Source organism: Stenotrophomonas sp. BIGb0135 (assembly GCF_024810105.1).
Classification (GTDB): Bacteria; Pseudomonadota; Gammaproteobacteria; order Xanthomonadales; family Xanthomonadaceae; genus Stenotrophomonas; species Stenotrophomonas maltophilia_AB.
On record NZ_JANUDX010000011.1, the window covers coordinates 57,672 to 150,599 of the forward strand.

Genomic DNA, 92,928 nt, shown 5'->3' on the forward strand with positions numbered 1-92,928 from the left:
ACCGACAAGTACGCCTACAAGCTGCGCTGGCTGGAGGCCGTGCACGCCTGGGTCGAGGCCGAGCTGGCCACGTACCCGGAGCTGGTGGTGATGGGCGACTTCAACATCGCCCCGGACGCGCGCGATGTGAATGACCCGCTGGTCTGGAACGAGAACCACATCCTGACCTCCACCGCCGAGCGTGGGGCGTTGAACAAGCTGCTGCAGCTGGGCCTGCACGACGCCTTCCGCCTGCACAGCGAGGAAGAAGGCATTTTCAGCTGGTGGGACTACCGCGCCGCCGGTTTCCGCCGCAACCTGGGCCTGCGCATCGACCTCACCCTGGTCTCGGATGCGCTCAAGGCCCGCGCCATCGCCTCGGGCATCGACCGTGAGCCACGCACCTGGGACCGCCCCAGCGACCACGCGCCGGCCTGGGTGCAGCTGGGGTGACAGAAACGACAAGGCCCGGCAATGCCGGGCCCTGTCGTTGACTCCATCGCGCGTTGGTCAGCGGATGCTCTTGCGCGTAAACAGGTTCACGATGGCCAGCAGGATCACTGCGCCGATCAACGAGAACAGGAACGTGCGGATGGTGATCGCTTCGTTGATGCCGCCGCCGAACAGGAAACCGGCGATCAGTGCGCCGACGATGCCGACCACGATGTTGAGGATGATGCCTTGCTGCGCGTCGCGTCGCATGATGATGCTGGCAAGCCAGCCCACGATGCCACCAACGATCAACCAGATGATGATGCCCATAGTCTTGACTCCCAGGTGGTGTGAACGACCGCACCAGTTGACGGCAGCGCCCGTGAAATCACCGTGCAGCCGTCCTCACCGCGCGCACGCATGAGCACCGATAGCGGCCTCGGCGGTCCCTGGCGGTTCGGCCCGGTCACGGTGTGGTGCCTGCCGCACGTCAACGGCACCCGCGGCGAGCCGCAGGCGCGGGTGCTGCTGGCGGGGCAGCTCGGCACCGACCCGGACACCCTGCCGCTGCAGCGCGACCCGCGTGGCCGCCCGGAGCTGCACGCTGCGTTTGCGCACCTGGGCACCGGCTGGAGCCACAGCCATGGCCGGTTGCTGGTCGCGCTGGGCGAGGGCGTGCGCCTGGGCGTGGACCTGGAGCCGCTGCGGCCGCGGCCGCGCATGCGCGAGATCATCGAGCGTTTCTTCCACCCTGGCGAGGTCGACTGGCTGCTTGGGCTGGACGAAGACGCCCGCCAGCGCTGGTTCTTCCGGGTCTGGTGCGCCAAGGAGGCCATCCTCAAGGCACAGGGGCAGGGCATTTCCTTCGGCCTGCACCGCCTGCAGTTGGCGCCAGCCCCCGACGCCGCCCTGCACCTTGCCTGGTGCGACCCCAAGCTGGGCGACGCCGCGCGCTGGCACCTGCACGAATGGGCCGCGGCCGATGATTTCCGCGCCGCGTTGGCCTGGCACGCCGTCTGAGCGAAAGGCCTGCCGTGCGATGGCCTGCTGAAGGCGCCGATCATTGCCGCGCTGCGCGCGGCCAGCCGAGCATGGCTCGGCTCTACCAAGGCCAGCCGAGCGTGGCTTGGCTCTACCTAAGGCCAGCCGAGCGTGGCTTGGCTCTACCTAAGGCCAGCCGAGCGTGGCTTGGCTCTACCTAAGGCCAGCCGAGCATGGCTCGGCTCTACCTAAGGCCAGCCGAGCGTGGCTTGCCTCTACCAAGGCCAGCCGAGCATGGCTCGGCTCTACGCGTGGGCGGGATCGACGCCCGCCCTCCGTGGGGGAATCCGTGTGCCGCCCTTGCCCTTGCCCCGCTGTCGACCTGCGATAATCGCCCCATGACCGAACACACACTCCCGGCCGGCGTGGCCGCAGCGCTTGAGCGTGGCCTGGCCGCGATGGACCTGGATGCCGCCTTGGCGCCGCCGTTGCTGACCTACCTGACCCTGCTCGACCGCTGGAACCGCACCTACAACCTCACCGCCATCCGCGATCCGCTGGACATGGTCACCCGCCACCTGCTCGACTCGCTGGCGATGCAGCCGTTCCTGGAGAGCGGCACCCTGGCCGACCTCGGCACCGGCCCCGGGCTGCCCGGCATCCCGCTGGCGATCGCCCGCCCGCAGCTGCAGGTGACCCTGGTGGAAAGCAACGGGAAGAAGGCCCGCTTCATGCGCGAGGCCGTCCGCCAGCTGGGTTTGGGCAATGCCCGCGTCGCCGAATCACGCGCCGAGGCCCTGGCCGAACCCGGCGCCTACGACCACCTGACCGCGCGCGCCATGGATACCCTGGCCGGGATCATCCAGGTCGGCGGCCACCTGCTGCGGCCCGGCGGCCGCCTGCTGGCGATGAAGGGCGTGCACCCGCACGATGAAATCGCCCAGCTGCCCAGCGGCTGGCAGGTCGAGCAGGTACTGCCGCTGCACGTGCCCGGACTCACCGGCGAGCGCCATCTGGTGGTCGTGGCCGGTCCTTGAGGCCACCGCCTGCGTACCAGCGCCGGTGCCGGCACGCGGGCGGATATCGGCGGCAGCGCCCGTCACAGCAGCCGTTGCGCTGTCCACCGGGCGCATCCCATGCGTCCCCGGCCGGTCGCGGGCGCGGCCCGGCGCGCATCTCACAGTGCATGACACGCCCCATATACGCATAATGACCAGTCCCACTCCCTGCCGATGAGGCTCACCCGCATGGCCCGCATCATCGCCATCGCCAACCAGAAAGGTGGCGTCGGCAAGACCACGACCGCCGTCAATCTGGCCGCCTCCCTGGCTGCTGCACCCAAGCGCGTGCTCCTTGTCGACCTCGATTCCCAGGGCAATGCGACCATGGGCAGCGGCGTGGACAAGCGTGAAGTGGCCGCCTCCACCTGCGACCTGCTGCTCGGCGAAGCCACCGCGGTCGAAGTGCGCGTGACCACCCCGGAAGGCTTCGACCTGCTGCCGGGCAACATCGACCTGACCGCCGCCGAGATCCAGCTGATGGACCAGGGCGAACGCGAGCAGCGCCTCAAGCGCGCCCTGGCCCCGGTCCGCGACGAATACGACTTCATCCTGATCGATTGCCCGCCGGCGCTGTCGCTGCTCACCCTCAACGCGTTGGCCGCCGCCGATTCGGTGATCGTGCCGATGCAGTGCGAGTACTACGCGCTGGAAGGCCTGAGCGCGCTGGTGGAAACCATCGAAGCGCTGCGCGCCAACCTCAATCCCAGCCTGGAGATCGAGGGCGTGCTGCGCACCATGTTCGACGTGCGCAACAACCTGGCCAACGCGGTGTCGGCCGAACTCACCGACCACTTCGGCGACCGCGTGTTCCGCACCATCGTGCCGCGCAACGTGCGCCTGGCCGAAGCGCCCAGCCACGGGCAGAGCATCGTCGGTTACGACCGCGCCTCGCGCGGTGGCGTCGCCTACCTCGGCCTGGCCGGGGAAATCATCCGCCGCCACCAACAACGCAATAAGGCCGACAAGGCCCTGGAGACCGCCTGATGAGCACCAAGCCCGCCCTCGGCAAGAAACGCGGCCTCGGCCGCGGCCTCGATGCGCTGCTGGGGCCCAAGGGCGCGGTGACTCAGGTGCAGGCTGCCGCCGTGGTCGAACCGCTGCCCGGTGAAGTGCTGCGCAAGCTGCCGGTGGGCCACCTGCAGCCGGGCAAGTACCAGCCACGCCGCGACATGGACGAAACCAAGCTCGCCGAGCTGGCCGAGTCGATCAAGGCGCAGGGCGTGATCCAGCCGATCCTGGTCCGCCAGCTCGGCCCGGACAGCTTCGAGATCGTCGCCGGCGAACGCCGCTGGCGCGCCTCCCAGCTGGCCGGCCTGGACGAAGTACCGGTGGTGGTGCGCGAACTGGAAGACCGCACTGTCATCGCGATGGCGCTGATCGAGAACATCCAGCGCGAAGACCTCAACCCGCTTGAAGAAGCCGAGGCCCTGCAGCGCCTGATCAGCGAATTCGCGCTCACCCACGCCGAGGCCGCCCAGGCCGTCGGCCGCTCGCGCGCGGCGGTGTCCAACCTGCTGCGCCTGCTGGAGCTGCCGATCGCCATCCGCCTGCTGCTGGAAACCCGCCGGCTGGAAATGGGCCACGCGCGTGCGTTGCTCACCCTGGCCCCGGAACTGGCCAGCAAGCTCGCCCAGGAAGCGGCCGACCAGGGCTGGTCGGTGCGCGAAGTGGAGCACCGCGCGCAGCAGTTCGCCGCCGGCAAGGTGCCGGGCGCACTGCGCAAGAAGCCCACCGCCAGCGCGCCGCAGGCCGATATCGCGTCGCTGGAGACCGAGCTGTCCGAGTCGCTGGGCGCACGCGTGGCGATCAACCACGGCCGTGGCGGCAAGGGCAAGCTGATCATCCATTACACCGACCTGGACACGCTGGATGGCGTGCTCGAACGACTCCGCGTACAGAAGGGCTGAGTCCCCCGCCTGCGCAAGAGGATTACCCCACCGTAATGAACCCCACCAAGGTCGACCGCAACCATCTGTTGCGTCTGACCGACCTGCCGAATGTCGGGCCGGCCTGTGAGAAAGATCTGCGTCTGATCGGCATCCGCGTCCCCGCGCACCTGCGCGGTCGCGATGCCTATGACATGTATGCGCAGCTGTGCCTGCGCACCGGCGTGATGCACGATCCCTGCGTGATCGACGTGTTCCTGTCGATCCTGCGCTTCATGCAGGGCGAAGCGCCGCGCCCCTGGTGGGATTTCAGCAAGGAACGCAAGGCCACGCTGGCCAAGGACGCACCGCTCACCTTGTGGTGATGCGTCCCTGGCAGGCGCTGGCCACCAACAAGGAGCCGTGCATGAGCACTCCCTACGATGACGTAAGCCCGGGCGGTAGTCCGATGCTGATGCACACCCGACCCAGCGACTTCGCGCCGGCTGCCGGTGATGCATGCATCGAACAGATCAGCGCGCATATCGAGCAGCATCTCGGCCCGATCGCCCACGTATTCCATGAAATCGTGTCCGACACCGTGCACATCGACGTGCATGTGGTGCCGGCCACGGAGGATTTCCCGCACCTGCGGCTGGTGACGTCGGGCATGAGCGATCTGCCGATGACCCTGTCGGCTGGCGCGGAAGGTTCACCGCAGTACATGGAGTTGATGGTGACGCTGCCGGCCGACTGGCCGTTGCAGCAGGCCGACTTCGAGGACGAGCGCCACTACTGGCCGATCCGCCTGCTCAAGGTGCTGGCGCGCCTGCCGCACAAGTTCGATACCTGGCTGGGCTTCGGCCACACCGTGCCCAACGGCCACCCGGCCGAACCCTATGCGCCGGGCGTGGGCTTCGACGGCGCGATCGTGCTGCCGCCGGTCACCGCCCCCGAGGCGTTCGGCCATCTGGTCATCAACGATGAAAAAACCATCGTGTTCATGTCCATCGTGCCGCTGTATCCGGAAGAATTGGCCCTGAAACTGAAGAAGGGCAGCGACGCCCTGCTGGACCGCTTCGACGCCAAGGGCATCAGCGACATCATCGAACCTGGCCGGGTGAACGCCGCCAGGAAGCGCTTCGGGCTGTTCTGAGCCCGGCGCATCGGCGATATCCTGTCCACAGGAATTTCCAGGACCCTGCCATGACCCTTCTTGTCACCGGCGCTGCCGGCTTCATCGGCGCCAACACCGTCCGTGCCCTGCTCGACGCGGGTGAAACGGTGGTCGGGCTGGACAACTACAACGACTATTACGACCCGCAGATCAAGCGCGACCGCGTCGCCGCGCTGTGCCCGGACGCGGACATCCGCGTGCTCGACCTGACCGACCGCGACGGCCTGGCCGCGCTGTTCGACGAGGTAAAGCCGACCCGGGTGATCCACCTGGCCGCGCAGGCCGGGGTGCGCTACTCGCTGGAAAACCCGCACGCCTACGTGGACAGCAACCTGGTCGGGTTCGTCAACATGCTCGAACTGTGCCGGCATCGCGGCGTGGCCCACCTGGTCTATGCCTCCAGCAGCTCGGTGTATGGCGACTCGGCCACCCCGCCGTTCTCCGAAGACCAGCGCATCGACAAGCCGCGCTCGCTGTATGCCGCCACCAAGGCCGCCAACGAGCTGATGGCGTATACCTACGCGCAGTTGTATGGCCTGCATGCCACCGGCCTGCGCTTTTTCACCGTGTACGGTCCCTGGGGCCGCCCGGACATGGCCCCGCTGCTGTTTTCGCGCGCGGTGCTGGCCGGCCGCCCGATCGACGTGTTCAACGACGGCAACATGCAGCGCGACTTCACACATGTTTCCGACATCGTGGCCGGTATCCTCGGCGCGCTGGCGCATCCGTCCGGCGAGGACGTGCCGCACCGCGTATTCAACCTCGGCAACCACACCCCGATCGAGCTGGAGCATTTCATCGGGGTCATCGAAGCCGCCGCCGGACGCCCGGCACGCAAGGTCTACAAGCCGATGCAGCCCGGCGACATGGTCCGCACCATGGCCGATACCACGCGCGCCCATGACGCCTTCGGCTACGATCCGGCCACGCCGATCGAGCGCGGCCTGCCGCCGGTGGTGGCCTGGTGCCGGGACTATTTCGGCGATCACGCCTGACACACGGCTCCGCATTCATCTTTGGATAACCCCGGGTGCGGACAATGCGCGCTCGTTTTCGATACTGGCCATTCGCAGAGCCCGACCATGAGCCACCCCCTGTTGTCGGTCGTCGTCCCGGTCTTCAATGAACGCGACAACGTCAAACCCCTGATCGACGAGATCACCGCGGCCCTGCGTGGCCAGCTCGCCTTCGAGATCGTCTACATCGACGACCACTCCCGCGACGACACCCTGGCCGTGCTGCAGGGGCTCAAGGCCGCCAACCCGGAGCTGCGGGTGCTGCACCACGTCAGCCAGAGCGGGCAGAGCACCGCCGTGCGTACCGGGGTCCGGCACGCCCGCGCGCCCTGGATCGCCACCCTCGACGGGGACGGGCAGAACGATCCGGCCGACATCCCCAAGCTGCTGGCGGCGCGCGCGGCCGCCGCGCCGGAGGTCAAGCTGTTCGCCGGCTGGCGGGTCAACCGCCAGGACTCGGGCAGCAAGCGCTGGGCCAGCAAGTGGGCCAACGCCATCCGCGCGCGCATGCTGCGCGATGACACCCCCGACACCGGCTGCGGCATCAAGCTGTTCGAGCGGGAGGCCTTCCTGGACCTGCCGTACTTCGACCACATGCACCGCTACCTGCCGGCGTTGATGCAGCGCGCCGGCTGGAAGACGGTCAGCGTGCCGGTCAACCACCGCCACCGCACCGCCGGGGTATCCAAGTACAACAACCTGGGCCGTGCCCTGGTCGGCATCCGCGACCTGCGCGGGGTGGCCTGGCTGATCACGCGCAGCAAGCGCACCGCCGTGGAAGAACGCTGATGGAGCTGCACTGGCTCGACCAACCGTTGACCTGGCTGTACTGGACCGGCCTGCACGTGACGGGCTGGAAGCTGATCGGCTATACCGGCGCGCTGATGTTCGGCGGCCGCTGGCTGGTGCAGTTCGTCGCCTCCAAGCGCGCCGGCAAGCCGGTGATCCCGCGCCTGTTCTGGTACATGAGCGTGGTCGGCAGCCTGATGACGCTGAGCTACTTCCTGTTCTCGGCCAAGCAGGACTCGGTCGGCGTGCTGCAGAACCTGTTCCCGGCGTTCACCGCGCTGTACAGCCTGAAGCTGGACATCCAGCACCGTGGGTGGAAGCGGGACAAGGCGTCGCATTAGGCAGGGGCATCCACGCATGGCGTGGATCTACGCGCGCCTGCGGCGCTTGGGTCCCGGCCGTTGGCCGGTCGCCGATCCTGCCCGCGTGGCGGGCAGGACCTTTGATCCATGCACAGGGCCTGCATCGGGTGCCATGATCGGGGTTTGCCGTCCCACGGGAACCCCTGATCGTGAAATCACCGCTCGTTGCTGCGTTGCTGCTCGCCCTGGCCCTTCCTGCCGGCGCTGCCTTGGCCGCCGCGCCGGATGCCGCCCCGGCCAGCCTGGCCGCCGAAAGCCCCGCCGATGCGCAGTTCCGCGCGATCTACGAGAAGGAGTGGACGTGGCGCCAGGACGGCGGTGGTGCGGCCAGCGAGGACGACGACGGCCCGGCCAATGCGACCCGCATGCCCGACGTGGGCCCGGCTGCCCAGCAGGCGCGGCTGAAGGTCTGGGACGACGTGCTGGTCCAGCTCGACAAGGTCGACCGCGCGGCGCTGTCGCCGGACAACCAGGTCAACTACGCCATCTACCGCGACCAGGTGTTCAACCTGGCCGCCGAGGTGCGCCTGGGCGGCTATGAAATGCCGTTCAACGCGGACTCCTCGTTCTGGTCGAACCTGTCCTTCATGGCCCGCCGCGAGATGAAGACCGCGCAGGACTATCGCAACTACATCGCCCGCCTCAACGATGTGCCGCGCTACTTCGACCAGCAGACCGGGAACATGCGTGCCGGGCTCAAGCGCGGTTTCAGCGTGCCGCGCGCGGTGCTGGACGGCCGCGAGGTCTCCATCGCCACCGTGTCCGAGCTGAAGGACCCGACCGCCTCCCCGCTGTATGCACCGTTCAAGACGCTGCCGTCCAGCATCCCCGCCGCCGACCAGGCGCAGCTGCAGGCGCAGGCGCGGCAGGCCATCAGCGGCAGCGTGGTGCCGGCCTTCGCCAAACTGCGCACCTTCTTCGTGGGCGAGTACGTGCCGCAGGCGCGCACCACGCTGGCCGCCGAGGCGATGCCTGGTGGCGAGGCGTACTACAAGCAGCAGATCCATCAATACACCACGCTGGACCTCACCCCGCAGCAGATCCACGAGATCGGCCTGAAGGAAGTGGCGCGCATCCAGAAGGAAATGGACGCGGTCATCAAGCAGGTCGAGTTCAAGGGCAGCTTCGCGCAGTTCCTCACCTTCCTGCGCACCGACCCGCAGTTCTACGCCAAGACCCCGGACGAGCTGCTGTATCGCGCCGCGTGGATCTCCAAGCGGGTGGACGGGGTGATCGGCAAGTACATGACCCTGCCGCGCGCGCGCTTCACCATCGTGCCGGTGCCGCCGGACATCGCCCCGTTCTGGACCGCCGGCCGTGGCGGCATGGGCACCTACTGGCTCAACACCTACAACCTGCCGGCGCGCCCGCTGTACAACCTGCCGGCGCTGACCCTGCACGAGTCCGACCCGGGCCATGCGCTGCAGGGTGCCCTGGCCGCCGAGCAGGGCCAGCTGCCGGAGTTCCGCCGCAATGCCTACATCTCCGCCTACGGCGAGGGCTGGGGCCTGTACTGCGAGAAGCTCGGCGTGGAGATGGGCATCTACGAAACCCCGTACGAGGATTTCGGCCGCCTCACCTACGAGATGTGGCGCGCCGCGCGCCTGGTCATCGACACCGGCGTGCACCACAAGGGCTGGACCCGCGAACAGGCCATCGCCTACCTGCGCGACCACACCGCGTTGAGCGAGCATGAAGTGACCACCGAGGTGGACCGCTACATCTCCTGGCCGGGCCAGGCGTTGAGCTACAAGCTGGGTGAGATCGCGATCGTGCGCCTGCGCGCGCAGGCGGAAAAGGCGCTGGGCGACCGCTTCGACGTGAAGGGCTTCCACGACGCCGTGCTCAAGCAGGGCTCGGTGCCGCTGCCGGTGCTGGAGCAGCAGATCCAGGCCTACATCGCCCAGCGCAAGGCCGCGGGCTGATCCATGCGGGATCGGTCGCCGCATGGCCGATCCCGCCTTCGTGAACCGCGGCCCGCGCCTGCGATTGTGTAACGGGCGAGCCGCCGGCTACCCTGCCGGCATGCTCCGCCATGCCCGCCCGCGTCCGTCCCTGCTGCTGCGCCTGCTGATGCTGGTCGCGGTCGGCCTGGGCGTATTCGGCACGGCCACCGCGTCGGCGCTGGCCGACATCCACATCAGCCTGCATGCCGATGCCGCGCATGGGGCCGATGACGTCGCCGGCGAAGCGCCCGACGCCGACCTCGATGCTGGCGACCTGCTGCACACCCTGGTGCATTGCGGCCATTGCCATGGCCACGGCGGCGTGCTGCCGATGGCGTCGTTGCCCTGGGTACTGCCGGCAGCCCCCGCGCATGCCGTGCCGACCAGCCTGGCCGCGCAACTGCGTACCCAGCCGCCCGAGAGCCTGCTGCGCCCCCCGATAGCGTCCTGATGCCACGCGGCCGCGCGCCGCCGTTGTCCATCTGAACCGTTATCTGGAGATTCCCCATGTGGATGCGCCTGGCAGCCTTGGCTGTCGTCGCGTTCGTGCCGTGCGTGCATGCGCAGGGTACGAAGACGCCTGACCCGTTGACCCTCGACGACGCCATCGCGCGCGTCGCCCAATACCACCCCGGCCTGCGCCTGGCCGATGCGCAGCGCCCGATCTGGGACGCCCGCCGCGATGCGGCAGCGCTGACGCCGCCGCTCACCGTCGGCGTGGAGCTTGAAAACGCGCTCGGCACCGGCGATGCCAGCGGCTTCCGCAGCGCCGAGCTGACCGTCACCCTGGCCGGCGTGCTGGAACGCGGCGGCAAGCTGGACGCGCGCCGTGCGGTGGCCCAGGCCAACATCGACAGCCTGGCCCCGCAGCGCGAAACCGCCCGCCTGGATCTGCTGGCCGAGGTCGCCCGCCGCTATCTCGCCATCACCGAGGCGCGCCAGCGACTGGGCATCGCCAGCACCGACATCGAGCAGCGCAGGCGCGCGGTCGCCGCCGCGCGGCTGCGCCTGCAGGCCGGCGCCTCGCCCGAATCGGTGCTGCTGACCGCGCAGGCGATGCTGGCCCAGGCCGAACTGGACCGCGATCGCGCGCGCCAGGCCGACCAGTCCGCGCGCGCCGCGTTGTCCGCGCTCTGGCGGCAGCGTGATCCGGGCTTCGACGTGGTCACCGGTGACCCCCTGCAACTGCCCGCGCTGCAGGACTTTGCGGTATTGGCCGAGGAACTGCAGCGCACCCCGGAACTGGCCCTGCTCGCCGGTGAGCGCCGTATCCGCGAGGCGCAGGTGCAACTGGCGCGCACCGCCGCGCGACTGGATCTCAGTTGGCAGGTCGGCGTCCGCAACACCCGCGACAGCCGCGACACCGCCTTCGTGGCCGGTTTCAGCCTGCCGCTCGGCAGCGTCGCCCGCGCCGCCCCGGAGATCCGTGCCGCCGAGGCCGAGCTGGCGCTCAACAGCGTCGAACGCGACGCGCGCGCGCTGCAGCTGTACGCCACGCTGGCCGAGGCGCACGGGCGCTACCTGACCGCGCAGCTGGAAGTCACGCGCATGGCGCGCGATGTGCTGCCGCAGCTCAAGCGCGCCGAGAACGCCGCCGAGAAGGCCTGGCGTGCCGGCGCCATCAGCTACATGGAATGGGCGCAGCTGCAGGCCATGCGCATCGACGCGCGCCAACGCCAGCTCGATGCCGCCATCGCCGCACAGACCGCGCTGATCGAAATCCAGCGCCTGACCGGCCAAAGCATGGTCGCCGCCAGCGCCCCCCCCACGCCCCACGTGTCCACGGAGGACCGCCGATGAACCGTTCCGCACATCGCATCGCGCTGGCCGCCACGCTGCTGCTCGCCGCACTGGCCTTGACCGGCTGCGGCAAGGACGCCCCCGCCACGGCCCCCGCCGACACCGACCAGGGCCATGGCGACGCCGGCCACACCGACGGCGACGACGACCACGACGCGCCGGAGCGCACCACCATCGCCGCGGCCATGGCCGAACAGGCGGGCATCCGCGTCGCCCCGGTCGCTGCCGGCACCATCGCCGACGAACACGACGTGCAGGGCCTGCTGACCCCGGTCGATGGCCACGTCGCCCAGGTGATGGCGCGCTTCCCCGGCCCGATCCGCTCGCTGCGTGCCAACGTCGGCGACAGCGTCCGCGCCGGCCAGGTGCTGGCCAGCATCGAGAGCAACCTCAGCCTCACCACCTACACCGTCAGCGCACCGATCGGCGGCGTGGTGCTGGCGCGCCAGGCCCAGGTCGGCGGCGTGGCGGGCGAGGGTGCACCGCTGTTCGAGATCGGCGACCTGTCCACGCTGTGGGTGGACCTGCACATCTTCGGCAACGATACCCAGCACATCACCGCCGGCGTCCCGGTCACCGTGTCGCGCATGACCGACGGCGTCAGCCAGACCACCACGCTGGAACGCGTGCTGCCCGGCACCGCCACCGCCAGCCAGAGCACCGTGGCCCGCGCCACGCTGCGCAACGACGATGGCCTGTGGCGGCCCGGTGCGGCGGTCAAGGCACGCATCGTGGTGGCCACCCAGCCGGCCGCGCTGGTGGTGCCGCTGGCTGCGGTGCAGAGCATGGACGGCAAGGACGTGGTGTTCGTGCGCGTCGGCGATACCTACACCGCGCGTGCCGTCACCCTTGGCGCGCGCGATGCCGGCCAGGTCGAAGTGACCGAGGGGCTGAAGGCGGGCGAAGACGTCGTTGTCGAACAGAGCTACGTGGTCAAGGCCGACATCGGCAAGGCGGGGGCATCGCATGAACATTGATCGCGTGCCGCGCGCGGCGCAGCGCGGAGGATGCCCGCATGCTTGAGCGCATCATTGGCGCCTCCATCGCCCATCGCTGGTTGATGATGACCCTCACCGCCGTGCTGGTCGCGGTCGGCGTCTGGAGCTTCACCCAGCTGCCCATCGACGCCACCCCGGACATCACCAACGTCCAGGTGCAGATCAACACCGCCGCACCCGGCTACTCGCCGCTGGAGACCGAACAACGCATCACCTACCCGGTGGAAACGGTGATGGCCGGGCTGCCGCGCATGGAGCAGGCGCGCTCGCTGTCGCGCTACGGGCTGTCGCAGGTCACGGTCGTGTTCGAGGACGGCACCGACATCTACTTCGCCCGCCAGCAGGTGGCCGAACGCCTGCAGCAGGTGAAGTCGCAGATTCCCGACGGCCTGGACCCGCAGCTGGGCCCGATCTCCACCGGCCTGGGCGAGATCTTCATGTACACCATCGACGCCGATCCCAAGGCACTCAAGGCCGATGGCACGCCGTACACCGCCACCGACCTGCGCACCCTGCAGGACTGGGTGATCCGACCGCAGCTGCGCAACGTGCCGGGCGTGACCGAGGTCAACACGATTGGCGGTTTCCAGCGCCAGGTGCACATCACCCCGGACCCGGCGCGGCTGCGCGCGCTCGGCTTCACCCTGGAAGACGTCGCGCAGGCGGTGGAGGCCAACAACCAGAACGTCGGCGCCGGCTACATCGAGCGCAACGGCCAGCAGTTCCTGGTGCGCATCCCCGGCCAGGTGGCCAACCTGGAGGAGATCGGCAACATCGTGCTGGCCCGGCGCGAAGGCGTGCCGATCCACGTGCACGACGTGGCCGAGGTCAAGGATGGGCCGGAACTGCGCAGCGGCGCGGCCACCCAGAACGGCCACGAGGTAGTGATGGGCACCGTGGTGATGCTGATCGGCGCCAACAGCCGCGATGTCGCCCAGGCCGCGGCTGCGCGGCTGCAGCAGGCGCAGGCGAGCCTGCCCGAGGGCGTCACCGTCACCGCCAGCTACGACCGCACCGCGCTGGTGGACCGCACCATCGCGACCGTGGCCAGGAACCTGGTCGAAGGTGCGCTGCTGGTGATCGTGGTGCTGTTCCTGCTGCTTGGCAACTTCCGCGCCGCGCTGATCACCGCGGCGGTGATTCCGCTGGCGATGCTGTTCACGCTGACCGGCATGGCCCGCGGTGGCGTGTCGGCCAACCTGATGAGCCTGGGTGCGCTCGACTTCGGCCTGATCGTCGATGGCGCGGTGATCATCATCGAGAACTGCCTGCGCCGCTTCGGCGAACGCCAGCACGCCCTCGGCCGTGACATGACCCGCGCCGAACGCTTCGCCGAAACCGCCCGTGCGACAGCCGAAGTGATCCGCCCCAGCCTGTTCGGCCTGGGCATCATCACCGCGGTGTACCTGCCGATCTTCGCGCTCACCGGCGTGGAAGGGAAAATGTTCCACCCGATGGCGATCACCGTGGTGCTGGCGCTGACCGGTGCGATGGTGCTGGCGCTGACCTTCGTCCCGGCGGCGATCGCGTTGTTCCTCGGCGGCCACGTGCAGGAGAAGGAGAACCGCCTGATGGCATGGGTGCGCCGGCGCTATGAACCACTGCTGGCGTTCTCGCTGCGTCGCGGCCGCTGGATGGTGGCCGGTGCGCTGGTGCTGGTGGTCGGTTGCGGCCTGCTGGCCACGCGGCTGGGCAGCGAGTTCGTGCCCAACCTGGACGAGGGCGACGTCGCCATGCACGCCATGCGCATCCCCGGCACCAGCCTGACCCAGTCGATCCAGATGCAGAAGCAGATCGAAAACCGGCTGGTGCAGTTCGCCGAAGTGGACAAGGTGTTCTCCAAGATCGGCACGCCCGAGGTGGCCTCCGACCCGATGCCACCCTCGGTGGCCGACACCTTCATCATGATGAAGCCGCGCAAGGACTGGCCGGACCCGCGCAAGTCGCGCGCGGCACTGCTGGGTGAACTGGAAGAAGCCGTGGAGCAGCTGCCGGGCAACAACTACGAGTTCACCCAGCCGATCCAGATGCGCACCAACGAGCTGATCTCCGGTGTGCGGACGGACGTGGCCGTGATGTTGTTCGGCGATGACCTGGACACGCTGCTGGCGGTGGGCAAGCGGATTGCGGCAGTGGCGGGCAAGGTGCCCGGTGCGGCCGACGTGCGGGTGGAGGAAACCAGCGGCCTGCCACTGCTCACCGTCACCCCCAACCGCGCCGCGCTGGCCGGCTACGGACTCAACCCGGGGCAGGTGCAATCGACCGTGGCCACCGCGGTCGGCGGCCAGGTGGCCGGCCAGCTGTTCGAAGGCGACCGCCGCTTCGACATCGTCGTGCGCCTGCCCGAAGCGCTGCGCCAGGACCCGGCCGCGCTGGCCGACCTGCCGGTCTCGCTGGAGAGCGCGCTGGCCGACGATGCCGACGAATCCAGTCGCGCCGGCAGCTGGCGCAGTGGCAGTGCACGCACCGTGCCGCTGCGCGAGCTGGCCACGCTGGGCAACACCGAGGGGCCCAACCAGATCAACCGCGAGAACGGCAAGCGCCGCATCGTCGTCACCGCCAACGTGCGCGACCGTGATCTGGGCGGTTTCGTCACCGAGCTGCAGCAGCGCATCGGTCGCGACGTGCAGGTCCCCAACGGCTACTGGATCGAGTACGGCGGCAGTTTCGAACAGCTGATCTCGGCCAGCCAGCGCCTGGCGATCGTGGTGCCGGTGACGTTGGCGATCATCTTCGCGCTGTTGTTCTGGGCATTTGGTTCGGTCAAGGATGCCGCGATCGTGTTCAGCGGCGTGCCGCTGGCGCTCACCGGCGGCGTGCTTGCCCTGGCCGCACGCGGGATCCCGCTGTCGATTTCCGCGGGCGTGGGGTTCATCGCGCTGTCCGGCGTGGCGGTGCTCAACGGCCTAGTGATGATCAGCTTCGTGCGCAGCCTGCGCGATAGCGGCTTGACCTTGGCCGATGCAGTGCGCGACGGCGCGCTCGGCCGCCTGCGCCCGGTGCTGATGACCGCACTGGTGGCGTCGCTGGGCTTCGTGCCGATGGCCTTCAACGTCGGCGCCGGCTCGGAGGTGCAGCGCCCCCTGGCCACCGTGGTGATCGGCGGCATCGTGTCGTCCACGTTGCTGACATTGCTGGTGCTGCCGGTGTTGTACCGGTGGTTGCATCGGAAGGAGGCTGGCCCGGTTGTCGGGTAGCGCCTGGCCACTGGTCGAATGAACCGTGACGCAGCAGGCACGCAACAACGTGCCTGCTGCGCGGTAGATCTGTATTGCCGTCAGCGTGCTGTTCGACGTGTGGCATGCGTCGCGTTAATGGCTCGACCATCGCCGCTAACATCAACCGCTCAGCCAGCAGGCCGGCGCAAGGAGAGCGGCAGTGTCGTATCGGCAATTCCAGATCGGCACACAGATCTATGACCTGACGCATCTGGATCCTTTCACTGTCTCGGTGATGGTGTACGGAACGCGGGTCGAGGTGGATGTGATGTTCAGCTTCCACCTTTTCACCGACCAGAAGGGCAAGGGCCCTCGATTCGAGCATCACATTGAAGAGCGCTACTTCTGCGTGGATCGCTATCGGTTGAGTCACGACGTCGCACGCTACATGCGCGGTCCGTTTTTCGAAGCGTCAGTTCGCCGGCACGTGCACCAGGTTCGCGGGCAGGCGCGCGAACAGTACTTTTGCACCGATATGGGCCATGGCGACATCATCTGGACCCGGATCACGCGGCGCGCCGAGCAGAACCGGGCGCACGTTTGGGTGGCCAGCGCCTACAACCGCGATTGGCAGGGCCAAGTACTCCCGCATGGGCATGGTTTGTTTCGTGTGGTCAAAGTCCTTGCCGCCAAGCTGGGCATCCATCGCCCCTGAACGAAAAAAGCGCCCCATCGCTGGGGCGCTTTCAAATTTCGTTCTCGGTGATTCTCTATCGCGTCGGCTTTCGCTTATCCCGCCAAAGGCTGAGGAAAGTACAGGGCATGCCCGACTCCGCGGCACTACCTTCCTGTTGCCAGGTCCCGATCAGCAGTGCTTGGCGAGCATGATCGCATGCGGTTGGAGCCATGTAAAACCGGATGGGGCGCCCCGTTAATGTTCATTTCAAGGCCCTCTTGCCAGTTCACGTGCCGGGATGATGCCCAACCAGCGTTCGATCCGGGCGACAGCGTTGGCCACCCCATCTTCGACCGTCATCGCCCGGCCAAGCGCGTTGGCACGCGATCGGGTGTCAGCCCGCTCTGCAACAGCGATGGCACTGGCCAGCCGGGCCGCATCCAGCCGCTTGGGCGACAACGCTGCCGGTGCGACCCCCAACTGCTGCAACCGATCCGCCCAGAAGAACTGGTCGGCGGCGAACGGCATCACCAGCGAGGGCACGCCGGCGCGGCAGGCCGAATGCGTGGTGCCGCTGCCGCCGTGGTGGATCACCAGCGCACAGCGCGGGAACAGCGCCTCGTGCGGGGTGGGGCCGACCACGAACACCTGCGGGGGCAGGGTGCCGCTGGGCACGCCGGCCCAGCCGGGAAACAGCAGCACCCGGCGCGGTGCCAGCGCCTGCAGCAGGGCGGGCAGCACGTGGTCGCGATCGAAGCCGGTCATGCTGCCAAAGCCCAGGTACACCGGCGCCGGCCCGGCGTCGAGGAAGGCCTGCAGGTCCGCCGGCGGGTGCCAGGCCAGGTCCGGGGCGCGCCACTGGCCGCAGATACGGTGGTCGGCGGGCCAGTCCGGGGGCGGCGGCAGCAGGGTGGGCGAAATGCCGTACAGCATCGGCAGGTCGCGCCACAGCGTGCGGCGCGGGGGCATGCCCAACGCGTGCCGGGCGTGGTTGATCGGCTGGCGGAAGGTCCGCCAGACGGCCTGGTTGACCAGCGTGTAGCTGAGCCGGTTGAGCGCGCCGGGCAGGCGCAGCCGGGGCAGGAACGGGGACAGGAACGCGCGCGTGGGGGTCAGCGGGATCATGCCGGCGCCGATCACCGGCAGGCCGTGGCGTTCGGCCACGCACATGCCCACGAACGCGGCCAGTCCACCGGTCAGCACCGCATCGCAGCCGGCCGCGGCCGCGTCGGCCTGGCGCATCCACGCCGGCACGTGCTGGCGGGCCATCCGCGCCAGCCCGCGCGAAGCGGCCGGGGTGTCGTTGCCGCGCGATACCAGCGCCACCACGTCGTCATGGATGTCCCCTTCCAGCGCCGCATGCGGTACGCCCAAGGCGCGCGCGCTGCCCAGGGTGCCGCCTTCGGCCAGCAGCATCACCTCGTGGCCGGCGGCGATCAGGCCGTGGCACAGCATCACCAGGGGGCGGGTGTCGCCTTCGGTGCCATAGGTCACGACGAGCAGCCGCATGGGTGGGATCCGGTGGGGGAGGGCCAGTATTGCCGCCCCGCTGCAGTGGCGGCGCGAACAGGCGGCGTAGCCAGACCGCCGCCGCCCTGTGGACAACTTGCGCCGGCCCGGGGGCTGCGGCATAATGCGCGGCTCGCTGTGTCCAAAAACCTTTGGATCGGCGGCCGGGAACACGTCATCCGGCCCGCCCTCGACAGCGTAACCCTTTGATTCTCATGACGTGTGGCGGGAAACCGCCGAGGCCGCCGTCGCCCGGGCTATGGGCTGACAATTACTTTCATCGAGGTGCGCAATGTCCCGCGTATGCCAAGTTTCCGGCAAGCGAGTGCAGACGGGTAACAACGTCTCGCACGCCAACAACAAGACCCGTCGTCGTTTCCTGCCCAACCTGCACGAGCGCCGCTTCTGGGTTGCCAGCGAGAACCGCTGGGTCAAGCTTCGTGTTTCCGCGCATGCCCTGCGCACCATCGACAAGAACGGTATCGATTCCGTTCTGGCTGAGCTGCGTGCGCGCGGCGAAAAGGTCTGAGGAGTAACTAATCATGGCAGGCAAGCGCGACAAGATCCGTCTGATTTCGACGGCCAACACTGGCCACTTCTACACGACGGACAAGAACAAGAAGAACACCCCCGGGAAGATGGAATTCCTGAAGTACGATCCGGTCGTGCGCAAGCACGTCCTGTACAAGGAAGGCAAGATCAAGTAATCCGCAAGGATGCTTGCGCTTCCCCGAAAAAAGACCCGCCCTCGTGGCGGGTTTTTTTTTGGTTCTTCTTTCATCTGCGTGGCAAGCACGAAGCGCGCTGTGAATCTTTTTTAGCGCAGCGGTCGGTGGGTCGGGCCCAGCGCCCAACCCACCGACGGCCCTCAGAAGCCAGCTTTCCCGCTCGTTTCCGCAAGCCGAGCGCCGCAGCGGCCGGTAGGCTCCTGGGCAAAATAAAGGAGGAGGCCGCCAGGCCGGGGGACACTACGCCAGGGGCCTACCGGCTGTTACGGGGCCCTCACGCTCGCGACAGAACCGAACGAAGACACCGCCATCCATACGGCCCCCGCGCTACCTGGCTACACGCATGTCGCCACATTCAATCTGCGACGTCCCTTCGAACGAGACGCTCCCCTCCATGGGAGAAGTCTTTTCATCGCGGCGTCGAATGCGCCTTAGACCGAACGACAAGGAGTCGGCCAGCAGCCGGCACTACCGGGTGCATACACCGCCCATGTCAGAATACCTGCATACCTCCCGACGGGCGACGCGATGCTGTTCGAGTGGCTGCTGGGCTCCTGGTTGTTGATGCTGGATTGGCTGATCCGGCTGGCCGCGCTGTTCTGGATCCCCACCCGCACCACGCCGGGCGCCGCGCGCAGCTGGCTGCTGCTGGTCGGCTTCGTGCCGCTGCTGGGCCTGCCGCTGTACCTGCTCTTCGGCCACCCATGGCTGTCGCGCCAGCGCGTACAGCGCCAGGCCGAGGCGTCCCAGGTCATCCGCGAGGAACAGGCGCTGCAGCCGCCGCTGCGCTGGACCCCCTTGCCCGACACCGCCACCGCCGAAATCGTCCCGCTGATCGAGCGCCAGGGCGATTTCATGCCCATCCACGGCAACGCGGTCGAACTGCTCGTCGACTATGACGCCTCGCTGCAGGCCCTGATCGAGGATATCGACCAGGCCCGCGACCGCGTCCACCTGCTGTACTACCTGATGCTCGACGACGCGGTCGGCGAGGCGATCGTGCAGGCCCTGCAGCGCGCCGCCGCCCGCGGCGTGCATTGCCGCCTGCTGTTGGACGCAGTGGGTGCCAAGCGCGGCCTGCGCCATTACCGGCATCGGCTGCAGGCCCTGGGCGTGGACGTGCGCGCGATGCTGCCCGGCGGCCTGCGCTGGCGCCGCAGTGGCCGCATGGACCTGCGCAACCACCGCAAGATCGCCGTCATCGACAACCGCGTCGGCTACATCGGCTCGCAGAACCTGGCCCAGCCACAGTTCGTGCCGGGGTTCCCCAACAAGGAACTGGTCGCGCGCGTGCGCGGCCCCGGCGTGGCCCACCTGGAGGCGGTGTTCGCCAGCGACTGGTACATGGAGACCGGCCAGCGCCTGGACGTCATGACCGCGGTACCGGTGTGCTCGGCCGACGTGGCCACCCAGCTGCTGCCCAGCGGCCCCGCCTACCCCTTCAGCAACGCGCGTGATGCGGTCAATGCCCTGATCCACCTCGCACGCCGGCGGATCGTGCTGGTCACCCCGTACTTCGTGCCCGACGAGGCCACCCTCAGCGCACTGCGCATCGCCGCACTGTCCGGCGTGCAGGTGCAGCTGATCCTGTCGGCCAGCAACAACCAGCGCCTCACCGCGTGGGCGCAGGAGGCCTATTACGACGAGCTGCTGCGCGCGGGCGTGCGCATCGCGCTGTACGAACCGTGCTTCCTGCATGCCAAGCACCTCACCGTGGACGAAGACATCGCGCTGGTCGGCTCGATCAACCTGGACATCCGCTCGTTCGCGCTCAACGCCGAGATCGGCATGCTCTGCTACGACACCGGCATCGTCGCCCAGCTGCTGCAGATCGAAAGCGACTACCTGCTGCAGTCCCGCCACCTCACGCTGGACACCTGGCGCCAGCGTGCGGCGTGGCGACGCAGCCGCGAAGGCATCGCGCGATTGGCGGACGCGCTGATGTGAGCGCGTTGCCAGCGCACGCGCAGGCATCGCCTACAATGCTGGCCATGAGCGCATCCGATATCTCCCGCCAGTGCGACCTGGCCATCGTCGGCGGCGGTGCGGCCGGCGTGCTGGTCGCGTTGCAGGCCCTGCGCGGCGCCTCCCGTGCGCTGCACATCGCCCTGTTCGAACCGGCCTCGGCGCTGGCCCAGGGCATCGCCTACGCCACGCCATGGCCCGAACACCTGCTCAACGTGCCGGTGGGCAAGATGAGCGCGTTGCCGGACGCGCCGGATGATTTCCTGGCCTACCTGCTGCAGATCGACGCGTTCCCGGGCCGGTCGCGCGACGCACTCGCCGCCGACTATGCGCCGCGGCGCCTTTACGCCGACTACCTGCAGGCACGCCTGGAACAGGCAGGCGCGGCCAGTGCGGCACGCCTGGAGGTGGTGCACGCGGCGGTACTCGGCCTGCAGCCGGGCCCGCAGGCCCAGCAGCTGACGTTGGCCAGCGGCGAACAGTGGCAGGCGCGCCAGGTGGTGCTGGCCTGCGGCAACAGCATGCGGCCCCTGCCGGTGCCGGGCGCCGAGGCCCTGCCACCGGGCAAGGTCGTGGATGCCTGGGATTACGACGGCGTACGCCTGCTGGCCGGCGATGGCGACCTGGCCATCATCGGCTCGGGCCTGAGCATGGCCGACAGCGTGGTGGCGCTGGCCAACGCCGGGCATCGTGGCCGCATCCACGTGCTGTCGCGTCACGCGCTGCTGCCGTTGGCGCACGCGCACGGCGGCGCGGCCACATTCGATCCGCAACCCCTGCTGGCCATGCCACTGCGACAGAAACTGCGCGTCCTGCGCGGCCACGCACGCGACGCTGCCGCACAGGGCCTGCCGTGGCAGGCGGTAATGGACAGGATCCGTCCGCTTGGCCAGGCGCTGTGGCGGGGCCTGGACGCGGCCGACCAGCGCCGTTTCCTGCGCCATGCCGTGCGCTACTGGGACGTGCACCGTCACCGCATCGCCGAACAGGTACACGCGCAGGTGGACGCGCTGGAGCGGTCCGGCCAGCTGCAGCGCCACCGCGCCCGCCTCGATACGGTGCTGGTGCTGGACGGTACCCTGCAGGTGCACGCGCATGGCGCCAATGGCGGCCTCGCGCCCTTGCAGGTCAGCGCATTGATCAACGCCACCGGCGTGGAAACCCGCGCCACCGCGATGCGCAATCCGCTGGTGCAGCAGTTGCTGGCCGACGGCCACGCGCGCCCGGGTCCGCACGGGCTTGGACTGGATACCTCGGTCGAGCACGGCCAGCTGCTGGATGCCAGCGGCCAGCCGCATCCGGCAGTGCAGGTGGTCGGCAGCCTGCGCATCGGCACGCTGTGGGAAAGCCTGGCCATCCCCGAGCTGCGCGGGCAGGCACAGCAGGCCGCGCGCGCTGCGGTGGCCTGAACCCGGCAGGCGCGATGGGCGGGGTTCGCTGAATCGGTTGGGCGCCAGGCCGGTCGGATCGCCCCGCACGGGGTAAAATGAGCCCATGGATGTCTCCCATTTGCTCGACGGGCTCAACCCCGCCCAGCGCGAAGCTGTGTCCGCCCCGCCCGGCCACCATCTGGTGCTTGCCGGTGCCGGTTCCGGCAAGACCCGCGTGCTTATCCACCGCATCGCCTGGCTGAATGAAGTCTGCGGCGTGCCCACCCATGGCATTTTTGCGGTCACCTTCACCAACAAGGCCGCCGGCGAGATGCGCCACCGCATCGACCTGCAGCTGCCGCAGGGCAGCCGCGGCGCGTGGATCGGCACCTTCCACGGCCTGGCCCACCGCCTGCTGCGCCTGCACTACCAGGATGCCAAGCTGCCCGACAGCTTCCAGGTGCTCGACTCGGACGACCAGCTGCGCCTGGTCAAGCGCGTGGTGCAGCAGCTGGAGATCGACGACAGCAAGCACCCGCCCAAGCAGATCGCCTGGTGGATCAACGAGCAGAAGGACGAAGGCCGCCGTCCCCAGCACATCCAGCCCGAGCCGCATGACGCGTGGCTGGAAACCATGCGCCAGGCCTACATCGCCTACCAGGAGCGCTGCGACCGCGCCGGCCTGGTCGACTTCGCCGAGCTGCTGCTGCGCGCGCATGAACTGCTGCGCGACAACCCGGCGCTGCTGGCGCACTACCGCTCGCGTTTCCGCGAGATCCTGGTGGACGAGTTCCAGGACACCAACGCCATCCAGTACGCCTTCGTGCGCGTGCTGGCCGGCGACAGCGGGCACGTGTTCGTGGTCGGCGACGACGACCAGGCCATCTATGGCTGGCGCGGCGCCAAGGTCGAGAACGTGCAGCGCTTTTTGAAGGATTTCCCCGGCGCGCAGACCGTGCGCCTGGAGCAGAACTATCGCTCCAGCGCCAACATCCTCGGCGCGGCCAACGCGGTGATCGCGCACAACCCGGACCGCATCGGCAAGGAACTGTGGACCGACAGCGGCGACGGCGACCCGATCGACCTGTACGCGGCCTACAACGAAATGGACGAGGCGCGTTACGTGGTCGAGCGCGCGCGCCAGTGGGTGCGCGATGGCGGCAGCTACGGCGATGCCGCGGTGCTCTACCGCAGCAACGCACAGTCGCGCGCCTTTGAAGAAGCGCTGATCTCCGAGCAGGTGCCGTACCGCGTGTATGGCGGCATGCGCTTCTTCGAGCGGGCGGAAATCAAGGACGCGCTGGCCTACCTGCGGTTGATGACCAACCGCAACGATGACGCCGCCTTCGAGCGCGCGGTCAACACGCCCACGCGTGGCATCGGCGACCGCACGCTGGACGAAGTGCGCCGGCTGGCCCGCACCCACGCGATCTCGCTGTGGGAGGCCACCATGCTGACCACCCAGGGCAACGAACTGGCTGCGCGTGCGCGCAATGCGCTGGCCGGGTTCCTGACCTTGGTCAACCAGCTGCACGGCGAAGCCGGCGAGATGACCCTGGCCGAGCGCATCGACCACGTGCTGCTGCGCTCTGGCCTGCGCGAACACTGGTCCAAGGAAAGCCGCAACGCGCTGGATTCGGAGTCGCGCGCGGACAACCTGGACGAACTGGTCTCGGTGGCTTCGCGCTTCGTGCGCCGCGAGGACGACGTCGAAGAGACCGGCGAGACCATGAGCGAGCTGGTCGCGTTCCTGTCCTACGCGTCGCTGGAGGCCGGTGAAGGCCAGGCCCAGGCGGGCGAGGAAGGCGTGCAGTTGATGACGCTGCACTCGGCCAAGGGCCTGGAATTCCCCATCGTGTTCCTGGCCGGCATGGAAGACGGCCTGTTCCCGAGCGCCCGCTCGCTGGAAGAGAGCGGCCGGCTGGAAGAGGAGCGCCGCCTGGCCTACGTGGGCATCACCCGCGCGCGCCAGAAGCTGGTGCTCAGCTACGCCGAATCGCGGCGCATCCACGGCCAGGAAAACTACAACGTGCCCTCGCGCTTCCTGCGCGAGATCCCGCGCGAGCTGCTCAACGAAGTGCGCCCCAAGGTGCAGGTCTCGCGCACAGCCTCGCTCGGCGCCAACCGGGTGATGGGCCACGCCGCGCTGGAAGCACCGCCGCTGAAGCTGGGCGCGATGGTCAACCATCCCAAGTTCGGCGAAGGCATGGTCACCGACTACGAGGGCAACGGGCAGCACGCCCGCGTGCAGGTCGAGTTCGCCGATGCCGGCAGCAAGTGGCTGGTGATGGCGTACGCCAACCTGACCGTGATCTGACGCTGGCGCGCCACGGACGACGCGCCACGCCCACCCGCGGTAGAGCCGAGCCATGCTCGGCTCCACAACAGGAAGCGCAGCCCGAACGTACCGATGGCACCCCACAAGGTAGAGCCGAGCCATGCTCGGCTACACAACAGCGATCGCAGCCCCAACGCGCCGATGGCACCCGCGCGAGGTAGAGCCGAGCCATGCTCGGCTACACAACAGCAACCGCAGCCCAAACGTGCCGATGGCACCACGCACGGTAGAGCCGAGCCATGCTCGGCTCCACAACAGCGAGCACAGCCCCAACGCGCCGATGGCACCCGCGCAGGTAGAGCCGAGCCATGCTCGGCTGCGTAACATTGAGCGCAGTCCGAACGTGCCGATCGCAGCGCGCACAGCAGCCGAGCATGGCTCGGCTCTACAATGGCCGGTATTCCGCTAGCGCAGACCGCCCCATGACCGATTCGCCGCTGCACATCACCGTCAAGTTGAACGCGAAACTCCAGCCGGAGCACCGCCACGAGCTGTTCGAGGACCCGCTCGACGCCTTGCTGGAAAGCGCCGGGCTGGGCCAGCTTACCGGCGGCGGCACCGCGCTGTCCGACGACGGTGAAGTGGAGTACGGCGACATCGAGATCGCGCTGAACGACGCGGCCTCGCTGCCGGCGGTGGTCGAACTGCTGGAACAACTGGGCGCGCCGAAGGGATCGCTGATCCAGCGCGCAGGCGAGCCCGACCAGGCGTTCGGTGTCACCGAAGGCCTGGCGCTGTACCTCAACGGCACCGACCTGCCCGATGAGGTCTACGAGCAGTGCGACTCGAATTATGTGTTCGAGCAGATCGTCGAGCGCATCGACGGGGTGGGCGAAATCTGCAGCTGGTGGCAGGGGCCGACTGAAACCGCGCTGTACCTGTACGGCGTGTCGTTCGAGACCCTGCGCGAGCGTATTGCCGACCTGGTGGCTACCTATCCGCTGTGCCAGGGCGCGCGCGTGGTGAAGGTCGCCTGATCGGCGTGCAGCCGACCGACGGTCGGCTCTACGGTGGGGCGGGTGTGCGTGCAGCCGAGCAACGGTTGGATCTACGGTGGGGCGGGTGTGCGCGCAGCCGACCAACGGTCGGCTCTACGGTGGGCGGGGTGTGCGTGCAGCCGACCGACGGTCGGCTCTACGGCGGGGCGGGTGTGCGCGCAGCCGAGCAACGGTCGGCTCTATGGTGGGCGGGGGGTGCGTGCAGCCGACCAACGGTCGGCTCTACGGTGGGCCGGATCCGGGTAGAGCCGACCGTTGGTCGGCTGCCGTCCGAAGCCCCGCAACGCTCACGCCGTATCGACCGCCCGCGCCGCCCCACGCACCTGTTCCCAGTCCAGCCCGAACTTCGCCAGGTACTTGCGCAGCCGGTCGGCATCATTGGTGCTGGCCCGCTGCGCGCGCGACACCGCGAACAGTTCGCGCCCGGCCGCCGACAGCGACGCCGAGCGGGCGCACACACGCACCACGTCCTCCAGCTGCACCCGGTCAAAGCGGTCCAGCCCGTTGACGGCCTCGCCCAGCAGCGCATCCAGCGGCGAGGCGGTCGTGCCGTCGTGCCACTGCGCGCGCAGCCGGGTGATTTCCTCTTCCACGCCCTCGATCTGGATGCGACCGGCCGTGGCCAGCGTCGCCAGCCGCATCAGTGATGCGCCCAGGTCGCGGAAGTTGCCGCGCCAGGTCGCTTCGGCGCTGGTGGCGAAGGCCAGGTAGCGCGTCCTGGCCTCGACGTTGAAGCGCACGCGTTCGTGCTGTTCGCGCGACCATCGCTCCAGCTCGAACTCCAGGTTCGGCTCGATGTCCTCGCTGCGCTGGGCCAGGCCGGGCAACGCGTAGGTCCACAGGTTGAGCCGGGCCAGCAGGTCCTCGCGGAAGCGCCCCTGGCGCACCGCCGCCTGCAGGTCGCGATTGGTGCCGGCGATCAGCTGGAAATCGCTCTCCACCTCGCGGTCGCTGCCCACCGGCAGGAAACACTTCTCTTCCAGTGCACGCAGCAGCATGGCCTGCTCGTCCTGCCCGAGCTCGCCGATTTCATCCAGGAACAGCAGGCCCTTGTCGGCCGAGCGCAGCAGCCCGGCGCGGTCGGCCGAGGCTCCGGTGTAGGCGCCCTTGGTATGGCCGAACAGCGTGCTCATCGCCCCATCGCCGCGCAGGGTGGCGCAGTTCACCTCGACGAAGCGGCCCGGCAACTGGTGCTTGAGCTTCTTCAGCGCGAAGACGCGCTTGGCCAGCTGGCTCTTGCCGGCGCCGGTGGGGCCCATCAGCAGCATCGGCGCGCGCGAACGGGTGGCCACGGTCTCGATCTGCTCGATCATCCGGTTGAACGCACCATTGCGGGTGGCGATGCCGCCCTTCAACAGGTCGCGGTCCAGCAGCTGTTGCCGGGCGAAGCGCTGGGCGATGTGGTCGTAGCGCGACAGGTCGAGGTCGATCACCGCGTACGTGCCTGCTGCCCCCGCATTCTGTTTGCGCGGGGGCGAGGTCTGCAGCAGCCGGCCGGGGAAGTGCCGGCTCTCGGCCAGCAGGAACCAGCAGATCTGGCTGACATGGGTGCCGGTGGTGATGTGGATGTAATAGTCCTCCTCGTCCGGCTGGAACGCATAGCCGGCCAGGAAGTCATGCAGGCACGCATACACCCCCTCGAACTCCCAGGGATCGGCCATGTAGGTGTCGTGCACGTGCACGGCCATTTCCGGCGCGGTCAGTGCCAGGTCCTCACGCACCTGCGCGGCCAGCTTGCCGAAGCGACGCTCGTCCAGCAGCAGCTCGACACGGTCGGGTACGAAGTCCTCGTGCATGCCAAGCGCCACCGTGGGCCGCCATTTCTGCCAGCGGCCGGGGCCGCTGCCCGCGTCGAGCTGGGTGCCGAGCATGCCGAACACCACCTGTCGCTTTGCCATATCCATTCCTATAAAAGGCGCGCTTTGAATATATATAAAACCGAGGACAAGCGGGCCGGTGCCTGCCGGTGAATGAAGATAATCATTATTAAATCAATGACATGGAGCCAGCAGCAATAAGTTGGCACGCCGATTGCTCTACCCCCTGCAGGACGCGACGAAGGCCACCACGGCCGGGTCGCTGCAGACGGTGCAGCCGCAGGGATGCGGCACGCGGCACTGCCCGGCTGGCAATGGGGCCAGCCGGGCCGGACCGGGCGTTGCACGCACTGCTTCCCCCAGGACATCGCACAAGGAATACGGACATGAGCAACAACTACGACGTCATCCAGCAGCCGGGCGCGGCCCCGATCAAGCTGTGGACCCGTGGCGTGGCGTTGGAAGACGCCGCCCGCGCGCAGCTGCAGAACATCGCGCAGCTGCCCTTCATCCACCGCTGGATCGCGGTCATGCCCGACGTCCACCTCGGCAAGGGCGCGACCATCGGCTCGGTGGTGCCGACCATCGGTGCGATCATCCCGGCCGCGGTCGGCGTGGATATCGGCTGCGGCATGATCGCCACCCGCACCACGCTCACTGCCAGCGACCTGCCCGACAACCTCTCGGCAGTGCGCAGCGCGATCGAGCGCGCCGTGCCGCACGGGCGCACTGTCGGCCGTGGCCGCGACAAGGGCAGCTGGGAGACGCCGCCGGAACTGGCCGTCGAGGGCTGGACCCAGCTGGTGGAGGACTTTGCGCTGATCTGCGAGCGCCACCCCAAGCTGAAGAACACCAACAATCTCAAGCACCTCGGCACGCTCGGCACCGGCAACCACTTCGTGGAGATCTGCCTGGACCAGGAGCAGCGCGTGTGGTTCATGCTCCACTCCGGTTCGCGTGGCGTAGGCAATGCGATCGGCACGTACTTCATCGAGCTGGCCAAGCAGGAGATGCGTCGCTGGATGATCAACCTGCCCGACCAGGACCTGGCCTACCTGCCCGAAGGCAGCACGCATTACGGCGACTACGTGTTCGCGGTCGACTGGGCGCAGCGCTTCGCGCGGATGAACCGCGAGATCATGATGCGCAACGTGGTGGCCGCGGTGCGCACGGTCATCAGCAAGCCGTTCGAGGCGCAGGCCGAGGCGGTCAACTGCCACCACAACTATGTCAGCCGCGAGCACCACTACGGCAAGGACGTCATGGTCACCCGCAAGGGCGCGGTGAGCGCACGCAAGGGCGAGCTGGGTATCATCCCCGGCAGCATGGGGGCCAAGAGCTTCATCGTGCGCGGGCTCGGCAACGAGGAAAGCTTCAACAGCTGCAGCCACGGCGCCGGCCGCGTGATGAGCCGTACCCAGGCGCGCAAGCTGATCAGCGTGGACGACCACGCCAAGGCCACGGCGCACGTCGAATGCCGCAAGGACGTGGAGGTGGTCGACGAGTCGCCGGCCGCCTACAAGCCGATCGAGGCGGTGATGGCGGCACAGCGCGACCTGGTGGAGATCATGCACACGCTGCGCCAGGTGGTATGCGTCAAGGGCTAGGGCAATCGCGCGCGGCGTACACTGCGCCGCGCGCAGGAGGAACACACACATGGACATGATCGAGATCGACGGCAGCCAGGGCGGCGGCCAGCTGCTGCGCTCGGCGCTGACGCTGAGCCTGTGCACCGGCATCGGCTTCACCATCCAGGACATCCGCGCCAGGCGCCGTCGTCCCGGCCTGATGCGCCAGCACCTCACCGCGGTCAACGCGGCCGCGCGGGTGGGCAGCGCCTGCACGCACGGTGCGGAGCTCGGTGCCACCGCACTGCGCTTCGAGCCGGGCCCGGTGTGCGCGGGCGAGTACCAGTTCGCTACCGGCAGCGCCGGCTCGGCCACGCTGGTGCTGCAGACCGTGCTCCCGGCACTGTGGCAGGCCGATGCGCCGTCGCGGCTGCGGCTGGAAGGCGGCACCCACAACCCCCTGGCACCCAGCGCGGATTTCATCGCCGACGCCTACCTGCCGGCCTTGGCGAAGATGGGCGTGCAGGCGTCGCTGCAGCTGCAGCAGCATGGCTTCCACCCGGCCGGCGGCGGCGTCATGCAGGTCGAGGTGGCGCCGTGCGCGGCGCTGCAGCCGCGCGTGTTCGACGCGCGCGGCGCGCTGGCTTCGATGGAGGCCAAGGTGCTGATGTCCGGGCTGCCCGGCGACATCGGCCTGCGCGAGCTGCAGGTGCTGGCCGAAAAACTCGGCGTGGACCCGCATCCGCGCCACGTGCACGCGGTGCGCCCGGCATTGGGCCCGGGCAACGTGGCGCTGGTGCATGTGCGCCATGCCGAGCATGTGGAGGTCTTCAGCGGCCACGGCGAGCGCGGCGTGTCGGCCGAGCAGGTCGGCGCGCGCCTGGCCGGGCAGGTGCGCCAGTACCTGCAGGGTAGCGGCTGCGTCGGTGAGTACCTGTCCGACCAGCTGCTGTTGCCGATGGCGCTGGCCGGCGCCGGCGCCTTCACCACCCGGGCGATCAGCGCGCACCTGGCCAGCAACGCACGCCTGATCGAAAAATTCCTGCCGGTCGAGTTCGACTGGCAGCCGCACGACGGCGGGTGGCGGGTGACGGTCAGTCGTTGACCGCGCGCGCCACCTCCCTGCGCGGCCATCGCCACGCCACCACCACGGTGGCCAGCGACAGCGCAATCTCGATCACCCCCAGGGTGAGGTAGAACCACCATGCGCCGGGCATCGTCAACAGCATGATGGCCGCGTACACCAGGCCGAAGCCGATGTTGAGCCAGCGCGCCAGCGACGCCGGCGCCACCAGCGACAGCAGCACCATCAGTGCCGGGATCGCCAGCATGACGGCCGTGCCCACCAGCGTGCCTTCGCTGACCGGTCCGACCGGGCCGGTGCCGTTGATCATGCCCTGCAACTTGCCTGGCACGTACAGGCCGAAGTAGTCGCCGTAGATGTAGCAGAACATCAGCGCGGTCCACAGCGCCGACAGCTTGAAACGCACGTGGACCGGTATGTCATGCAACGCGGATGTGCTCATGGCCGTTCTCGTCGGGAAAGTGGGATGCGGGCGGCGGCGGGCCGGCCATGCTGGCCCGTGCCCCGAACAGGGCCAGCCACAGGCCGCTGCCGATCTCGCCGAGCGAGGCCGGCAGCGTGGCGTAGTCGGAGAGCACCGTCGCGGCATAGCCGGGGATCAGCAGCTCGCCAAACACATTGAGCAGGTAGCCGACGCCGCCGAGCATCAGCAGCACGCCGAGCGCGCGCGGGATGGCGCGCGTACGCCACACCAGCCAGCCGAACGGCAGCAGCCACAGGCCCCAGAACATACTGGCCAGGAAGATCTGGCTGCTCCAGCTTTTCAATGCGGCCATCGCCAGCATCTGCAGCTGCCCCGCCGCCAGCACCCTCGCCAGCGCCGGGTCGGTGAGCAGGTTCACCGCGTCCAGGCGATGGGCCAGCGCGGCCAGCGCGATCGGTACACCCGTGACCGCCAGTGCCACCATCAGCGTGGCGGCCGGCCGATGCGCGGCGGCGAACACGCGGTACAGCAGCAGCGGCAACAACAGGAAGGCGATCTGCTCCAGGGCGAAGGCGGCGATGCCGGCGCGGAACAGGCCGGCCTGCGCGGTCACGTTGGCCAGGGTGGCGGCGGGATCGTCGCCGACGCTGATCCGGGAGGGCACGTAGGCCAGGCTGAAGATGCCGGTGGCGATCACCACCAGATACACCGCGCCGGCCAGGCGGCCGGTCCGCTGCTGCATTGCCATCGCGCCGCTCCGGGTACCGGTGGGAAGGACCGGTTGCCGCCACCGTACGGGGCCGGTCAGGCGGCGGTGACTGCCGGAAGTCACGCGCCGACGGACGGTAGGACAGCGCATCGCCGGTGCCGGCGGCCACCACCGCCGCGACTCGTCGGCTCCGACCCGGCACTCATCCCGGATTTGCCGGGATTCGTCGCGTGCCGCTTGTGGGGCCGCGGCCCGGCGCCCAGAGTCTGGCGCTGTCCGCTGGGAGCGCGCAAATGAACAAGGGAATTCCGTACCTGCTGGCTGTTCTTGTCGCGCTGACGCTGTCGGCGGGCTGGGCGGCGCCGGTGCTGGCCCTGTTCGAGCATGCGTACAGCTGCCTGCAGGGCGGTGGCGGGCTGGACCTGGTGCGGCTGCGCTGCGAACCCCGCCCCGACGGCCTGGGCGCACTGCTGGGGTCCTGGCCGTTCTGGGCGACCGCCGCGGGACTGGCGGCATCGGCACTGGCCGCCACGCGTCTGCCGCGGTGGCCCCGGTCACTACGCTGAACGCGCGTCGCGGGGCGCACCCCGCGCGGGCCGAACACGGCATCATCAGCAGCCCGAAGCAAGGATCGACCATGGCGCTGAGCGAAAAGGAAAAGATGCTGTCCGGCCAGCCGTACCGGCCGGGCGACCCGGAACTGCAGGCCGCGATGGCCGCGGCCAAGCACTGGATGGTGCGTTACAACGCCGCCCTGGCCGAATCGCCGTCGGGGCGCCGCGAGCTGCTGCGCGAGCGACTGGGCGAGGTCGGCGATGGCGCGGTGATCCGCCCGCCGTTCCATTGCGACTACGGCAGCCACATCCGCCTGGGCGCCGGCGTCTTCCTCAACTACAACTGCGTGATCCTCGACGTGGCCGAGGTCAGCATCGGCGAGGGCACCCAGATCGGCCCGGCCGTGCAGATCTACGCGGCCGACCATCCCCGTGACCCGCAGGCCCGGGCGAGCGGGCTGGAACTGGCCCGGCCGGTGCGGATCGGCCGCAATGTCTGGATCGGCGGCGGCGCCATCGTGCTGCCCGGGGTCAGCATCGGCGACGGGGCGGTGGTCGGCGCCGGCAGCGTGGTCACCCGCGACGTGCCGGCTGGCGCGACGGTGGTCGGCAACCCGGCCCGGGCCGTACCGCCGCGCGATTGATCCGGCTCAAGGCGTGGCGTCCACAGGGGGTGTGCAATGGTAGCCATCCCCTTTCCCCTGGATGGAGCCGTGCCATGTACAAGCGAATCCTGATTGCCACCGACGGGTCGGAGCTGTCCGAAAAAGGGCTGCTCAAGGGGCTTGAACTGGCCAGGGACCTGGATGCCGAGGTCGATATCGTGACGGTGTCCGAGCCGTGGGCGGTGGGCATGTACGACGCGATGGGCTGGAGCGTGGGCTACATGAACAGCCCCGAGTACAAGGCCGACCGCGAAGAGACCGCGCAGAAGCTGCTGGCGCCGGCCAAGGCCACCGCCGAGGCCCAGGGCCTTCGCGCCAACGTCGTCCACGTGCTGGACCGCTACGCCGCCGACGGCATCATCGATACCGCCACCGAGCGCAGCAGCGACCTCATCGTGATGACCTCGCACGGCCGCCGTGGCGTCACCCGCGTATTGCTGGGCAGCCAGACCGCCGAGGTGCTGGCCCGCAGCACCGTGCCGGTGCTGGTGATCCGCTGACGACCGGCACTGCCTGGCGCGGGGCCGCCTCGACGGCGGCGCGTTCGGTTCAGTCGCGCAGCTTCAGCGTCTGCGACTCATCCAGGCTGCCGTCGGGCTGCAGCACCACGTAGCGTTCGCCGGCGCGGTCGAACAGCACCGGGATCGGGTCGCGGAACAGCGGGCGGCGCACGAAGCGCAGCTGCCAGCCAAAATGTTCCAGCGTCTCCACCGCCTGGCGTTGCTCGGCGGTGAGTCCGGCCCGCAGCTGGACGGGATCGGGGGGCTGGCGGCGTTCGGGTGTATTCATCCGGTACAACGAAGCGGCAGGGGAGACAGCTGCGCCTGCAAGCGGCGTTCCAGCACCGCAGGCAGGGGCAGCGCGGCGGCGGCGGTCACCAGCTGTAGAGCTTCCAGTACACCGGCGAGACGCCGTCCTTGTCGCTGTCCATGCGGCCATCGCCGTTGCGGTCGTACATGTAGTACGGCGCACCCTGCGCCGGGGTCACCTTGACCATGCGCAGCTGGCCACCGACCCGGTATTCGTCGATCGTATCGCCATTGGCCAGGGTCTTGTTCGTGACATCGGCGCCGCTGACATCCACCGGGGGCATGCCGCCGGAGGTGGCGCAACCGGCCAGTGCGAGCAGGCCAACCAGCAACAGGGTTCTCATGGGCCGAGGTCCTAGGGCGAGGGGAGCCCGATTATGCCCCACGTACCGTGAGCCGCGTGCCTAGGGCGCGCCGGGCCGGGCGCGTAGAATCGTCGCATGAGCCGATTAGTCCTGATTGACGGGTCCAGTTACCTGTACCGCGCGTTCCACGCGCTTCCGCCGCTGACCAATGCCCACGGTGAACCCACCGGCGCGTTGTTCGGCGTGGTCAACATGCTGCGCGCCACCCTGAAGGAGCGCCCGGAATACGTGGCGTTCGTGGTCGATGCGCCCGGCAAGACCTTCCGCGACGACCTGTATGCCGATTACAAGGCCAACCGCCCGCCGATGCCCGACGACCTGCGCCCGCAGATCGAGCCGATGTGCCGCATCGTCGAGGCGCTTGGCCTGAGCATCCTGCGCATTCCCGGCGTGGAAGCCGATGATGTGATCGGCACGCTGGCGCTGCAGGGCCACCAGGACGGCCTGCACGTCACCATCTCCACCGGCGACAAGGACTTCGCGCAGCTGGTGCGCCCGGGCATCGAACTGGTCAACACCATGAGCGGCAGCCGGATGGATTCGGATGCGGCGGTGATGGACAAGTTCGGCGTGCGCGCCGACCAGATCGTCGACCTGCTGGCGCTGATGGGCGATGCGGTGGACAACGTGCCCGGCGTGGAGAAGTGCGGGCCCAAGACGGCCGCCAAGTGGCTGGCCGAGTACCAGCACCTGGACGGGGTGATGGCCGCCGCGCCCGGCATGAAGGGCAAGATCGGCGAGAACCTGCGCGCCGCGCTGGAGCGCCTGCCGCTCAACCGCGAGCTGGTGACCATCCGCACCGACGTGCCGCTGGACGCCAGCCCGCGCACGCTGGCCCTGCGCGACCCCGACGTGCCCGTGCTGGGCGAGCTGTACCTGCGCTACGGCTTCACCCAGGCGCTGAAGGAGCTGGGTGGCCCGGCAGCGGCGGCGGTGGCTGCCAGCGACGCCACGGTGAGCCTGCGTGGCACCGCGGCCGGCTACGCCCGCAGCGCCCTGGCCGAGGCCCCGGCGCCGCTCGATCCGGCACTCTCCGCGCCGGGTGACTACGAGATCGTGCTGACCACCGAGCAGCTGTCGGCCTGGGTGGAGCGCGCCGAAGCGGCCGAGCTGATCGCCTTCGACACCGAAACCGATGCGCTGGACGCGATGCGCGCCAACCTGGTGGGCATCAGCCTGGCGGTCGAGCCGGGCAGGGCGGCCTATATCCCGGTCGGCCACGACTATCCCGGCGCGCCGGCGCAGCTGCCGCGCGCGCAGGTGCTGGACGCGCTGCGCCCGGTGCTGGAGAACCCGGCCAGGAAGAAGCTCGGCCAGCACGGCAAGTACGACCTGCACGTGCTGCGCCGGCATGGCGTGGACGTGCAGGGCTACCACGACGACACCATGCTCGAGAGCTTCGTGCTCAACTCCACCGCCACCCGCCACGACATGGATTCGCTGGCGATGCGCTACCTGGGGTACACCACGATCAAGTTCGAGGACGTGGCCGGCAAGGGCGCCAAGCAGATCCCGTTCTCGCAGGTGGGCCTGGACGAGGCGGCCCGCTACGCCGCCGAAGATGCCGACATCACCTTGCGCCTGCACCGGGTGCTGCAGCCCCAGCTGCTGGCGATCCCGGCGCTGGATGGCGTATACCGCGGCATCGAGATGCCGCTGGTGCCGGTGCTGGCCCGGATCGAGGCCAACGGCGTGCACATCGACATGGCCGAGCTGCGCCGGCAGAGCCAGGACCTGAGCGTGCGCATGCTGGCGGCCCAGCAGAAGGCCACCGAGCTGGCCGGGCACACCTTCAACCTGGATTCGCCCAAGCAGTTGCAGGCGGTGCTGTTCGACGAGCTGAAGCTGCCGGCACTGGTGAAGACCCCCAAGGGCCAGCCCAGCACGAATGAAGAGGCGCTGGAGGCGATTGCCGAGCAGCACGAGCTGCCGCGGGTGATCCTGGAGTACCGCGGCCTGGCCAAGCTGCGCAGCACCTACACCGACAAGCTGCCGGAGATGGTCAACCCGGACACCGGCCGGGTCCACACCAGCTACCACCAGTCCGGCGCGGCCACCGGCCGGCTGTCCTCCTCCGACCCGAACCTGCAGAACATCCCGATCCGCACCGAGGACGGCCGCCGCATCCGCCGCGCCTTCGTGGCCCCGCCGGGGCGCAAGATCCTGGCCTGCGACTACTCGCAGATCGAGCTGCGGATCATGGCCCACCTGTCCGAGGACCCGGGCCTGGTACGTGCCTTCGAGCAGGGCGTGGACGTGCACCGCGCCACCGCCGCCGAGGTCTTCGGGCGGGCACTGGACGAGGTCACCCCCAACGAACGTCGCGCCGCCAAGGCGATCAACTTCGGCCTGATGTACGGCATGAGCGCGTTCGGCCTGGCCCGCAACCTGGGCATCGACCGCGGCCAGGCCCAGGACTACGTGGCGCTGTACTTCAGCCGCTACCCGGGCGTGCGCGACTTCATGGAGCGCATGCGCCAGCAGGCGCGCGACCAGGGCTATGTGGAGACGCTGGAGGGCCGCCGTCTGTACCTGAACGACATTCACGCCCGCAACCAGGGCCTGCGGGCCGGCGCGGAGCGCGCCGCGATCAACGCCCCGATGCAGGGCACCGCGGCGGACATCATCAAGCGCGCCATGGTCAAGGTGGACGACTGGCTGCAGGGCCAGGCCGGGCAGGCCCGGATGATCCTGCAGGTGCACGATGAACTGGTATTTGAAACCGAAAGCGAGTTTCTCGATACCTTGCGTTTGAATGTGGTCGAGCTGATGTCGTCATCGGTCCAGTTGCGGGTGCCGCTGGTGGTCGATGCGGGCGTTGGCGACAACTGGGATGAAGCGCATTGAGACGGAAATCACGGGGAAATGGCTGAATTGGTTCATTGGCGGTCGATTAACTGACTGTCGGATGAATGTTTCCCCTGTGGCGCTTTCATTAATTGGGCCCCTTCACGAAGTGTCAATGTTCGAGGTGCTTTTATAGACCTCGACAGGCGCAACGCCTGTTGTGGATCTCTCCCATCCCCTGGAGCAGATCTCGGAACGGGGGCTCCTCCCCAAGCGCCCGTTCCCCGGCCCCGCTGACCTCCCCCTGGTCGGCGGGGCTTTTTATTTGCGCCGTCGTAACCCCTGCGCGGCGCCCCGGATCAGAGCGCGCCGTGCCGATTGCCGTGGACCCTGCGGGCGGCCCATGCTGTGGGCTTGACCGGGGAGAGTCGCATGAGCGATCTGTTTGCATTGGCCATGCCATGGTGGGAATTCATCCTGCGCGCGGTGGTGGTGTACGTGCTGGTACTGGGCATGGTGCGGTTGTCGGGCAAGCGCGCGCTGGGCCAGATCACGCCCTTCGACGTGCTGTTGATCGTGCTGCTGGGCAACGCGGTGCAGAACGCCCTGCTGGGCAAGGACACCTCGTTGGGCGGTGGCCTGCTGCTGGCGGCCACGCTGATCCTGCTCAACTACGGCGTGGGCTGGCTGAGCACGCGCAGCCGGCGCGTGGAAACGCTGGTCGAAGGCGAGCCGGTGCTGATCGCGCGCGATGGCAAGGTGCTCGACTCGGTGCTCCGGCGCGAAATGGTGACCCAGTCCGACCTCGACGCCGCGCTGCGCCAGCAGGGCTGCCTGTCGATCGACGACGTCGCCCTGGCGGTGCTGGAAATCAACGGCCACATCACCATCGTGCCGAAGAAGGCGTAGATCCGCAGAAGGCATAGATCCACGCCGTGCGTGGATGCCATCGTTCGGGACCGCAGCCACCCACGGGGGGGTTCTACCCGCCGGGACAACCATCGACCGTATGCGCGTCCCCCATCGCTAACGCTACGGCCGCTGCGGTGCCGCGTTCGGTTACACCCAGTCGCGCGGCACCAGGTAATCGGCCAGGCGGGCCTCGTCGCTGCCGGCCTCCGGCTGGAAGCCATACTCCCAGCGCACCCGCGGCGGCAGGCTCATCAGGATGCTCTCGCTGCGCCCGCCGCTCTGCAGGCCGAACAGCGTGCCACGGTCGTAAACCAGGTTGAATTCCACGTAGCGGCCACGGCGGTACAACTGGAACTCGCGTTCGCGCTCGCCGTACGGGGTGTCCTTGCGCCGCGCCACGATCGGCAGGTACGCGTCCAGGAAACCCTCGCCGACCGCGCGCAGGTACGCGAAATTACGTTCGAAGTCGCCGTGCAGGTCGTCGAAGAACAGCCCGCCCACGCCGCGCGTCTCGTTGCGATGGCGCAGGAAGAAGTACTCGTCGCACCAGCGCTTGTGCTCGGCATACCGCTCCTGGCCAAACGGCGCGCAGAGGTCACGCGCCACGCCATGCCAGTGCTGCACGTCTTCGTCGAACGGGTAAAACGGGGTCAGGTCGAAACCGCCGCCGAACCACGAGGCCACTTCCACCCCGTCGCGCTCGGCACGGAAGTAGCGCACGTTGGCGTGCGTGGTGGGCAGGTAGGGATTGGCCGGGTGGAACACCAGCGAGACTCCGGTGGCACGCCACGAGGCCCCGGCCAGTTCCGGCCGGTTGGCCGATGCCGACGGCGGCAGGCGGGTGCCGGCCACGTCGGAGAAGCCGATCCCGGCCTGCTCGAACACCGCGCCATCGCGCAGGATGCGGGTGCGCCCACCACCGCCTTCGGCGCGCTGCCAGACATCCTCGGCAAAGCGGGCGCGGCCGTCGGCCGCCTCCACGGCCGCACAGATGCGGTCCTGCAGGTCGGTCAGATAACTGCGCACGCGCTCGAATTCATTCATGGCGCTACTTTACCGCAGGCCGCAGACGCGCACGGTTGGCGTGGCCGCCGCGGGCGTCACTCGCGGCGTGCAGCGTCTTCAGCGATCGCGCGCACCATCGCGCGAAGCGCCGGCCAGTCGCGCGTAGCGTCTACGTCACAGGCGGTATGGGCCACGCCGCCGGCGACGCAGATGGCCTTCAAGGCCGCCGGCACGGCCTCGTCACCGGTGTGTTCGAAGACCTCGGCAAGGCCCACGCAGCCTGCGCGCACGCCTGCGCTGCACAGCGCCGCGTAGTACGGCTGCGCGCCGCGCCAGTCGTCCGCGCGGACACGCGTGGTGGCGGCGATCCTGCAGCCCAGCAGCTGGCCGGCCTTGCAGCAGGCCTCCGCGCCGCCCGCGCGGTCCAGCGTGGGGCAGTCCAACGGCTGGACGATCTCCAGGAACGCCCGCGGTCCACTGCTGCAGGCGTCGGTGGCGCCGGGCCGGCGCGTGTAATGGGCAAAGCGGGTGCTGCCGTCCATGCCCACCAGGCTGCCGTCCTCGGTGGCCTGCAGCACGAAATCGTCGCCGATGTCGCGTCGCAGGTGGATCCGCTCGTCCTGCACGCTCGCGCGCAGGCGGGTGGCGTAGCCGATCACCTGCACCACGCCGTCGTCACCGAAGCGAAGGCCCGACGGCAAGCCGGTTTCGGCCTGGTAGGTGCCACAGGGCAGGGTGGTGGTGGGCTGCGGCGACAACGCCGCCACCGACAGTCCGAGCAACGGCGCGACCAGGCTGCAGGCCTGGGCCTGCGGCCGCTCGCTGCAGGCATGCTGCAGGGCCTGGCGTGCGTCCAGCAGCCGGCCGGCGTCCCACAGCGCCTGGGCCACGCTCTGGCAGAATTCCTCGCGCGGGTGCTGCCGGCACAGGTCCGCCAGCTCGACCAGCTGTGCAGCGGGCAGCGTGGCCTGCGGGGCGCGGCTCAGCCCGGTGAGCGCCTTGCCCATGATCTCGCCGGCCACCGTCTCAAGCAGGCGCATGCAGACCTCGGCATCGAAGACCTTGGCGGTCTCATCGCATTGCGCCGGTTTCTCGAAGGGCGGCGCCTGCTCCGGCGCGGCCTCGTTGGCCTGGCGCTCGTACAGCTCGATCAGGCGCTTGCAGGCCACCGGCACGTCCTCGCGACACCACTGCCGCAGCTGCGCGGGCTCGGCCTCCAGGAAGTCTTCCAGGCAGGCGACGGGATCGGCGCGACAGCTGCCCTCTTCAACCGCGTAGAAGGGCTTGCAGGCGGCGGCCGTGTCGCGCACGAAGTCGTGGTAACCGCCGGTCAGCGTGCGGTCGCCTTCGCCGAAGGACCAGTTTTCCATGTCTCCGGTGGCCAGGTTGACCATCCCCAGCACGTCTTCGCTGCGGGCCAGGCGCAGTTCCTCGGTGGGCGCATGGGGCGAGGTCAGGAAGCCATGCCCCTCGCTCTCGATGATGAGCACGGCATTGCCGTCGTCCCGGGTGTAGCTGCCGCAGGCCATCGACTGGGCGCCGGCGGGAAGGCTGGCAGCGGCCAGGACGAGGACGGCCAGGGCGCGCCAGCCGGCAAAACGGCGGCGCGAGAAAACAGCAGGAGTCACGACAGCATCCTTGAACGGAAAACGAGACGCGCCGGCCTCAGGCAGAGGCGCGGCCACGAACGCACGGGTGGCTCAGCGCTGGAACCACGCCGTCACGTCGGCGCGCAGCAGGCGCACCACCAGCCAGCCATGCAGGCCGGCGAAGGCGATCGACGAGGTGACCGTGGTCACCAGGAAGGTCATGCGCTGGATCAGCAGTTCGTTGCGCAGGTCGCGCATCTCCACGCCGGCTGTCTCGCTGCCCAGATAGTCCAGCAGGTGGCGGAAGCCGTCATCGAGCACCCAGCTGCAGGCGAAGTTGAACAGCGCGGTCACCACCAGCAGCACGATGAACAGCCACAGCGCCCAGCGCTGGCGGTACAGCATGCCCCAGCAGGCCACCACGCCGGCCACGGAGACCAGCAGCATGGCCACGCAGAAGGCCACCGCGTTGGCACCCAGCCAGCGCAGCGACGGCGCCAGCCAGGACAGGTCCTGGTCGTGCATGAGCTCCTGCAGCCAGCTCGCGCTGGACAGCGGTGCGGCGACCAGGGCGGCAGCCACCCAGCACACGGCCGAGACCACGCACAGGGCCAGCACCGACTTGGTCATCGGCGAGAGGAATTTCGGGGGTGCCAACGGATCGACCGCAGCGCGGGCGTTGGGCAGGGGCGGGGGAAGCAGCGATGACATCCGGTGTCCTGGTCGAGTCGGCGACAGGCGTCAGCCTGCCACCACCGCACGTGCGGCCGCGGGCAGGATATGGTCTTGGCTCAATGCTGCCAAGCGTCGTCCATGCGGCGGCTGCACCGGCACCCAGGCCAGTTCGGCGATTTCCGCGCGTGCCTGCGGCATGCCGTCGACCTGCACCAGCCACGCCTGGGCCCGCACCCGACGGCCTGTTTCGTGCACTGCCCAGGCCTCGAAGCGCCCCAGCGGCACGGCGCTGGCCGCCTCCAGCCGCACGCCCAGTTCCTCGTCCAGCTCGCGGGCCAGGGTCTGCAGCGGTGCTTCGCCCGGTTCGGGCTTGCCACCGGGCTGGATGAAGGTATCCGAGCCCTGCTTGCGCACCACCAGCACGCGGCCGGTGGCGTCGCGGATGACCGCGGCGACGATCTCGATCGGCGCCGCGGCCTGGCTCACTTCAGGTTCTCGTTGAACAGCTTGAGGATGCGCTTGTACTGGTCCAGCCACGAGTCCGGACGCACGTAGCCGTGGCGTTCCAGCGGGTAGGGCGCGATGGACCAGTTGTCCTTGTGCAGCTCGATCAGCTTCTGGGTGAGGTTGACCGAGTCCTGGAAGAACACGTTGTCATCCATCATCCCGTGCGCGATCAGCAGGTGGTCCTGCAGGCCCTCGGCGTACTCGATCGGCGAGGAGGTGCGGTAGGCCTCGGGGTCGATGTCCGGGGTGTTGAGGATGTTGGCGGTGTAGCCGTGGTTGTACTGGTGCCAGTCCACCACCGGGCGCAGCGCGGCGCCGGCCTTGAACGTGCCCGGCGAGCGGAACAGCGCCATGAAGGTCATGAAGCCGCCGTAGGAACCGCCGTAGATGCCGGCGTGGGCACGGTCGCCCTGCCGGGTGGCCACCAGCCAGTCCAGGCCGTCCTTGTAATCCTCCAGCTCCGGGTGGCTCATGTTGCGGTAGATCGCCGTGCGCCAGTCGCGGCCGTAGCCCTCGCTGCCGCGGTAATCCATGTCCAGCACGATGTAGCCCTGCTGGACCAGCAGGTTGTGGAACATCTGCTCGCGGAAGTAGGCCGGGTAGCGCTGGTGCACGTTCTGCAGGTAGCCGGCGCCGTGCACGAACATGGCGATCGGGTACTGCTTGCCCGGTTCAGGGGTTTCCGGGCCGTAATACTTGGCCCAGACCACGCCGGCGCCATGCTTGGACGGCACCTGCACCAGCTTGGGCTGGATCCACTCGCGGGCCTTGAAGGCGGCGGTACGGGTATCGGTGAGGATCCTGGCCTGGCCGCCGCCGGTGGGCACCACCGCCAGCTGCGCCGGCAGGTAGGCGCCGGAGTAGCGGACCAGCAGCTGCTGGCCATCCGGCGACAGCGAGAAGTCTTCCACGCCGTTGAGCGAGGTCAGCTCACGCACCTGCCTGCTGGCGTTGTCGACCGCGCACACTTCGTAGTCGCCCGGACTCTGCTGGTTGCACAGGAAGTAGAAACCGCGGCCGTCGGCGCTGGGCACCGGCATCGAGGTTTCCCACTTGCCGCCGGTCAGCGCCTGCGGCTTGGCCGTGCCCTGCTGGGTGTAAAGGTGCGAATAGCCCGATTCCTCCGACAGCAGCCACAGCGTGCGGTTGTCGTTGGACCAGCCGAAATCGTTGAAGCTCCAGTTGATCCAGGCCGCATCGGTGAGTCGGTGGCGGTTCTCCAGCCTGGCATTGGCCGGGCTGACGCTGGCGATCCAGCGGTCCTTGTTGTCGTTGGCGCGCAGCATGATCGCCGCCTGCTGGCCGTCGGCGCTCCAGCGGATCCCGGGCGCGCCAGGGCCGCCGAGCACTTCCACGGTGCGGTTGCCCTTCAGCGCGTCCTTGCCGGCGGCCTTGCGCAGCGACGCCAGCGGGTCGGTGGCGATGCCCGGCAGGCCGTCCAGCGACAGCGGCTTGACCGTGCCGCTCACCGCATCCACCAGCCACAGCGCGTGCGGCTCGGGGTCATTGCGGCCGACACGGGTGCGGGTGTCCTCGAATTCTTCGTAACCGGATTCGGTCACGTACTTGGGCATCTTGCCGCCGCGGCCTTCATCGAAGCTCTTGGGCTTGGTGACCACGATCAGGCTGCGGGTATCCGGGGACAGCACGCTGTCGACGATCTCCACCTCGGCGCCCAGGTACACCGGGCCCGGCGCACGGGTGCCGTCGGCGCGGCGCCAGCTGGCTTCCTGCGCCTTGAGCGCCTCGCGCTGGGCGCGGTCGTTGCGCAGGGTGGCCAGGGTGCGCAGCTGCTGGTCGCGCAGTACGTCGGCCTTGGGCGCGTCATCGGGGTTCTTCTCGGCCTTCAGGCTGGCCACCTGCTGCACGCCAGCGTTGGCAGTCCAGTGGAACCAGTTCTGGCCAGTGCGCCAGATCACCCCGCCGTCGCGGGCGAAATTGACGGCGCTGGATTTCTCCGAGCTGCGGGTCAGCTGGGTCAGCGCGCCGCTGCGCAGGTCGCGCACGAACACATCGCCATTGCGGACGAACACCGCACGCTGGCGCGCGCTGTCGTAGACCGGACTGTCCACGTCGAGGGTGCCGCGCTGGTCATCGGCCACCTGCGCGGCCACGCCGCCGCTGAGCGGCTGGCGGAAGGTGTCACGGACCGGGCTGCCGGTGCGCTTGAGCTGGTACTCGACCTGCTGGCTGTTCCAGGACCACCAGGCGCTCTCGACCGGCGGACCGATCCAGTCCGGGTCGGCCATGGCCTGCTCGATGGTGATCGGCGTCGGCGCCGCGTGGGCAGTACCGCCGAGGGCGGCGAGCAGCAGCAGGGACAAGGGCAGCGTTCTGGGCATTGCGGGCGGCACCGTAGTAGAAAACCCTGCAAGCGTAGCAGCCGCAAGGGCCGCGGGAAGGGGCCACAGGTCATGGGCGTGCGCTGGTGATCTGCGAGAGGCAAACGCGGCAGTCGGTGGGTCGGGCGCCGGGACCCCCTACCCTTTTCGGCGACGCCCCCGGTGTCGGCCTGCGGCCGCCCCCTCCTCCTTTATTTCGCCTCCAAGGGTAGGGGGCCCCAGCGCCCGACCCACCGACAGGCCCCGCAAAGCCCGGCGTCCACTTGCTTACCGCAAGCCGAGCCCCGTAGCGGCCGGTAGGCTCCTGGGCAAAATAAAGGAGGAGGCCGCTACGCGGCCGGGGGACACCGCACCAGGGGCCTACCGGCCACTGCGGGGCCCTCACGCTCGCGGTAACCCTGGGCGAAGGGCCTTGCCCTCTGAATCACCCGCCAACCCAAGACCGGGCTCCCCCTGCGACAAAGTGAAGCAGCGCGTCACCGGGTCGCATGTGCCTTTCACGGATACCGGCCCAGACTGGTGCGGATTTCCAGAAACCCGTCGGAGGCGTCACGTGGACGCGTTGTTGTTGTCGCGGATCCAGTTCGGGTTCGTCATCAGTTTCCATGTGCTGTTCCCGGCCTTCACCATCGGTACCGCCAGTTGGCTGGCATTCGTGGAGTCGCGCTGGCTGCGCACCGGCAACCCCGTCTGGCGCGAGCTGTATTTCTTCTGGCAGAAGATCTTCGCGGTGTCCTTCGGCATGGGCGTGGTCAGCGGCATCGTCATGGCCTTCCAGTTCGGTACCAACTGGCCGCGGCTGAGCGAAGTGGCCGGCAGCGTGATCGGCCCGCTGCTCACCTATGAAGTGCTCACCGCGTTCTTCCTGGAAGCCAGCTTCCTCGGCGTGATGATGTTCGGTTGGGGCAAGGTGTCGCCGCGCCTGCACTTCCTGTCCACCTGCATGGTGGCGCTGGGCACGCTGTTTTCCACGTTCTGGATCCTGTCGTCCAACAGCTGGCTGCATACCCCGGCCGGCTACGCGATGATCGACGGCATCGTGCACCCGCAGGACTGGTGGCAGGTGGTGTTCAACCCCTCCTTCCCGTACCGCCTGGCGCACATGGCGCTGGGCTCGTTCATCACCACCTGCTTTGTGATCGGCGGCGTCGGCGCGTGGTACCTGCGCAAGGGCATCCACGTGGAAGCCGGGCGCACCATGCTGCTGGCGGCCGTCGCGTTCGCGGCGCTGACCGTCCCGGTGCAGATCTTCGTCGGCGACATGCACGGGTTGAACACGCTCAAGCACCAGCCGATGAAGATCGCCGCGGTGGAAGCGCACTGGCATGCGGAAGGCGAGGGCGAGGGCGTGCCGCTGGTGGTGTTCGCGCTGCCCAACGAAAAGGCCGAGCGCAACGACTATGAAATCGCGATCCCGCGGCTGGGCAGCCTGATCCTCACCCATTCGCTGGAGGGCACCTTCGACCCGCTGACCTCCGTGCCGGCCAGCGAGCGGCCGCCGGTGGTGCCGGTGTTCTTCGCCTTCCGCATCATGGTCGGGCTGGGCACGCTGATGCTGCTGCTGGCCTGGGTGTCGGCGTTCCAGTGGTGGCGCGGCAAGCTGCTGCAGTCGCGCTGGCTGGTGCGCGGCTGGAACTGGATGCTCCCCAGCGGCTTCATCGCGCTGATATCCGGCTGGTTCGTTACCGAGATGGGGCGGCAGCCGTGGGTGGTCTATGGCGTGCTGCGCACCGCCGACGCGGTCGGCCCGCAGAGTGCGTGGATGACCGCGCTGTCGCTGGGCGTGTACGTGGTCGGTTACGCGTTCGTATTCGGCTGGGGCATCTGGTACCTGGTCAAGATCATCCGCACCGGGCCCAAACCGCATGCGCCGGCACCGGCCCTGGAAGCCGGCAGCCATACCCCGGCGCGGCCGCTGTCCGGTGCCGACGAACCGCTGGAGGAGCGCTGAGATGGAGATGACAACCTGGCTGCCGGTGGCATGGTTTGCGGTGATCGGCTTCGGCGTGCTGATGTACGTGGTGCTGGATGGGTTCGTGCTGGGCATCGGCATCCTCGCGCCGATGGCCGAGGACGAGGAACAGCTGGACATCATGATGAACACCGCCGCGCCGATCTGGGACGGCAACGAGACCTGGCTGGTACTGGGCGGCGCGGGCCTGATGGCGGCGTTTCCCAAGGCGTATGCGGCGTTGCTGTCGGCGCTGTACCTGCCGGTACTGCTGCTGGTGGTGGCGCTGGTGTTCCGCGGCGTGGCGTTCGAGTTCCGGTTCAAGGCGCACCGCTCGCGGCGGTTGTGGAGCGTGGCCTTCGGGCTGGGCTCGCTGCTGGCCGCGTTCGCACAGGGCGTGATCCTGGGCGCGCTGGTGCAGGGCCTGCAGGTGGTGGATGGCCGGTACGTGGGCGGGGCGTTCAGCTGGTTCAGCCCGTTCTCGATGCTGACCGGCGCGGCGGTGGTGTTCGGCTACGCGCTGCTGGGCAGCACCTGGCTGATCCTGAAGACCGAGGGCCGCGAGCAGACGTTCGCGCGCACGTTGACCCGGCCGCTGGTGGTGGCGGTGATCGTGTTCATGGGCCTGGTGAGCACCTGGTTGCCGTTCCTGGATTCGAGGCTGATGGCGCGCTGGTTCAGCGACGGCAACTTCTGGTGGCTGTCGCCGGTGCCGTTGCTGACCCTGGGCGTGGCGGTGGCGTTGTGGCGCAGCGCGATGCACCCCAGGCGCGACCTGCCGCCGTTCCTGCTGACCCTGGCCTTGTTCATCCTGGGCTTCATCGGGTTGGTGCTGGGCATGTGGCCGTACCTGCTGCCGCCGAGCATGACCCTGTGGCAGGCGGCCGCGCCGGCGTCGTCGCTGGGCTTCAGCCTGGTCGGGCTGGTGGTGTTGCTGCCGGTGATCCTGGGCTATACGGCCTGGTCCTACCGGGTGTTCCGCGGCAAGGTGCGGGCGGACGCGGGGTATCACTGAGGGGCGGGTGCTGGCCGTGGAAGGGGTCCAGAGCAGCCGACCAACGGTCGGCTCTACCCGGGGCGGGGGCCGTGTTTGAGACATGCAGCCGACCAACGGTCGGCTCTACCTGGGGTGGGCTCCCTTGTTTGAGACATGCAGCCGACCAACGGTCGGCTCTACCCGGGGCGGGGGCCGTGTTTGAGACATGCAGCCGACCAACGGTCGGCTCTACCGGGCGGGGCCGGGTTTGAGACATGCAGCCGACCAACGGTCGGCTCTACCGGGCGGGGCCGTGTTTGAGGCAGCCGACCGACGGTCGGCTCTACGGTTGGCCGGTGCGTGCCGGGCAGGACGCGTTCGGGCGCGGCTCAGCCGTGCAGGCCTTCGATCTCGACCAGCAGTTCGGCGCGGCAGACCTCGGCGTGCAGGACCACGAAGGCCGGGGCGCCCGGCAGGGCGGCCATCTGCGCGGCCACCGCCGGCATGTCCCCGGCCCGGCGCACATAGACTTTCAGCACCGAATCGGCGCTCAGCGTCGGTGACAACGTCGGCCGTTGCCGGCGGGCTGCGTCCACCAGACTCTGCAGATTGGTCAGCGTCTCGCGCAACTGCTCGTCCACCGCACCGGTGTGCTGCGACACATGGCCCACGATCGCCGCCGTCCCCGACTGCAGCAAGGGCAACCCCGTCGCCTCCGGTGCCAGCAGCGCCCGCGAGAAACTCGGCGACTGCGGCCCGTACTGGCGCGGGTAGCGGAAGGCGCTGACCTGGCGCGGGTTCTCCAGCGGCAGCCCGGCCTCGCGCGCGGCCAGCCAGTACACCTGTAGCCGTCGGTCACCGTCGAAACGCCCGATGCACGTCGCCGCGGGCAGCGCGGCCTCGTCCAGTTCGCGCAGCCCGCGCACCCGGCCCACGCAGAAACGGCGGTAGCGCTCCTGGTCGCCGTCGCCCTCGGTCACCGCATCCAGGTAGTTCCACGTCCGCAGCAGGTGCGGAAATCCGCAACTGGCCAGGAAGCTGCTCATCCTCGCGTAGGCATCCGCCGCGGCCGACTCGATATCGCCGTCGACCTCCGCGATCTCCAGCACCCCGAACAGCACCGCCTCGTTGTGCGACCACCGGACCCCGTCGGTCACCCCGCAGCGCACCGGCGTCGGCGAACGCCATACCTCCACCTGCGCCGCACCGTGCTCGGCCAGCGGCACCTGCAGCCAGCGCGGGTCCCCGTCCAGCCGCGCATCGCGGTCACCGAAGCCGAACACCGCCAGGGTGCACGGGTCGGCCAACGCCGCCTCGCGCCGCGCGGCAGGCCGGTAGGCGATGCTGAACAGCGCGGCTGCGGTGGGAGGGGAGGCCAGCGCCGGGGTCGATGCGTGCGGGAGGGTGCTGCTCATTTCAGATTGTGAATGCTGCCAGTGCCAAGGGTGTCATGATAGCGTGCGCTCCTTTTTACGGCGGTGCGCTGCGATGTCCCAGCCGCGCCACCGGGATCATCGCGTCGCCTCGCGCCTGCTGCCCACTGCACACACGGGGAAGTGTCTGCGGGTCGGGCAGGCTCCGTCCAAGGCCCCGGCGCGCCCCCTTCAAGCACTGCGCCCCGGGTGCCCATCAACATGTTGGCGTGAATGATCGAGTTTTCAGTGGTGGATTGGTCGGCCTGGGCACCGGGCCTGGCGTCGAAGCAGGACTGGCAGGCATGGGCGCAGGCCCCCGCGTTGCCGCACGGCGAGGACACCCCTGCGCTGTCCGAAGTGCCGGCCATGCAGCGGCGCCGGATCGAGCGCCTGGGCCGCATGGCCATCCAGGCGGCCTGCTGGTGCGAACAGCCCGATGACGACGGCCAGGTCCCGCTGGTGTTCGCCTCACGGCACGGCGACGTGGCCCGCTCGATGGAGTTGCTGGACAGCCTGCGCACCGACAACAGCATGTCCCCGACCGCGTTCGGCCTGTCCGTGCACAACGCGGTGGCCGCGCTGTACTCCATCGCCCGCAGCCACCGCGGCAACTATCTGGCCCTGGCCGCCGGCCGCGCCACGGTCGAGGCCGCCTGCATCGAGGCTTATGGCCTGTTGGCCGACGGTGCCGAGGAAGTCCGCGTGGTGATCTACGAATCGCCGCTGCCCCCGGTGTACGCCGGCTTTGCCGACGAGCCCGACCCTTATTACGCCTGGTGCTGGCGGCTGGCCCGGGCCGACCGCCCCGGCATCCGGCTGTCGCTGGGCTGGGGCGCGGCCACCGCCGACAGCCCGGCGGCCGCGCTGCCGCACGGGCTGGATGCCATGCGCTTCCTGCTGGCCGGCGACAGTCGCCTGCAGATGGCCGCCGACGGCCAACAATGGACCTGGCAGCGCCATGGCTGAGCGCTGGCCGGCCCGTCTGAACCATGCCTGGCGGGTGTTCGGCACCGGCCTGAGCTTTGCCGTGTTCGGACTCGGCGGCCTGCTGCTGGGCGGCCTGCTGTTCCCGCTGCTGTTCCTGGTGCGTCACCCGGCCAGGCGCCGCAGCCTCGCCCGGCGCCTGGTGCAATTCAGCTTCGCCAGCCATGTCGGGCTGATGCGCCGGCTGGGGGTGATGACCTATGAGATCCGTGGCGCCGAGCGCCTGCAGCGCAACGGCCTGCTGATCCTGGCCAACCATCCCACCCTGATCGACGTGGTCCTGCTGATCGCCCAGCTGCCCAATGCCGACTGTGTGGTCAAGCAGGCCGTGGCCTGCAACCCGTTCATGCGTGGCCCGGTGCGCGCGGCTGGCTATGTCTCCAACGACGACGGGGCAGGGCTGATCGACGACTGCATCGCCGCGGTGCAGGCCGGCGGCAACCTGGTCATCTTCCCCGAGGGCACCCGGACCGTGCCCGGCCAGCCACTGCGCCTGCAGCGCGGGGCGGCCAACATCGCCGTGCGCGGGCGGCTGGACATAACCCCGGTCAGGATCACCTGCACCCCGCCTACCCTGACCAAGGGCCAGAAATGGTATCGTGTGCCATCACGGCGTTTTCACGTTCAGCTGGAAGTCGGGGAAGATCTCCCGATCGCCCCCTTCCTGGCAGTAGCCGGTGACACGCCCAGGGGGGATGCCTTGGCGGCGCGGCGCGTGACCGATCATCTTGCCCATTACTTTGACTTCGCTGGAGAACCGAGCCGTGCAGGCACTTGAGCACGAGATCAAGGAATTGATCATTTCATCGCTTTCACTGGAAGACATCACTCCCGAAGACATCGATCCTGCGGCCCCTCTGTTCGTGGAGGGACTGGGCCTGGATTCGATCGACGCGCTTGAACTTGGTTTGGCCCTGCAGAAAAAGTACGGTGTCAGCCTGTCCGCGGATTCGGAAGAGACCCGTCGCCATTTCTCCAGCGTGCGTGCCCTGAGCGAGTTTGTCGCCGCACGCCAGCCGTCGTAACGGCGCGTCAGGATTTGCCATGACCAAGAACGAACTTTTCGATCGCATCGTCAAGATCCTCAAGGACAGCTTTGAGATCGAGCCGGCGCGCATCACGCCCCAAGCCCGCCTGTACGACGACCTGGACATCGACAGCATCGACGCGGTCGACCTGATCGTGCAGCTCAAGCCGCTGCTCGGTCGCAACCTGCAGCCGGAGGCATTCAAGGCAGTGCGTACCGTGCAGGACATCGTCGACGTGGTGCACGGGCTGCTGCCCGGTCAAGCAGCCGCCTGACGGCTGCCGCAGGACACTGACCATGGTCCGGGTGCGCGTCGCGGCGTTTGCGTTGCTGTCGCTGGCATACCCGCTGGTGGTGTACCTGTCGCTGGGCCGCTTCGAGCCGCGCTGGCTGTCGCTGCTGCTGTTCAGCCTGGCTGCGCTGCGCGCGCTCACCACCCGTCAGCCGGTGTGGTGGGTGGCTGCGCTGGGCACCGGGGTGCTGGCGCTGGTGGCCACCGCGTTCAACCAGGCGCTGCCGCTGAAGCTGTACCCGGCGCTGGTCAATGCGGTGATGCTGGTGATCTTCGCCACCAGCCTGCGCTTCCCGCCCAGCGCGGTGGAACGCCTGGCGCGCCTGAGCGAGCCGGACCTGCCGCCGTTCGCGGTGGTCTATACCCGCCGTGTCACCTGGGTGTGGTGCGGCTTCTTTGTCTTCAACGGGGGTCTGGCCCTGATCACGGCGCTGTGGGCGTCCAATCAGGTCTGGGCGCTGTACAACGGATTGTTGGCGTACGTGATGATGGGTGCTCTGTTTGGTGGGGAATGGCTGGTGCGGCGACGGGTCAAGGCGGCGCACGCGCATGGCTGAATGGATCGCACTGGATCGCCTGGCCGTGTCCGCGCTGCCGGGCCGGATCGTGGGCCACGCGCCGGACGGGGTGGTCGACCACCCGCGTTTCAGACAGCAGGTGCTGTGCTGGCAGCAGGCGTTCGCGCGCGCGCCCGGCAGCGACTGGGCGCTGTACTTCGATGACACGCTGGTGTTCGCCGCCGCCCTGCTGGGGGCCTGGCATGCCGGCAAGCGGGTCTTCCTCGGCGGCGACAACCTGCCGGCCACGCTGGACGGGCTGAGCCCGCGGGTGGCCGGGTTCGCCGGTGACGTGCCGGCCCGCTACGCACCGCTGCCCCCTGATCGCGAAGCGCTGGCCGATGTACCGCTGCTGCCGCTGGACGAAGACCGGCTGGAGCTGGTGGTGTTCACCTCCGGCAGCACCGGCGCGCCGAGCGCGATCGTCAAGCGCATGCACCAGCTGACCCGGGAGGTGGATGCGCTGCAGGCCGCCTTCGGCGAGCAGCTGGAGGGTGCGCAGGTGCATGGCACCGTCTCCCACCAGCACATCTATGGCTTGCTGTTCCGCGTGCTGTGGCCGCTGGCGGCCGGGCGCGCGATCCAGCCGCGGCGCTTCTTCCACGAAGACCTGGTCAGCGCGTTGGCGCAGGGGCCGTCGGTGCTGGTGGCCACGCCGGCCCACCTCAAGCGCCTGCCCGGGCAGCTGGACTGGTCTTCGCTGCGGGGCCGCCTGCGCGCGGTGTTCTCCTCCGGCGGGCCGTTGCCGGAAGAGGCCGCGCTGCAGGCCGGCGCACTGCTGGGGGTGGCGCCGACCGAAGTGTTCGGCAGCAGCGAGACCGGCGGCATCGCCTGGCGCCGCTGGAGTGCCGAGCAGCCGCAGTGGCACCCGCTGCCCGGCGTGGCCTGGCGGATCGAGGGCGGCTGCCTGTCGGTGTCCTCGCCGCACCTGCAGGACCGTGCCTGGTGGCAGACCCAGGACAGGGTCGAAGCCGATGCCGGGCGCAGCTTCCGCCTGCTCGGCCGGGCCGACCGCATCGTCAAGATCGAAGAGCGCCGGGTCTCGCTGGACGCGCTGGAACACCAGCTGCGCACCCACCCGGACGTGCAGGACGTGCGAGTGCTGGTGCTGCCGGGCGCGCGCGAGCAGCTGGCCGCCGTGGTCGTGCCGCAGCCGGCCGGGGTGGCCGGCTGGGATGACGCGCAGCGCCGCCGCCAGGCACAGGCGCTCGGCGCGCACCTGGCCAGCAGCCATGATGCCGTGACCCGCCCGCGGCGCTGGCGCTTCGTCGACGAACTGCCGATCAATGCTCAGGGCAAGGTGACCGCCGCGGCGCTGGCGGCATTGTTCCGGCCGGTGTTGCCGACGGTGCAGTGGCAGCAGCGCGAGGCCGACGCGGCGGTGCTCCACCTGCCGCTGGAGGCGGACCTGATCGCCTTCGACGGGCACTTCCCGCAGGCGAAGATCCTGCCCGGGGTGGTCCAGCTGGATTGGGCGATCCACTATGCACGCCAGGTGTTCCGCATGCCGCCGCGCTTCGAGCGGATGGATGCGCTGAAGTTCCAGCATGTGGCGCGCCCGGGCGACTGCCTGCAGCTCAGCCTGGGCTGGGATGCCGCCAAATCGGTGCTGACCTTCCGCTACGTGTCCGACCATGGCGTGCATGCCAGTGGCCGTGTGGTGTTCGGCGATGCATGAAACGCCGTCCCGTGCGATGCCGGCGGCGCCCTTCGCCCCGCTGGTGGTGATCCCGGTGTACGACCACGAACACGCCATCGGCGCGGTGGTGCGCGGCGTACTCGCCAGCGGGCTGCCCTGCCTGCTGGTGGATGACGGCTCCCACCCGGGCTGCGCGCGGGTGCTGGATGCCCTCGCCACGGCGCATGCGCCGCAGGTGGCGCTGCTGCGCCTGCCGCACAACCAGGGCAAGGGCGGGGCGATGCTGGCCGGGTTCGCCGAGGCCGCGCGGCGCGGGCACAGCCACGTGCTGCAGATCGATGCCGATGGCCAGCACGATCCGGGCGATATCCCGCGCTTCGTCGCGCTGGCCCGACAGCACCCGGACGCGGTGATCTGCGGTATCCCCGCCTACGATGCCAGCGTGCCCAAGGCACGCCTGTATGGCCGCTATGCCACCCACATCTGGGTGTGGATCAACACGCTGTCGCTGCACATCCGCGACTCGATGTGCGGCTTCCGGCTGTATCCGCTGGCGCCGGTGACGCGGCTGGTGGGCGAGGAAACCATCGGCCGGCGCATGGACTTCGACAGCGAGATCCTGGTGCGGCTGTTCTGGCGCGACGTGCCGGTGATCAGCCTGCCGACCAGGGTCACGTATCCCAGCGATGGCGTGTCGCACTTCGATGTGTGGCGCGACAACGTGCGCATCAGCCGCATGCATACCCGCCTGTTCTTCGGCATGCTGCCCCGCGCGCCACGGTTGCTGTGGCGCCGCCTGCGCGGCGCCGCGCCGGTGGGAGCGCCACCGGCATGACCGCGCCGGCACCGGCCACCGCCCCGCATTGGGCCGACCTGGGCGAGACCACCTCGGCCGCCGGGGTGCTGTTCCTGTGCTGGGTGCACCGCTGGTTCGGGCGCTGGCCGTTCCGCCTGTGCGTGTACCCGGTGGTGGTGTGCCACTGGCTTGGCAACCGCGTGGCACGGCAGTCCTCGCAGCAGTACCTGCGCCGGCTGCAGGCGCATACCGGCGTGCTCGGCCACGTGCCGGGGCGCTGGACCAGCCTGAAACACTTCGCGCTGTTCGCCGACACCCTGCTGGACAAGCTGCTCGGCCTGGGCGGCCGCTATCCGCCCAGCCATATCCGCCTGCAGCGCGACCTGATGCTGGAGAAGATCGCGCGCCGCGAGGGCGGGTTGATCCTCACCGCGCACATCGGCTGCCTGGAACTGTGCCAGGTGCTGGCCGAACAGGTGCCCGGCTTCCGCATCACCGTGCTGGTGCATACCGCGCACGCACAGCGCTTCAATCGGCTGATGCAGCGGCTGGACCCGCTGGCCTCGGTCGAACTGATGCAGGTCACCGACATGGGCCCGGCCACGGCGGTGGAGCTGCAGCACCGCGTGGCCGACGGCGGCTTCGTGGCCATCGTCGGCGACCGCGTGCCGCTGCGCGGCGGGCGCACCGTGCCGGCCCCGTTCCTCGGCCATGTCGCGCAGTTTCCGATCGGCGCCTACGTGCTGGCGTCCGCGCTGGCCTGCCCGGTCTACACGATGGCCTGCCTGCACGAAGGCGACGGCTACCGCGTGCGCTTCGAGCACTTCAGCGACCGCATCGTGCTGCCGCGCGGCTCGCGCGATGCCGCGCTGACCGCGCAGGCCGAACAATTCGCCCGGTGGCTGGAAGTTCAGGTCACCCAGGCACCCTTGGACTGGTTCAATTTCTTCCCCTTCTGGGATCAGGCATCTCATGGCAAGTAATCCCCCCGACATCCGCTTCGGCGATGCGCCGCTGACCATCGAAGACGTGGTCGCGCTCTCGCAGCGCCAGGCCCAGGCCGTGGTCAGCGACGATCCGGCCTTCCAGGCACGCATCCAGAAGGCGGCCGATTTCCTCGACCGCCTGCTGCGCGAAGACGGCGTCATCTATGGGGTGACCACCGGCTACGGCGACTCGTGCACGGTCAACATCCCGCCGGCGCTGGTCGCCGAGCTGCCGCACCACCTGTTCACCTACCATGGCTGCGGCCTGGGCCGTTTCCTGGACGAGAACGAGACGCGCGCGGTGATCGCCGCGCGGCTGGCCTCGCTGGTGCGCGGCATGTCCGGGGTGAGCCATCCGCTACTGCAGGGCCTGGCCACGCTGCTGCGCCACGACGTGCTGCCGCTGATCCCGGCCGAAGGCTCGGTCGGCGCCAGTGGCGACCTCACCCCGCTGTCCTACGTGGCCGCGGTGCTGTGCGGCGAGCGCGAGGTGATGTACCAGGGCGCGCGCCGCCCGGCCGCCGAGGTCCTGGCCGAGATCGGCATGACCCCGCTGCGGCTGCGCCCCAAGGAAGGCCTGGCGATCATGAACGGCACCGCGGTGATGACCGCGCTGGCCTGCCTGGCGTACGACCGCGCCGATTACCTGACCCGGCTGGCCACGCGCCTGACCGCGTTCAACGTGCTGGCCAGCGACGGCAACGCGCACCATTTCGATGAGATGCTGTTTGCCGCCAAGCCGCACCCGGGCCAGATGCAGATCGCCGCGCGGCTGCGCCAGGACCTGCACAGCGACCGTCCGCCGCGCAACGAACAGCGCCTGCAGGACCGCTACTCGCTGCGCTGCGCCCCGCACGTGATCGGCGTGGTGCAGGACGCGTTGCCGTTCTTCCGCCAGCTGATCGAAACCGAGCTCAACAGCGCCAACGACAACCCGCTGATCGACGCCGACGGCGAGCGCATCCTGCACGGCGGGCATTTCTACGGTGGCCACATCGCCTTTGCGATGGATGCGCTGAAGAACGCCATCGCCAACCTGGCCGATCTGCTCGACCGGCAGATGGCGCTGGTGGTGGACGCACGCTACAACCATGGCCTGCCGGCCAACCTGTCCGGCGCCAGCGGCCCGCGCGCGGCGATCAACCATGGCCTGAAGGCGCTGCAGATCAGCGTGTCGGCGTGGACCGCCGAGGCACTCAAGCAGACCATGCCGGCCTCGGTGTTTTCGCGGTCCACCGAATGCCACAACCAGGACAAGGTCAGCATGGGCACCATCGCCGCGCGCGACTGCCTGCGCGTGATCGAGCTGACCGAGCAGGTGGTTGCCGCGCTGCTGATCACCGCCCGCCAGGGCGTGGCGCTGCGCCAGCGGGTGGGTATGAACGCCACCCTGCATGGCGAACTGGATGCGATGTACCAGGACCTGTGCGCACGTATCGCGCTGGTCGATGAAGACCGTGCCCTGGATCGCGAACTGCGGGCGCTGCTCGAGGACATCCGTGGCCAGCGCTGGAGCCTGTATGACCAGGCCTGACCTCAGTGGGGAGGTGGCGCTGTCGCCCACCTTCCATGACTGCGACCCGATGCACGTCGTGTGGCACGGCAACTACTTCAAGTACTTCGAGATCGCGCGCTGCGCCTTGTTGCAGCGCTACGACTACGACTACCCGCAGATGCGCGAGTCCGGCTACCTCTGGCCGGTGGTGGATGCGCGGGTGAAGTACATCCGGCCATTGCTGTACGGGCAGGCGCTGCGCGTGCGCGCGACCATCACCGAATGGGAAAACCGGCTGAAGATCGCCTACGAGATCCTCGATGCCGACAGCGGCGCGGTGCTGACCCGCGCCCACACCATCCAGGTGGCCGTGGACGCGGTCACCAACGAAATGCTGTACCTGTGCCCGTCCGTGCTGTGGGACCGTCTGGGAGTTGAAGTGCAATGAACGCTCTGCTGCGCACGCTGGTCGTGCTGTTGTCGTTGCTGGTGGCCGTGCCCGCGTTGGCCGCGCCGGCGGTCGCCGATGTCGATCTGGTCAAGCAGCGCGTGGCCAAGGTCGGCGTGCTGCGCGGTGAATTCACCCAGGAGAAGCAGGTGGCCGGCTTCAAGAACCCGCTGCGCTCGCAGGGCAGCTTCGTGCTGGCCCAGGACCACGGCGTGATCTGGACCACGCTCAAGCCGTTCCCGTCCGAAGTGGTGGTGACCCGTGACCGCATCCTCAGCCGCCAGCGCGACGGCAGCAGCCGGGTCGAACTGGACGGCCGCCAGCAGCCGGCGATGCGGTCGGTCAACGCGATCATGTTCGCGCTGATGAGCGGCGATGCGCAGGCGCTGTCGGCGCAGTTCACGGTCAAGGTGGAGGCGTTGCCCAACAACGGCTGGACGATGCAGCTGAGCCCGCGCTCGGCGATGCTGGCCAAGGTGTTCACCGGGCTGGCGCTGAGTGGCGACCGCTACGTGCGCGAGGTGCAGATCACCGAAGCCAACCAGGACGTCACCCGCATCCACTTCGCCGGCATGCGCGAGACCCCGGCGCAGCTGAGCGCGGACGAGGGACGCAAGTTTGAATGAGTCCCTGCACGCGGGGCAGGGCAACGCCCTGTCCCCGAACGGACGGCTGCAGCGCGTGTGGCGCTGGCTGGCCATCCTCTGGCTGCTGGTGCTGATCGGCCTGGGCGCGCAGCAATGGCACCTGTGGAAAAGCCAGTCGCGGATCGACACCGACATCCTGGCGCTGTTGCCGCAGGATGCGCACGACCGCCTGCTGTCCGATGTCACCCGGCGCATCGCCGATGCCAATGCGCGCCAGATCGTGGTGCTGCTGGGCAGTGCCGACGCGGCGCGGACCAAGGCGGCCGAGCAGGCCTTCCGCCGCGCGCTGCGTGACAGCGCCGAAGGCAAGGCGCTGCTGGTGGACAGTGGTTCGATCGAAGGCTGGTTCGAGCAGGCGCGTGCGTTCTATGCACCGTACCGCGACCGCCTGCTGACCAGCGACCAGCGCCAGCGCCTGCAGGCCGAGCCGGTCGATGGCCTGGCCGCGTCGGCACTGGCCGCGCTGTATGGCCCGATGGGCGCGCCGCGGCTGACCGAATGGCGGCAGGACCCGCTGTCGCTGTGGCCGCAGTGGTGGCAGGAGCGCGCGCTGGGGTCCGGGCTGCGCGTGGGCGATGACGGCCTGCTCGAGGCCGAGGGCAAGCATTGGTCGATCGTGCAGTACGACACGGTCGGCTCGGCGTTCCAGCTCGACGGCGAGCGCCATATCGATGTGCTGCTCGATGCGGCCACCGCCGCCGCGGCCAAACAGGCGCCGGGGCTGGAGGTGCTGCGCGCCGGCGTGCCGCTGCATGCCGAAGCCGCGGCGGTGCAGGCCAATCGCGAGATCAACACGATCGGCTGGGGCTCGCTGGCCGCGGTGCTGCTGCTGGTCTGGCTGGCGTTCCGTTCGTTGCGCCCGATCCTGCTGGTGGCGGCCTCGCTGCTGATCGGCTGCGGCGTGGCGCTGGCGGTGACGGTGCTGGTGTTCGGCAAGGTGCATGTGCTCACGCTGGTGTTCGGTGCCTCGCTGGTCGGCGTGGCCGAGGACTACGGCATCCACTGGTTCGCTTCGCGCCAGGCCGAGCCGGCCGACCGCCGCTGGCGCTTGCTGCGGCACCTGCTGCCCGGCCTGTGGCTGGCCCTGCTGACCAGCGCACTGGCCTACCTGGCGCTGGGCCTGGCACCGTTCCCCGGCCTGCGCCAGATGGCGCTGTTCTCGGTGGTCGGGCTGGCCGCCGCGTTCCTGACGGTGATCTTCTGGTTCCCGTGGCTGGACGGCGGCGAGATCCGCAGCACGCGGTTCGCGCGCTGGCTGGGGGGCACCCTGGAGCGCTGGCCCCGCCTGCAGGGCCGCCGTACCGTCCTGTTCCTGGGCGTGGCGGCGGTGTTCTCGGCAGTCGGCATCGCCCGCCTCGGCAGCAACGACGACCTGCGCAGCCTGCAGTCCTCGCCCAAGACCCTGATCGACCAGCAGATCCGCATCAGCCAGATGCTGGGCATGCCCAGCCCCGCGCAGTTCTACCTGGTGCAGGGCGATGACGCCGAGCAGGTACTGCAGCGCGAAGAGGCGCTGATAGAACGCCTGCGCGTGCTGTCCACCAAAAAGCAGATCGGCGGCTATCGCGCGATCAGCGACTGGTTGCCCTCCCGCCAGCGCCAGCACGCCGATGCCGCGCTCACCGCCCGGGTCGAGCCGCAGGTGCTCGGCAAGGTGGGCGAGGCGGTCGGCGAACCGCTGGCACGCCCGGACTACGCGGCCAGCGACCTGGACGCCGATGCGTTCCTGGCCTCGCCGGCGGCGATGCCGTTCCGGCACCTGTGGCTGGGCAAGGTGGGCGGCGGCCTGGCGTCGGTGGTGATGGTCGATGACCTGTCGCGTGCCGATGCCCTCACCCTGCTTGAAGCGCAGGCCCAGGGCATCCCGGGCGTGCGCTGGGTCGATCGCACCGCCGACTTCTCCAAGCTGCTCAAGCATTACCGCAAGCTGATGAGCGGGCTGCTGCTGGTTGGCATCGTGCTGGTGTTCGCGGTGCTGTACTGGCGCTACCGCGCGCAAGCCTGGCGCGTGTTCGCCCCGACCCTGGTGGCCGGCGCCCTCACCCTGGCCCTGCTCGGCCTGTTCGGCCAGCCGCTGCAGTTGTTCAACGTGCTGGCGCTGATGCTGCTGCTGGGCATGGGCATCGACTACGGCATCTTCCTGATCGAGCACCGCGGCGATGCCAGCGCATGGCTGGCGGTGTGCGTGGGCGCGGCCAGCACCTGGCTGTCGTTTGGCCTGCTCGGCCTGTCGGCCACGCCGGCGCTGCGCGCCTTCGGCCTGACCCTGTTGTTCGGCATCGGCCTGGTCTGGATCATCTCGCCGTTGTTCCGCCCACCGCCGCACGACGCACCGCACTGAGCGACGCGTCCGCCTTTTCCTCTCCCACGTTTTCTGATCAAGGATGTATCGATGAACCCGCAAGTCGAACGCACGGAAATCCTGGTGATCGGCGCCGGCCCCGCCGGCTCGGTCGCCGCGGCGATGCTGCGCAAGCAGGGCCGCCAGGTGCTGATGCTGGAGCGCCAGCAGTTCCCGCGGTTCTCCATTGGTGAGAGCCTGCTGCCGCAGAGCATGGAGTACATCGAAGCGGCCGGGCTGCTGCAGGACGTGGTCCAGGCCGGGTTCCAGTACAAGAACGGCGCGGCCTTCGTGCGTGGCGAGGCCAGCACCGAGTTCGACTTCCGCGACAAGTTCTCGCCGGGCTGGGGCACCACCTACCAGGTGCAGCGCGCCGACTTCGACGACGTGCTGGCGCGCGGTGCCGAGCGCATGGGCACCACCCTGCGCTTCGGCGACGAAGTGCTGTCGGTGCAGCCGGGCCGCCCCGCACGGGTGCAGGTGCGCCGCCCCGATGGCAGCGAGTACACCATCGAGGCCGGCTTCATCCTGGACGCCAGCGGCTTTGCACGCCTGCTGCCGCGACTGTTGGACCTGGAATCGCCGTCCAACTTCCCGGTGCGTGGGGCGATCTTCTGCCACGTGCGCGACCACATCCCGGCCGGCGCCGGTTTCGATCGCAACAAGATCCTGATCACCACCCATCCCGAACACGTGGACGTGTGGTACTGGACGATCCCGTTCTCCAACGGCTGCTGCTCGCTGGGCGTGGTCGCCGAGCCGAGTTTCTTCGAGAAATACCCGGGCAGCGACCTGGAGAAGCTGCAGGCCATCGTCGGCGAGGATCCCAACCTGACCCGCCTGCTCAAGAACGCCGAGTGGGCCGTGCTGCCGGTGCGCACCATCACCGGCTACTCGGCCAACGTCAGCTCGCTGTGGGGCGAGGGCTACGCGCTGCTCGGCAACGCCGGCGAGTTCCTCGACCCGGTGTTCTCCTCCGGCGTCACCATCGCCTTCAAGTCGGCGCAGCTGGCCAGCGAGTGCCTGGCGCGCGAACACGCCGGCGAAACCGTGGATTGGGAGCAGGACTTCTCCATTCCGCTGCGCGCCGGGGTGAAGACCTTCCGCCGCTTCGTCGAGGCCTGGTATGCCGGTGGCTTCCAGAAAATCATCTACCACCCCGCCCAGCAGCCCGACGTGCGCCGCATGATCTCCTCGATCCTGGCCGGCTATGCGTGGGACACCAATAATCCGTACGTGGCCGATGCGACCGGTCGCCGCCTGCGGGTGCTGGAGGAACTGTGCACCGTCTGATCGTCTCCCTGCTGCTGTGCCTGCTGCTGGCCGCCTGTGCCAGCACGCGCATGCCCGCGCCCCTGGTGCAGCTGCCGACCCTGCGGTTGCCACCGTCGGCGCTGCCGCAGCCGTTGCAGCTGCAGCAGCGCCTGCAGTTCCGCTTCGGCAGCCACGAGCGCGAGCTGGATGCATTGCTCGAAGCCGACGGCAGCGAGGTGCGGCTGGCGGTGCAGGCCATGGGCCAGACCGGCGTGCGCATGGTCTGGGACGGCGCCACCCTGCAGCAGACGCGCGCGCCCTGGCTGCCGCCGCAGGTGCGCGGCGAGCGCGTGCTGGATGACCTGCAGTTCGCGCTGTGGCCCGTGGCGGCGATCCGTGCCGCGCTGCCCGCCGGGTGGACCCTGGTCGAGACGGGCGGGCAGCGCCGCCTCGAGCAGGACGGCAAGGCCTGGCTCCTGCTGGAGCCGCTGCCCGATGGCCGGGTGCGCCTGCGCAACCTGGCCGAGGGCTATGAACTGGTGATCGAATCGTTGGACATGGAACAGGCACCGCCGTGAGCAGTAGCAGCAGCGCGATCTATCTGAATGACCTGGGCGTGGTCTGCGCGCTCGGCGGTGACCGCGTGCAGGTGCGCGACGGCCTGTTCGCCGGGCAGCCCGGCGGCCTGCGCGACAACGACCAGCTGATCGCTGGCCGCCGCCTGGCGCTGGGCGAGGTGGGCACCCCGCTGCCGGACCTGTCCGCGTTGCCGGTGGCCTTGCGCGGTCGCAACAACGCGCTGCTGGAGGCGGCACTGGTACAGATCCGCCCGGCGGTGGATGCGGCGATCGCGCGGCACGGCGCCGACCGCGTCGCGGTGATCATCGGGACCAGCACGTCGGGCATCGGCGAATCGGAGAACGCGCTGCGCCAGCATCGCGACACGGGCCAGTGGCCGGTCGATTTCGATTACGCGCAGCAGGAAATGGGCACCTCCGCGCGCTTCGTGCGCGAGCGTATCGGCAGCAACGGCCCGGCGTGGACGATCTCCACCGCCTGTTCCTCCAGCGCCAAGGCGTTGATGACGGCCGCCCGCCTGCTGCGCGCCGGCCTGGTCGATGCCGTCGTGGCTGGCGGCGCCGATTCGCTGTGCCGCTTCACCGTGGCCGGGTTCAGCGCGTTGGAGTCGGTTTCGGCGGCGCGCTGCAATCCATTCTCGGCCAACCGCAACGGCATCAACATCGGCGAAGGTGCCGCGCTGTTCCTGATGACCACCACGCCCGGCCCGGTGCGGCTGTCCGGATGGGGCGAGTCGTCCGACGCCCACCATATGTCCGCGCCGGATCCGCAGGCGCGCGGTGCGATCGACGCCATGCAGCAGGCGCTGGACCGCGCCGGGCTGGCGGCCGCGCAGGTGGATTACGTGAACCTGCACGGCACCGCCACCGGCCACAACGACGCCATGGAAAGCCAGGCGGTTGCGGCGGTGCTGGGCACCGCGGTGCCGGCCAGCTCGACCAAGCCACTGACCGGGCACACGCTGGGCGCGTCGGGGGCGATCGAGGCCGCGCTGTGCTGGATGGTGCTGGCCGACAACCCCGACCAGCAGCTGCCCACGCACTGGTGGGACGGGCAGGGCGATGCCGCATTGCCGGCATTGGCCCTGGTCGCGCCGGGCACGCGCGCGGCGCACCCGCCGCAGCACGTCCTCAGCCATTCGTTCGCCTTCGGCGGCAGCAATGCCGTGCTGGCGCTGTCCCGGGAGTGAGCATGCAGCTGCCGCATGACATCGATGACGTGCTGCCGCATCGCGACAGCATGCGCCTGATCGACCGGCTGCTGGACTGGCAGCCCGAGTCGATCGTGGTCGAAGTGGACGTGCCCGCGCAGGGGCTGTTCACCACGCCCGAGGGCGTCCCGGCCTGGGTCGGGGTGGAATACATGGCCCAGGCGATCGCCGCCTGGGCGGGGTGCAAGGCGCGCCAGGCCGGGCGGGAGCCGTCGATCGGCTTCCTGCTGGGCACCCGCCGCTACACCGCGCACCAGCCGTATTTCGCTGCCGGTACCTGCCTGCGGGTAGAGGCACAGTGCGAGCTGATGGGCGAAAATGGCCTGGGCATGTTCGCCTGCCGCATCCTGGCAGGCGCTACCGAATTGGCGGTCGCCAACGTTTCCGTGTTTGAACCACGCGATGCGATGGCCTATCTGGAGAGTGGAGAGGCATGACAGGGAATCTGACGGTGCTGGTGACCGGCGCCAGCCGCGGCATCGGCCGCGCCATCGCGCTGCGGATCGCGCGTGATGGCTTCGACGTGGTGGTGCATTGCCGCAGCCGCATCGAGGAGGCACAGGAGGTGGTCGCCCAGATCCAGGCGCTGGGGCGGCAGGCCCGCGTGCTGATGTTCGACGTGGCCGATCGCGAGGCCGCGCGCGCCGCGCTGGAGGCCGACGTGGAGGCGCACGGCGCCTATTACGGGGTGGTCTGCAATGCCGGCATCGCCCGCGATGGCGCCTTCCCGGCGATGCCCGCCGAAGACTGGGACGCGGTGGTGCATACCAACCTGGACAGCTTCTACAACGTGCTGCACCCGCTGGTGATGCCGATGGTGCGGCGGCGCAAGCCCGGCCGCATCGTCACCCTGTCCTCGGTGTCGGGGCTGGTCGGCAACCGCGGCCAGACCAACTACAGCGCGGCCAAGGCCGGCATCATCGGCGCCACCAAGGCGCTGGCGCTGGAACTGGCCAGCCGCGCGATCACCGTCAACTGCGTGGCCCCGGGCCTGATCGAGACCGAGATGGTCAACCAGGAGGTGCTCGACCACGCGCTCAAACTGATTCCCGCCGGTCGCATGGGCCAGCCGGACGAGGTCGCCCACGCGGTGTCCTTCCTGCTGTCCGAGTCGGCCGGCTACATCACCCGCCAGGTGATCTCGGTCAACGGAGGCATGGTCTGATGAGCAGAACCGAACGTCGCGTCGTGGTCACCGGTGCGGCCGCGCTGAGCCCGCTGGGCCATGACTGGCCGAGCATCCGCGAACGCCTGCACGCGCGCGTCAACGCGGTGCGTTACATCCCCGAGTGGGAAGTCTTCGACGGCCTCAACACGCGCCTGGCCGCGCCGGTGCAGGACTACGCGCTGCCGCCGCACTACAACCGCAAGACCACCCGCAGCATGGGCAAGGTGGCGGTGATGTCGGTGCGCGCCACCGAGCTGGCGCTGGAGGCGGCCGGCCTGCTCGGCCATCCGGTGCTGCGCAGCGGCATGGCCGGGGTTGCCTACGGGTCGTCGTCGGGCAGCCACGAGGCCACCGCCGAGTTCGGTCGCATGCTCCACGAGCACACCACCGAAGGCATCAGCGCCACCACCTACCTGAAAATGATGAGCCACACCTCGCCGGTCAACATCGGGGTGTTCTTCGGCCTGTCCGGGCGCGTTTACACCACCTCCAGCGCCTGCACCTCCGGCAGCCAGGGCGTGGGCGCCGGCTACGAGGCGATCCGCAGCGGCAAGCAACAGGTGATGGTCACCGGCGGCGCCGAGCAGCTCGATGCCACGGCCGCGGCGGTGTTCGACACGTTGTTCGCCACCAGCGTGCGCAACGATGCGCCGCAGACCACGCCCAGCCCGTTCGATGCCAACCGCGATGGACTGGTCCTGGGCGAGGGCGCCGGCACGCTGATCCTGGAGGAACTGGAACATGCGCAGGCGCGCGGGGCCACGATCCTGGCCGAGGTGGTCGGCTACGGCACCAACAGCGACGGCCAGCATGTCACCCAGCCCACCGCCGACACGATGGCCCAGGCCATGCGCCTGGCGCTGGAAGATGCCGGCCTGGAACCGTCCCGGATCGGCTACGTCAACGCCCACGGCACCGCCACCGAGCATGGGGACATTGCCGAGACCCAGGCCACCGCGCAGGTGTTCGGGCCGGGCATGCCGATCAGTTCGTTGAAGAGCTACGTCGGCCACATGCTCGGCGCGTGCGGCGCGTTCGAGGCCTGGCTCACCATCGAAATGATGCGCGAAGGCTGGTTCGCACCGACCCTGAACCTGCACACGGTCGACCCGCGCTGCGGGGCGCTGGATTTCATCCAGGGCGAGGGCCGCGCGCTGCAGACCGACTACGTCATGAGCAACAACTTCGCCTTTGGCGGGATCAACACCTCGTTGATCTTCCGTCGCTGGCAAGACTGATGTACCCGGCCCCCGCGCGGGCCGGTTTCCAACGCAGCACCCAGCACCCCACCAACAAGGAGAAAGTTGAATGCGTCGTTTTGCCCTGATTGCCGCCACCGCGCTGCTCGCCGTCGCCAGCACCGCCCAGGCCCGTGACACCCGCGTGGAACAGTCGCTGCGTGAGCTGGTCAGCTCCCAGGCCGCCCGTGATGCCGGTATCGACGGCAGCGTGCGTTTCTACCTGGCCGGCGAAAAGGTCAACGTCCAGCAGCGCCTCGGCGAGGACGTGACCAACAAGAAGACCAACGCCGCCAACAAGAGCGACGAGGAAGCCTGCCGCTGGGTGGCGCTGTCGGCGCTGCGCGCGCTGCAGGACGGCGCCAAGTCGCGCAACGCCAATGCGGTGGTGGATATCGTCAGCTACTACAAGAAGAACGAGTTCAAGAGCGCGACCAACTACGAGTGCTACGCCGGCACGATCATGGCCGGCGTCGCCCTGAAGGGCACCTACGCCAAGGTCAAGTAAGCCCTGTCGGCCACCGCTCTTCGCGAGCGGTGGCCATCGAGCACCGGTTGCCCTGCGGATGTCGCTGGCAGGGCAGGCGTAGGTGGGTTGACCGGGCACGCTGTGAATCCCGTTCGCGGCCCGGCCCGGCCCGCCGAAAGACAAATACCGTTGCGGCCCTCGCGCCGGACGATCGTGGCCGGAGCAGCCCGCGCCACCTGAACGCCATCGCGACATTGATGAACCTGAATCTGCCGCGCGCCGGTAAACCGGCGTCTGGACGCGATCGCGGCTTTCCCCCCCGCGTGGTTTCCGACACAATCATCGCCATCACTTCCCAGGGCCACGCCCCGCGGGCAATGCAAGCCTACGTCTACAAAAGCCAACGCAAGCAGGACACCTACGTCTACCTCGCCGTCCGCGATGACTTCAACGCTGTTCCAGAAGCGTTGCAGGCCACGCTGGCGCCGTTCGCATTCGTGCTGGAAGTTGCCCTGACCCCCGACCGTCGCCTGGCCCTGGCCGACGTCGCGCAAGTGCGCGCCAACCTGGCCGAGCGCGGATTCCACCTGCAGATGCCCCCGCCGCCGGTCGCCCCGGTCCGGGTCCCGCGTCGCCGCGATGACTGACACCCTGCGCAGCCGCGCCCTGGCCAGCGCGTTCGCCGCCGGCGTCCTGCTGGCCCTGGCGGCCGCGCTCGGTGGCGTGCCTGCCGCACTCGGCGTCGCGCTGGCGCAACCGGCCTTCGCCCTGGGCATCTCCTGGTGGCGTCGCACCCGTCCGGTGCAGCCGCCGGCCAAGGTGCTGCGCCAGGACCTGCCCGCGCTGCTGATCCCCTGGTTGGCCGGCCCCGTGTTGCTCGCCGCGCTGGTGGCCTGGCCGCTCAGCGCCCTGCACGACAGCGGCAGCCTGGCCGCCGTGCTCGGGCTCAGCGTGGCGGTCAGCGCCGCCCTGCTCGGGGTCTGGCGCACCTGGCCGTTGTGGAATGAAGTCGAACGCACCGCTGGCAGCCTCAACAGCCATTGGCAGGCCCTGTCCGGGCGCGACCTCAGCGCCTGGCGCGGCCTGGCCGTGGCCGCGCTGGTGGTGCTGGTGTGCGCGCTGGTGGTGCTGCCGGCCTGGCCCGGCCTGGTGTCCGACGCGCTGCGCTGGCCGCTCACCGCCGCCGTCGTGGTGCTTTCGCCGCTGGCCCATCTGGCGCTGCAGAAGATCGCGCCGGCCGCCAGCCTGGCCGCCCGCGCCGCGGTCGACATGGACGACGACCGCCTTGATGCGTTCGCCGGCCACGCCGCCGAACCGCAGCCGCTGGAACCGCTCGGCCAGCACGAGCACCTGCCCGCCCTGTATGACGCCGCGCGCAGCGGTCGCGTCGACCGTGCCCTGCAACTGCTTGCCGCCGGTGCCGATCCGCAGGGGTTGCCCGACCCGGCCTGGCGCGATCAGCGCAACCTGCCGGTGCTGGCCGCGGTGCTGCCGGACCTGCGCCTGCTGCGCGAGTTGATCGCGCGCGGCGTCAACATCAATGCTCCGCACCGTGGCATGACCCCCTTGCTGGCCGCCACCCGCGACAGTTGGCACGGCCGCCCCGAAGCGGTGATGACCCTGCTGGCCAACGGCGCCGATTCGCGCGCGGTCGACAGCGAGGGCAACACGCCCCTGCACCACGCCGCGCGCAGTTCGGACCCGGGCGTGGCCGCGCTGCTGCGCGACGCCGCCGCCGAAGTGGACGCGCTCAACAACGACGGCTGGTCACCGCTGGCGGTGGCCTGCCAGGTCGGCAACTGGCGGCTGGCGCGGTTCCTGCTCGAGCGCGGCGCCAAGACCGAGCCGGCCGATGGCACCCCCGTGCTGCTGGCGGCTGCCGGCACCGAAGAGGATGATCCGGCCGGCGTGCAGTTGCTGCTCAAGCACAAGGCCCGCGCCGACGCGCGCGACCGCCAGCGCCGCAGCGCCCTGCATGAAGCCGCCCTGGCCGGCCATGTCGACATCATCGACGTGCTGCTGGGGGCCGGTGCCAACCTCGAGTCGCGCGATGCGCTGTCGCGCACGCCGTGGCTGGAGGCTGCCCGCGGCGGTCGCGCCGCCGTGATCGAACACCTGCTGCCGCACCATCCCGACCTCAACGCGGTCGACGTGGAAGGGCGCAACGCGGTCCTGCTGGCGTGCATGGCCGATAACGTCTCGCCGTTGCTGGTGCGCCGCCTGCTGGAACTGGGCATCGCCGCCGACGCCGTCGACCCGCAGGGCCGCCGCGCCGTGGACATCGCCGCCAGCGCCGGTCGCTGGGCCATCGTCTCGCTGCTGGACCGCAGCTACCCGCTGCCGGCCTCGGTCACCGACGGGCTTGCCGCGGTCGATGCCGACGCCGACCCGGCCACCCCCTCGCTGCCCGACCGCCCGCCATTGGACCTGCTGCGCGAAGCCTTGGGCTTCGGCAACTTCGACGGCATGGCCGCACTGGCGCGGCTGTGCGATCCGCAGGAACTGGGCGCCCTGTTGCACGACGCCGAACTGGCGCTGGACCCGCAGGCAGTCGATTGGCTGCTTGCCAACGGTGCCGCCCCGGAAGTACTCGATGCCTGCGGGGACACACCGATGTTCGCGCTGCTGGCACGCGGCATCGATGCCGTGCCTGCGCTGCAGGTCCTGTTGCGTCGTGGCCTGTCCCCGGCCGGCCGCGGCGGCCTTGCCCGCCTGCTCAGCGCCTGCGCGCAGCACGACCACGCCTCGCGCGGGCTGGAACAGCTCGCCCTGGAACTGCTGGAACGTGGCGCCGACCCCTTCGCGCCGTCGCCGGCCGGTGATCCACCGTTGTCGCTGGCGGTGCGGCTGGGCTGGCTGCGCCTGCAGCAGGCATTGCTGCTGCTCGGGGTGGACCGCGAAGCGCGCGACAGCCATGGGATGACCGCGCTGCACCTGGCCACCGCACTGGCCCGCGAAGGGTCGCTGAAGCTGCTGGTGCAGCAGGGCGCCTCGCCGGAAGCACGCGCCGCCGACGGCCAGACCCCGCTGGGCGTGGCGCTGTCGATCGGTCGTCGCGACCTGGCCGACTGGCTGGACTGGCGGGTGTGGCCGTTGCCGCGCCGCGCCCTGCGCGACGGCGACCTGCCGGCGGCGGCGATGTCCGGCGATGCCGACGCGGTCCGTCGCCTGATCGACCTGGGCTTTGCGGTGGACGTGGTCGACGCGCAGGGCTGCACCGCGCTGCTGCGCGCCGCCGGCGGTGGCCACCTGGCCGTGGTCGACCTGCTGCTGGCGCGTGGCGCCAACCCGCAGCACGCCGCGGCCAGTGGCGCCACGCCGCTGTCGGCGGCGGTCAGCATGCGCCAGATCGACATCGTCTCGGCCCTGCTCGATGCCGGTGCCGAACTCGAATACCGCCTGCCTGGCGGCGTGACCGTGCTGATGCTGGCCTCGGCGCTGGGCCTGCCCGATATCGTCGCGCGGCTGCTCACCGCGGGTGCCAACGTGCATGCCGGCGACGCGCAGCAGCTGGGCCCGCTGCATTGCGCCGCGCTCTACGGCTTCAGCGCCCGCGATCGCTCGCGCCTGTTGGCCCTGCTCGACACCCTGTTGCTGGCCGGCGCCGAACCGGACCAGGCTGCCGCCGGCTCGGTGACGCCGCTGCTGCTGCTGCTGGGCGCCCGCGCCGAACCGGGCACCGCCTGCGACGAGCAGGTGGTGCTGGCCGCCGTCGAGCGCCTGCTGGACGAGGATGTCTCGCTGGAGGTGCGCGATCCGCGCGGTTTCGGCCCGCTCCACCTCGCCGCGCTGCACGGCCTGCCGCTGCTGGTGCAGCGCCTGCTGCGCGCCGGCGCCGACCCGGACGTACGCGACGCGCTCAACCGCAGCCCGCGCGAAATCGCGGTGATGCGTGGCTTCATCGACGTCGCCGGTGAGTTCGAACCGCGCGTGCCGGGCGTGTCCTCGATGGCCCGCTTCCTGCGCGACAACGGCTGATCCCATCCCACCCCGACGTAGCGCCGACCGTTGGTCGGCGGCCGCCCGCCCCGGGCCATTCCCGGCGGCGGCGAGGGTTCCGCCTTGGCCTCTGGCGGCGCGCGGTTGCCGGCGAAAGGAGGTGGGAGGTCAGCCGCCGCGGTCGGATGCGTCTGGCTTCCCATCCCGCTCCGCATCCGCCTCGAACAGATGCATCAGGTCCGCCCTGGCATCGCGCGAGGTCTGGATCACCGCCGCCTCGTCGTCATACACCAGGTACTGGTCGCGCAGCAGCTTCTCGTCGTGCTCGCGGAAACGCTGCACGTGGCTGCGCGCGGTGTCGGCGGGAATGCCGAGCGCGATCAGCATGCGTTCGCTCAGCTCCAGGCTGGTGCCGAACACCTCGCGGAACGGTTCGGCGGACATGTCCATCAGGCGCCAGGCGTGCTGGCGGTTGCGCGCGCGCACCAGCACCACCGCATCGGGGTACATGCGCCGGATCAACCGGGTGGCGCGCATGTTGGCGTCCGGGTCGTCCAGGGTCACCACGTACACGCGGATCTGTTCGCCGCCGGCCGCACGCAGCATCTCCGGCCGGGTCGGGTCGCCGTAGTAGAGCTTGTTGCCGAAGCGGCGCAGGTCCGAGACCGTGTCCGGGTTGGACTCCAGCGCCACGAACGGAATCTTCTGCGCGGTCAGTAGCCGTGCCACCACCTGCCCGAAGCGGCCCATGCCGGCGATCATCACCTGCGGCTGGATGCCGCCGGTGTCGACCGTGTCGGCCGGCTGGGCACTGGCCTTGGGCGCATCCTCGCGGCCCAGCAGCCGCAGCAGGGCGATCATCAGCAGCGGCGTGATCGCCATCGACAGGCCGACGATCGCCACCAGCCGGTCATGGTTGGCACTGCCCAGCAACTGGGCGCGCTGCGCCTCGTTGAACACCACGAAGGCGAATTCGCCGCCCAGCCACAGCACGCTGCCCAGCATCACCGCATGCCGGGTGCGCAGCTTGGCCAGCTTGCCGATCCCGAACAGCAGCCCGAACTTGACCACCAGCAGGATGGTCACCCCCGCGGCGATCATCGCCGGCTCGGCGATGATCCGGTCCAGGTCGATGCCCATGCCCACCGCGATGAAGAACAGGCCCAGCAGCAGCCCCTTGAACGGTTCGATCTGCGATTCCAGCTCGTGCCGGAACTCCGAATCGGAGAGCAGCACGCCGGCCAGGAACGCCCCCAGGCTGGGGCTCAGCCCGGCCTCCTGCATGAACCACGCCGTGCCCAGCACCACCAGCAGCGCCATCGCGGTGAACACTTCGGGGCTGCGGGTACGCGCGATGATGTTGAACAAACGGCGCAGCACCGGCCGCCCGCACAGGATCACCACGGCCAGCGCGCCCAGCGCCACGGCCACATCGCTCCATTGCAGGGTGTCGTTCCTGGCACCGCCCAGCAGTGGGATCGCGGCCAGCAACGGAATGGCGATCAGGTCCTGGAACAGCAGGATGGCAAAGCCCAGGCGCCCGTAGTCGCTGTTGATCGCCTTGTGCTCGGACAGCAGCTGCAGCCCCACCGCGGTGGACGACAGCGCCAGGGCCAGGCCCACGATCAACGCGCTCTTCCACTGGAAGTGGTCCAGCAGCAACAGGCTGCCCAGCACGATCGCGCTCAGCGCCACCTGCAGCGCGCCCGCCCCGAACACCGAGCGCCGCATCACCTTCAGGCGTGCCGGCGACAGTTCCAGCCCGATCACGAACAACAGCATCACCACGCCGATCTCGGCCGCGCCGAGGATGCGGTCGGCGTCCTGCACGAAGCCCAGCCCATCCGGCCCCAACACCACCCCGGCGGCCAGGTAGCCCAGCACCGCGCCGAAGCCCAGCTTCTTGAACACCGGCACGGCGATCACCGCGGCCAGCAGCAGGACCAGGGCCAGTTCGAGGGCGCCGCTATGCATGGAAGGCCCAGCTCATGGAAACGTCCGCCCATTATGCGGCGCACACGTTCTGCCAACGTCAATCGCAGCCCAACGCGGCAACCGCGCCCGGGTTGACCGGCCCCGCGCCCGGGTCCAGACTGCCCGCCGCTGCCGGCGTGTCCGGCAGTACACCCTTGCGGAGTCCCCAAACCCATGTCCAGCGACAGTAGAAGTCGACCTTGCTCGACGCCAGTGATGGCCACCGCCTGACGAGGGACGGTTCGCCACCGCTGGCGTCGCGCACGGCGATCCCCACAGGCGAACCCGATGAACCAGAAAGACCTGCTGCGCCCGGTGGCCGATGCCGCCGCGTTGAGCGCACCGCTTGACCACTACAACACCGCCGACGCGGTGGAATTCCTCAATACCCTGGAGCTGTCGCACGCCGCCGACACCCTGGCCGCGCTGCCGTTGCCGCGCGCGGTCAAGATGCTCGAACAGCCCGAGCTCAACCGCAGCGGCGAGCTGGTCGGCCTGCTGCCGGTGGCCCGCGCCGCCGCCCTGCTCGGGCTGATGGCCGACGACCGTGCCACCGACATCGTCCATGAACTGGACGAAGAGGAACGCGCGCGGTTGATCCCGCTGCTCAGCCCGGAGGCGCGGCAGTCGATCCAGCAGCTGCTCAGCTACCCCGCGCATACCGCCGGCGCGCTGATGACCACCGAGTTCGTCAGCGTCCCCGCCGACTGGACCGTGGGCCGCACCCTGCAGCACATCCGCGAGGTCGAACGCACCCGCGAAACCGTCTACGCCATCTACGTGCTCGACCCGCACACCCGCACCCTGGTGCAGGTGGTGACCATGCGCCGGTTGATCACCGGCCTGCCCGACGAGCCCATCCTCGAGGTGGCCCAGGTCAACCCGCCGGTCACCGTGGATGCCCAGCTCGACCAGGAAGAGGTGGCCCAGCTGATCCGTCGCCACGACCTGCTCGCCATCCCGGTGGTGGACGCCCAGCAGCACGTGCTGGGCATCGTCACCGTCGACGACATCCTCGATGCGCTCATCGAGGAGTCGACCGAAGACGCACACAAGTTCGGCGGCATGGAAGCGCTGGACAAGCCGTATATGCAGATCGGCTTCTTCGGCATGATCCGCAAGCGCGCCGGCTGGCTCAGCGTGCTGTTCCTGGGCGAGATGCTCACGGCCAGTGCCATGCAGCACTACGAGGACGAACTGTCGCGCGCCGTCGTGCTCACCCTGTTCATTCCGCTGATCATGAGCTCGGGCGGCAACTCCGGCTCGCAGGCCACCTCGCTGCTGATCCGCAGCCTGGCGCTGCGCGAACTGCGCCTGCGCGACTGGTGGAAAGTCGCCCTGCGCGAAGTCCCCACCGGCCTCACCCTCGGCGCCATCCTCGGCGTGCTGGCGATGATCCGCATCGTCTCCTGGCAGCTGCTGGGCCTGCACGACTACGGCGAGCACTGGCAGTTGCTGGCGCTCACCATCGGCGCGGCGCTGGTCGGCATCGTCACCTTCGGCTCGCTGTCCGGCTCGATGCTTCCCTTCATCCTCAAGCGCCTCGGTTTCGACCCGGCCAGCGCCTCGGCGCCGTTCGTGGCCACCCTGGTGGATGTGACCGGCCTGGTCATCTATTTCAGCATCGCCGCGATGATTCTCAGCGGTACGTTGTTGTAGTCGAGCGCGGTGGGCCACCGCCACGCATGGCGTGGCTCTACCGGGATGCGCCGCTGTCCGGGCGCGCGGCGGCATTTCCGCCGGGCATGGATGCCCCACGGTCGTGCCGCGCCATGCTCGGCAGCGCGACGCGGGACCCGCCAAACCACACGAGCGCGCGGCCACGTGCCGGACACAACGGCGCCCGGCTCGTACGGCGGTGCAGGTTCAAACCGTATCCCGGCCTGGCAGGGCGGCCCTGTCCCACACGGGGAAAGGACCTGCCGGTGCATGCGTCGTTGATCTGCCTTGAATCTCGATCCTGCACCTGCGCCAGATCATCCCACCCACCCCTCCACGCGTGTACCGTGTCATCCCATGACCCGGCGACTGTGCGGCCCATGAGCACCTACCATCTGCAATCCGTCTTCCGTCCGCAATCGGTCGCCGTCATCGGCGGCAGCCCGCGCGAACGCTCCGCCGGCCGTGCCGTCATGCGCAACCTGCGCAGCACCGGCTTCCCCGGCAAGGTGGCCTGGATCAACCCCCGCTACAGCGACATCGACGGCATCCGCACGGTCAAGCGCCTGAAAGACCTGGACTGGGTGCCCGAGCTGGTCATCATCACCGCGCCGGCCAGCATCGTCCCCCAGGTCGTGGCCACCGCCGCCGAGCGCGGCGTGGCCGCCGCCATCATCCTCACCGCCAACCTCGGCCAGGGCCCCGGCTCGCTTGCCGAACAGGTGGAAACCGCCGCCCGCGCCAAGGGCCTGCGCATCCTCGGCCCGCACTGCCTGGGCGTCATTGCCCCGCACGCACGCTTGAATGCCAGCATCGCTGCGCACTTCCCGCAGGCCGGTGACCTGGCGCTGATCTCCGAATCCAGCGCCATCGCCGCCGCCCTGGTCGAATGGGGCGTCGCGCGCTCGGTCGGCTTCTCCGCGGTCGTCTCGCTCGGCGACACCCTGGACGTGGACTTCGGCGACCTGCTCGACTACTTCGCCACCGATTACCGCACCCGCGCGATCCTGCTCTACGTCGAGCACATCGGCGATGCGCGCAAGTTCATGTCCGCCGCGCGTGCCGCCGCGCGCGCCAAGCCGGTGGTGGTGGTCAAGTCCGGTCGCCACATCCGCATCAACCCGGACGCCGATACCCACGTGCAGGCACTGGCCAGCGCCGATGCCGTGTACGGCGCCGCCTTCAACCGCGCCGGCCTGCTGCGCGTGGGCGCACTGGACGAACTGTTCACCGCCGCCGAAACACTCGGCCGCCTCGGTACCTTCCCCGGCCGCCGGCTGGCCATCCTCAGCAACGGCGGCGGGGTAGGGCGCCTGGCCGTGGACCAGCTGCTGGCCCTGCGCGGCAGCCTGGCGGAGTTGTCGCCGGCCACCGTGGCGCAGCTGGACAGCGTGCTGCCGCAGGGCTGGTCGCGTAGCAACCCGGTCGACATCGTCGTCGACGCCGATGGCGAGCGCTATGCCGCGGCCATCGACGCGCTGATGTCCGACAGCGAAAACGATGCCGTGCTGGTGGTCAACGTGCCCACCGCGTTCACCTCATCGGCCGACGCCGCCCAGGCACTCACCCGCACCCTGGGCCTGCGCCCGCGCCACCACCGCGACAAACCCGTGTTCGCGGTCTGGCTCGGCAACGATGACCGGGCCACCGCCACGCTCAACGCCGCGCGCGTGCCCACCTATCCCACCGAAGCCGAGGCGGTACGCGGCTTCCAGCATCTGGTGCGCTACCGCGATGCGCAGGCCGCGCTGATGGAAACCCCGCCCAGCCTGCCCGAAGATTTCGTTGTCGACACCACGACGGCGCGCGGGCTGGTCGAGGCGGCGCTGGCGGCCGGGCAGCAGTGGCTCGACCCCATCGCCACCCACCAGCTGCTCACCGCCTATGGCATTCCGTCGGCGCCGGTGATGCAGGCCCGCGACGCGCGCGAGGCCATGGAGCTGGCCCAGCCGCTGCTGGAGCAGGGCGCCACCGTGGCGGTGAAGGTGTTTTCCGCCGACATCCCGCACAAGTCCGACGTGGACGGCGTGCGCCTCAACCTCGGCTCGCTGCAGGCGGTGCATGCGGCGGCCACCTCGATCATCGCGCGCGCGCACGAGAAGCGCCCCGATGCCCGCATCGACGGCGTGCTGGTGCAGCCCACCATCGTGCGCCCCAAGGCGCGCGAACTGATCGCCGGCATCGCCGACGACCCCACCTTCGGACCGGTGATCGTGTTCGGCCGTGGCGGCACCGCCGTCGAGGTGATCGACGACAAGGCGCTCGCACTGCCCCCGCTGGACCTGCGCCTGTCGCACGAGCTGATCGGCCGCACCCGCGTCTCGCGCATCCTCAAGGCCTACCGCGACGTGCCGGCGGCCGACGAGCGTGCCGTGGCGCTGATCCTGGTCAAGCTGGCGCAGCTGGCCGCCGACATTCCCGAGATCCGCAGCCTGGACATCAACCCGCTGCTCGCCGACCGTGAAGGAGTGATCGCGCTCGACGCACGCGTGGCCATCGCGCCCTCGCGCAAACTGCACAAGGGCCGCGGCCATCCGCGCTTTGCCGTGTTCCCGTATCCCAAGGAATGGGAGCGCACCATCACCCTGTCCGACGGTGCGCCGGCCTTCGTGCGCCCGGTACGGCCGGAAGACGACGCGCTGTTCCGCGCGTTCTTCGCCCGCGTCACCGACGACGACCTGCGCCTGCGCTTCTTCCAGTCGGTGAAGCATTTCAGCCACGAGTTCATCGCGCGACTGACCCAGCTTGATTACGCGCGCTCGATCGCCCTGGTGGCCATCGACCCGCGCAGCGGCGACATGCTCGGCGCGGTGCGCCTGCATGCCGATGCCGACTACGACCGCGGCGAGTACGGCATCCTGATCCGCTCGGACCTGAAAGGCCACGGCATCGGCTGGCGACTGATGGCGATCATGATCGAGTACGCCAAGTGGCTGGGCCTGAACATCGTCGAAGGCCAGGTGCTGCGCGAGAACAGCACGATGCTGGCGATGTGCCAGAGCCTGGGCTTCAAGACCAGGCTGGACCCGGACGACTCCACGGTGATGGTGGTGACCCTGCCGGTGCAGGAGGTAGAGGTGCCCGAGGCGCCGGTGTGACCTGCGCCTGGTCCACGCCACCCGGCGGCGCTTACTGAAACTGGAGCTCCTCGGTCACCTTGCTGCAGGATGGATCCAGCTCCACATGGAACGACTTGCGTTCGCCCAGGTACAGCGGATCTGCAAGTTCATCCACATGCAACACGGCAAATCCGCGGCCAGCGGCCACAGAGTGGGATACAGCGACGAAGTACGTCGTGGCCTTCCAGGACCTGGTGCGCAAGACGTAGGCGTCCACGACGCGCACGCAGTCGGGTTGCTCCTTCGCAGCCTGGATATGGGCTCTTGTCAGCGCGGGCAGGGCGGCCAGCCGTTCCTCATCGGACGGGCCGCATGCAGAGAGTGCGCAGGCCAGGCAAAGGCAGCATGCCATCATGGACGTTCTGGACATTCGTCAGCTCCGGACAGGTACTGCCTCATTTGTTCGTGGGGTCGCAGCCGGCCCGCCTCTCCACGGAGCGGACACGGCGACGGCACACCGTTTCAGTCCGCGTACCAGAACCGCTGGAAGTCATCGGTCCTGCGGTCATAGACCAGCAGCGATCCCGCACTGGCCATCCGGAAGTACTCCACCGAGGCGTTTGGCGTGCAGACGGTGCTGTCGGTGACAGCGTCATGTGTATTGCCGGTGTACGCGTGGCAGCCGGGCGCACGCCTGTCCACGCCCATCGCGGACGCATCGCCCTCCTCGGCGGCGGCAATGTAGCACCGGGCCGCCGCCGCGCCTGGCCGGGTGCCCAGGCAGATCCTGACCGCCGTGCGTCGCCTGTCCCGGCTCTCCACCAGGTAGGCCTCGTCCATCACCCCGTCCCCATTGGCATCCAGCCGCGTTGCCGCGTATCGCGCATGGTCGGCAGGCCGCCAGCCATGCGCCTTCAAGGCGGCATCGGCGACGCGCACCCAGTCGTCCTCGGCAGCCGCCGCTACGCCGGGCCAGAGCAGGCAAAGCCACAGCAACAGCGTGCCGGTGGACATGCCGGTGAAACCTCGCAACTGCAGACGCTCGATCCTGTGCATCGTGCTGCTCCCTGTCTGAAAGGTCATCCCGCCCCGGTCCTTGCCGGACCCTTCTGCCGAAGGGGTATCGGCGTGCATGCCACGTTGGCCATGGGGTGCCATGGCCGATTTACTGCCCACCCTCGACCAACTGCGCCAACAAAATGAAAAGCACGACCATGAATGAACGCATGCCGATATACAGCCATCGGACCGCAATGCGCCTCGCTTTCATCACCGCCGGGCCAAGCGCAGTGCCTGAAACAAGCCGTCCTTGGACGCTGTCAGGACGCGATAGGCCACCTCAAACCCACTCAGCGTGAAGCGTTGCCGGGCCTGGTTCCATGCCTCTGGGTTCTCGGCCTTGAGGACGCGCTTGAACGCGCTGAGCTCCATGAAGTACATGGGGTAGGACACCAACATCGCAGGCAAGAACACAAGGAGTAGCCATTCCACAGCTCTTTTCTCCCAGCCGGGGCCAAGCGGCGGTTTGAATATCGCGTGTGCGCCAATGCCGCCACGCATCACGGGTTCATCCCTTCCGCGCCATGCTCGTTCATCCGGGTGGAAAGTCCAAGCGAACGCGCGATCCAGCTCAGGAGAGTGAAGGGCAGGGCACAGCGAACCTTTGACGTGAATACCTTCCTCGGTTCGGGCGCCTGTTTCAAGACGGGAACACCCTCGAAGGACGATTGCCGTAGAACGGATAGGCCCATCCCAGGCATGGCCTCCCTGCCCAGCGGGCGAGACAATAAGCGCATGACCGACCGCCATCCCCTGCTGCTGCTCCCTGGCCTGCTCAACGACGCTGACCTCTGGCGCGCGCAGATCGCCGACCTGTCCGACATCGCCGACTGCACCGTGGGCGACCAGACCCGGGGCGAGACGATGCAGGCCGTGGTCGACGACGTGCTGGCGCAGGCGCCGCCGCGTTTCGCGTTGGCAGGCTTTTCGCTCGGCGGCTTCGTGGCCCAGCAGATCCTGCGCACGGCGCCGGAACGGGTGCTGCGGCTGGCGTTGATCGACACCTCGATCCATGCGGACTCCCCCGAGCGTGCCGCCCAGCGTCAGTCGCAACAGTCCAGCGTGCGCCTGCCCGGCAGGTTCCATGGGTTTGGCGACACACTGATGCGCAGCTACATCGATGCGTCCCGGCTGGATGATGACGTGCTGGTGAAGCGCGTGCGCGACATGACCGCGCGGCTGGGGGCCGAGGTATTCCTGCGCCAGAGCGCGCTGGAACGTGGCGACGGCCACGACGTCCTGGCCGGCTACCGTTATCCGCTGTTGATCGTGTGTGGCGCCAACGACCGCATCACCCCGCTGGCGATCAGCGAAGAAATGCACGCGCTCGTGCCGGGGTCAACGCTGGTGGTGCTGCCCGATTGCGGCCATTTGGCGCCGATGGAGAAACCGGAAGGCGTCAGCGCCGCGATGCGCACGTGGTTGCAGGCCTGATCGGGCAGGACCGTCGCGCGCGCTGCTCCCGGTAGGGGCGGGTTCCGATCCGCCGCCGATCCACGCGGTCGGCGGTCGATCGGGATCCGACCCTACCGCGCGTTGGATCTGGAGGGTGTGACCAGCGCCGGGAACGCGACGCTACCGCCGGGGCATCCGGAAGGCCGTCCGCAGGCGCGGACGGCCGACGCGAGTGCCAGCCGTGCCCTGCCTCAATCCCAGTCGGGCGCAATCGCCGCCGGGTTGGCCAGCCGCTGCCCACGGTCCAGCGTGGCGATCTGCGCCATGTCCTCCTCGCTCAAGCGCAGGTCGGCGGCGAGCAGGTTGCTGGCCAGGTTCTCGCGCTTGGTGGAGGAGGGGATGACCGCATAGCCCTGCTGCAGCGCCCAGGCCAGTGCGACCTGGGCCGGGGTGGCCTGGTGGCGGTCGGCGATGGCCTGGATCACCGGGTCCTTGAGCACCTCGCCGTAGGCCAGGCTCATGTAGGCGGTGACGTGGATGCCCTGGTCCTTCAGGAACGCGATCAACGCGCGGTTCTGCAGGTACGGGTGCACCTCGATCTGGTTGGTGGCGATGGCATCGGCACCGAGGATGTCGATGGCCTGGCGGGTCTGGGCGATGGTGAAGTTGGAGATGCCGATCTGCCGGGTCAGGCCCTGCGACTTCGCTTCCGCCAACGCGCCCAGGTACTCGGCCATCGGCACGGCGTCCTTGGGCGAGGGCCAGTGGATCAGGGTGAGCTCGACGTGGTCGGTGCGCAGCTTGCGCAGGCTCTCGCGCAGGCTGTCCAGCAGCGCGTCGTGGCTGAAGTTGGCGATCCACACCTTGGTCGTCACGAACAGATCGTCGCGGGCCACGCCGGCGTCTGCGATGGCCTGGCCAACCTCGGCCTCGTTGTCGTAGATCTGCGCGGTGTCGATGGCGCGGTAGCCCACGTCCAATGCGTTGCGGACCGAGTCGATGACGGTCTGGCCCTTCAGGCGGAACGTGCCGAGGCCGAATGCGGGAATGCTCATGGAAACTCCTTCATGGGGGTGAGATGCAGGCTACGCCGCGCACCGTAAAGCGACGTAGAGCCGACCGTTGGTCGGCTGCCGTTGAATTGGGCCGACCGTTGGTCGGCTGCCGTTGGCTGGGCCGACCGCTGGTCGGCTGCCGTTGCATTGGGCCGACCGTAGGTCGGCTGCCGTTGCGTAACGCGAACCATCGGTCCGCCACGCCGTCCATCAATGCGCACCGACGGCGATGCCCTCGGCCCGGTCGGCCACGCCATCGCGGCGATCCAGGCGGCCACTCAGCACGGTCAGGCCGAAGGCGCCCATCACCACCAGCGCGCCCAGCCACGGGGTGTGCATCAGGCCGAGGTGGTCCACCACCAGCCCGCCCAGCGAGGCACCGAAGGCGATGCCCACGTTGAACGCGGCGATGTTCAGCCCCGAGGCGACATCGGCGGCCTGCGGAGCAAAACGCTGCGCCTGCTTGACCACGTACACCTGCAGCCCCGGCACGTTGCCGAAGGCCACCGCACCCAGCGCGAGCACGGTCAGCAGCACCAGCCAGGTGTTGTAGGCGGTGAAGGTGAGCACGAACAGCACGGCGGCCAGCAGGGCGAAGATCAGCTTCAGCGCCGGGATCGGGCCGCGGCGATCCGCCAGACGGCCGCCCCACAGGTTGCCGATCGCCACCGACACGCCGTAGACCAGCAGCACGCCGCTGACCGCATTGGCCGAGAAGCCGCTGACGTCCTGCAGGATCGAGGCCAGGTAGGTGAAGGACAGGAAGGTGCCGCCGTAGCCCAGTGCGGTGATCGCATACACCAGCAGCAGGCGCGGCTGGGCCAGCACCGACAGCTGCTGGCCGAACGTCGCCGGCGCGCTGCGCTGCAGGTTGCGCGGCACGAACAGCAGGCTGCCGATCAGCGCGATCACCCCCAGCGCGGCCACGGCCAGGAAGGTCGCGCGCCAGCCCAGGTGCTGGCCGATGAAGGTGCCCAGTGGCACGCCGGTGACCAGCGCCACGGTGAGGCCGGTGAACATGATCGCGATCGCGCTGGCGGCCTTCTCCTTGGGCACCACCGACGTGGCGATGATCGAGCCGATCGAGAAGAACACGCCGTGCGCCAGGCCGGTGAGCACGCGCGCCACGATCAGCGAGCCGTAGCCCGGTGCCATCCAGGCAATCACGTTGCCCAGGGTGAACAGCACCATCAGCGCCACCAGCAGGGTCTTGCGCGGCACGCGGCCGGTGAGGGCGGTCAGCACCGGCGCGCCGACCGCCACGCCCAGCGCGTACAGCGAGACCAGCAGGCCGGCCGAGGGCAGGGATACGCCGAGGTCGGCGGCGATGGTCGGGATCAGGCCGACGATGACGAATTCGGTGGTGCCGATGGCGTACGCACCGAGGGTGAGCGCCAGCAGCGCCAAAGGGATGCCACGGGACATGGTGGGTTACCGGTGGGAGGTGAGGCTGCGCAGTCTGCGCGCCGCACTCTTGCCGAAAAAGCGGCCTTCACGCCAATCACTCTTGCGCCGTGGTCAATAATGGGCGTCGCATCCCGGTGCCACCCGCCATGAAAACCACCCTCGACGAGATGCAGGCCTTCATCGCGGTGATCGACAGCGGCTCGATCACCGCCGCCGCCGAAACCCTCGGCCAGACCACCTCCGGGGTGAGCCGGGCGCTGGGGCGGCTGGAGGAAAAGCTCGGCACCACCCTGCTGACCCGCACCACGCGGCGGCTGCAACTGACCGAAGAAGGCGATGCGTTCCTGGGCCAGGCCCGGGCGATCGTGGCCTCGGTGGAGGCCGCCGAGGAACAGATCGCCGCCCGCCGCGACCGCCCGGCCGGGCGGCTGCGCGTGGATGCGGCGATGCCGTTCGTGCTGCACGTGATCGCCCCGCTGGTGGCGGGCTATCGCGCGCGCTACCCGGACGTGGCGCTGGAACTCAACAGCAGCGAGCGCTACATCGACCTGCTGGAGCGGCGCACCGACGTGGCGATCCGGATCGGGCCACTGGCCGATTCCACCCTGCATGCCCGGCCGCTGGCACACAGCCGCCTGCGGGTGATGGCCAGCCCGGCGTACCTGCAGCAGCACGGCACCCCGGCCAGCGTCGCCGACCTGCGCGGCCACACCCTGCTGGGCTTCAACGAACCGGACTCGCTCAACCACTGGCCGCTGCCGGGCGATACCGATGCGCTGCTGCACGTGCGCCCGGCGCTGGCCGTGTCCAGCGGCGAAACCCTGCGTGCGCTGGCCCTGGCCGGCGTGGGCATCGTCTGCCTGTCCGATTTCATGACTCACCGCGACCGCGAGGCCGGTCACCTGGTGCAGCTGCTGCCCGCGCTCACCGTGGACGTGCGCCAGCCCATCCACGCCGTGTACTACCGCAACACCGCCGTATCGGCGCGGATCAGCTCGTTCCTGGACCACCTGGCGGCCGCGATGGTGGGCCCGCCCTACATCCGCTGAGACGGGGCAGGGCCGACCCACGGCCGGCCGCCTCCTCGGGCCACCGCCGCGCCGTCCGACTGGACACCGGGTTAATTTGTAACTACCTTTGTTACATGAAATCCAGCAACCAGTTTTCCGACGCCCTGCACATCGCCGCCCATCTGGTCGGGCAGGACGGCCCTCGCACCTCCGAGCAGCTGGCCGCCTGCCTGCCGACCCACCCGGTGGTGATCCGGCGCCTGCTGGCCGCGCTGCACAAGGGCGGGGTGGTGCGCAACGCGCGCGGCCACGGTGGCGGCAGCCAGCTCGCGCGCGACCCGGCCACGATCACCCTGCACGACGTGTACGTGGCGATCGGCGCGCCCCCGCTGCTGCACACCGGCGCGCGCGACACCGGGCGCGGCTGCCCGGTGCAGCAGGTGGTCAACGATGCATTGGACGACAGCTACCGCCAGGCCCAGGCCCTGCTCGAACAGCGCCTGCGTGGCACCACCCTGGCCAGCCTCGGCGAGGCGTTCGCCCGCCACCTGGCCCACCATGCAGCAGGAGTTCCCCATGACGTTTGATGCCGTGATCGTCGGCGGCAGTTTTGCCGGCCTGTCCGCCGCGTTGATGCTGGCGCGCGCGCGCCGCGAGGTCCTGGTGATCGACAGTGGCCTGCCACGCAACCGCTTCTCCGCGCATTCGCATGGGGTGCTGGGGATGGATGGCATCGCCGGCGGCGACCTGCTCCGCCAGGCCAAGGCACAACTGCTGGCCTACCCGACCGTGCGTTGGGTCAGCGATACCGCCATCGACGCGCAGCCCACCGTCGACGGTTTCGCGCTCACCACCGCCGCCGGCGACACCTGGGCCGCGCGCAAGCTGCTGCTGGCCACCGGCATCCGCGATGAACTGCCCGACCTGCCCGGCGTGGCCGAGCGATGGGGCCACAGCGTGCTGCACTGTCCGTACTGCCATGGCTACGAAGTGGGGGGCGGCGCGATCGGCCTGCTCGGCGGGCACGCGATGTCGGTGAAGATGGCGGGGCTGCTGGCCGACTGGGGCCAGGTCACCCTGTTCGCCCACGGCATGCAGATCGAGGACGACGAGCGCGCCATGCTGGACCGGCGCGGCGTTCGGATCGAAACCGGGCAGGTGGTCGGGCTGGAGGGCGAGGCGCCGCAGTTGAGCGGTGCGCTGCTTGCCGATGGTCGCCGCATCGACCTGCGCGCGCTGTTCGTTGCCGCCCGCCAGCACATGGGTTCGGCGCTGGTGGAACAGCTGGGCTGCGCGCTGGAGGACAGCCCGATCGGCGTACTGGTGCGGGTGGACGCGCAGAAGCAGACCTCGGTGCCGGGCGTGTACGCCGCTGGCGATGCCAGCGTGGTCGGCAACATCACCCTGGCCAATGCCGAGGGCGTGCGTGCCGGGATCAGCCTGCACCACGCACTGGTGGCCGAGGACAGCGCGGCGGCCTGAACGAAAACGGCCACCCGAAGGTGGCCGCAGGATCGTGTGTCCGTGGCCTGCTCAGCCCTTGATGCACACCACCTGGCGCAGGGTGTGCACCACCTCCACCAGGTCGCTCTGCGCGGCCATCACCGCATCGATCGACTTGTAGGCCGCCGGTGATTCATCGATCACCGCCGCATCCTTGCGGCATTCCACGTGCGCGGTCGCCTCGCGGTGCTGCGCCAAGGTGATCTGCTGGCGCGCGGCGCTGCGGCTCATCACCCGCCCGGCGCCATGGCTGCAGCTGTGGAAGCTCTCGGCATTGCCCTTGCCACGCACGATGTAGCTGCGCGTGCCCATGCTGCCGGGGATGATGCCCAGCTCGCCGGCGCGTGCGCTGACCGCACCCTTGCGGGTCACCAGCAGCGCCTCGCCCCCGTGCGTTTCGGCCTGCACGTAGTTGTGGTGGCAGTTCACCGCCAGCTTCTCCAGCTGGAACTTCGGCAGCCGCAGGCGCATCTCGGCCAGCACCCGCGCCATCATCGCCTCGCGGTTTTCGCGGGCATAGTCCTGCGCCCACGACACGGCCTGTACGTAGTCGTCGAACAACGGCTCGCCCTGCATGAAGAAGGCCAGGTCCTTGTCCGGCAGGTGGAAACCAAGCACGCGCCGGGCCAGCTGCTCGCGCGCCTGCTCGATGAAGTAGGTGCCGATCAGGTTGCCGGTACCGCGCGAGCCGCTGTGCAGCATCACCCACACCGCCCCGGTTTCATCCAGGCAGATCTCGATGAAGTGGTTGCCGCCGCCGAGCGTGCCGATCTGGCACGCCAGCTTGTCGGTGCGCACGCGCCGGTGGCGCTGCTTGATGGCGTCCAGCCGCTCGACCAGTCCGGAGCGCACGATCCGGCTGTGGATGCTGTCCGGCAGCTGCCGGTGCTCGCCGCCGCGGCCGTTGCCCACCGGCACGCTGCGCTCGATGTCGCTGCGCAGCCGGGCCAGGTTGTCGGGCAGGTCCTCGGCGCGCAGCGTGGTGCGGACCGCCGCCATGCCGCAGCCGATATCCACGCCGACCGCGGCCGGGATGATCGCGCCGCGCGTGGGTATCACCGACCCTACGGTGGCGCCCTTGCCCACGTGCACGTCCGGCATCACCGCCACCCAGGGGCCGACGAACGGCACCGCGGCGATGTTGGCCAGCTGCTCGCGGGCCAGGCTGTCGATCGGCACGCCGCGCACCCAGGCCTTGATCGGGGTAGCGCCTTCGGCGTGAAGAAATTCAACGTGTGTTTGCGTATTCATCGGGTCATTCCCTTGAGCGCCGGCAGATGGATTCCCTTCCCCCTGCCGGGCATGTCATGGCTTCATCGTCACCAGCTGCTTCAGCACGCCATCCAGGCCGCCGAACACGGTGAGCTTGTCGATCTTCTCGGTGACCTTTTCCAGTGCCTCCAGCTCCTTGAGCCGCATCAGCACCGGGTTGTCCTCGATCAGCTTGGCGGTGTTGAGCAGCGAGCGCGTGGCATTGGCCTCCTCGCGACGCCGCACCACGTTGGCCTGCGCCTGCTTCTCGGCCTGTACGACGGCATTGAAGATCTCGCGCATTTCACCGGGCAGGATCACGTCCTTGACGCCAACGCCGAGCACCTCGGTGCCCAGGCCGGCCACGCGCGCGCGGACACTGGCCAGGATCTCGGCATCCAGCGCGGCCTTGTCGCCGAGCAGCTCATCCAGCGAGCGCGCCGACACCGCCTGGCGCAGCGCGAACTGCAGCTCGCGGTAGACCTGCTCGCCCACCTTGGCCACGCCGGTACGCGCCGCCACCGGATCGACCACGCGGGTGCTGGCCGACAGGTTCACCCGCAGCGATACCTTGTCGCGGGTCAACAGCTCCTGGCCGCCCACCTCCACGCTGTGCAGGCGCAGGTCCACCACGTCCACCACCACGTTGTTCTGCAGGTTCCAGAACGACGCCGGGCCGGGGCCGAGCGTGCATGCCAACTGGCCATCGATGAACACCAGTGCCGCGTGCTGCTCCGGCACATGGGTGGTCACCGTGTAGCGCGACAGCAGACCGATCTGGCGCAGGCGCAGCACCACCTCGGCCGGCACCTGCGGCACCGCCTCCAGGGGCAGCGTCTCTACCCGCACCGGCACCAGCCCACGCCAGTACAACTGGCGCGCGGCCGGGGCCAGCACATCGCACAGGCGCTCCTGGTAGTACACCAGGCCGATCTGGCGTGGCCCGATATCGGCCAGCAGGAAGGCCTGCTGCAACGACGCATCGTGACGCGCCATCAGCAAGTCGGCATCGGCGCCGTCGTAGCGCGGCGTGCGGATGTCGTGCAGCACGATCGTGCGCTCGCCGCGTGGATCGAACCAGCGGTGGGTGCCGGGGCCGAGCACGGCCTCGAATTGACGATTTCGATACACCAGGCCGCGCTCGCCGTCGCCGATCACGACCTTCCTGGTCCAGAACATGTGCATTCTCCTGTGGGCTCTGGTGGTGGCATCCGGTAGATCGATCGCGCGCCAGCCGGATACCGACCTGGCGCGCGGGGTGCCCCGGTGGGGCAGAAGAAGGTGGGAGCCCCGCGACGCCATCGCAGCGACGCCGTGGCGCTGTCGGCGTCGTACCCGCGAACGCTGCCACCTCGGCAGGCGTGGCAGGGTTGGAGCCGGTGCGCGTCCAGGGCCAGGGCCCGGCGGCGGTAGCGTTGCCCGGCACGCGCTCGCGATGGATTGCGATGCGGCGGCAGGGCGGGGGATCCCGGGTGGGCTTTCGCCCGGGTACAGCGGCGTGGAGCGGGAATCGAACCCGCGACGACAGGACGTGCCTGCCGCGCTACCAGAGCTGCGCAGTGACATGCCGGAATCGAACCGACCTCCACGGCTCGCGCCGTTGCCTGCACCAGCAGGCGGATGTCGCGTCGGATCCGAGCATCCCGGCATACGCCACGACAACGTCGCGCGCACCAGGCAGGCGGAAAAGCCTGCGCCGTTGAGATAATCGAATTGACGACGCATCAATATCGGGTGACCGATATCAATATGTCATGCACATAATCCCCCGTCGCCCGTGCCCCACACCAGGGCACAGCGCTTGCGCGCCTCGACACGACACGTCCTTGTGGTCAGGCAGTCCTTGCCCGGGTGTGGACGATGGGGAGATACGGCATGGAGATCCTGGGGTGAGGCGACGCCAACGCAAACGAAAACGCCCCCGGATGCAGCATCCGAGGGCGTTGGCGTGCCTCGGAGATCGGTGACCGATCTCCGTGCAGGAAAGATCAGTCGGTGGTCAGTGCATCTGCTTTCCCCGCGCTATCGCACGGACGCAGCGCGCTGTGCGCAGCGTGCAGTCGGTTGGCGATGGCGGAGAAACAACGGTGCATGACGGGCTCGGTTGGGTGGATGGGTGCCGCACACTGCGGCGATGGGCGCGAACATTACCGGGGTTTGTTTCAGTCCGCAAGCAGAAAATGAAACTTTTTTATTATTTCGTCGTTTCGCCCGCATCGAAAACGATGCAGCCGCCCTGCGGCGGCTGCGTGTCATCGGCGATGGACGGCGACTCAGTCCTGCTCGGCGCTCGCTGCATCCAGTTGCGCCACGTCCTCGGCCGACAGTCGCACCTGCGCGGCGGCCAGCACGTCCTTCAGCTGCTCGACGCTGGTGGCACTCACGATCGGCGCGGTGATGCCGGGGCGTGCGATCAACCAGGCCAACGCGACCTGGGATGCGCTCGCGCCGTGCTTGCCGGCGATGTCATCCAGTGCAGTGAGGATGCGCAGGCCACGCGGGTTGAGGTACTTGTCCACCACGCTGCGCCCGCGTGCGCTGCTCTTGGCCGCATCCTCGGCACGCCGGTACTTGCCGCTGAGGAAGCCGCTGGCCAGCGAGTAATAGCTGATCACGCCCAGGCCCTGCTCGCGGACCAGCGGCTCCAGGCCGGCCTCGTAGCCGCTGCGGTCGTACAGGTTGTACTCCGGCTGCAGCGTCTCGTAGCGGGGCAGCTTGTAGTCGGCCGATACCTTCAGCGCATCGTGCAGGCGGCTGGCGCTGTAGTTGGAGGCACCGATGGCGCGTACCTTGCCCTGTTCGATCAGGCGCCCGAACGCTGCCAGGGTGGTCTCCAGCGGGGTGGACTCGTCGTCCTCGTGCGCCTGGTACAGGTCGATCACGTCGGTCTGCAGGCGGCGCAGCGAATCCTCCACGGCCGCGGCGATGTTGTCGGCCGACAGGCCCGGGCGCTCGGCCCATTTGGCCACTTTGGTCGCCAGCACCACCTTGTCGCGCTTGCCGCTGTGCTTGAACCACCGGCCCAGGATGGTTTCCGATTCGCCACCGGCATTGCCCGGCACCCATGCCGAGTACGCATCGGCGGTATCCACCAGGTTGAAGCCGGCATCGACGAATGCATCCAGCAGGGCGAACGAGGTCTTTTCGTCTGCGCTCCAGCCGAACACGTTGCCACCGAAGGCGATGGGGGCGACCTGGAGGCCGGAACGACCGAGTTCACGCGTAGCAGTCATGGGTGATGTTCTCCCTGGGAATCGTTTCCACAGGATACGGCCGACGTGGTGACAGCGTTGCGGCAACAGGCACAAAACAGTGTTCCGGATTGCTGCGTCGCACTAACGTTTTGTGAACACCTGTACACGGTTGGCTGCTAGTCTCGCGCCATCCCGCTACCGGAAGCCCCGCCGATGAAAGCCCGTTCGTTGACCTGTGCCTGCCTGTTCACCGTCTCCACCCTGATGCTTGCCGCGCCGGCGATGGCGATCAAACCGGCCGGGCCGAACGCGCAGGTCGCGATCACGCCGGCCGTGCAGAAGGCGGTGCAGGACAGTCGCCGCGATCCGGCCAACGTCAAGCGCGATGCGTACCGCCATCCCGCGCAGACGCTGTCGTTCTTCGGCGTCGCGCCGGGCCAGACCGTCATCGAGGTCACCCCGGGCAACGGCTGGTATTCGGAAATCCTGGCCCCGCTGCTGCACGACTCGGGCCGCTACGTGGCCGCCGTGGTCGACCCGATGGCCGTGGCCGAAGGGCGCGGCCGCGACTACCAGCAGCGCAGCCGCGACGGCCTGGAGAAGAAGTTCGCCGGCACCCCCACGCTGTATGACAAGAGCACGATCGTGGCCTACGACCCGAAGGCGCCGACGTTCGGCCCGGCCAATTCCGCCGACGTGGTGCTGACCTTCCGCAACGTGCACAACTGGCGCAGCGCCAACCAGGCCGAGGGCATGTTCAAGGGCTTCTACAGCGTGCTCAAGCCGGGCGGCGTGCTCGGCGTGGTCGAACACCGCGCCAAGGCCGACGTGCCGGCCGATGACAAGACCGGTTATGTCGGCCAGCAGCAGGTGATCGCCATGGCCAAGGCGGCCGGTTTCGAACTGGCTGGCAGCAGCGAGATCAATGCCAATCCGCGCGACACCAAGGACCATCCCAATGGCGTGTGGACGCTGCCGCCGACCAACCAGCACGACAAGGCCGACGAGGCCAAGTACCAGGCCATCGGCGAAAGCGACCGCATGACCCTGCGTTTCGTGAAGCCGGCGCGCTGAGTTCGCCGGGGGATGGGACAATGGCCCATCCCCCGCGTTGTCCCGCCCGATGCTGATCGCCTTCAACAAACCCTTCAACGTGCTGTGCCAGTTCACCGACCGCAGCCAGCCGCCGCGGGCCACGCTGGCCGGTTTCGGCCTGCCGCCGGCGGTGTACGCGGCCGGGCGGCTGGACTACGACAGCGAAGGCCTGCTGCTGCTCACCGATGATGGTGGCCTGGCCCACCAGCTGACCGACCCACGGCACAAGGCCGACAAGACCTACTGGGTGCAGGTGGAAGGCAGCGTCGGGGATGACCAGCTGCAGGCGCTGCGGCGCGGCGTGGAGCTCAATGACGGGCCAACCCTGCCGGCGAAGATCGAGCGCCTCGATCCCGCGCCTGCGCTCTGGGCCCGCGATCCACCGGTGCGTTTCCGCAAGACCGTGCCCGACGCATGGCTGGCGATCACCCTGCGCGAAGGCCGCAACCGCCAGGTGCGGCGGATGACGGCGGCCGTCGGTCTACCCACGCTGCGGCTGGTGCGGGTGTCGATGGGCGCGCACGCGCTCGATGACCTACAGCCCGGCCAATGGCGCGAGATCCGGTAGCGCAGCCAAAAAAAAACCGCCGGGCGTTGCCGGCGGTTTCGATGCGTCAACGCTGACCCGCAAGGATCATGCGTCGCTGCCGATGTCGCTGTGTTCGTCCACCACGGTGCTGGCGCGACGGTTGCGGGCGCTGATGCGCTGCGCCTGGCCGTCCACCACCTCGCCGTTGGCGAGCTTCTTCTTCTGCTGCTTGCGGTACAGCGCGTAGCCGAGCAGGCCCACGCCCACCGCGGCGGCGGCGATGGTCACGGCCGGATTGCGGCGGACCACTTTCGCGGCGACCTTGCTGCCGGTCTTCACCGCGCCGAGGGCGGCGCCGGTCTTGATCCAGTCGGTGGCCTGCGGGCCGAAGTGGCGCAGGCTGCCGCCGGCATGCTTGAGGCCGTCGCCGGCGCTGCTTGCCAGATCCAGGGCGCGCTCGAGGGCGCGGTCGGTAATCACAGTCAGTCTGCTCATGGGGGGTCCTTTGCTTGGTTCCGATCCAGTGTGGGGCGTGGGCCGTGTAGGGCGTGTTAGCCGCCTGCCACGACCGGATCACGACTGTAGCTGCTTGCCCGGGCACCTGCCGTGGGACCGGATGACGCGGTCAGCCGGCAGCCATGAATGCGACGTTCGCGTCAGGTACCGCGGGGCTTGGCGCGGTGGGTGGCCGTGGCCGTCCACGGATCGTCCGGCCACGGGTGCTTGGGATAGCGGCCCTTCATTTCCTTTTTCACTTCGGCGTAGGTGTTGGCCCAGAAGTTGCGCAGGTCCTGGGTGACCTGCAACGGGCGGCCTCCCGGCGAGAGCAGGTGCAGGGTGAGGGCCACGCGGCCGTCGGCGATGCGCGGGGTGTCGGCCAGGCCGAACAGCTCCTGCAGCTTCACCGCCAGCACCGGGGCCTGCGGGCTGTGGCCGTCGGCGTCGAGCGCGTAGTGGATCGGGCGCTCCATGCCGGAGGGCACGCTGATGCGCACCGGCGCATGCCGGTCCACCGATTGGCGCTGCGCCCACGGCAGGGACGACTTCAGTGCCTCGCCCAGGCTCGCCTCGTCCAGTGTATCCAGGCGCGTCTTGCCGTTGAAGGCCGGCGTCAGCCAGGTGCGCAGGCTGTCCATCAGTGCCGTATCGGAGACGTCCGGCAGGTCGAGCTCGGGCATCCAGGCGCGCAGCGCCAGTGTGCGCGCCTGCCACTGGCGCAGGCCGTCGGTCCACGGCAGCGCATCGATGCCCAGTTCGGCCACGGCCTCGGTCAGCGCCTGCGCGGCGTGCGCCGGATCCACGCGTCCGGCCGAGCGGCTGTCCAGCACGATGCGGTCGAAGCGGGATTCGCGGCGCGCCACCAGGGCACGCTTGTCGGCATCCCAGCGCACCACGTCTTCCTGTTTGAAGCGGGCGGGGAAGTCGCGGCGCAGCCGGTTCTCATCGACCGGTGCGGCCCGCAGAAGCAAGGCATCGCGCGCTTCGTCGCGCAGCTCCACCGCCACCAGCCACGGCTCACCGCGCAGGTCGCTGGGATCGAACAGGCGCGCGCTGCGTCCGTTGGCCAGCAGGTACCGCAGGGGGTCGGTGGGATGGCGTGCGGCGATGCGGTCGGGGAAGGCGTGGGCGAGCAGGTCGCCGAGCCGGTGTGCTTCCACCGAGGTCGGTGGCGCCGCCTCGCAGCGCAGGCGGCGGCGCCACTGTTTGCTGGCCGCGTCGATGGTGGCCAGACCGCCCCGATTGGCCGTGTGCGGTGCACGGCCCTGGCGGAAGGCGGCCAGGGCGCGCCAGCGGGCGGCCAGCGCATCGCCGCCCTGGCGCAGCGGGTCGCGCGCTTCCACCAGTGCGGCCAGGTCGCAGGCCAGCGCCTGCTCCTCGCCGGCGCTGGCGGCCAGCAGCATCGCCGCCAGCCGCGGATGCGTGCCCAGGGTCAGCATGCGGCGCCCCACTGCGGTGAGCCCGCCGCCGTCGCTCAAGGCGCCGAGTCGTTGCAGCAGTTCGCGCGCGGCGGCCAGCGCACCGCTGGGCGGCGGATCGACGAAGCGCAGGTCGTCGCTGCCCCAGGCGGCCAGTTCCAGCGCCAACGAGGCCAGCTCGACCTGGGCGATCTCCGGCCGGCGCTGCGCCTCCAGGCGCTGCGACTGCGGCCACAGCCGCCACGCCCAGCCCTCGGCGACGCGGCCGGCACGACCGGCGCGCTGGTCGGCCGAGGCCTGTGCGATGTTCACCACGTCCAGCCGCGCGAAGCCGCTGTTGGGGTCGTAACGCGGCTCGCGCGCCAGCCCGGCATCGATCACCACGCGCACGCCGGGCAGGGTGACCGACGATTCGGCCACGTTGGTGGCCAGCACCACCCGGCGCTGGCCCTCGGGATCGGGCTGCAGCACGCGCGACTGCTGCTCCACCGGCAGCTCGCCATGCAGCGGCAGCACCTGCACGGTGGCCGGCAATGCCTGCTCCAGCGCGGCCTGGGTGCGCGCGATCTCGCGCTGGCCGGGCAGGAACACCAGCACGTCGCCGGGATGCTCGGCCAATGCCTGCTCCACCGCGCGGCGCGCCTGCGCCTCCAGCGCTTCCTCGCGGCGTGCAGGGAAATGGCTGATCGCCACCGGAAAGCCGCGGCCTTCGCTGCTCAGGCGCGGCGCGTCCAGGAACCGGGCCAGGCGCTCGCCATCCAGCGTGGCCGACATCACCACGATGCGCAGGTCCTCGCGCAGCTGCGCCTGCACATCCAGCGCCAACGCCAGGCCCAGGTCGGCGGCCAGGTGGCGCTCATGGAATTCATCGAACAGCAGCGCCCCCACGCCCTCCAGCATCGGGTCGTCCTGCAGCATCCGGGTCAGGATGCCTTCGGTCACCACTTCCACGCGGGTGCGCGCGGAGACCTTGTTTTCGAAGCGGATGCGGTAGCCGACCGTGCCGCCGACCTCGTCGCCCAGCTGGCGCGCCATGAACTGCGCAGCGCTGCGCGCGGCGACCCGGCGCGGTTCGAGCATGAGGATTTTGCGGCCCTGCAGCCACGGGGCGTCCAGCAGCGCCAGCGGCACCTGGGTGGTCTTGCCCGCGCCGGGTGGCGCTTCCAGGACCAACCGCGAGTGGGTGGCCAGTTGCGCGAGGATCTGCGGCAGCAGCGGGGAGATCGGGAAAATCGGCGTGCTCATCGGCCAAGGATACGGGCCGTGGGCGAGGGCGGCGAGACGCGTACGCCGGGGCCGTGCAGGCGGCACGGTAGAATGGGCGGGTTCACTGTCCTGTAGCCCCCCATGCACCTGATCGATATCGGCGCCAACCTCACCCATGATTCCTTCGATCGCGACCGCGATGCCGTGCTGGCGCGCGCGCGCGATGCCGGCGTGGTGCAGATGGTGATCACCGGCGCCAGCCGCGAGCACTCGCCGATGGCACTGGAGCTGGCGCGCCAGCACCCGGGGTTCCTCTACGCCACCGCCGGCGTGCATCCGCACCATGCGGTGGAATACACCGACGAGTGCGATGCGGAGATGCGTGCGCTGCATGCCCATGCCGAGGTGGTGGCGGTGGGCGAGTGCGGGCTGGATTACTTCCGTGATTTCGCCCCGCGCCCGGCCCAGCACCGCGCGTTCGAACGCCAGTTGCAGCTGGCCAGCGACGTGCGGGCTGCCGACGGCGCGCGCAAGCCGCTGTTCCTGCACCAGCGCGACGCGCACGCCGATTTCATGGCGCAGATGAAGAACTTCGATGGCACGCTCGGCGCGGCGGTGGTGCATTGCTTCACCGGCGAGCGCCAGGAACTGTTCGATTACCTGGACCAGGACTGGTACATCGGCATCACCGGCTGGCTGTGCGACGAACGCCGCGGCGCCCACCTGCGCGAGCTGGTCCGGCATATCCCGGCCAACCGGCTCATGATCGAGACCGACGCGCCGTACCTGCTGCCGCGCTCGCTCACGCCGATGCCCAAGGACCGCCGCAACGAGCCGATGTTCCTGTCGCATATCGTCGAGGAACTGGCGCGTGACCGTGGCGAGGATGTCGACGTCACCGCGGCCAACGCGACGGCGGCCACGCGCGCGTTCTTCCGCCTGCCCGACGCAGCCTGATCCCCGTGTGCCGGGCCATGCCCGGCAACCGCGCAACGCGCGGCCCACACCGTGCGTATTCAATGCCGGGCCCGGTAACGCCGAGTCATGCCCGGCAACCGCGCAACGCGCGACAGTGCCTGATCTGGTAGTGCCGAGCCATGCTCGGCAACCGCGCAACGCGCGGCCCACACCGGGCGTATTCAATGCCGGACCCGGTAACGCCGAGTCATGCCCGGCAACCGCGCAACGCGCGACAGTGCCTGATCTGGTAGTGCCGAGCCATGCTCGGCAACCGCGCAACGCGCG

At 69.2% G+C, this 92,928-nt stretch carries 85 protein-coding genes and 1 tRNA gene (1 of these 86 cut by a window edge); 61 read left to right on the forward strand and 25 right to left on the reverse strand.

Annotated elements, in window-relative coordinates; genetic code table 11:
- A protein-coding gene (gene xth, locus M2421_RS18075; RefSeq protein ID WP_259209377.1) for an exodeoxyribonuclease III crosses the window boundary here: on the forward strand, positions 1-432 show its 3' portion. Its footprint begins 336 nt before the window's first position; the window shows 432 of its 768 coding nt (coding positions 337-768); the start codon falls outside the window, past its left edge; it ends in the stop codon at positions 430-432.
- Between the two features lie 57 nt (positions 433-489).
- Here xth and M2421_RS18080 read toward each other — a convergent pair whose 3' ends face one another.
- Complete coding sequence (locus M2421_RS18080; protein ID WP_259209379.1) at positions 490-741, reverse strand: GlsB/YeaQ/YmgE family stress response membrane protein; 252 nt, start codon at positions 739-741, stop codon at positions 490-492.
- Positions 742-831: 90 nt separating this feature from the next.
- Here M2421_RS18080 and M2421_RS18085 point away from each other — a divergent pair, with 90 nt between their 5' ends.
- From M2421_RS18085 to M2421_RS18155, 15 genes are all read left to right on the forward strand, one after another.
- Positions 832-1,431, forward strand: coding sequence for a 4'-phosphopantetheinyl transferase superfamily protein (locus M2421_RS18085; protein ID WP_259209381.1), 600 nt, complete (start codon positions 832-834; stop codon positions 1,429-1,431).
- A 359-nt stretch (positions 1,432-1,790) separates the two neighbouring features.
- Positions 1,791-2,429 carry a 16S rRNA (guanine(527)-N(7))-methyltransferase RsmG gene (gene rsmG, locus M2421_RS18090; RefSeq protein ID WP_259209383.1) on the forward strand — a complete coding sequence of 213 codons (639 nt, stop codon included), beginning with the start codon at positions 1,791-1,793 and terminating at the stop codon, positions 2,427-2,429.
- 210 nt (positions 2,430-2,639) lie between these two features.
- Complete coding sequence (locus M2421_RS18095) at positions 2,640-3,437, forward strand: ParA family protein (RefSeq protein WP_259209386.1); 798 nt, start codon at positions 2,640-2,642, stop codon at positions 3,435-3,437.
- The gene (locus M2421_RS18100; protein WP_259209388.1) at positions 3,437-4,360 is read left to right on the forward strand and encodes a ParB/RepB/Spo0J family partition protein; all 924 of its coding nucleotides are present in this window, start codon (positions 3,437-3,439) and stop codon (positions 4,358-4,360) included. Before M2421_RS18095 ends, M2421_RS18100 begins: the two co-directional genes overlap by 1 nt.
- 35 nt (positions 4,361-4,395) lie before the next feature.
- Positions 4,396-4,704, forward strand: a complete 309-nt coding sequence (locus tag M2421_RS18105) for a helix-hairpin-helix domain-containing protein (RefSeq protein WP_259209390.1) — start codon at positions 4,396-4,398, stop codon at positions 4,702-4,704.
- 41 nt (positions 4,705-4,745) lie between these two features.
- Positions 4,746-5,474: a suppressor of fused domain protein gene (locus tag M2421_RS18110; RefSeq protein ID WP_259209392.1), complete on the forward strand. Its 729-nt coding sequence runs from the start codon at positions 4,746-4,748 to the stop codon at positions 5,472-5,474.
- A 50-nt stretch (positions 5,475-5,524) separates the two neighbouring features.
- Positions 5,525-6,490 carry an NAD-dependent epimerase/dehydratase family protein gene (locus M2421_RS18115; protein WP_259209395.1) on the forward strand — a complete coding sequence of 322 codons (966 nt, stop codon included), beginning with the start codon at positions 5,525-5,527 and terminating at the stop codon, positions 6,488-6,490.
- Between the two features lie 87 nt (positions 6,491-6,577).
- Positions 6,578-7,300, forward strand: a complete 723-nt coding sequence (locus M2421_RS18120; protein ID WP_259209397.1) for a glycosyltransferase family 2 protein — start codon at positions 6,578-6,580, stop codon at positions 7,298-7,300.
- Complete coding sequence (locus M2421_RS18125) at positions 7,300-7,641, forward strand: lipid-A-disaccharide synthase N-terminal domain-containing protein (protein WP_259209398.1); 342 nt, start codon at positions 7,300-7,302, stop codon at positions 7,639-7,641. The genes M2421_RS18120 and M2421_RS18125 overlap by 1 nt, the downstream gene beginning before the upstream one ends.
- 170 nt (positions 7,642-7,811) lie before the next feature.
- Positions 7,812-9,587, forward strand: a complete 1,776-nt coding sequence (locus M2421_RS18130; RefSeq protein WP_259209400.1) for a DUF885 family protein — start codon at positions 7,812-7,814, stop codon at positions 9,585-9,587.
- Positions 9,588-9,687: 100 nt separating this feature from the next.
- Complete coding sequence (locus M2421_RS18135; protein ID WP_259209402.1) at positions 9,688-10,059, forward strand: DUF2946 family protein; 372 nt, start codon at positions 9,688-9,690, stop codon at positions 10,057-10,059.
- Positions 10,060-10,115: 56 nt separating this feature from the next.
- Positions 10,116-11,408 (forward strand): TolC family protein, encoded by a 1,293-nt coding sequence (locus tag M2421_RS18140; protein WP_259209403.1) that lies wholly within the window; start codon positions 10,116-10,118, stop codon positions 11,406-11,408.
- Positions 11,405-12,385, forward strand: a complete 981-nt coding sequence (locus M2421_RS18145; RefSeq protein ID WP_259209405.1) for an efflux RND transporter periplasmic adaptor subunit — start codon at positions 11,405-11,407, stop codon at positions 12,383-12,385. Before M2421_RS18140 ends, M2421_RS18145 begins: the two co-directional genes overlap by 4 nt.
- Before the next feature lie 38 nt (positions 12,386-12,423).
- A complete protein-coding gene (locus tag M2421_RS18150) occupies positions 12,424-15,603 on the forward strand; it encodes a CusA/CzcA family heavy metal efflux RND transporter (protein WP_259209407.1) in 3,180 nt (1,059 codons plus the stop codon).
- A 181-nt stretch (positions 15,604-15,784) separates the two neighbouring features.
- Positions 15,785-16,279 (forward strand): hypothetical protein, encoded by a 495-nt coding sequence (locus M2421_RS18155; protein ID WP_259209410.1) that lies wholly within the window; start codon positions 15,785-15,787, stop codon positions 16,277-16,279.
- A gap of 228 nt (positions 16,280-16,507) precedes the next feature.
- On the opposite strand, the gene M2421_RS18160 is transcribed toward M2421_RS18155, so the two are convergent.
- Positions 16,508-17,749 (reverse strand): glycosyltransferase, encoded by a 1,242-nt coding sequence (locus tag M2421_RS18160; protein ID WP_259209412.1) that lies wholly within the window; start codon positions 17,747-17,749, stop codon positions 16,508-16,510.
- Between the two features lie 292 nt (positions 17,750-18,041).
- Here M2421_RS18160 and rpmB point away from each other — a divergent pair, with 292 nt between their 5' ends.
- From rpmB to M2421_RS18190, 6 genes are all read left to right on the forward strand, one after another.
- Positions 18,042-18,278, forward strand: a complete 237-nt coding sequence (rpmB, locus tag M2421_RS18165; protein ID WP_005411638.1) for a 50S ribosomal protein L28 — start codon at positions 18,042-18,044, stop codon at positions 18,276-18,278.
- Positions 18,279-18,288: 10 nt separating this feature from the next.
- Positions 18,289-18,456: a 50S ribosomal protein L33 gene (rpmG, locus tag M2421_RS18170; RefSeq protein WP_172407465.1), complete on the forward strand. Its 168-nt coding sequence runs from the start codon at positions 18,289-18,291 to the stop codon at positions 18,454-18,456.
- A 549-nt stretch (positions 18,457-19,005) separates the two neighbouring features.
- Complete coding sequence (gene cls / locus M2421_RS18175; protein ID WP_259209425.1) at positions 19,006-20,424, forward strand: cardiolipin synthase; 1,419 nt, start codon at positions 19,006-19,008, stop codon at positions 20,422-20,424.
- A 44-nt stretch (positions 20,425-20,468) separates the two neighbouring features.
- Entirely contained in the window at positions 20,469-21,851 is a 1,383-nt protein-coding gene (locus M2421_RS18180) for an FAD/NAD(P)-binding protein (RefSeq protein WP_259209428.1), read from the forward strand.
- An 85-nt stretch (positions 21,852-21,936) separates the two neighbouring features.
- Positions 21,937-24,129, forward strand: a complete 2,193-nt coding sequence (gene uvrD, locus M2421_RS18185) for a DNA helicase II (protein ID WP_259209430.1) — start codon at positions 21,937-21,939, stop codon at positions 24,127-24,129.
- Positions 24,130-24,572: 443 nt separating this feature from the next.
- Entirely contained in the window at positions 24,573-25,127 is a 555-nt protein-coding gene (locus M2421_RS18190) for a hypothetical protein (RefSeq protein WP_259209432.1), read from the forward strand.
- Positions 25,128-25,435: 308 nt separating this feature from the next.
- On the opposite strand, the gene rtcR is transcribed toward M2421_RS18190, so the two are convergent.
- On the reverse strand, positions 25,436-27,046 hold the full coding sequence (rtcR, locus tag M2421_RS18195; RefSeq protein ID WP_259209433.1) for an RNA repair transcriptional activator RtcR: 1,611 nt from the start codon (positions 27,044-27,046) through the stop codon (positions 25,436-25,438).
- Between the two features lie 305 nt (positions 27,047-27,351).
- Here rtcR and M2421_RS18200 point away from each other — a divergent pair, with 305 nt between their 5' ends.
- Positions 27,352-28,572 carry an RtcB family protein gene (locus tag M2421_RS18200; RefSeq protein WP_259209435.1) on the forward strand — a complete coding sequence of 407 codons (1,221 nt, stop codon included), beginning with the start codon at positions 27,352-27,354 and terminating at the stop codon, positions 28,570-28,572.
- Between the two features lie 49 nt (positions 28,573-28,621).
- Positions 28,622-29,638, forward strand: a complete 1,017-nt coding sequence (rtcA, locus tag M2421_RS18205; RefSeq protein WP_259209439.1) for an RNA 3'-terminal phosphate cyclase — start codon at positions 28,622-28,624, stop codon at positions 29,636-29,638.
- Here the strand turns inward: rtcA and M2421_RS18210 are convergent.
- Together M2421_RS18210 and M2421_RS18215 are read right to left on the reverse strand one after the other, a co-directional pair.
- On the reverse strand, positions 29,628-30,059 hold the full coding sequence (locus tag M2421_RS18210) for a DUF6326 family protein (RefSeq protein ID WP_259209448.1): 432 nt from the start codon (positions 30,057-30,059) through the stop codon (positions 29,628-29,630). The two genes, rtcA and M2421_RS18210, sit on opposite strands and share 11 nt — an antisense overlap.
- On the reverse strand, positions 30,037-30,789 hold the full coding sequence (locus tag M2421_RS18215) for a DUF4386 domain-containing protein (RefSeq protein ID WP_259209450.1): 753 nt from the start codon (positions 30,787-30,789) through the stop codon (positions 30,037-30,039). The genes M2421_RS18210 and M2421_RS18215 overlap by 23 nt, the downstream gene beginning before the upstream one ends.
- 254 nt (positions 30,790-31,043) lie before the next feature.
- On the opposite strand from M2421_RS18215, the gene M2421_RS18220 reads away from it, so the two are divergent.
- The 3 genes from M2421_RS18220 to M2421_RS18230 all read left to right on the forward strand — a co-directional run bounded on the left by M2421_RS18220 (position 31,044) and on the right by M2421_RS18230 (position 32,469).
- A complete protein-coding gene (locus M2421_RS18220) occupies positions 31,044-31,316 on the forward strand; it encodes a hypothetical protein (RefSeq protein WP_259209451.1) in 273 nt (90 codons plus the stop codon).
- A gap of 71 nt (positions 31,317-31,387) precedes the next feature.
- The gene (locus tag M2421_RS18225) at positions 31,388-31,948 is read left to right on the forward strand and encodes a sugar O-acetyltransferase (protein WP_259209452.1); all 561 of its coding nucleotides are present in this window, start codon (positions 31,388-31,390) and stop codon (positions 31,946-31,948) included.
- 74 nt (positions 31,949-32,022) lie between these two features.
- Positions 32,023-32,469 (forward strand): universal stress protein, encoded by a 447-nt coding sequence (locus M2421_RS18230; protein ID WP_259209455.1) that lies wholly within the window; start codon positions 32,023-32,025, stop codon positions 32,467-32,469.
- Positions 32,470-32,518: 49 nt separating this feature from the next.
- Here M2421_RS18230 and M2421_RS18235 read toward each other — a convergent pair whose 3' ends face one another.
- Positions 32,519-32,758, reverse strand: coding sequence for a hypothetical protein (locus M2421_RS18235; protein WP_259209456.1), 240 nt, complete (start codon positions 32,756-32,758; stop codon positions 32,519-32,521).
- An 85-nt stretch (positions 32,759-32,843) separates the two neighbouring features.
- A complete protein-coding gene (locus tag M2421_RS18240; RefSeq protein ID WP_259209459.1) occupies positions 32,844-33,122 on the reverse strand; it encodes a DUF2782 domain-containing protein in 279 nt (92 codons plus the stop codon).
- A 96-nt stretch (positions 33,123-33,218) separates the two neighbouring features.
- Here M2421_RS18240 and polA point away from each other — a divergent pair, with 96 nt between their 5' ends.
- Both polA and M2421_RS18250 read left to right on the forward strand, forming a co-directional pair.
- Positions 33,219-35,990, forward strand: a complete 2,772-nt coding sequence (gene polA, locus M2421_RS18245; protein ID WP_259209461.1) for a DNA polymerase I — start codon at positions 33,219-33,221, stop codon at positions 35,988-35,990.
- 372 nt (positions 35,991-36,362) lie between these two features.
- A complete protein-coding gene (locus M2421_RS18250; RefSeq protein WP_259209462.1) occupies positions 36,363-36,839 on the forward strand; it encodes a YetF domain-containing protein in 477 nt (158 codons plus the stop codon).
- A gap of 150 nt (positions 36,840-36,989) precedes the next feature.
- On the opposite strand, the gene hemF is transcribed toward M2421_RS18250, so the two are convergent.
- From hemF to M2421_RS18275, 5 genes are all read right to left on the reverse strand, one after another.
- Complete coding sequence (gene hemF / locus M2421_RS18255; RefSeq protein ID WP_259209464.1) at positions 36,990-37,886, reverse strand: oxygen-dependent coproporphyrinogen oxidase; 897 nt, start codon at positions 37,884-37,886, stop codon at positions 36,990-36,992.
- A gap of 56 nt (positions 37,887-37,942) precedes the next feature.
- Complete coding sequence (locus tag M2421_RS18260; RefSeq protein ID WP_259209466.1) at positions 37,943-39,475, reverse strand: hypothetical protein; 1,533 nt, start codon at positions 39,473-39,475, stop codon at positions 37,943-37,945.
- Between the two features lie 72 nt (positions 39,476-39,547).
- Complete coding sequence (locus M2421_RS18265) at positions 39,548-40,147, reverse strand: hypothetical protein (protein WP_259209469.1); 600 nt, start codon at positions 40,145-40,147, stop codon at positions 39,548-39,550.
- A gap of 30 nt (positions 40,148-40,177) precedes the next feature.
- A complete protein-coding gene (locus tag M2421_RS18270) occupies positions 40,178-40,597 on the reverse strand; it encodes an NUDIX domain-containing protein (RefSeq protein WP_259209471.1) in 420 nt (139 codons plus the stop codon).
- The gene (locus M2421_RS18275; RefSeq protein ID WP_259209474.1) at positions 40,594-42,960 is read right to left on the reverse strand and encodes a S9 family peptidase; all 2,367 of its coding nucleotides are present in this window, start codon (positions 42,958-42,960) and stop codon (positions 40,594-40,596) included. The genes M2421_RS18270 and M2421_RS18275 overlap by 4 nt, the downstream gene beginning before the upstream one ends.
- Positions 42,961-43,513: 553 nt before the next feature.
- Between M2421_RS18275 and M2421_RS18280 the strand changes: the two genes are divergently transcribed.
- Complete coding sequence (locus M2421_RS18280; protein ID WP_259209476.1) at positions 43,514-44,911, forward strand: cytochrome ubiquinol oxidase subunit I; 1,398 nt, start codon at positions 43,514-43,516, stop codon at positions 44,909-44,911.
- A 1-nt stretch (position 44,912) separates the two neighbouring features.
- Positions 44,913-45,926: a cytochrome d ubiquinol oxidase subunit II gene (gene cydB / locus M2421_RS18285; RefSeq protein WP_259209477.1), complete on the forward strand. Its 1,014-nt coding sequence runs from the start codon at positions 44,913-44,915 to the stop codon at positions 45,924-45,926.
- 350 nt (positions 45,927-46,276) lie between these two features.
- Here the strand turns inward: cydB and M2421_RS18290 are convergent, their stop codons facing one another.
- Positions 46,277-47,302, reverse strand: coding sequence for a pteridine-dependent deoxygenase (locus M2421_RS18290; protein WP_259209481.1), 1,026 nt, complete (start codon positions 47,300-47,302; stop codon positions 46,277-46,279).
- A gap of 231 nt (positions 47,303-47,533) precedes the next feature.
- On the opposite strand from M2421_RS18290, the gene M2421_RS18295 reads away from it, so the two are divergent.
- The 21 genes from M2421_RS18295 (at position 47,534) to M2421_RS18395 (ending at position 68,410) form a co-directional block, all read left to right on the forward strand.
- Complete coding sequence (locus M2421_RS18295; RefSeq protein WP_259209483.1) at positions 47,534-48,268, forward strand: beta-ketoacyl synthase chain length factor; 735 nt, start codon at positions 47,534-47,536, stop codon at positions 48,266-48,268.
- Positions 48,261-49,064: a lysophospholipid acyltransferase family protein gene (locus M2421_RS18300; RefSeq protein WP_259209486.1), complete on the forward strand. Its 804-nt coding sequence runs from the start codon at positions 48,261-48,263 to the stop codon at positions 49,062-49,064. Before M2421_RS18295 ends, M2421_RS18300 begins: the two co-directional genes overlap by 8 nt.
- Positions 49,051-49,311, forward strand: coding sequence for a phosphopantetheine-binding protein (locus M2421_RS18305; protein WP_228886160.1), 261 nt, complete (start codon positions 49,051-49,053; stop codon positions 49,309-49,311). The genes M2421_RS18300 and M2421_RS18305 overlap by 14 nt, the downstream gene beginning before the upstream one ends.
- 19 nt (positions 49,312-49,330) lie before the next feature.
- Positions 49,331-49,588, forward strand: coding sequence for an acyl carrier protein (locus M2421_RS18310; RefSeq protein WP_038685533.1), 258 nt, complete (start codon positions 49,331-49,333; stop codon positions 49,586-49,588).
- A 22-nt stretch (positions 49,589-49,610) separates the two neighbouring features.
- Positions 49,611-50,162: a hypothetical protein gene (locus M2421_RS18315; protein ID WP_259209491.1), complete on the forward strand. Its 552-nt coding sequence runs from the start codon at positions 49,611-49,613 to the stop codon at positions 50,160-50,162.
- Positions 50,155-51,840, forward strand: coding sequence for an AMP-binding protein (locus M2421_RS18320; RefSeq protein WP_259209494.1), 1,686 nt, complete (start codon positions 50,155-50,157; stop codon positions 51,838-51,840). Before M2421_RS18315 ends, M2421_RS18320 begins: the two co-directional genes overlap by 8 nt.
- A complete protein-coding gene (locus M2421_RS18325; protein ID WP_259209496.1) occupies positions 51,833-52,636 on the forward strand; it encodes a glycosyltransferase family 2 protein in 804 nt (267 codons plus the stop codon). Before M2421_RS18320 ends, M2421_RS18325 begins: the two co-directional genes overlap by 8 nt.
- The gene (locus M2421_RS18330) at positions 52,633-53,580 is read left to right on the forward strand and encodes an acyltransferase (RefSeq protein WP_259209499.1); all 948 of its coding nucleotides are present in this window, start codon (positions 52,633-52,635) and stop codon (positions 53,578-53,580) included. Before M2421_RS18325 ends, M2421_RS18330 begins: the two co-directional genes overlap by 4 nt.
- Positions 53,570-55,117 (forward strand): aromatic amino acid ammonia-lyase, encoded by a 1,548-nt coding sequence (locus M2421_RS18335; RefSeq protein ID WP_259209500.1) that lies wholly within the window; start codon positions 53,570-53,572, stop codon positions 55,115-55,117. Before M2421_RS18330 ends, M2421_RS18335 begins: the two co-directional genes overlap by 11 nt.
- Positions 55,104-55,526: an acyl-CoA thioesterase gene (locus M2421_RS18340; RefSeq protein WP_259209503.1), complete on the forward strand. Its 423-nt coding sequence runs from the start codon at positions 55,104-55,106 to the stop codon at positions 55,524-55,526. The genes M2421_RS18335 and M2421_RS18340 overlap by 14 nt, the downstream gene beginning before the upstream one ends.
- On the forward strand, positions 55,523-56,152 hold the full coding sequence (locus M2421_RS18345) for an outer membrane lipoprotein carrier protein LolA (RefSeq protein ID WP_259209504.1): 630 nt from the start codon (positions 55,523-55,525) through the stop codon (positions 56,150-56,152). The genes M2421_RS18340 and M2421_RS18345 overlap by 4 nt, the downstream gene beginning before the upstream one ends.
- A complete protein-coding gene (locus tag M2421_RS18350) occupies positions 56,145-58,514 on the forward strand; it encodes a hypothetical protein (RefSeq protein WP_259209506.1) in 2,370 nt (789 codons plus the stop codon). Before M2421_RS18345 ends, M2421_RS18350 begins: the two co-directional genes overlap by 8 nt.
- Before the next feature lie 51 nt (positions 58,515-58,565).
- Positions 58,566-59,807 carry an NAD(P)/FAD-dependent oxidoreductase gene (locus M2421_RS18355; RefSeq protein WP_259209508.1) on the forward strand — a complete coding sequence of 414 codons (1,242 nt, stop codon included), beginning with the start codon at positions 58,566-58,568 and terminating at the stop codon, positions 59,805-59,807.
- A complete protein-coding gene (locus M2421_RS18360; protein WP_259209510.1) occupies positions 59,795-60,346 on the forward strand; it encodes a DUF3261 domain-containing protein in 552 nt (183 codons plus the stop codon). The genes M2421_RS18355 and M2421_RS18360 overlap by 13 nt, the downstream gene beginning before the upstream one ends.
- A complete protein-coding gene (locus M2421_RS18365) occupies positions 60,343-61,536 on the forward strand; it encodes a beta-ketoacyl-[acyl-carrier-protein] synthase family protein (protein ID WP_259209512.1) in 1,194 nt (397 codons plus the stop codon). The genes M2421_RS18360 and M2421_RS18365 overlap by 4 nt, the downstream gene beginning before the upstream one ends.
- 2 nt (positions 61,537-61,538) lie before the next feature.
- The gene (locus tag M2421_RS18370) at positions 61,539-61,994 is read left to right on the forward strand and encodes a hotdog family protein (RefSeq protein WP_259209514.1); all 456 of its coding nucleotides are present in this window, start codon (positions 61,539-61,541) and stop codon (positions 61,992-61,994) included.
- Positions 61,991-62,722: a 3-oxoacyl-ACP reductase FabG gene (gene fabG / locus M2421_RS18375; RefSeq protein ID WP_259209515.1), complete on the forward strand. Its 732-nt coding sequence runs from the start codon at positions 61,991-61,993 to the stop codon at positions 62,720-62,722. The genes M2421_RS18370 and fabG overlap by 4 nt, the downstream gene beginning before the upstream one ends.
- Positions 62,722-63,963 (forward strand): beta-ketoacyl-ACP synthase, encoded by a 1,242-nt coding sequence (locus M2421_RS18380; RefSeq protein ID WP_259209517.1) that lies wholly within the window; start codon positions 62,722-62,724, stop codon positions 63,961-63,963. Before fabG ends, M2421_RS18380 begins: the two co-directional genes overlap by 1 nt.
- 70 nt (positions 63,964-64,033) lie before the next feature.
- Entirely contained in the window at positions 64,034-64,471 is a 438-nt protein-coding gene (locus M2421_RS18385) for an excinuclease ATPase subunit (protein ID WP_259209519.1), read from the forward strand.
- Between the two features lie 338 nt (positions 64,472-64,809).
- On the forward strand, positions 64,810-65,079 hold the full coding sequence (locus M2421_RS18390; protein ID WP_259209559.1) for a YcgL domain-containing protein: 270 nt from the start codon (positions 64,810-64,812) through the stop codon (positions 65,077-65,079).
- The gene (locus M2421_RS18395; protein WP_259209521.1) at positions 65,072-68,410 is read left to right on the forward strand and encodes an ankyrin repeat domain-containing protein; all 3,339 of its coding nucleotides are present in this window, start codon (positions 65,072-65,074) and stop codon (positions 68,408-68,410) included. The genes M2421_RS18390 and M2421_RS18395 overlap by 8 nt, the downstream gene beginning before the upstream one ends.
- Positions 68,411-68,539: 129 nt before the next feature.
- Here M2421_RS18395 and M2421_RS18400 read toward each other — a convergent pair whose 3' ends face one another.
- Entirely contained in the window at positions 68,540-70,345 is a 1,806-nt protein-coding gene (locus M2421_RS18400; protein ID WP_259209525.1) for a monovalent cation:proton antiporter-2 (CPA2) family protein, read from the reverse strand.
- A 288-nt stretch (positions 70,346-70,633) separates the two neighbouring features.
- Between M2421_RS18400 and mgtE the strand changes: the two genes are divergently transcribed.
- Positions 70,634-72,004, forward strand: coding sequence for a magnesium transporter (mgtE, locus tag M2421_RS18405; RefSeq protein ID WP_259209527.1), 1,371 nt, complete (start codon positions 70,634-70,636; stop codon positions 72,002-72,004).
- Between the two features lie 380 nt (positions 72,005-72,384).
- Entirely contained in the window at positions 72,385-75,102 is a 2,718-nt protein-coding gene (locus M2421_RS18410) for a bifunctional acetate--CoA ligase family protein/GNAT family N-acetyltransferase (RefSeq protein ID WP_259209529.1), read from the forward strand.
- Positions 75,103-75,133: 31 nt separating this feature from the next.
- Here M2421_RS18410 and M2421_RS18415 read toward each other — a convergent pair whose 3' ends face one another.
- The 3 genes from M2421_RS18415 to M2421_RS18425 form a co-directional block, all read right to left on the reverse strand.
- Complete coding sequence (locus M2421_RS18415) at positions 75,134-75,493, reverse strand: hypothetical protein (protein ID WP_259209530.1); 360 nt, start codon at positions 75,491-75,493, stop codon at positions 75,134-75,136.
- 92 nt (positions 75,494-75,585) lie between these two features.
- Positions 75,586-76,197: a hypothetical protein gene (locus tag M2421_RS18420; RefSeq protein WP_259209532.1), complete on the reverse strand. Its 612-nt coding sequence runs from the start codon at positions 76,195-76,197 to the stop codon at positions 75,586-75,588.
- A gap of 135 nt (positions 76,198-76,332) precedes the next feature.
- Entirely contained in the window at positions 76,333-76,623 is a 291-nt protein-coding gene (locus tag M2421_RS18425) for a hypothetical protein (protein ID WP_259209533.1), read from the reverse strand.
- Positions 76,624-76,857: 234 nt separating this feature from the next.
- Here M2421_RS18425 and M2421_RS18430 point away from each other — a divergent pair, with 234 nt between their 5' ends.
- Positions 76,858-77,556 (forward strand): alpha/beta hydrolase, encoded by a 699-nt coding sequence (locus M2421_RS18430; RefSeq protein ID WP_259209560.1) that lies wholly within the window; start codon positions 76,858-76,860, stop codon positions 77,554-77,556.
- Between the two features lie 212 nt (positions 77,557-77,768).
- Here the strand turns inward: M2421_RS18430 and dkgB are convergent, their stop codons facing one another.
- Both dkgB and M2421_RS18440 read right to left on the reverse strand, forming a co-directional pair.
- A complete protein-coding gene (gene dkgB / locus M2421_RS18435) occupies positions 77,769-78,572 on the reverse strand; it encodes a 2,5-didehydrogluconate reductase DkgB (protein WP_259209535.1) in 804 nt (267 codons plus the stop codon).
- 210 nt (positions 78,573-78,782) lie between these two features.
- On the reverse strand, positions 78,783-79,997 hold the full coding sequence (locus M2421_RS18440; RefSeq protein ID WP_259209538.1) for an MFS transporter: 1,215 nt from the start codon (positions 79,995-79,997) through the stop codon (positions 78,783-78,785).
- Between the two features lie 128 nt (positions 79,998-80,125).
- On the opposite strand from M2421_RS18440, the gene M2421_RS18445 reads away from it, so the two are divergent.
- From M2421_RS18445 to M2421_RS18455, 3 genes are all read left to right on the forward strand, one after another.
- Complete coding sequence (locus M2421_RS18445) at positions 80,126-81,028, forward strand: LysR family transcriptional regulator (RefSeq protein WP_259209540.1); 903 nt, start codon at positions 80,126-80,128, stop codon at positions 81,026-81,028.
- 95 nt (positions 81,029-81,123) lie between these two features.
- Complete coding sequence (locus tag M2421_RS18450) at positions 81,124-81,576, forward strand: Rrf2 family transcriptional regulator (protein ID WP_259209542.1); 453 nt, start codon at positions 81,124-81,126, stop codon at positions 81,574-81,576.
- The gene (locus M2421_RS18455) at positions 81,566-82,471 is read left to right on the forward strand and encodes an NAD(P)/FAD-dependent oxidoreductase (protein ID WP_259209543.1); all 906 of its coding nucleotides are present in this window, start codon (positions 81,566-81,568) and stop codon (positions 82,469-82,471) included. The genes M2421_RS18450 and M2421_RS18455 overlap by 11 nt, the downstream gene beginning before the upstream one ends.
- A gap of 51 nt (positions 82,472-82,522) precedes the next feature.
- On the opposite strand, the gene M2421_RS18460 is transcribed toward M2421_RS18455, so the two are convergent.
- From M2421_RS18460 to M2421_RS18475, 4 genes are all read right to left on the reverse strand, one after another.
- Positions 82,523-83,743 (reverse strand): RtcB family protein, encoded by a 1,221-nt coding sequence (locus M2421_RS18460; RefSeq protein WP_259209545.1) that lies wholly within the window; start codon positions 83,741-83,743, stop codon positions 82,523-82,525.
- Positions 83,744-83,797: 54 nt separating this feature from the next.
- Positions 83,798-84,922, reverse strand: coding sequence for a slipin family protein (locus tag M2421_RS18465; RefSeq protein ID WP_259209546.1), 1,125 nt, complete (start codon positions 84,920-84,922; stop codon positions 83,798-83,800).
- 315 nt (positions 84,923-85,237) lie between these two features.
- A tRNA-Arg gene (locus tag M2421_RS18470) sits at positions 85,238-85,312 on the reverse strand.
- A 704-nt stretch (positions 85,313-86,016) separates the two neighbouring features.
- Entirely contained in the window at positions 86,017-86,976 is a 960-nt protein-coding gene (locus M2421_RS18475; RefSeq protein ID WP_259209549.1) for an aldo/keto reductase, read from the reverse strand.
- 243 nt (positions 86,977-87,219) lie between these two features.
- Between M2421_RS18475 and M2421_RS18480 the strand changes: the two genes are divergently transcribed.
- Both M2421_RS18480 and M2421_RS18485 read left to right on the forward strand, forming a co-directional pair.
- Positions 87,220-88,011, forward strand: coding sequence for a methyltransferase (locus M2421_RS18480; RefSeq protein ID WP_259209562.1), 792 nt, complete (start codon positions 87,220-87,222; stop codon positions 88,009-88,011).
- Between the two features lie 49 nt (positions 88,012-88,060).
- On the forward strand, positions 88,061-88,600 hold the full coding sequence (locus M2421_RS18485; protein WP_259209563.1) for a pseudouridine synthase: 540 nt from the start codon (positions 88,061-88,063) through the stop codon (positions 88,598-88,600).
- A gap of 66 nt (positions 88,601-88,666) precedes the next feature.
- Here the strand turns inward: M2421_RS18485 and M2421_RS18490 are convergent, their stop codons facing one another.
- The gene (locus M2421_RS18490) at positions 88,667-89,056 is read right to left on the reverse strand and encodes a hypothetical protein (protein ID WP_259209551.1); all 390 of its coding nucleotides are present in this window, start codon (positions 89,054-89,056) and stop codon (positions 88,667-88,669) included.
- A gap of 161 nt (positions 89,057-89,217) precedes the next feature.
- On the reverse strand, positions 89,218-91,722 hold the full coding sequence (gene hrpB / locus M2421_RS18495; RefSeq protein WP_259209554.1) for an ATP-dependent helicase HrpB: 2,505 nt from the start codon (positions 91,720-91,722) through the stop codon (positions 89,218-89,220).
- A gap of 102 nt (positions 91,723-91,824) precedes the next feature.
- Here hrpB and M2421_RS18500 point away from each other — a divergent pair, with 102 nt between their 5' ends.
- A complete protein-coding gene (locus tag M2421_RS18500) occupies positions 91,825-92,640 on the forward strand; it encodes a TatD family hydrolase (RefSeq protein ID WP_259209555.1) in 816 nt (271 codons plus the stop codon).
- The last annotated feature ends 288 nt before the right edge of the window (positions 92,641-92,928 follow it).

Excerpts from the sequence above, each read along its gene's own strand:
- M2421_RS18080 (WP_259209379.1), bottom strand. The coding sequence starts at position 741 with ATGGGCATCATCATCTGGTTGATCGTTGGTGGCATCGTGGGCTGGCTT.
- M2421_RS18085 (WP_259209381.1), top strand. The coding sequence starts at position 832 with ATGAGCACCGATAGCGGCCTCGGCGGTCCCTGGCGGTTCGGCCCGGTC.
- rsmG (WP_259209383.1), top strand. The coding sequence starts at position 1,791 with ATGACCGAACACACACTCCCGGCCGGCGTGGCCGCAGCGCTTGAGCGT.
- M2421_RS18095 (WP_259209386.1), top strand. The coding sequence starts at position 2,640 with ATGGCCCGCATCATCGCCATCGCCAACCAGAAAGGTGGCGTCGGCAAG.
- M2421_RS18100 (WP_259209388.1), top strand. The coding sequence starts at position 3,437 with ATGAGCACCAAGCCCGCCCTCGGCAAGAAACGCGGCCTCGGCCGCGGC.
- M2421_RS18105 (WP_259209390.1), top strand. The coding sequence starts at position 4,396 with ATGAACCCCACCAAGGTCGACCGCAACCATCTGTTGCGTCTGACCGAC.
- M2421_RS18110 (WP_259209392.1), top strand. The coding sequence starts at position 4,746 with ATGAGCACTCCCTACGATGACGTAAGCCCGGGCGGTAGTCCGATGCTG.
- M2421_RS18115 (WP_259209395.1), top strand. The coding sequence starts at position 5,525 with ATGACCCTTCTTGTCACCGGCGCTGCCGGCTTCATCGGCGCCAACACC.
- M2421_RS18120 (WP_259209397.1), top strand. The coding sequence starts at position 6,578 with ATGAGCCACCCCCTGTTGTCGGTCGTCGTCCCGGTCTTCAATGAACGC.
- M2421_RS18125 (WP_259209398.1), top strand. The coding sequence starts at position 7,300 with ATGGAGCTGCACTGGCTCGACCAACCGTTGACCTGGCTGTACTGGACC.
- M2421_RS18135 (WP_259209402.1), top strand. The coding sequence starts at position 9,688 with ATGCTCCGCCATGCCCGCCCGCGTCCGTCCCTGCTGCTGCGCCTGCTG.
- M2421_RS18140 (WP_259209403.1), top strand. The coding sequence starts at position 10,116 with ATGTGGATGCGCCTGGCAGCCTTGGCTGTCGTCGCGTTCGTGCCGTGC.
- M2421_RS18145 (WP_259209405.1), top strand. The coding sequence starts at position 11,405 with ATGAACCGTTCCGCACATCGCATCGCGCTGGCCGCCACGCTGCTGCTC.
- M2421_RS18150 (WP_259209407.1), top strand. The coding sequence starts at position 12,424 with ATGCTTGAGCGCATCATTGGCGCCTCCATCGCCCATCGCTGGTTGATG.
- M2421_RS18160 (WP_259209412.1), bottom strand. The coding sequence starts at position 17,749 with ATGCGGCTGCTCGTCGTGACCTATGGCACCGAAGGCGACACCCGCCCC.
- rpmB (WP_005411638.1), top strand. The coding sequence starts at position 18,042 with ATGTCCCGCGTATGCCAAGTTTCCGGCAAGCGAGTGCAGACGGGTAAC.
- cls (WP_259209425.1), top strand. The coding sequence starts at position 19,006 with ATGCTGTTCGAGTGGCTGCTGGGCTCCTGGTTGTTGATGCTGGATTGG.
- M2421_RS18180 (WP_259209428.1), top strand. The coding sequence starts at position 20,469 with ATGAGCGCATCCGATATCTCCCGCCAGTGCGACCTGGCCATCGTCGGC.
- uvrD (WP_259209430.1), top strand. The coding sequence starts at position 21,937 with ATGGATGTCTCCCATTTGCTCGACGGGCTCAACCCCGCCCAGCGCGAA.
- M2421_RS18190 (WP_259209432.1), top strand. The coding sequence starts at position 24,573 with ATGACCGATTCGCCGCTGCACATCACCGTCAAGTTGAACGCGAAACTC.
- rtcR (WP_259209433.1), bottom strand. The coding sequence starts at position 27,046 with ATGGCAAAGCGACAGGTGGTGTTCGGCATGCTCGGCACCCAGCTCGAC.
- M2421_RS18200 (WP_259209435.1), top strand. The coding sequence starts at position 27,352 with ATGAGCAACAACTACGACGTCATCCAGCAGCCGGGCGCGGCCCCGATC.
- rtcA (WP_259209439.1), top strand. The coding sequence starts at position 28,622 with ATGGACATGATCGAGATCGACGGCAGCCAGGGCGGCGGCCAGCTGCTG.
- M2421_RS18210 (WP_259209448.1), bottom strand. The coding sequence starts at position 30,059 with ATGAGCACATCCGCGTTGCATGACATACCGGTCCACGTGCGTTTCAAG.
- M2421_RS18215 (WP_259209450.1), bottom strand. The coding sequence starts at position 30,789 with ATGGCAATGCAGCAGCGGACCGGCCGCCTGGCCGGCGCGGTGTATCTG.
- M2421_RS18220 (WP_259209451.1), top strand. The coding sequence starts at position 31,044 with ATGAACAAGGGAATTCCGTACCTGCTGGCTGTTCTTGTCGCGCTGACG.
- M2421_RS18225 (WP_259209452.1), top strand. The coding sequence starts at position 31,388 with ATGGCGCTGAGCGAAAAGGAAAAGATGCTGTCCGGCCAGCCGTACCGG.
- M2421_RS18230 (WP_259209455.1), top strand. The coding sequence starts at position 32,023 with ATGTACAAGCGAATCCTGATTGCCACCGACGGGTCGGAGCTGTCCGAA.
- M2421_RS18235 (WP_259209456.1), bottom strand. The coding sequence starts at position 32,758 with ATGAATACACCCGAACGCCGCCAGCCCCCCGATCCCGTCCAGCTGCGG.
- M2421_RS18240 (WP_259209459.1), bottom strand. The coding sequence starts at position 33,122 with ATGAGAACCCTGTTGCTGGTTGGCCTGCTCGCACTGGCCGGTTGCGCC.
- polA (WP_259209461.1), top strand. The coding sequence starts at position 33,219 with ATGAGCCGATTAGTCCTGATTGACGGGTCCAGTTACCTGTACCGCGCG.
- M2421_RS18250 (WP_259209462.1), top strand. The coding sequence starts at position 36,363 with ATGAGCGATCTGTTTGCATTGGCCATGCCATGGTGGGAATTCATCCTG.
- hemF (WP_259209464.1), bottom strand. The coding sequence starts at position 37,886 with ATGAATGAATTCGAGCGCGTGCGCAGTTATCTGACCGACCTGCAGGAC.
- M2421_RS18265 (WP_259209469.1), bottom strand. The coding sequence starts at position 40,147 with ATGTCATCGCTGCTTCCCCCGCCCCTGCCCAACGCCCGCGCTGCGGTC.
- M2421_RS18275 (WP_259209474.1), bottom strand. The coding sequence starts at position 42,960 with ATGCCCAGAACGCTGCCCTTGTCCCTGCTGCTGCTCGCCGCCCTCGGC.
- cydB (WP_259209477.1), top strand. The coding sequence starts at position 44,913 with ATGGAGATGACAACCTGGCTGCCGGTGGCATGGTTTGCGGTGATCGGC.
- M2421_RS18290 (WP_259209481.1), bottom strand. The coding sequence starts at position 47,302 with ATGAGCAGCACCCTCCCGCACGCATCGACCCCGGCGCTGGCCTCCCCT.
- M2421_RS18295 (WP_259209483.1), top strand. The coding sequence starts at position 47,534 with ATGATCGAGTTTTCAGTGGTGGATTGGTCGGCCTGGGCACCGGGCCTG.
- M2421_RS18300 (WP_259209486.1), top strand. The coding sequence starts at position 48,261 with ATGGCTGAGCGCTGGCCGGCCCGTCTGAACCATGCCTGGCGGGTGTTC.
- M2421_RS18310 (WP_038685533.1), top strand. The coding sequence starts at position 49,331 with ATGACCAAGAACGAACTTTTCGATCGCATCGTCAAGATCCTCAAGGAC.
- M2421_RS18315 (WP_259209491.1), top strand. The coding sequence starts at position 49,611 with ATGGTCCGGGTGCGCGTCGCGGCGTTTGCGTTGCTGTCGCTGGCATAC.
- M2421_RS18320 (WP_259209494.1), top strand. The coding sequence starts at position 50,155 with ATGGCTGAATGGATCGCACTGGATCGCCTGGCCGTGTCCGCGCTGCCG.
- M2421_RS18325 (WP_259209496.1), top strand. The coding sequence starts at position 51,833 with ATGCATGAAACGCCGTCCCGTGCGATGCCGGCGGCGCCCTTCGCCCCG.
- M2421_RS18330 (WP_259209499.1), top strand. The coding sequence starts at position 52,633 with ATGACCGCGCCGGCACCGGCCACCGCCCCGCATTGGGCCGACCTGGGC.
- M2421_RS18335 (WP_259209500.1), top strand. The coding sequence starts at position 53,570 with ATGGCAAGTAATCCCCCCGACATCCGCTTCGGCGATGCGCCGCTGACC.
- M2421_RS18340 (WP_259209503.1), top strand. The coding sequence starts at position 55,104 with ATGACCAGGCCTGACCTCAGTGGGGAGGTGGCGCTGTCGCCCACCTTC.
- M2421_RS18345 (WP_259209504.1), top strand. The coding sequence starts at position 55,523 with ATGAACGCTCTGCTGCGCACGCTGGTCGTGCTGTTGTCGTTGCTGGTG.
- M2421_RS18355 (WP_259209508.1), top strand. The coding sequence starts at position 58,566 with ATGAACCCGCAAGTCGAACGCACGGAAATCCTGGTGATCGGCGCCGGC.
- M2421_RS18370 (WP_259209514.1), top strand. The coding sequence starts at position 61,539 with ATGCAGCTGCCGCATGACATCGATGACGTGCTGCCGCATCGCGACAGC.
- fabG (WP_259209515.1), top strand. The coding sequence starts at position 61,991 with ATGACAGGGAATCTGACGGTGCTGGTGACCGGCGCCAGCCGCGGCATC.
- M2421_RS18380 (WP_259209517.1), top strand. The coding sequence starts at position 62,722 with ATGAGCAGAACCGAACGTCGCGTCGTGGTCACCGGTGCGGCCGCGCTG.
- M2421_RS18385 (WP_259209519.1), top strand. The coding sequence starts at position 64,034 with ATGCGTCGTTTTGCCCTGATTGCCGCCACCGCGCTGCTCGCCGTCGCC.
- M2421_RS18390 (WP_259209559.1), top strand. The coding sequence starts at position 64,810 with ATGCAAGCCTACGTCTACAAAAGCCAACGCAAGCAGGACACCTACGTC.
- M2421_RS18395 (WP_259209521.1), top strand. The coding sequence starts at position 65,072 with ATGACTGACACCCTGCGCAGCCGCGCCCTGGCCAGCGCGTTCGCCGCC.
- M2421_RS18400 (WP_259209525.1), bottom strand. The coding sequence starts at position 70,345 with ATGCATAGCGGCGCCCTCGAACTGGCCCTGGTCCTGCTGCTGGCCGCG.
- mgtE (WP_259209527.1), top strand. The coding sequence starts at position 70,634 with ATGAACCAGAAAGACCTGCTGCGCCCGGTGGCCGATGCCGCCGCGTTG.
- M2421_RS18410 (WP_259209529.1), top strand. The coding sequence starts at position 72,385 with ATGAGCACCTACCATCTGCAATCCGTCTTCCGTCCGCAATCGGTCGCC.
- M2421_RS18415 (WP_259209530.1), bottom strand. The coding sequence starts at position 75,493 with ATGTCCAGAACGTCCATGATGGCATGCTGCCTTTGCCTGGCCTGCGCA.
- M2421_RS18420 (WP_259209532.1), bottom strand. The coding sequence starts at position 76,197 with ATGCACGCCGATACCCCTTCGGCAGAAGGGTCCGGCAAGGACCGGGGC.
- M2421_RS18425 (WP_259209533.1), bottom strand. The coding sequence starts at position 76,623 with ATGCGTGGCGGCATTGGCGCACACGCGATATTCAAACCGCCGCTTGGC.
- M2421_RS18430 (WP_259209560.1), top strand. The coding sequence starts at position 76,858 with ATGACCGACCGCCATCCCCTGCTGCTGCTCCCTGGCCTGCTCAACGAC.
- dkgB (WP_259209535.1), bottom strand. The coding sequence starts at position 78,572 with ATGAGCATTCCCGCATTCGGCCTCGGCACGTTCCGCCTGAAGGGCCAG.
- M2421_RS18440 (WP_259209538.1), bottom strand. The coding sequence starts at position 79,997 with ATGTCCCGTGGCATCCCTTTGGCGCTGCTGGCGCTCACCCTCGGTGCG.
- M2421_RS18445 (WP_259209540.1), top strand. The coding sequence starts at position 80,126 with ATGAAAACCACCCTCGACGAGATGCAGGCCTTCATCGCGGTGATCGAC.
- M2421_RS18450 (WP_259209542.1), top strand. The coding sequence starts at position 81,124 with ATGAAATCCAGCAACCAGTTTTCCGACGCCCTGCACATCGCCGCCCAT.
- M2421_RS18455 (WP_259209543.1), top strand. The coding sequence starts at position 81,566 with ATGACGTTTGATGCCGTGATCGTCGGCGGCAGTTTTGCCGGCCTGTCC.
- M2421_RS18460 (WP_259209545.1), bottom strand. The coding sequence starts at position 83,743 with ATGAATACGCAAACACACGTTGAATTTCTTCACGCCGAAGGCGCTACC.
- M2421_RS18465 (WP_259209546.1), bottom strand. The coding sequence starts at position 84,922 with ATGTTCTGGACCAGGAAGGTCGTGATCGGCGACGGCGAGCGCGGCCTG.
- M2421_RS18475 (WP_259209549.1), bottom strand. The coding sequence starts at position 86,976 with ATGACTGCTACGCGTGAACTCGGTCGTTCCGGCCTCCAGGTCGCCCCC.
- M2421_RS18480 (WP_259209562.1), top strand. The coding sequence starts at position 87,220 with ATGGCGATCAAACCGGCCGGGCCGAACGCGCAGGTCGCGATCACGCCG.
- M2421_RS18485 (WP_259209563.1), top strand. The coding sequence starts at position 88,061 with ATGCTGATCGCCTTCAACAAACCCTTCAACGTGCTGTGCCAGTTCACC.
- M2421_RS18490 (WP_259209551.1), bottom strand. The coding sequence starts at position 89,056 with ATGAGCAGACTGACTGTGATTACCGACCGCGCCCTCGAGCGCGCCCTG.
- hrpB (WP_259209554.1), bottom strand. The coding sequence starts at position 91,722 with ATGAGCACGCCGATTTTCCCGATCTCCCCGCTGCTGCCGCAGATCCTC.
- M2421_RS18500 (WP_259209555.1), top strand. The coding sequence starts at position 91,825 with ATGCACCTGATCGATATCGGCGCCAACCTCACCCATGATTCCTTCGAT.